This is a genomic window from Leucobacter exalbidus, assembly GCF_017834145.1.
GTDB classification, from domain to species: Bacteria; Actinomycetota; Actinomycetes; order Actinomycetales; family Microbacteriaceae; genus Leucobacter; species Leucobacter exalbidus.
Window position 1 is genome coordinate 2,822,909 of record NZ_JAFIDA010000001.1, and the last position, 115,343, is coordinate 2,938,251.

At 64.6% G+C, this 115,343-nt stretch carries 98 protein-coding genes and 1 riboswitch (2 of these 99 running past the window's edge); of the genes, 53 read left to right on the forward strand and 45 right to left on the reverse strand.

Annotated elements, in window-relative coordinates; genetic code table 11:
* On the forward strand, nucleotides 1–1,105 hold the 3' portion of the coding sequence (locus JOF28_RS12830) for a cytochrome b/b6 domain-containing protein (RefSeq protein WP_245189967.1). It extends 320 nt beyond the left edge of the window; the window shows 1,105 of its 1,425 coding nt (coding positions 321–1,425); its start codon lies off the left edge, out of view; it ends in the stop codon at nucleotides 1,103–1,105.
* 98 nt (nucleotides 1,106–1,203) lie between these two features.
* Here JOF28_RS12830 and coaA read toward each other — a convergent pair whose 3' ends face one another.
* Nucleotides 1,204–2,187, reverse strand: coding sequence for a type I pantothenate kinase (gene coaA / locus JOF28_RS12835; protein WP_209706100.1), 984 nt, complete (start codon nucleotides 2,185–2,187; stop codon nucleotides 1,204–1,206).
* Between the two features lie 32 nt (nucleotides 2,188–2,219).
* Here coaA and glmS point away from each other — a divergent pair, with 32 nt between their 5' ends.
* The 8 genes from glmS to JOF28_RS12875 all read left to right on the forward strand — a co-directional run bounded on the left by glmS (nucleotide 2,220) and on the right by JOF28_RS12875 (nucleotide 9,050).
* Complete coding sequence (gene glmS / locus JOF28_RS12840; RefSeq protein ID WP_209706101.1) at nucleotides 2,220–4,070, forward strand: glutamine--fructose-6-phosphate transaminase (isomerizing); 1,851 nt, start codon at nucleotides 2,220–2,222, stop codon at nucleotides 4,068–4,070.
* A gap of 30 nt (nucleotides 4,071–4,100) precedes the next feature.
* A complete protein-coding gene (locus JOF28_RS12845) occupies nucleotides 4,101–4,508 on the forward strand; it encodes a holo-ACP synthase (RefSeq protein ID WP_209706102.1) in 408 nt (135 codons plus the stop codon).
* The gene (gene alr, locus JOF28_RS12850; RefSeq protein WP_245189968.1) at nucleotides 4,505–5,695 is read left to right on the forward strand and encodes an alanine racemase; all 1,191 of its coding nucleotides are present in this window, start codon (nucleotides 4,505–4,507) and stop codon (nucleotides 5,693–5,695) included. The genes JOF28_RS12845 and alr overlap by 4 nt, the downstream gene beginning before the upstream one ends.
* A 77-nt stretch (nucleotides 5,696–5,772) precedes the next feature.
* Complete coding sequence (gene tsaE, locus JOF28_RS12855) at nucleotides 5,773–6,270, forward strand: tRNA (adenosine(37)-N6)-threonylcarbamoyltransferase complex ATPase subunit type 1 TsaE (RefSeq protein WP_245190362.1); 498 nt, start codon at nucleotides 5,773–5,775, stop codon at nucleotides 6,268–6,270.
* Entirely contained in the window at nucleotides 6,267–6,947 is a 681-nt protein-coding gene (gene tsaB, locus JOF28_RS12860) for a tRNA (adenosine(37)-N6)-threonylcarbamoyltransferase complex dimerization subunit type 1 TsaB (protein WP_245189969.1), read from the forward strand. Before tsaE ends, tsaB begins: the two co-directional genes overlap by 4 nt.
* A complete protein-coding gene (gene rimI, locus JOF28_RS12865) occupies nucleotides 6,944–7,414 on the forward strand; it encodes a ribosomal protein S18-alanine N-acetyltransferase (protein WP_342452175.1) in 471 nt (156 codons plus the stop codon). Before tsaB ends, rimI begins: the two co-directional genes overlap by 4 nt.
* The gene (gene tsaD, locus JOF28_RS12870) at nucleotides 7,411–8,493 is read left to right on the forward strand and encodes a tRNA (adenosine(37)-N6)-threonylcarbamoyltransferase complex transferase subunit TsaD (protein ID WP_209706104.1); all 1,083 of its coding nucleotides are present in this window, start codon (nucleotides 7,411–7,413) and stop codon (nucleotides 8,491–8,493) included. The genes rimI and tsaD overlap by 4 nt, the downstream gene beginning before the upstream one ends.
* Before the next feature lie 113 nt (nucleotides 8,494–8,606).
* Nucleotides 8,607–9,050 carry a DUF4190 domain-containing protein gene (locus JOF28_RS12875; protein WP_209706105.1) on the forward strand — a complete coding sequence of 148 codons (444 nt, stop codon included), beginning with the start codon at nucleotides 8,607–8,609 and terminating at the stop codon, nucleotides 9,048–9,050.
* A 108-nt stretch (nucleotides 9,051–9,158) separates the two neighbouring features.
* Here the strand turns inward: JOF28_RS12875 and JOF28_RS12880 are convergent, their stop codons facing one another.
* Together JOF28_RS12880 and JOF28_RS14620 are read right to left on the reverse strand one after the other, a co-directional pair.
* A complete protein-coding gene (locus JOF28_RS12880) occupies nucleotides 9,159–10,403 on the reverse strand; it encodes a THUMP-like domain-containing protein (protein WP_209706106.1) in 1,245 nt (414 codons plus the stop codon).
* Nucleotides 10,400–11,083 carry a DUF4190 domain-containing protein gene (locus tag JOF28_RS14620; RefSeq protein WP_245189970.1) on the reverse strand — a complete coding sequence of 228 codons (684 nt, stop codon included), beginning with the start codon at nucleotides 11,081–11,083 and terminating at the stop codon, nucleotides 10,400–10,402. Before JOF28_RS14620 ends, JOF28_RS12880 begins: the two co-directional genes overlap by 4 nt.
* Before the next feature lie 227 nt (nucleotides 11,084–11,310).
* On the opposite strand from JOF28_RS14620, the gene groES reads away from it, so the two are divergent.
* The 7 genes from groES to guaA all read left to right on the forward strand — a co-directional run bounded on the left by groES (nucleotide 11,311) and on the right by guaA (nucleotide 18,476).
* Nucleotides 11,311–11,607, forward strand: coding sequence for a co-chaperone GroES (gene groES, locus JOF28_RS12890; RefSeq protein WP_209706107.1), 297 nt, complete (start codon nucleotides 11,311–11,313; stop codon nucleotides 11,605–11,607).
* A gap of 98 nt (nucleotides 11,608–11,705) precedes the next feature.
* Entirely contained in the window at nucleotides 11,706–12,617 is a 912-nt protein-coding gene (gene rarD / locus JOF28_RS12895; RefSeq protein WP_245190365.1) for an EamA family transporter RarD, read from the forward strand.
* A 99-nt stretch (nucleotides 12,618–12,716) separates the two neighbouring features.
* On the forward strand, nucleotides 12,717–14,219 hold the full coding sequence (gene guaB / locus JOF28_RS12900; protein ID WP_209706109.1) for an IMP dehydrogenase: 1,503 nt from the start codon (nucleotides 12,717–12,719) through the stop codon (nucleotides 14,217–14,219).
* Between the two features lie 141 nt (nucleotides 14,220–14,360).
* Nucleotides 14,361–15,482, forward strand: a complete 1,122-nt coding sequence (locus JOF28_RS12905) for a GuaB3 family IMP dehydrogenase-related protein (RefSeq protein WP_209706110.1) — start codon at nucleotides 14,361–14,363, stop codon at nucleotides 15,480–15,482.
* Nucleotides 15,483–15,486: 4 nt separating this feature from the next.
* A complete protein-coding gene (locus JOF28_RS12910; protein WP_342452176.1) occupies nucleotides 15,487–16,404 on the forward strand; it encodes an SURF1 family cytochrome oxidase biogenesis protein in 918 nt (305 codons plus the stop codon).
* A gap of 5 nt (nucleotides 16,405–16,409) precedes the next feature.
* Nucleotides 16,410–16,862 (forward strand): DUF3817 domain-containing protein, encoded by a 453-nt coding sequence (locus JOF28_RS12915; protein WP_209706111.1) that lies wholly within the window; start codon nucleotides 16,410–16,412, stop codon nucleotides 16,860–16,862.
* Nucleotides 16,863–16,892: 30 nt separating this feature from the next.
* The gene (gene guaA / locus JOF28_RS12920; protein WP_209706112.1) at nucleotides 16,893–18,476 is read left to right on the forward strand and encodes a glutamine-hydrolyzing GMP synthase; all 1,584 of its coding nucleotides are present in this window, start codon (nucleotides 16,893–16,895) and stop codon (nucleotides 18,474–18,476) included.
* 93 nt (nucleotides 18,477–18,569) lie between these two features.
* Here guaA and JOF28_RS12925 read toward each other — a convergent pair whose 3' ends face one another.
* A complete protein-coding gene (locus JOF28_RS12925) occupies nucleotides 18,570–19,598 on the reverse strand; it encodes a phosphotransferase (RefSeq protein ID WP_209706113.1) in 1,029 nt (342 codons plus the stop codon).
* 179 nt (nucleotides 19,599–19,777) lie between these two features.
* Between JOF28_RS12925 and JOF28_RS12930 the strand changes: the two genes are divergently transcribed.
* Nucleotides 19,778–21,160, forward strand: coding sequence for an aspartate aminotransferase family protein (locus tag JOF28_RS12930; protein ID WP_245189971.1), 1,383 nt, complete (start codon nucleotides 19,778–19,780; stop codon nucleotides 21,158–21,160).
* A gap of 62 nt (nucleotides 21,161–21,222) precedes the next feature.
* Here the strand turns inward: JOF28_RS12930 and JOF28_RS12935 are convergent, their stop codons facing one another.
* Nucleotides 21,223–22,062, reverse strand: a complete 840-nt coding sequence (locus JOF28_RS12935) for a Bax inhibitor-1/YccA family protein (RefSeq protein ID WP_209706114.1) — start codon at nucleotides 22,060–22,062, stop codon at nucleotides 21,223–21,225.
* 142 nt (nucleotides 22,063–22,204) lie between these two features.
* Between JOF28_RS12935 and JOF28_RS12940 the strand changes: the two genes are divergently transcribed.
* Nucleotides 22,205–23,218: a glycerophosphodiester phosphodiesterase family protein gene (locus JOF28_RS12940; RefSeq protein WP_209706115.1), complete on the forward strand. Its 1,014-nt coding sequence runs from the start codon at nucleotides 22,205–22,207 to the stop codon at nucleotides 23,216–23,218.
* Between the two features lie 25 nt (nucleotides 23,219–23,243).
* Here JOF28_RS12940 and JOF28_RS12945 read toward each other — a convergent pair whose 3' ends face one another.
* Nucleotides 23,244–24,242 (reverse strand): asparaginase, encoded by a 999-nt coding sequence (locus JOF28_RS12945; RefSeq protein ID WP_209706116.1) that lies wholly within the window; start codon nucleotides 24,240–24,242, stop codon nucleotides 23,244–23,246.
* A gap of 64 nt (nucleotides 24,243–24,306) precedes the next feature.
* Between JOF28_RS12945 and JOF28_RS12950 the strand changes: the two genes are divergently transcribed.
* A complete protein-coding gene (locus tag JOF28_RS12950) occupies nucleotides 24,307–26,877 on the forward strand; it encodes an ATP-dependent helicase (protein WP_209706117.1) in 2,571 nt (856 codons plus the stop codon).
* A 97-nt stretch (nucleotides 26,878–26,974) separates the two neighbouring features.
* On the opposite strand, the gene JOF28_RS12955 is transcribed toward JOF28_RS12950, so the two are convergent.
* Nucleotides 26,975–27,613: a TetR/AcrR family transcriptional regulator gene (locus tag JOF28_RS12955; protein ID WP_209706118.1), complete on the reverse strand. Its 639-nt coding sequence runs from the start codon at nucleotides 27,611–27,613 to the stop codon at nucleotides 26,975–26,977.
* Nucleotides 27,614–28,105: 492 nt separating this feature from the next.
* Here JOF28_RS12955 and sucC point away from each other — a divergent pair, with 492 nt between their 5' ends.
* The 9 genes from sucC (at nucleotide 28,106) to JOF28_RS13000 (ending at nucleotide 38,680) form a co-directional block, all read left to right on the forward strand.
* Nucleotides 28,106–29,272 (forward strand): ADP-forming succinate--CoA ligase subunit beta, encoded by a 1,167-nt coding sequence (gene sucC / locus JOF28_RS12960; protein WP_209706119.1) that lies wholly within the window; start codon nucleotides 28,106–28,108, stop codon nucleotides 29,270–29,272.
* A gap of 31 nt (nucleotides 29,273–29,303) precedes the next feature.
* A complete protein-coding gene (gene sucD / locus JOF28_RS12965) occupies nucleotides 29,304–30,206 on the forward strand; it encodes a succinate--CoA ligase subunit alpha (protein ID WP_209706120.1) in 903 nt (300 codons plus the stop codon).
* A 220-nt stretch (nucleotides 30,207–30,426) separates the two neighbouring features.
* Complete coding sequence (locus JOF28_RS12970) at nucleotides 30,427–32,349, forward strand: cell division protein PerM (RefSeq protein WP_209706121.1); 1,923 nt, start codon at nucleotides 30,427–30,429, stop codon at nucleotides 32,347–32,349.
* 12 nt (nucleotides 32,350–32,361) lie between these two features.
* A riboswitch (TPP riboswitch) is annotated at nucleotides 32,362–32,471 on the forward strand.
* Nucleotides 32,465–33,718, forward strand: a complete 1,254-nt coding sequence (locus JOF28_RS12975) for a thiamine ABC transporter substrate-binding protein (protein ID WP_245189973.1) — start codon at nucleotides 32,465–32,467, stop codon at nucleotides 33,716–33,718. Its footprint overlaps the riboswitch before it by 7 nt.
* 105 nt (nucleotides 33,719–33,823) lie before the next feature.
* Nucleotides 33,824–35,404, forward strand: a complete 1,581-nt coding sequence (locus JOF28_RS12980) for an ABC transporter permease (RefSeq protein ID WP_209706122.1) — start codon at nucleotides 33,824–33,826, stop codon at nucleotides 35,402–35,404.
* Complete coding sequence (locus tag JOF28_RS12985) at nucleotides 35,404–35,949, forward strand: nucleoside/nucleotide kinase family protein (RefSeq protein ID WP_209706123.1); 546 nt, start codon at nucleotides 35,404–35,406, stop codon at nucleotides 35,947–35,949. The genes JOF28_RS12980 and JOF28_RS12985 overlap by 1 nt, the downstream gene beginning before the upstream one ends.
* A 9-nt stretch (nucleotides 35,950–35,958) precedes the next feature.
* Nucleotides 35,959–36,570: a phosphoribosylglycinamide formyltransferase gene (gene purN, locus JOF28_RS12990; RefSeq protein WP_209706124.1), complete on the forward strand. Its 612-nt coding sequence runs from the start codon at nucleotides 35,959–35,961 to the stop codon at nucleotides 36,568–36,570.
* Between the two features lie 79 nt (nucleotides 36,571–36,649).
* The gene (purH, locus tag JOF28_RS12995; RefSeq protein WP_209706125.1) at nucleotides 36,650–38,332 is read left to right on the forward strand and encodes a bifunctional phosphoribosylaminoimidazolecarboxamide formyltransferase/IMP cyclohydrolase; all 1,683 of its coding nucleotides are present in this window, start codon (nucleotides 36,650–36,652) and stop codon (nucleotides 38,330–38,332) included.
* Nucleotides 38,333–38,479: 147 nt separating this feature from the next.
* A complete protein-coding gene (locus JOF28_RS13000; RefSeq protein WP_209706126.1) occupies nucleotides 38,480–38,680 on the forward strand; it encodes a PLDc N-terminal domain-containing protein in 201 nt (66 codons plus the stop codon).
* Here JOF28_RS13000 and JOF28_RS13005 read toward each other — a convergent pair.
* From JOF28_RS13005 to JOF28_RS13030, 6 genes are all read right to left on the reverse strand, one after another.
* Nucleotides 38,673–39,137: a VanZ family protein gene (locus JOF28_RS13005; RefSeq protein ID WP_209706127.1), complete on the reverse strand. Its 465-nt coding sequence runs from the start codon at nucleotides 39,135–39,137 to the stop codon at nucleotides 38,673–38,675. The genes JOF28_RS13000 and JOF28_RS13005 overlap by 8 nt on opposite strands.
* Nucleotides 39,138–39,198: 61 nt before the next feature.
* Nucleotides 39,199–39,597 carry an META domain-containing protein gene (locus JOF28_RS13010; protein ID WP_209706128.1) on the reverse strand — a complete coding sequence of 133 codons (399 nt, stop codon included), beginning with the start codon at nucleotides 39,595–39,597 and terminating at the stop codon, nucleotides 39,199–39,201.
* Between the two features lie 112 nt (nucleotides 39,598–39,709).
* Entirely contained in the window at nucleotides 39,710–41,230 is a 1,521-nt protein-coding gene (locus tag JOF28_RS13015) for an aldehyde dehydrogenase (NADP(+)) (protein WP_209706129.1), read from the reverse strand.
* A gap of 231 nt (nucleotides 41,231–41,461) precedes the next feature.
* Nucleotides 41,462–42,451 carry an alpha/beta hydrolase gene (locus JOF28_RS13020; protein WP_209706130.1) on the reverse strand — a complete coding sequence of 330 codons (990 nt, stop codon included), beginning with the start codon at nucleotides 42,449–42,451 and terminating at the stop codon, nucleotides 41,462–41,464.
* Nucleotide 42,452: 1 nt separating this feature from the next.
* Entirely contained in the window at nucleotides 42,453–43,937 is a 1,485-nt protein-coding gene (locus JOF28_RS13025) for a flavin-containing monooxygenase (protein ID WP_209706131.1), read from the reverse strand.
* Between the two features lie 59 nt (nucleotides 43,938–43,996).
* Complete coding sequence (locus JOF28_RS13030) at nucleotides 43,997–45,136, reverse strand: alcohol dehydrogenase catalytic domain-containing protein (RefSeq protein WP_209706132.1); 1,140 nt, start codon at nucleotides 45,134–45,136, stop codon at nucleotides 43,997–43,999.
* Between the two features lie 131 nt (nucleotides 45,137–45,267).
* Here JOF28_RS13030 and JOF28_RS13035 point away from each other — a divergent pair, with 131 nt between their 5' ends.
* Complete coding sequence (locus JOF28_RS13035; RefSeq protein WP_209706133.1) at nucleotides 45,268–47,034, forward strand: helix-turn-helix domain-containing protein; 1,767 nt, start codon at nucleotides 45,268–45,270, stop codon at nucleotides 47,032–47,034.
* A 36-nt stretch (nucleotides 47,035–47,070) separates the two neighbouring features.
* Here JOF28_RS13035 and JOF28_RS13040 read toward each other — a convergent pair whose 3' ends face one another.
* Together JOF28_RS13040 and JOF28_RS13045 are read right to left on the reverse strand one after the other, a co-directional pair.
* Nucleotides 47,071–48,897, reverse strand: coding sequence for an ABC transporter ATP-binding protein (locus tag JOF28_RS13040; RefSeq protein ID WP_209706134.1), 1,827 nt, complete (start codon nucleotides 48,895–48,897; stop codon nucleotides 47,071–47,073).
* Between the two features lie 151 nt (nucleotides 48,898–49,048).
* On the reverse strand, nucleotides 49,049–50,074 hold the full coding sequence (locus JOF28_RS13045) for an agmatine deiminase family protein (protein WP_209706135.1): 1,026 nt from the start codon (nucleotides 50,072–50,074) through the stop codon (nucleotides 49,049–49,051).
* A 124-nt stretch (nucleotides 50,075–50,198) separates the two neighbouring features.
* Here JOF28_RS13045 and JOF28_RS13050 point away from each other — a divergent pair, with 124 nt between their 5' ends.
* The 3 genes from JOF28_RS13050 to JOF28_RS13060 all read left to right on the forward strand — a co-directional run bounded on the left by JOF28_RS13050 (nucleotide 50,199) and on the right by JOF28_RS13060 (nucleotide 53,172).
* Nucleotides 50,199–50,477, forward strand: a complete 279-nt coding sequence (locus tag JOF28_RS13050; RefSeq protein ID WP_209706136.1) for a hypothetical protein — start codon at nucleotides 50,199–50,201, stop codon at nucleotides 50,475–50,477.
* Between the two features lie 290 nt (nucleotides 50,478–50,767).
* Entirely contained in the window at nucleotides 50,768–52,267 is a 1,500-nt protein-coding gene (locus JOF28_RS13055) for an APC family permease (protein ID WP_209706137.1), read from the forward strand.
* 122 nt (nucleotides 52,268–52,389) lie between these two features.
* Entirely contained in the window at nucleotides 52,390–53,172 is a 783-nt protein-coding gene (locus JOF28_RS13060) for a gamma-glutamyl-gamma-aminobutyrate hydrolase family protein (RefSeq protein WP_209706138.1), read from the forward strand.
* A gap of 87 nt (nucleotides 53,173–53,259) precedes the next feature.
* On the opposite strand, the gene JOF28_RS13065 is transcribed toward JOF28_RS13060, so the two are convergent.
* Together JOF28_RS13065 and JOF28_RS13070 are read right to left on the reverse strand one after the other, a co-directional pair.
* Nucleotides 53,260–53,718 (reverse strand): flavodoxin domain-containing protein, encoded by a 459-nt coding sequence (locus JOF28_RS13065; RefSeq protein WP_209706139.1) that lies wholly within the window; start codon nucleotides 53,716–53,718, stop codon nucleotides 53,260–53,262.
* A gap of 23 nt (nucleotides 53,719–53,741) precedes the next feature.
* Nucleotides 53,742–55,049 (reverse strand): FAD-dependent oxidoreductase, encoded by a 1,308-nt coding sequence (locus tag JOF28_RS13070; protein ID WP_209706141.1) that lies wholly within the window; start codon nucleotides 55,047–55,049, stop codon nucleotides 53,742–53,744.
* A gap of 231 nt (nucleotides 55,050–55,280) precedes the next feature.
* Between JOF28_RS13070 and JOF28_RS13075 the strand changes: the two genes are divergently transcribed.
* From JOF28_RS13075 to JOF28_RS13095, 5 genes are all read left to right on the forward strand, one after another.
* Nucleotides 55,281–56,501: a cytochrome P450 gene (locus tag JOF28_RS13075; RefSeq protein ID WP_209706143.1), complete on the forward strand. Its 1,221-nt coding sequence runs from the start codon at nucleotides 55,281–55,283 to the stop codon at nucleotides 56,499–56,501.
* 85 nt (nucleotides 56,502–56,586) lie between these two features.
* Nucleotides 56,587–58,074, forward strand: coding sequence for a glutamine synthetase family protein (locus JOF28_RS13080; RefSeq protein WP_245189974.1), 1,488 nt, complete (start codon nucleotides 56,587–56,589; stop codon nucleotides 58,072–58,074).
* The gene (locus JOF28_RS13085; RefSeq protein ID WP_342452177.1) at nucleotides 58,071–58,790 is read left to right on the forward strand and encodes a substrate-binding periplasmic protein; all 720 of its coding nucleotides are present in this window, start codon (nucleotides 58,071–58,073) and stop codon (nucleotides 58,788–58,790) included. The genes JOF28_RS13080 and JOF28_RS13085 overlap by 4 nt, the downstream gene beginning before the upstream one ends.
* Nucleotides 58,790–59,509, forward strand: coding sequence for a gamma-glutamyl-gamma-aminobutyrate hydrolase family protein (locus JOF28_RS13090; protein WP_209706145.1), 720 nt, complete (start codon nucleotides 58,790–58,792; stop codon nucleotides 59,507–59,509). The genes JOF28_RS13085 and JOF28_RS13090 overlap by 1 nt, the downstream gene beginning before the upstream one ends.
* A complete protein-coding gene (locus JOF28_RS13095) occupies nucleotides 59,506–60,264 on the forward strand; it encodes a type 1 glutamine amidotransferase (protein ID WP_209706147.1) in 759 nt (252 codons plus the stop codon). The genes JOF28_RS13090 and JOF28_RS13095 overlap by 4 nt, the downstream gene beginning before the upstream one ends.
* Here JOF28_RS13095 and JOF28_RS13100 read toward each other — a convergent pair.
* The 3 genes from JOF28_RS13100 to JOF28_RS13110 are packed head-to-tail and all read right to left on the reverse strand — an operon-like array spanning nucleotide 60,261 to nucleotide 65,495.
* Entirely contained in the window at nucleotides 60,261–60,986 is a 726-nt protein-coding gene (locus JOF28_RS13100) for a cache domain-containing protein (protein WP_209706149.1), read from the reverse strand. The genes JOF28_RS13095 and JOF28_RS13100 overlap by 4 nt on opposite strands.
* Nucleotides 60,983–61,765: a FadR/GntR family transcriptional regulator gene (locus tag JOF28_RS14845; RefSeq protein ID WP_209706151.1), complete on the reverse strand. Its 783-nt coding sequence runs from the start codon at nucleotides 61,763–61,765 to the stop codon at nucleotides 60,983–60,985. Before JOF28_RS14845 ends, JOF28_RS13100 begins: the two co-directional genes overlap by 4 nt.
* A 16-nt stretch (nucleotides 61,766–61,781) precedes the next feature.
* Nucleotides 61,782–65,495, reverse strand: coding sequence for a multifunctional oxoglutarate decarboxylase/oxoglutarate dehydrogenase thiamine pyrophosphate-binding subunit/dihydrolipoyllysine-residue succinyltransferase subunit (locus JOF28_RS13110; protein ID WP_209706153.1), 3,714 nt, complete (start codon nucleotides 65,493–65,495; stop codon nucleotides 61,782–61,784).
* Nucleotides 65,496–65,736: 241 nt separating this feature from the next.
* Here JOF28_RS13110 and JOF28_RS13115 point away from each other — a divergent pair, with 241 nt between their 5' ends.
* Together JOF28_RS13115 and JOF28_RS13120 are read left to right on the forward strand one after the other, a co-directional pair.
* Entirely contained in the window at nucleotides 65,737–67,104 is a 1,368-nt protein-coding gene (locus JOF28_RS13115) for a hemolysin family protein (RefSeq protein WP_209706155.1), read from the forward strand.
* Entirely contained in the window at nucleotides 67,101–68,147 is a 1,047-nt protein-coding gene (locus JOF28_RS13120) for a hemolysin family protein (protein ID WP_209706157.1), read from the forward strand. Before JOF28_RS13115 ends, JOF28_RS13120 begins: the two co-directional genes overlap by 4 nt.
* Before the next feature lie 47 nt (nucleotides 68,148–68,194).
* On the opposite strand, the gene JOF28_RS13125 is transcribed toward JOF28_RS13120, so the two are convergent.
* From JOF28_RS13125 to JOF28_RS13140, 4 genes are all read right to left on the reverse strand, one after another.
* Complete coding sequence (locus JOF28_RS13125) at nucleotides 68,195–68,647, reverse strand: hypothetical protein (RefSeq protein ID WP_209706159.1); 453 nt, start codon at nucleotides 68,645–68,647, stop codon at nucleotides 68,195–68,197.
* Between the two features lie 285 nt (nucleotides 68,648–68,932).
* Nucleotides 68,933–69,994 (reverse strand): hypothetical protein, encoded by a 1,062-nt coding sequence (locus tag JOF28_RS13130; protein ID WP_209706160.1) that lies wholly within the window; start codon nucleotides 69,992–69,994, stop codon nucleotides 68,933–68,935.
* A gap of 114 nt (nucleotides 69,995–70,108) precedes the next feature.
* The gene (gene metX, locus JOF28_RS13135) at nucleotides 70,109–71,314 is read right to left on the reverse strand and encodes a homoserine O-acetyltransferase MetX (RefSeq protein ID WP_209706162.1); all 1,206 of its coding nucleotides are present in this window, start codon (nucleotides 71,312–71,314) and stop codon (nucleotides 70,109–70,111) included.
* Nucleotides 71,315–71,446: 132 nt separating this feature from the next.
* Nucleotides 71,447–72,775, reverse strand: a complete 1,329-nt coding sequence (locus JOF28_RS13140; protein WP_209706164.1) for a bifunctional o-acetylhomoserine/o-acetylserine sulfhydrylase — start codon at nucleotides 72,773–72,775, stop codon at nucleotides 71,447–71,449.
* A gap of 295 nt (nucleotides 72,776–73,070) precedes the next feature.
* Here JOF28_RS13140 and JOF28_RS13145 point away from each other — a divergent pair, with 295 nt between their 5' ends.
* A complete protein-coding gene (locus tag JOF28_RS13145) occupies nucleotides 73,071–73,841 on the forward strand; it encodes an SDR family oxidoreductase (RefSeq protein WP_209706166.1) in 771 nt (256 codons plus the stop codon).
* Nucleotides 73,842–73,879: 38 nt separating this feature from the next.
* Nucleotides 73,880–74,614, forward strand: coding sequence for a uracil-DNA glycosylase (locus JOF28_RS13150; protein WP_245190372.1), 735 nt, complete (start codon nucleotides 73,880–73,882; stop codon nucleotides 74,612–74,614).
* 179 nt (nucleotides 74,615–74,793) lie between these two features.
* On the opposite strand, the gene JOF28_RS13155 is transcribed toward JOF28_RS13150, so the two are convergent.
* From JOF28_RS13155 to JOF28_RS13170, 4 genes are all read right to left on the reverse strand, one after another.
* The gene (locus JOF28_RS13155; protein ID WP_209706170.1) at nucleotides 74,794–75,633 is read right to left on the reverse strand and encodes an SDR family NAD(P)-dependent oxidoreductase; all 840 of its coding nucleotides are present in this window, start codon (nucleotides 75,631–75,633) and stop codon (nucleotides 74,794–74,796) included.
* Nucleotides 75,634–75,648: 15 nt separating this feature from the next.
* Nucleotides 75,649–76,143, reverse strand: coding sequence for a MarR family winged helix-turn-helix transcriptional regulator (locus JOF28_RS13160; protein ID WP_209706172.1), 495 nt, complete (start codon nucleotides 76,141–76,143; stop codon nucleotides 75,649–75,651).
* A 110-nt stretch (nucleotides 76,144–76,253) separates the two neighbouring features.
* Nucleotides 76,254–77,705 carry an amino acid permease gene (locus JOF28_RS13165; RefSeq protein ID WP_209706174.1) on the reverse strand — a complete coding sequence of 484 codons (1,452 nt, stop codon included), beginning with the start codon at nucleotides 77,703–77,705 and terminating at the stop codon, nucleotides 76,254–76,256.
* Nucleotides 77,706–77,783: 78 nt separating this feature from the next.
* Nucleotides 77,784–78,755, reverse strand: coding sequence for an agmatinase family protein (locus tag JOF28_RS13170; RefSeq protein ID WP_209706175.1), 972 nt, complete (start codon nucleotides 78,753–78,755; stop codon nucleotides 77,784–77,786).
* A 123-nt stretch (nucleotides 78,756–78,878) separates the two neighbouring features.
* Between JOF28_RS13170 and hutH the strand changes: the two genes are divergently transcribed.
* Together hutH and JOF28_RS13180 are read left to right on the forward strand one after the other, a co-directional pair.
* Entirely contained in the window at nucleotides 78,879–80,471 is a 1,593-nt protein-coding gene (gene hutH, locus JOF28_RS13175; protein WP_209706177.1) for a histidine ammonia-lyase, read from the forward strand.
* A gap of 78 nt (nucleotides 80,472–80,549) precedes the next feature.
* Complete coding sequence (locus JOF28_RS13180) at nucleotides 80,550–81,329, forward strand: IclR family transcriptional regulator (protein WP_209706179.1); 780 nt, start codon at nucleotides 80,550–80,552, stop codon at nucleotides 81,327–81,329.
* 135 nt (nucleotides 81,330–81,464) lie between these two features.
* Here the strand turns inward: JOF28_RS13180 and JOF28_RS13185 are convergent, their stop codons facing one another.
* From JOF28_RS13185 to JOF28_RS13200, 4 genes are all read right to left on the reverse strand, one after another.
* Nucleotides 81,465–82,439 carry a DUF559 domain-containing protein gene (locus JOF28_RS13185; RefSeq protein WP_209706181.1) on the reverse strand — a complete coding sequence of 325 codons (975 nt, stop codon included), beginning with the start codon at nucleotides 82,437–82,439 and terminating at the stop codon, nucleotides 81,465–81,467.
* 151 nt (nucleotides 82,440–82,590) lie between these two features.
* Entirely contained in the window at nucleotides 82,591–83,811 is a 1,221-nt protein-coding gene (gene hutI, locus JOF28_RS13190) for an imidazolonepropionase (protein WP_209706183.1), read from the reverse strand.
* Between the two features lie 39 nt (nucleotides 83,812–83,850).
* Nucleotides 83,851–85,563 carry a urocanate hydratase gene (gene hutU / locus JOF28_RS13195; protein WP_209706185.1) on the reverse strand — a complete coding sequence of 571 codons (1,713 nt, stop codon included), beginning with the start codon at nucleotides 85,561–85,563 and terminating at the stop codon, nucleotides 83,851–83,853.
* Between the two features lie 133 nt (nucleotides 85,564–85,696).
* Nucleotides 85,697–87,169 carry an APC family permease gene (locus tag JOF28_RS13200; RefSeq protein WP_342452178.1) on the reverse strand — a complete coding sequence of 491 codons (1,473 nt, stop codon included), beginning with the start codon at nucleotides 87,167–87,169 and terminating at the stop codon, nucleotides 85,697–85,699.
* Between the two features lie 299 nt (nucleotides 87,170–87,468).
* Here JOF28_RS13200 and JOF28_RS13205 point away from each other — a divergent pair, with 299 nt between their 5' ends.
* The 4 genes from JOF28_RS13205 (at nucleotide 87,469) to JOF28_RS13220 (ending at nucleotide 93,539) form a co-directional block, all read left to right on the forward strand.
* A complete protein-coding gene (locus JOF28_RS13205) occupies nucleotides 87,469–89,562 on the forward strand; it encodes a DEAD/DEAH box helicase (RefSeq protein ID WP_245189975.1) in 2,094 nt (697 codons plus the stop codon).
* A 31-nt stretch (nucleotides 89,563–89,593) separates the two neighbouring features.
* Nucleotides 89,594–91,321 carry a bifunctional 3'-5' exonuclease/DNA polymerase gene (locus JOF28_RS13210; RefSeq protein ID WP_209707127.1) on the forward strand — a complete coding sequence of 576 codons (1,728 nt, stop codon included), beginning with the start codon at nucleotides 89,594–89,596 and terminating at the stop codon, nucleotides 91,319–91,321.
* A 172-nt stretch (nucleotides 91,322–91,493) separates the two neighbouring features.
* Entirely contained in the window at nucleotides 91,494–92,972 is a 1,479-nt protein-coding gene (locus JOF28_RS13215) for an APC family permease (protein WP_209706189.1), read from the forward strand.
* 24 nt (nucleotides 92,973–92,996) lie between these two features.
* The gene (locus JOF28_RS13220; RefSeq protein ID WP_209706191.1) at nucleotides 92,997–93,539 is read left to right on the forward strand and encodes a YaeQ family protein; all 543 of its coding nucleotides are present in this window, start codon (nucleotides 92,997–92,999) and stop codon (nucleotides 93,537–93,539) included.
* A 101-nt stretch (nucleotides 93,540–93,640) separates the two neighbouring features.
* Here JOF28_RS13220 and JOF28_RS13225 read toward each other — a convergent pair whose 3' ends face one another.
* Entirely contained in the window at nucleotides 93,641–94,015 is a 375-nt protein-coding gene (locus JOF28_RS13225) for a winged helix-turn-helix transcriptional regulator (RefSeq protein WP_342452193.1), read from the reverse strand.
* A gap of 209 nt (nucleotides 94,016–94,224) precedes the next feature.
* On the opposite strand from JOF28_RS13225, the gene JOF28_RS13230 reads away from it, so the two are divergent.
* Complete coding sequence (locus tag JOF28_RS13230) at nucleotides 94,225–94,869, forward strand: NAD(P)-dependent oxidoreductase (protein WP_209706195.1); 645 nt, start codon at nucleotides 94,225–94,227, stop codon at nucleotides 94,867–94,869.
* On the opposite strand, the gene JOF28_RS13235 is transcribed toward JOF28_RS13230, so the two are convergent.
* From JOF28_RS13235 to JOF28_RS13270, 8 genes are all read right to left on the reverse strand, one after another.
* Entirely contained in the window at nucleotides 94,866–95,714 is an 849-nt protein-coding gene (locus JOF28_RS13235; protein ID WP_209706198.1) for a GDSL-type esterase/lipase family protein, read from the reverse strand. The genes JOF28_RS13230 and JOF28_RS13235 overlap by 4 nt on opposite strands.
* Nucleotides 95,715–96,503: 789 nt before the next feature.
* Complete coding sequence (hpaD, locus tag JOF28_RS13240; RefSeq protein ID WP_209706200.1) at nucleotides 96,504–97,646, reverse strand: 3,4-dihydroxyphenylacetate 2,3-dioxygenase; 1,143 nt, start codon at nucleotides 97,644–97,646, stop codon at nucleotides 96,504–96,506.
* Between the two features lie 86 nt (nucleotides 97,647–97,732).
* Nucleotides 97,733–99,229, reverse strand: a complete 1,497-nt coding sequence (locus JOF28_RS13245; protein WP_209706202.1) for an aldehyde dehydrogenase — start codon at nucleotides 99,227–99,229, stop codon at nucleotides 97,733–97,735.
* Between the two features lie 59 nt (nucleotides 99,230–99,288).
* Nucleotides 99,289–99,957, reverse strand: coding sequence for a GntR family transcriptional regulator (locus JOF28_RS13250; protein WP_209706204.1), 669 nt, complete (start codon nucleotides 99,955–99,957; stop codon nucleotides 99,289–99,291).
* A 2-nt stretch (nucleotides 99,958–99,959) separates the two neighbouring features.
* Nucleotides 99,960–101,444, reverse strand: coding sequence for a fumarylacetoacetate hydrolase family protein (locus tag JOF28_RS13255; RefSeq protein ID WP_209706206.1), 1,485 nt, complete (start codon nucleotides 101,442–101,444; stop codon nucleotides 99,960–99,962).
* A gap of 181 nt (nucleotides 101,445–101,625) precedes the next feature.
* Nucleotides 101,626–102,435, reverse strand: coding sequence for an HpcH/HpaI aldolase family protein (locus JOF28_RS13260; RefSeq protein WP_209706208.1), 810 nt, complete (start codon nucleotides 102,433–102,435; stop codon nucleotides 101,626–101,628).
* Nucleotides 102,420–103,205 carry a 2-oxo-hept-4-ene-1,7-dioate hydratase gene (gene hpaH / locus JOF28_RS13265; RefSeq protein ID WP_209706210.1) on the reverse strand — a complete coding sequence of 262 codons (786 nt, stop codon included), beginning with the start codon at nucleotides 103,203–103,205 and terminating at the stop codon, nucleotides 102,420–102,422. The genes JOF28_RS13260 and hpaH overlap by 16 nt, the downstream gene beginning before the upstream one ends.
* A 148-nt stretch (nucleotides 103,206–103,353) precedes the next feature.
* The gene (locus JOF28_RS13270; protein ID WP_209706228.1) at nucleotides 103,354–104,766 is read right to left on the reverse strand and encodes an aldehyde dehydrogenase family protein; all 1,413 of its coding nucleotides are present in this window, start codon (nucleotides 104,764–104,766) and stop codon (nucleotides 103,354–103,356) included.
* Nucleotides 104,767–104,997: 231 nt separating this feature from the next.
* On the opposite strand from JOF28_RS13270, the gene JOF28_RS13275 reads away from it, so the two are divergent.
* A complete protein-coding gene (locus tag JOF28_RS13275; protein WP_209707129.1) occupies nucleotides 104,998–106,479 on the forward strand; it encodes a GMC family oxidoreductase in 1,482 nt (493 codons plus the stop codon).
* A gap of 86 nt (nucleotides 106,480–106,565) precedes the next feature.
* Here the strand turns inward: JOF28_RS13275 and JOF28_RS13280 are convergent, their stop codons facing one another.
* Both JOF28_RS13280 and JOF28_RS13285 read right to left on the reverse strand, forming a co-directional pair.
* On the reverse strand, nucleotides 106,566–107,585 hold the full coding sequence (locus tag JOF28_RS13280; protein WP_209706230.1) for a LacI family DNA-binding transcriptional regulator: 1,020 nt from the start codon (nucleotides 107,583–107,585) through the stop codon (nucleotides 106,566–106,568).
* A 144-nt stretch (nucleotides 107,586–107,729) separates the two neighbouring features.
* The gene (locus JOF28_RS13285; protein ID WP_209706232.1) at nucleotides 107,730–109,373 is read right to left on the reverse strand and encodes a glycoside hydrolase family 13 protein; all 1,644 of its coding nucleotides are present in this window, start codon (nucleotides 109,371–109,373) and stop codon (nucleotides 107,730–107,732) included.
* 264 nt (nucleotides 109,374–109,637) lie between these two features.
* Here JOF28_RS13285 and JOF28_RS13290 point away from each other — a divergent pair, with 264 nt between their 5' ends.
* From JOF28_RS13290 to JOF28_RS13300, 3 genes are all read left to right on the forward strand, one after another.
* Complete coding sequence (locus JOF28_RS13290) at nucleotides 109,638–110,882, forward strand: sugar ABC transporter substrate-binding protein (RefSeq protein WP_209706234.1); 1,245 nt, start codon at nucleotides 109,638–109,640, stop codon at nucleotides 110,880–110,882.
* 135 nt (nucleotides 110,883–111,017) lie between these two features.
* On the forward strand, nucleotides 111,018–112,631 hold the full coding sequence (locus tag JOF28_RS13295; protein ID WP_209706236.1) for an ABC transporter permease subunit: 1,614 nt from the start codon (nucleotides 111,018–111,020) through the stop codon (nucleotides 112,629–112,631).
* A complete protein-coding gene (locus tag JOF28_RS13300) occupies nucleotides 112,631–113,626 on the forward strand; it encodes a sugar ABC transporter permease (protein WP_245189977.1) in 996 nt (331 codons plus the stop codon). The genes JOF28_RS13295 and JOF28_RS13300 overlap by 1 nt, the downstream gene beginning before the upstream one ends.
* 33 nt (nucleotides 113,627–113,659) lie before the next feature.
* Here the strand turns inward: JOF28_RS13300 and JOF28_RS14850 are convergent, their stop codons facing one another.
* Nucleotides 113,660–114,592 (reverse strand): AraC-like ligand-binding domain-containing protein, encoded by a 933-nt coding sequence (locus JOF28_RS14850; RefSeq protein WP_209706238.1) that lies wholly within the window; start codon nucleotides 114,590–114,592, stop codon nucleotides 113,660–113,662.
* A gap of 175 nt (nucleotides 114,593–114,767) precedes the next feature.
* On the opposite strand from JOF28_RS14850, the gene JOF28_RS13310 reads away from it, so the two are divergent.
* Nucleotides 114,768–115,169, forward strand: a complete 402-nt coding sequence (locus tag JOF28_RS13310) for a DUF1622 domain-containing protein (RefSeq protein ID WP_209706240.1) — start codon at nucleotides 114,768–114,770, stop codon at nucleotides 115,167–115,169.
* Nucleotides 115,170–115,187: 18 nt separating this feature from the next.
* Here the strand turns inward: JOF28_RS13310 and JOF28_RS13315 are convergent, their stop codons facing one another.
* Nucleotides 115,188–115,343, reverse strand: the end of a protein-coding gene (locus JOF28_RS13315) for a thiamine pyrophosphate-binding protein (protein ID WP_209706242.1). 1,689 nt of this gene lie beyond the right edge of the window; the window shows 156 of its 1,845 coding nt (coding positions 1,690–1,845); its start codon lies off the right edge, out of view — the gene reads right to left on this strand; it ends in the stop codon at nucleotides 115,188–115,190.

Here is a 115,343-nt window from a genome sequence, read left to right on the forward strand (position 1 = left end):
AAACCCAGGTCCTCCTGCGTTAATTGTCGAAGCCAGCACCGCTCCTGAACCACCTATAGCAATGTCTCCTCTTTCTGACTTCGCACCTCGTGAAGTAGAGCCCGAAGCAGTGGATCCAGCTGTTCCCAGCGCAGCGCCTCAAGCTGAGGAATCGTCCCTGCAGAGGAGACAAACCACGGTAACCAGCCCCGTGACGCGGCCTCGCATGATCGGTTCGCGCTTGTTGTCACAGTGGATCAAACTCGGGATACTTGGTGTGGCGGCCGTCGTGTTCGCCGCGGCGATCATAGTCTTAGCCGCGCGAGGAGTCACGACCCTGCCGGGCGTACCCGAGTTCCTGAAACGCTACCCGGGGGAATACCATCTACCAGCCGTCACCGATCCTGGATTCCCGACTTGGGCCAGATGGACACACTTCCTGAACTTCTTCCTAATGATTCTGATTATCCGATCAGGCTGGCAAGTACGCACGCAGCAGAAGCCACCAGCATTCTGGACACCGAAAAGCGGTGGCAAGAAGATCAGTATCAACCTGTGGCTGCATACATCGCTTGACATCTTGTGGATGACGAATGGTGTGGTTTTTATAGTGCTTCTGTTTGCGTCTGGCCACTGGGCGCGGATCGTCCCGACAAGTTGGGAAGTGTTCCCCAACGCGGCATCAGCGATGCTCCAATACCTGACACTGGAATGGCCTGTGGAGAACGGCTGGGTGAACTACAACAGCTTGCAACAGATCATGTACTTCTTGGTCGTCTTTGTCGCGGCACCATTAGCTGTAATTAGTGGGGTACGAATGAGTGAATGGTGGCCTGGAAAAGCTGAGAAGCTCAACAAGTTATACCCAGCTCCGCTTGCTCGCGCAATCCATTTCCCCACGATGCTGTTCTTTGTGCTGTTCATCGTGATTCATGTGTTCCTGGTGCTCTCGACGGGAGCCCTGCGTAACCTGAACCACATGTTCGCTGGTACTGACGTCGTCAACTGGGTAGGATTCTGGCTATTTGCAGGCGGGCTTTTGGCGACGGTAGCTGTGGTGCTCACAGCGCGTCCACTTGTGATCGCCCCTATTGCGAGCCTGTTTGGGAAAGTCAGTAACCGATAAGCTGATCGTGCCGGTGCGAGCCCGTACGTAAAGAGGAGGATGTGCCCGCGGGCACATCCTCCTCTTTACGTTGGTGGGGCAGTTACGTGGCGTACGGGCTACAGCTTGCGCAGCAGCACGCTGTGCACGCGATGGTCGGCGTCCTTGCGCAGCACGAGGCTTGCGCGCGCCCGTGTCGGCCTGATGTTCTCAATGAGGTTGGGCTCGTTGATGTTGATCCAGAAGTCATCGGCGATCGCGATGGCGGCCTCGTCATCGAGGTTCGAGAACTTACGAAAGTGCGAACTCGGGTTTGAGAAGGCCGCCTGGCGCAGGCTGAGGAAGCGGTTGCGGTACCACCGCCAAATATCAGGGGTGCGCGCATCGACGTAGATCGAGAAGTCAAAGAGATCGCTGACGGCCACGGGGTGGCCCGTTGACGGCGGCTGCAGCACGTTAAGGCCCTCGACGATGAGGATGTCGGGGCGACGCACAACGGTCACTTCACCGGGCACGATGTCATACACGAGGTGGCTGTAGTGCGGGGCGACAACCTCGTCGACCCCCGACTTCACCTGCGACACGAAGCGCAGCAGTGCGCGGCGGTCATAGGACTCTGGAAAACCTTTGCGGTCGGCAATGCCGCGCCGCTCGAGCTCGGCATTGGGGTACAAGAACCCGTCGGTGGTGACGAGCTGCACGTTGGGGGTCTCAGGCCAGCGCGCCAACAGATCGCGCAGAATGCGGGCCACCGTTGATTTGCCCACCGCAACTGAACCGGCGATACCGATCACAAACGGGCTTTGGCGATCGTTTTCACGGTGTAAGAACCCGCGCGTGCGCGCGTGCATATCGCGTGCGGCAATCGCGTACTGGTTAATGAGCCGGCTCAGCGGCAGGTAGATGTCTGACACCTCAGCCATGTCGAGCGGCTCACCCAGCCCGCGAAACGACGCGAGCTCCTGTTCAGTGAGGGGGAGCGGGGTTTCACCTGCGAGTCGGGCCCATTCGTCGCGACCGATCTCGTCAAAGGGGGAGGTGAATTCGGGTCGGATGAGTGCCTGAGTGTCGGTGCTCAGCACTTGATAGCTATTCTCGGACATTGTGCATCCATGGTGCCACTAAAATAGAGCGCATGTGTGGAATCGTCGGATATGTCGGCCCAAATAATACGGTCGAAGTGCTACTGAACGGACTGCGACGTCTGGAGTACCGCGGTTACGATTCGGCTGGAATCGCCGTAATCGATAACGCGGGCAACGTTGCTGTGCGTAAACGCTCGGGCAAGCTCGTGCGCCTGATCGAACGGCTTGAAGACGACCCGTTGCCTGCCGGTTCCACTGGAATCGGTCACACCCGCTGGGCCACGCACGGCGGCCCGACCGACGAGAACGCGCACCCGCACCTCGGCGATAACGGCAAGCTTGCCCTGATTCACAACGGCATCGTTGAAAACTTCAGCGAATTGCGCGATGAGGTTCTCGCCGGCGGCGTGTCGCTCGTCAGCGAAACTGATTCAGAGGTGGTTGCGGCGCTGCTCGGCCTCGAGATGAACCGCGTCGGCGATCTCGAGACCGCGTTCCGCGGCATCGTTGGCCGCCTGCACGGCACGTTCACGCTGCTCGCCACCCACCAGAGCGAGCCCGGCAAGGTCGTGGCCGCGCGCCACCACTCACCCCTCGTGGTCGGCCTGGGCGACGGCGAGAACTTCTTGGGCTCAGACGTTGCCGCGTTTGTGTCATCGACGCGACGCGCCGTTGCCGTTGACGAAGACAACATCGCCGTGATTACCGCCGATGAGGTGCGCATCACCGACTTCGCTGGTAACCCCGTTGAATTCTCAGAGTTCGAGGTGGAGTGGGACGCTGAAGCGGCAGACAAGGGCGGCTGGTCTTCCTTCATGGCGAAGGAGATCAATGAGCAGCCCGAGGCCGTAGCCAATACGATCCGGGGACGCATTGAGAACGGTCGGGTCGAGATCCCCGAGCTCACGGCGCTGGGCGACGACGTGCTGCGCAACATTGATCGCATCGTGATCATTGCCTGCGGCACCGCCTCGTACGCCGGCCAGGTGGGCGCGTACGCGCTCGAGCAGTGGGCCCGTATTCCCGTCGAGGTGCAGCTCAGCCACGAGTTCCGTTACCGCGACCCCGTGCTGTCAGATCGCACGATGGTGATCTCGGTGAGCCAGTCGGGCGAGACGATGGACACGCTGATGGCCGTGAAGTACGCGATCGAACGCGGCGTCACCACCGTCTCGATCTGCAACACGCAGAGCGCCACGATTCCGCGTGAATCTGACGCGGCCGTGTACACGCACGCCGGCCCCGAGGTCGCTGTGGCCTCGACGAAGGCGTTTGTCGCGCAGATCACCGCGCTGTACCTGGTGGGTCTCCACCTCGCTCACGTGCGCGGCACGATCGATCCCGCGGCAGAAGCCGCAGCGCTCGTGCAGCTGGAAGAGCTGCCCGAGAAGGTGCGCGAGGCCGTCGCCACCCACGAACAGGTGCAGCAGCTGGCACACTGGATGGCCGACACACGCTCGGTGTTGTTCTTGGGCCGCCACGTTGGGTTCCCGATCGCACTCGAGGGTGCGCTCAAGCTCAAGGAGATCGCGTACATCCACGCTGAGGGGTTTGCCGCCGGCGAGCTCAAGCACGGCCCCATCGCGCTCATCGACCACGGCCAGCCCGTGTTCGTGATCGTGCCGAGCCCGCGCACCTCGCCGCTGATGCACTCGAAGATCGTGTCGAACATTCAAGAGATTCGGGCCCGTGGCGCCCGCGTCATCGCGATCGTCGAGAAGGGTGACACCGCCGTGCTGCCGTTCGCCGACGAAGTGATTCGTCTGCCGCTGAGCGACCCGCTCTTCGACCCGGTACTGCAGGTGGTACCGCTGCAGTGGTTTGCGCTCGAACTGTCGACCGCGAAGGGGCTCGATGTTGATCAGCCGCGCAACCTCGCAAAGTCAGTGACCGTAGAGTAACTCGATGGGTGGTGCGCGCGAGAGCCGACGATGATCATAGGGATCGGTGTCGACACAGTCGATTTGGGGCGCTTTGAGCGCCAGCTCGCGCGCACTCCCGCGCTCGCGGCGCGGTTGTTTACCGCGCCCGAGCGCGAACTTTCCATCGCTTCTTTGGGCGCGCGATTCGCCGCGAAAGAAGCGCTGATCAAAGCGCTCGGTGGTTCTGACGGCATCAGCTGGCAGGATCTCGAGGTGCTGCGCGGCGAGGCACGCGTACCGTGCTTCACGCGCACTGCAGCCCTCGAACGGGCATTGCAGGCGAGGGGCGGCGACCACGTACACGTGTCGCTGACCCATGACGGTGGTATCGCGACGGCGTTTGTCGTGGTTGAGGCGCGCATGAGTGCTGCGCAGCCCGCGATGCCGCGATCCGAGGATAAAGCGAGGCAAGAATGAGAACCGGATCAATGCGGGTCGCCGAGGTTTCGATGCCCGCGATTCGCCACAATGTGGGCCGCATTCGTGCGCTGACCGGCGGCGTCGTGATCGCCGTGGTGAAGGCGAACGGTTACGGCCACAGTGCCCGGTTCGCTGCGCAGGCCGCCCTCGACGGCGGCGCCACCATGGTGGGCGTCACCGATCTTGAGGAGGCGCTGGCGCTGCGTGAGGCCGGTATTTGCGGCCCCATTCTGTGCTGGATCCACGGCACGAACGTCGATTTTGTGCCCGCGGTCACCGAGCAGATCGAGATCGGTGTGAGCACGCTCACGCAGCTCGAAGCGCTCGCGGCGGCAACGATCGTGGCGGGCAAACCCGCCGTGGCCCAGCTCAAAATTGATACGGGGCTGAGCCGCAACGGTGCTTCACGCGCCGACTGGGATGCATTGTTTGCGCGTGCCGCCGAGCTGCATCGCGCGGGCACCGTGCGGGTGCGCGGCATCTTCAGCCACCTCGCAAACGCGGGCGATGAGGCCGACCGTGCGCAGGCCGCAGAGTTTGACGACGCGATTGCGACGCTTCGGGCGCACGGCGTTGATCCTGAGCTGATCCACCTGGCCGCCAGCGCCGCCACCATCACCTCACCTCACCTGCACTACACCGCGGTGCGGGTGGGCATCGTGATCTATGGGCTCAGCCCGGTGAGCGACAAAACTTCGGCGCAGTTGGGGCTCGTGCCCGCGATGACGCTGCGCTCAGAGGTCATCATGCTGCGCGGCGTGCCCGCGGGCACAGGCGTCTCATACGGCTTCAACCACGTGTGCGAAACCGCGACGACCCTCGCGCTGGTGCCGATGGGGTACGCCGACGGGATGCCGCGCGCGCTCAACGGCTCGGGCGCCTGGGTGACGATCGCGGGTGAACCGCGCCCCATCGTGGGCCGCATCGGCATGGACCAGTTCATCGTTGACGTCGGGCCACAGGCCGGCCGCATCAAGCTGGGCGATCCGGTGGTGCTGTTTGGCGACCCCGAGCGCGGCTACCCGGCCGTCGAGATTTGGGCGGGCCTGATGCACACGATTAATTACGAAATTATCGCGGGGATTGGGTCGAGAGTGCTCCGGATCGCGGCCGACGCCGAACCAGGCACAGACGCCGAACCGAGCACCGACGCAGGCCCCGCGGCTCAGGGAGCAGCAGCATGACCGCGGCAGAGCTCGGGCACCAGGAGCCCGGGGCTCACATCACCGTCGAGCGGGTCGAAGCGGTCTCACCCGACGAGATGCACGAGCTGGGGGTGCGGCTGGGGCGCGTGCTCGCCGCGGGCGACCTGCTCATTCTCACCGGCCCGCTCGGCGCCGGTAAAACGACGCTCACCCGCGGCATCGGTGAGGGCCTGGGCATTCGCGGCCCGGTGCAGAGCCCTACGTTTGTGATTGCGCGCACCCACCCGTCGCTGGTGGGTGGGGCGCCGCTCGTGCACGTTGATGCGTACCGGCTGTCTAACTCTGACGAGCTCGACGACCTCGACCTCGATTTTGAGGGCTCGGTCGTCGTGGCAGAGTGGGGGGCGGGCGTCTTGGATCCGGATGGATCTTGGATCGAGATTGAGATTCACCGCCCCACCGGCGCTGGCAGCGCGAGCAGCCCAGAGGACGGCGGCGCGGGCGAGCCCGAGGCCGCCGCGGCAGACGAAGATTGGTCAGAGGCGCCCGTTGAGGCGCGGCAGATGACGCTCACCGGGCATGGCCCGCGCTGGGCCGAAGGGATTCTTTCATGACCACGCAGTTGGCACACACGCAGGTAATGACGACCGTCGGGCAGGCCCCCGAGCTGGGGGAGCGCTGCCTGCTCGCGATTGACACGTCGATCGGCACCAGCGTCGCGCTGGGCTGCAACGGCACCGTGTGGGCGGTCGCGAGCGAGAACCCACGCGGTCACGCCGAAGCCATCGGCACGCTGCTCGCCCAGGTCTTCGCCGACAGCGGCGTTGCCGCGAGCCGGGTCGACGGCGTCATCGCTGGCATGGGGCCGGGCCCCTTCACCGGCCTGCGCGTGGGGATCGCAGCGGCCCAGGCATTCGCTGCGGGCCGCAATGCCCCCGTCTACGGGCTGCAGAGCCACGAAGCCGTGGCGTTGGCTGCCCTCGAGCTGGGTGCCGCCGCCGAGGTGCGCGTGGTGACCGATGCTCGCCGCAAAGAACTGTTCTTGACCGATTACCGGGCCCTGTCGTGGGCCGGTATCCCCGAGGTTGCGGCCGGCCCGAGTTTGATGCCGCGCGAGGGATATGAGGCGGTGCCTGGCGAGATGTGGCCCACCACAATTGATGCCGCAGGGCTCGTGCGCCTCGCCGCCCGCCGTCTGGCCGCGGGCATCACATTTGCCGGCGATCAGGCCCTCTATCTGCGTGAACCCGACGTCGCGAAGCCGGGCCCGCAGAAGCGGGTGAGTGCGTGAGCGCCGTCCCCGCGTTGCAGCTGCGCGACGCCCGCCCGGGCGACCTTGCCGAGATTTGGGCGATTGAAGCGGCAGTCTTCGGTAACGAAGCCTGGAGCCTCGCTTTGATGGAAGAGGAACTCGCGGCGAAACACCGCACCTACCTGGTGCTTGCAGACGCATCGGATGCGGTGCAGGGGTACGCGGGGCTGCTCGCGGTGGGCTCTGAGGGTGATATTCAGACGATCGCGGTGGCTCCGGGCCACCGCGGCACCGGGCAGGGGCGACGCCTCATCGAAGCTCTGCTCGAGCGCGCCCGCGCTAAGGGTGTGCGTGAGATCTTTCTTGAGGTGCGCGCAGATAACCCGGTGGCCCGCGCGCTGTACACCAGCCTCTCGTTTGACGAGATCGGCGTGCGCCCCCATTACTACCAACCCGACAACGTTGATGCCGTCGTCATGAAGAAGCAACTGAAGGATCACTCGTGAGCACTGCAGAACCCCTCGTACTGGGAATCGAGACGAGCTGCGACGAAACGGGCGTGGGCATCGTGCGGGGCCGCACCCTGCTGGCGAACACAATCGCCTCGTCAATGGACGAGCACGCCCGCTACGGTGGCGTCGTGCCAGAGGTGGCCGCGCGTGCGCACCTCGAGTCGATGCGCCCCACGATTGAGCAGGCCGTGGCAGAGGCCGGCATCGAACTACAAGATCTTGACGCCATCGCCGTCACCTGCGGCCCCGGCCTCGCGGGTGCACTGATGGTGGGGGTCGCCGCAGCGAAGGCGCTCGCGGTCTCCCTCGATAAGCCGCTGTATGCCGTGAACCACCTCGTGGGGCACGTGGGCGCCGACCTGTTGCAGGGGGAGGGGCTGCGGCCCGCCGTCGGCGGTGTCGGTGAACTCGAGCTGCCCACGGTCGCACTGCTGGTGTCGGGTGGCCACACCTCACTTTTGCTGGTGCGCGATCTCGTGAGCGACGTCGAGATGCTCGGCGAAACCATCGACGACGCGGCCGGCGAAGCCTTCGATAAGGTGGCGCGGCTGCTCGGCCTGCCCTACCCCGGCGGGCCGCAGATCGACCGCGTGGCCGCCGAGGGCGACCCCAAGGCCATCAGGTTTCCCCGCGGTCTCACCCACGCAAAAGATCTCGAACGGCACCGATACGATTTCTCCTTCTCGGGGCTCAAGACCTCAGTGGCCCGCTGGGTCGAGAAGAAGCGCGACGAGGGCGGCGAAGTACCCATCGCTGATGTCGCGGCAAGCTTTAGAGAAGCCGTCGTTGACGTGCTGCTGACCAAGGCGCTCGCGGCGTGCGCCGACCTCGGCGTGCCGCGCCTGCTGCTGGGCGGTGGCGTGGTCGCGAATGCTCGGTTGCGCGAGGTCGCAACCGAGCGCGCGCGGGCCGCTGGCATCGAGCTGCGTGTGCCGCCGCTGTCGCTGTGCACCGACAACGGCGCGATGATCGCATCGATCGGTGCGCAGCTGGTTGCGGCGGGTCACGCCCCGTCTGGCTTGGCGTTTGGTGCCGACTCGACACTCCCGGCGACTCAGATCCAGGTGCGCTAGCCACCGCGTGATCGCGGGGAAGTTTGGCTGAGGTCATGGGATTTGTCCCTGAACCCGGGTAGCGTTGTTATCTCAAGAGCTGCGGCACACGCAGCGTATTCGAGGAGGACATCGTGACTGACAACCTGCCCCCCAACCAGCCCGAGAACCCCGAACTGGCTGATCTGGTCGCAGGCGCAGCGCCCGCATACCGTGGCGAGGCCGCACCCGTGCAGCCCGGCTATGCCGCTGCGCCTCCCGTCGCAGGGAAGACGCTCGGCATTGTGGGCCTCGTGCTCGCGATCCTCATTCCGATCGTCGGCCTGATTCTCAGCATCGTCGCGTTCATCCAGTCAAAGAAGGCTGGGGCACGCAACATTCCCGGCCTGATCGGCATCATCTTGGGCGCGCTCGGCACGATCGTGTATATCCTCATCATCGTGTTCATCGTGCAGGCTGGTCTGAAGGGCGTCGAAATCATGGAGGTCTGCGCTGCCGACCCCACCGCAAGCGTGGAGTACCTGGGTCAGGTGCTGCCCTGCTCGGCGCTCACCGACGAGCAGCTCACCGGCTTCTAACCCAATACGGTTTCGCCGCAGCACGAAACAGGGCGCCACTGGATCATCCGTTGGCGCCCTGTTTCGTATGCGCGGGCGCGGTGAGCGTCGGTGCTGTCTTGACCGCGGTCAGCAGCGCTCGGCGAGCAGGGCGATGTGGCCGCCCCGCGCATCACGCGTGAGAAACACGGTGGCCGACTGCTTACCCTTGAGCTTCAAACGCTTGCGCAGCGACGCCGGATCAATATCGACCCCGCGTTTTTTGATCTCAAGGGTGCCAATATTGCGCTCAGCGAGGGCGCGGCGCAGCTCCTTCTCTTTCGAGGGGAGCTCATCGAGCACCCGAAATGCCTGCGCGAACGGTGTCTTCGTAAGCGTGTCTGACGTCAGATACGCGATGCGATCGCTGAGCATGCCCGCGTCGAGCGAACGGCCGAGATCGCCGATGAGGCGGGCACGAATTACCGCGCCGTCGGGCTCGTATAAGTACTCACCCAGTTCGCGCACCTCGGCGTCTTCGGCGTCGGCTGCGGCCGTGAGCTCGTGCGCTTCGCTCTCGCCGCGCATCACGAGCGCCGCGCGGCGTATCCCGTCACGCGCCGCGGCACCAAACCACAGCCCGGTCTCAACGACCTGACCATCCACCGAAATCCACTGCGCCTCAGCGTCGGCCGGAATCAGATCGCGGTCGAGCCCCGGCCCCAACTTCACGCCGGTGGGCATGCGCTGCGCCACCGCGAACGCGAAGGCGAGCGAGGGGGAGTAGTCATCGGGGGAGGCGACGCGGCGGGTGTCGCGGTGCCCCGCGGTGCGGCGGGCGGGGTCAAGAAACGCCCCGTCGATGCCCGCGAGGTCAAACGATTCGGCGTCGGCGCGCACCGCCGCGGGCACCGGGCGCCCCAGCTTGCGGCCCAACGTCGCAAGATTGTGGGTGGCCAGCGTCGCCGTATACGGGTCAAGTTCGACCGCGTGCGGCGTCACCCCCGCGGCGAGCAGGGCGAGCGACTCGGCCCCGATACCGCACCCGAGGTCTGCCACCGAGCGGCACCCGGCCCGCACAAAACGTTCGGCGTGGGTGCGGGCCACGCGTGCGCGGGTGGCCTGCTCGAGGCCCGCCTGGGTGAAGAGCAGCGCGTCGGCGAGCTCCCCGAACTTGCTTCGGGCCTTCATGCGTAGCTCGGCCTGCGTGAGCGCGGCCGCAATCAGCGCCGGATCAACCTCACGCTTGCGCAGCTGCGTATTGAGCTGGCCTGCCGTCACACCGGGCTCAGCGAGCCGCTCACTGACCTCGGTCAACAGGGCGAGACCTGGCTCGGTCAGCAGTTCCTCCCACCCTGGCGCTGCCAGGGCGGGAGGATCGAGGGGATCGATCATGAACTGTATGAGTACGACGAGTAATCAGCAATCTCATTGAAGACCGAGCTCATGCTGGTGATCATGGCCATAATCAAGAACGCGTACGTGATCACGAAGAGCAACACGAACACGAAGTACGCGTAGCTGATGATGAGGCCGGTGAGACCCAAGCCGCGACCGGCGTCACCGTTGCGCTTGATCTGGCTCAGACCGATGTGCCCAAAGATGATTCCGGCAAGCGGAGCGATAAACGCAAAGACGATCGAGAGGAACGCGAACGTGTTGGTGCCGCCGAGCGTGGTGCCCTGCGACGGCGCACCCACGGCGGGCGGCTGCACGTACGGCTGAACGGGCTGCTGCGTGTGCTGCGCGGCAGGCCGCTGCATATTCGCGAACGCGCCCTGCTGTGCGCGGTAGGGCTGCTGCTGTTGGGCCTGCTGCGCGGCGGGCGCCTGCTGTGCCTGGGGCTGGGCAGGCTGGGCCTGTCGTGATGCTTGGGCCTGCTGTGCTGCCTGGGCCTGCTGAGCGGCCTGCTGCTGAGCAGCATGCGCGGCCTGAGCCGCCTGGTCGATCTGTGCGTACGGCCTGGTCTGCTGCAAATCGGGGAGCTGCTGCGTGGGGAGCGCCTGCGTTACCTGCTGGGCCTGTGCGGCGAGCGACGCATTCTGCTGGGGGTCAGGGGTGTTCGGCGTGGACATGAGTCCTCCTCGAAGTGCGACGGGCGGGGCGATCACGGGTAAAACACCCGCGAAACGGTGGTTCTAGTCTAGGGCGGTGCGATAAATTCCGTTCGCTGTGCGCGATACCGTGGCGCTGCATTGGCACTCCCCTTGCACGAGTGCCAAACTGAGACATAGACTCTGAGGTGGGCGCGCACGCAATGGGCGGGCGCGCAAGCACTTCAGCCATCGGAAAGAGGTCAACTGTGTCGGTAGCTATCAAGCCGCTCGAGGATCGTATTGTTATCAAGCAGGTCGAGGCCGAGCAGACCACTGCTTCAGGTCTGGTCATTCCCGACAGTGCGAAGGAAAAGCCCCAGGAGGGCGAGGTCGTGGCAGTAGGCCCCGGTCGCGTTTCTGACAGCGGCACCCGCATTCCTCTCGACGTCGTCGTTGGCGATGTTGTGATGTACTCGAAGTTCGGTGGCACCGAGATCAAGGTTGGCGTTGACAACTACCTCGTGCTCTCGGCTCGCGACATCCTCGCAGTCATCACGCGCTAAGCGCTGATTACCCATTACGGGCTCTCGACCATGCGGTCGGGGGCCCGTTTTGCGTGTGCGGGGCGGCACTTCGCAGATAGGCTGAGCCGGTGACACAAATGCGAGCGGGACTGGGGTATGGCGTCGGCGCGTACCTCGTCTGGGGCACCTTCCCCATCTTCTTCGGCCTGATTGCGGTAGTGAATCCGCTTGAGGTCGTGCCGTGGCGCGTGGGCACGACCCTCGTGTTCTGCGCACTCATCGTGACCATCTCACGGCGCTGGGGTCGCGTGCTCGCGATTATCAAACGGCCGAGGCTTTTGGGCTGGTTCGCCCTGTCTGCGGTGCTGCTTTATGTCAACTGGCAACTGTTCGTCATCGGGGTGATGTCGGGCAACGTCATCGAGACGGCGCTCGGGTACTTCATCAACCCGCTGTTCACGATTCTCATTGGCGTCGCCTTTCGCGGTGAAAAGCTCACCAGGCCGCAGTGGTTCGCTGTGGGCATCGCGGCCGTAGGCGTCGTCATTGCCGCGGTCGGATACGGCAGCTTCCCGTGGATCGCGCTGGGGATCGCCGCATCATTTGGGCTCTACGGAGCCGTGCACAAACTCGCGGGCGAAGAGGTTGACGGGGTCACCGGTCTCACGGTCGAGACCATGGTCTCGGTGCCCATCGGCGCGGTGCAGATGATCATCGTCGCAAACCTCGTGGGCATCGGTGCATTTGCGCACGGCCCCTGGATCGCGGTGCTGGTGCTCGCCAGCGGCGTGATGACTGCGGTGCCGCTGATCCTGTTCGGTGAGGCGACGCGCAGGCTGCCGCTGTCGTACATCGGTTTCTTGCAGTTCATCACCCCGGTGCTCAGCTTCCTCTACGGTTTCCTTGTGATGCACGAGCAAGTATCGGTCACCCGGTGGATCGGGTTCATCGCCGTGTGGATCGCACTGGTGATTCTCGTCAGTGAAATGGTGACCCAGCACCGTCGTTCGCTACGGGTTACGGGCAGCGTGGCCACAGCTGCGGAATGATCCCAGCTGCCGAGACGTTAGACTACTTTGAAGGCGCCCGACTCCACCCATGAGTCTGTGAGCGCCCCGAAAACTTCACTACACGACAGATGAGGTGCCATGGAACAGCGTGATCCCTTCGCATTTACCGGACTAACCTACGACGACGTGCTGCTCCTTCCGGCGCACACCGATGTCATTCCGAGTGAGGCTGACACGTCAACTCAGCTCACCCGTCGGATCCGGCTCAATATTCCCCTGGTGTCAGCTGCAATGGACACCGTGACCGAGACGCGCATGGCTGTAGCCATGGCGCGTCATGGCGGCCTGGGTATTCTGCACCGTAACCTCTCGATCCAGGATCAGGCCGAAATGGTCGACCGGGTCAAGCGCAGCGAAGCTGGAATGATCACGAACCCAGTGACCACGACGCTCGATGCAACGGTGGCAGAGGTCGACGCCGTGTGCGGCGAATACCGCGTCTCGGGTCTGCCCGTCGTTGATTCCAACGGCGTGCTGCTCGGCATCATCACCAACCGCGACATGCGGTTCATCGATCAGAAGGACCGCTCGCAGGTGCGGGTCGCTGAAGTGATGACGCGCATGCCGCTGATCACTGCCCCCGCGGGGATTCCCCGCGAACAGGCCGCGGCCATCTTCCGCGAGCACAAGATCGAGAAGCTGCCCCTGGTTGACGCTGAGGGCAAGCTGACCGGTCTAATCACGGTCAAGGACTTCGACAAAGAAGAGCAGTACCCGCTCGCCACGAAGGACGACGCAGGTCGACTGCGTGTGGGCGCGGCTGTGGGCTTCTTTGGTGACGCGTGGAAGCGCGCGGGCCAGCTCGTTGATGCTGGCGTCGACGTGATTGTGGTCGACACCGCCAACGGCGACAGCAAGGGCGTGCTCGACATCATCGCCAAGATCAAGGCTGACCGTGCATTCGACGGCGTCGACATCATTGGTGGTAACGTCGCAACGTACGCCGGCGCGAAGGCAATTGTTGACGCCGGCGCCGACGCGATCAAGGTGGGTGTTGGCCCCGGGTCGATCTGCACCACTCGCGTGATCGCAGGCGTGGGCGTGCCCCAGGTCACCGCGGTCTACGAGGCTGCAAAGGCTGCCACCCCCGCCGGAGTACCCGTGATCGCCGACGGCGGTATGCAGTACTCGGGCGACATCGCCAAGGCCCTCGTGGCTGGCGCTTCCTCGGTTATGATGGGCTCGCTGCTCGCCGGCACCGATGAAAGCCCCGGCGATCTCGTGTTCGTGGGCGGCAAACAGTTCAAGAACTATCGCGGCATGGGCTCGCTCGGCGCGCTCCAGACCCGCGGCGAACGCACCTCGTACTCGAAGGATCGTTACTTCCAGGCCGACGTGCCCAGCGACGAAAAGCTGATCCCCGAGGGCATCGAGGGCCAGGTCGCATACCGCGGCCCGGTCGGCTCAGTCGCTCACCAGATGGTCGGCGGCCTGCGCCAGTCGATGTTCTACGTTGGCGCGCGCACCATCACCGATCTGAAGGAGCGCGGCCAGTTCGTGCGCATCACCTCGGCCGGTCTGAAGGAAAGCCACCCGCACGACGTGCAGATGGTTGTTGAAGCACCCAACTACCGCAAGTAGTCGCGCGTGTTGAGTGGTGGCCCGGGATAATTCCCGGGCCACTGCTATTTCTGGCGTCTTTCGGTCAAGATCTGGCGAGAATTCGGGCCCGGATCCGGGACGTTGCGGGGGCGTGCAGAATTCGCCGGGTAGACTAGGTATGTGAGCAACGAGATCGAGATCGGCCGTGGAAAGCGCGCACGTCGCGTATATACCTTCGATGAGATCGGAGTCGTGCCGACAAGGCGCACCCGTGACCCGGAGCTGGTGTCGACCTCGTGGTCGATCGACGCATTCCAGTTTGATATTCCTGTGTTGGGCGCGCCGATGGACTCGGTGATGTCACCTGACCAGGCCATCGCACTGGGGCGCCTGGGCGGCCTGGGCGTCCTCAACCTTGAGGGCCTCTGGACACGCCACGAGAACCCCGAGCCGCTGCTGGCAGAGCTTGCCCTCGTCGAAGACGAGCGCGAAGCCGTCATTCGTATGCGCGAACTCTACGAAGCCCCCATCCTTCCTGAACTGATTCGCGACCGCATCGGTCAGGTACGCGACGCAGGCGTGACGGTCGCTGGCGCCCTGTCGCCGCACCGCACCGCAGAATTCACCGACACCGTGGTGAAGGCTGGCGTTGACCTGTTCGTGATTCGTGGCAACACGGTTTCAGCCGAGCACGTCTCGCAGGGCGCACGCGTGCCGCTGAACCTGAAGCAGTTCATCTACGAACTCGACGTTCCCGTGATCGTGGGCGGCGCAGCCACCTACCAGTCGGCTCTGCACCTGATGCGCACTGGCGCAGCGGGCGTGCTCGTCGGCTTCGGCGGCGGCGCATCCTCGACTACCCGCGTGACGCTCGGCATTCGCGCACCGATGGCCACGGCCATCGCTGATGTTGCCGGCGCACGCATGGACTACCTCGACGAGTCGGGCGGGCGCTACGTGCACGTCATCGCCGACGGTGGCCTGGGCACCTCGGGCGACCTCATTAAGGCCATGGCCTGCGGTGCCGACGCAGTCATGCTCGGCGCAGCGCTGGCACGCGCCTCCGACGCGCCCGGCCACGGCTGGCACTGGGGTCAGGAAGCACACCACGAAGACCTGCCCCGCGGCCGCCGCGTACAGGTGGGCTCGGTTGCCCCGCTGACCGAAATCGTCAACGGCCCGGCACACCTCGCCGACGGCACGTCAAACCTGATGGGTGCACTGCGTCGCGCAATGGCGACCACCGGGTACTCGGAGCTCAAGGAGTTCCAGCGCGTGGGTATCGTCCACGCTGAGCGCTAACACAGTGTCGGGCTCGAAGACCCCCGAATACCTGGGTGAGCCCACGCTCGCCCGGGTGATGCGGCGGCCCCAGTGGATCCTGGCACTGCTGCTCGCCCTCGCGGTGGCTGCCGGGTTTGCCCTGCTCGCGCAGTGGCAAGCCGGCATCGCCGTGCAGAACCAAGCGCAGGAACAAAGCGACACCGAAACACCGCGTCCACTCGCTGACCTGGCCTCGGCCACCAAGGGAGTCACCGATGCTGGCGCAGAAATGGTCGCCTTGGCCGGCGGCGAATTTGCCGCCGAAGACTTCGTGGTCGTTTCCTCCCGCGTGAACGACGGCGTCGAGGGCAGCTGGGTCGTGGGCAACCTCGTCACCCAGGCCCCCAACGCCGAGCCGGGCGCGCACCTCGCGGTCGCCGTCGGTTGGTCGCCGAACGAAACCGCGGCACAGGCGATCGCTGATCAGCTGTCGCGCGATCCGGCGCTGCTTGATGGCTCGTTGATTGAAGGCCGCTACATGGTTGCCGAGGCGCCCGAAGTGCCGCGGCCCGATGCCGACCCGCAGGCCTTGGACACCATGATGCCGGCGCAGCTGGCGAATGTGTGGGGGCACGTCGACGGGCCCGTGTACGCGGGATTCCTCGTGATGCACCCGAGTGACCCCGCCGAACTAGCCGCACTCGGGCTCGACCCGATCGACTCGTTTGCGCCCGTGCCCGCCGACGCCGTGAACTGGCTCAACGTGTTCTACGCGATTGAATGGCTCGTCTTTGGCGGATTCGCGGTCTTCTTCTGGTACCGACTGTCGCGCGATGCGTGGGAGAAGGAACACGAGATGCAGATCCTCGAGGCCGAAGCCGCCGCAGAGGCAGCTGCCGCGCCCGCGTCCACCGAAGACACCGTCGCCGCCGCACCCAACACCGCTCGAAAGGTAGACTAGAAGTCATGCAGTTGCAGCCCAAACCCGCCGATTTTCCGCGCATTCGTAAGGCGCTGTCCGTATACAAGGTGACCTCGGTCATCACCGGTGTGATGCTGCTGTTGCTGTGCGCGGTCATGGTGATGAAGTACGCGTTTCACGTGCAGCTGTTCCTGTTCACGCCCACCGGTTTCGCGGAATTCGTGCCGCTCGCACCCGAGGGGATTGACGCCGACTTCACCGGCTCGGGCTTCGACCTGTTCAAGGCGATCTTGATCGCCCACGGCTGGTTCTACGTCGTCTACCTGGTCTCTGACTTCATGCTGTGGAGCCCGATGCGCTGGAACTTCTCGAAGTTCTTGCTCATCGCGCTGGGCGGCGTGATTCCCCTGATGTCGTTCTTCCTTGAAGCGAAGATCGTACGCGACGTCAGCTCCTACCTCGACGAGCGCGAAGCAGCGCTCGCGGGCGCAAACTAGACTTCTCTTACCTTCAAGCGAAAGGCCAGCATGGCAGAACAAACAGGGACCGCGCACCGCCCAGTGCTCGTGGTCGACTTCGGCGCGCAGTATGCGCAGCTGATTGCCCGACGGGTGCGCGAGGCTGGGGTCTACTCAGAACTCGTACCGCACACCATCTCGGCGGCAGAGGTTGCTGAAAAGCAGCCGCTCGGCATCGTGCTCTCAGGCGGCCCCTCCTCGGTATACGAGGAAGGTGCACCCCAGTTTGACGACTCGATCTTCGATATGGGGATCCCCGTGCTGGGCATTTGCTACGGCTTCCAGGTCATGGCACGCGCACTCGGCGGCACCGTCGGTAACACCGGCGACCGCGAGTACGGTGCCACCGACGCAACGGTCGTGGGTGACGGCGGTGCGATTCTCGCCGGCCAGCCCGTCGACCAGAACGTCTGGATGAGCCACGGCGATGCCGTGCAGAAGGCCCCCGAGGGCTTCGACGTACTCGCCTCGACGAGCGTCACCCCCGTGGCTGCCTTTGGCTCGCCCGCCAAGAAGATGTACGGCGTGCAGTGGCACCCCGAGGTGAAGCACTCGGCTTTCGGCCAAAACGTGCTCGAGAACTTCTTGCACACCGTTGCTGGCATCGCTCCTGAGTGGAACGCCGGTAACGTGATCGCCGAGCAAGTGGCACGCATTCGCGAGCAGGTAGGCGACTCCCTGGTGATCTCGGCAATGTCTGGCGGCGTGGACTCGGCTGTTTCGACTGCGCTCGTGCACAAGGCCATCGGCGACCAGCTCACCGCTGTGTTCGTCGACCACGGTCTGCTGCGCAAGGGCGAGCGCGAACAGGTTGAGCGCGACTACGTCGCATCGACCGGTGTGCGCCTCATCACCGTTGACGACGCTGATACGTTCCTCGGCCACCTCGCCGGAGTCACTGACCCCGAGACGAAGCGCAAGATCATCGGTCGCGAGTTCATTCGCACCTTTGAGCGCGTTCAGCGCGAGCTCGTCGAAGAGGCGAAGGCCTCGGGCAAGTCCGTGAAGTTCCTCGTACAGGGCACCCTCTACCCCGACGTTGTTGAGTCGGGTGGCGGCTCTGGCACCGCGAACATCAAGTCGCACCACAACGTGGGCGGCCTGCCCGACGACCTCGACTTCGATCTCATCGAGCCGCTGCGCACCCTGTTCAAGGACGAGGTACGCGAGATTGGCCGCGAGCTGGGTATTCCCGAAGAGATCGTCTCACGTCAGCCGTTCCCCGGCCCCGGCCTGGCGATTCGTATCGTCGGCGAAGTAACGCGCGACAACCTCGAGATTCTGCGCGAGGCCGATGCGATTGCTCGCGCCGAGCTCACCGCAGCCGGTCTCGACAAGACGATCTGGCAGTGCCCGGTTGTGCTGCTCGCAGATGTACGCTCGGTGGGCGTGCAGGGCGACGGCCGCACCTACGGTCACCCGATCGTACTGCGCCCCGTTTCGAGCGAAGACGCGATGACCGCTGACTGGACGCGCGTTCCCTACGAGGTGCTTGCACGCATCTCGAACAAGATCACGAACCAGGTACCCGAGGTGAACCGCGTGGTGCTCGACGTCACGTCGAAGCCGCCGGGGACCATCGAGTGGGAGTAAGCGGAACAGCAGTGCCCATGCGTGGGCGCTGCGACACCGCCACGTGATCGTGTGATCACACCAAAAACCCGGCTTCGGCCGGGTTTTTGTGTTTTATCGGGCGAAACGATGGTGCTGGTGCGCGCGTGTGCGGGGAGCTGCGGGCCGCGTAAGTGCGGGCGACGCCAGCGTTGCGGCGATCACCTGAAACGCTGCGGCCGACCCTTGCGCGCGTGCAGCCGCGTAGCCCGCCCGGTCACCCGACATGCGGCTCGCCCACACCACGGTGTTGAGGGCGAGCCGCATCGCGGCGATCGGGGCGAACGTTTCGGCCTCGGCCGTCGTGAACGGTAGTTCTGACTGCCAGCCGTCGGCCACCGCACGAAGCGCAGCGAGCGGGTCGTCGGCGGCCCTCGCAAGGTATGCGGCGGCAATCGCGGGCTCGGCAACGCGCCACCCCACGAGCATGTCGTCAAAGTCGATGATGGCGGCGATCTTGCCGTCAGCGCCCACCAGCACGTTATCGTCGTGCAGATCTTGATGCACGAGTGCGCGGGGGAGCGACGCTGCGACCGGCGCAATGAAGCGGCCATGCAGCAGCAACGCCGCTTCGCCGATGTCACGCGCTGGCCCCGCAGGCAGCAACGCGGTGTGCTGCGCAATCGTGTCAGCGGTGGTGTGGGCGGCCCAGGTGTGCGCGAGCGGCCGAGGTGGCCCGGGGAAGCCCGCGAGGTCGCGCTGCAGCAGCGCAGCGGTCGCGCCCAGGTGCGCACCAAAGCGGGCCCCAGCACCGGGCTCAGCTACCGCGCTGGCATAGGGCACCGCATCGACCCAACGGGTCACCGAGACGAACACGGGGGCTGCAGATCCGGCCTCGTCAAGCGCCGCGAGCGCACCGTCGGGCGTGTGCACCTGCTCGGGTACGCGATGGCCGAGCGACGCGAGCCGGTCAGCGATCTCGGCCCGCCACAGCTGCACCGCGAAATCCCTGGGCCCCGAGGCCTGCATCTTCACCGCATACGCCCCAGTGTCGGTCTCGGCGCGAAACGTGCTGGCGAGCTCACTGCCCAGCACCGTGAGCGACGACGCCCGAATCGCGTGCGTGCGCAGCAGCACCGGCCTCGCCTGGGCTGCGGATAACATGAGGGTGTCCATGGGGCTCCGAAGCGGATCGGTGAAGCGGGCAACGCCGCCAGAATCAAGTGCCGCACCATCGCGACTGCGATCAGCGCACCATCATCACTATATTGGTGCGTGGAGCCCCACGCGCGCAGCACCGCACCTGCGCGCGCAGCTCCCAGATCAGCTTCGGAGGAACGACGATGGTGTCTCAGGGCAGCGAACAATCGGTGATGGTGAATGGGTATGATCCGGGGGCCGCAGCGGCGCTCACGCCCGCGGCTCGCGCGCTGATCACGCGACGAGAACGCGTGCTCGGATCGGCGTACCGCCTGTTCTACCGTGAGCCGGTGCACGTCGTCCGCGGGCAAGGCGCCCACCTGTTCGACGCCGACGGTCACGACTACCTCGACGCCTACAACAACGTGCCGGCCGTGGGGCACAGCAACCCGCGCGTGCAGGCCGCCGTGGCCGCGCAGCTGGCCACGCTGAACACCCACACGCGCTACCTCACCGACGACGTCATCGACTACGCCGAACGGTTGACCGCGAAGTTTGCGCCGCCGCTGTCGCAGGTGATATTCACCTGCACCGGCAGCGAGGCGGTCGATCTCGCCGTGCGCATGGCGCGACGGGTGACGGGCGGCGAGGGCATCATCGTGACGCGCAACGCCTATCACGGCACCACCTCGACGGTCGCCGAGATCACGCCGAGCTTGGGCCCCAACAACCCGATTCCGGCGCGCACCGCCCTCATCGATGCCCCCGATTCGGTGCGGGGGAGCGGCGGCGCGGCAGCGATCGCGGCATTCACCGAGCAGGTGCGCGGCGCGATCGCGGGGTTCGCGGCCCAGGGCATTCCGTTCGCCGGCATGATCGTGGATTCGGTGCTGTCCAGCGATGGCATGCGCCTCGAACCGGCCGGGTTCTTAGCGGCGGCCGCGCAGGTCGTGCGCGAGGCGGGCGGCCTGTATATCGCCGACGAAGTGCAGCCCGGCTTCGGCCGCACGGGAGCCTGGTGGGGCTTCGAACGTCACGGCCTCGTGCCCGATCTTGTGGTGGTGGGCAAACCCATGGGCAACGGGGTGCCGATCGCCGCGGTGGTAGGGTCTGAACACGTGTTTGATGCGTTCGGCAGCGAGGTGCGGTACTTCAACACCTTCGGGGGCAACCCCGTGAGCATCGCCGCCGCGACCGCCGTGCTCGACGAGATCGAACAGCGCGACCTGATCGCGCACTCAGCGGCGGCGGGCCAGCGCCTCAGCGACGGGATTCGCCAGATCGCGGCCGACGCCAAACGGGTGGGCGCAGCCACCCATATCGCCCAGGTGCGCGGTGCCGGGCTGTTCATCGCGGTCGAATACGTCAGCCCGACAGACGGGGTGACCCCCGACCCGCAGGCGGCGCTGGCGGTGGTGCAGGGGCTGCGCGATCGCCGCATTTTGGTGAGCGCCTCGGGCACCTACGAGAACGTGCTCAAGGTTCGGCCGCCGCTCGTGTTTGATACCGAGGGCACGGGCACGCACCCCGACACCGCACGGTTCTTGGAGGGCTTCGCGGCCGTCACCCGCGATGCGGGCCAGTAATAACAAAAACCTGCCCGGTGCAAGTGCACCGGGCAGGTTTCGTGACGCGTCAGGCAGCGGGATTAGTCGCCGCGCAGAATCGCGAGGATGCGCAGAATCTCGACGTAGAGCCAGATCAGCGTGACCATCAGGCCGAAGGCTGCAGACCAGCCCCACTTCTCGGGCACGCGGTTCTTAACACCGTTCTGAATCAGCTCGAAGTCCATCACGAGCGAGTATGCCGCGAGGAACACTGCGAGCAGGCCGACGATCACGCCGAGCGGAATACCAAACACGGTGACGCCGCGCATGCCCCAGGGGTTATCCATCGCACCGAACATCATCATGCCGAAGTTGATCAGCGAGAAGAGTGCGTAACCCACCATTGCGATGAGCACGATCTTGGTCATCTTGGGGCTCGTGCGTACCTTACCGCTGCGGAAAAGCAGCAGGGTAACGGCGAACACCGAGAACGTGCCGATGAGTGCCTGCGACACGATGCCGGGCCAAGTCGCCTCAAAGACGCCCGAGATGCCACCGAGGAACAGTCCCTGGAAGACGCCGTACAGCATGATGAGCGGAACGCTCGGCTCCTTCTTGAAGGAGTTCACGAGGCCCAACACGAGGCCGATGATGGCGCCGGGAAGCATGAGGGCCGGAATGAACCAGCCGACCGCCGCGAACGCGACCACGATCAAGAACAGGCCCACGGTCTTCGAGATGGTGTTCTCGTAGGTCATCGGCTTATCTGAGGGCGTAATCACGGGGGGCTGCTGTGCCCCAAAGCCTGTGTCAGTTGCGGGCTGATCAACACCCGGTCGCTGGGTCTGTGCGGCGGGCTGATCGTAGATGCGGCGCAGCTCTTCAGCGGTAAGTGACTTACCGTTGAGTGCTGGGTTCTTACTAAGAGCCGGGTTACTCATGCGTCGGAATCCTTTCCAGGCGTATATATGGTGCAAGCCTATCGAAGCGTGGTCATGCGCGGGCTGTGATTTGCATCGATATCAGCTGATTGTGCTGCACATGCTGCAGGTACCGCGGTGCCCGTTCGTTTAGCATGGGGGTATGCACAGCCAGCCTCATCGCACGCTCGTTATCGGCCACCGAGGCGCCCCGGGGTATCGGCCCGAGCATTCTGAATCGTCGTACCGGCTGGCGTTCGAACTGGGGGCCGACGCGGTCGAGCCCGACATTGTGGTTTCGAAAGACGGTGTGCTCGTGGTGCGGCACGAGAATGAGATCTCGGGCACCACCGATATTGCCCAGCGCGCTGAGTTCGCGCACCTGCGCACCACCAAGACGATTGATGGGCAGAAGCTCACGGGTTGGTTTACCGAGGATCTCACGTGGGCCGAGCTCGCCACGCTGCGCTGCCGAGAGCGGCTGCCCAAGGTGCGCCCCGATAACTGCCGCTTCGACGGTGACGAGCCCATGCTGCGGCTGCGCGACGTGCTCGCGATCGTCGACGACGAAGCGCGCACCCGCGGGCGCACGCTGCAGACCGTCGTCGAGATCAAGCACGCCGCGTTCTACGCTGGCCTGGGCGTCGACATTGGGGCGCTGCTGCTCGCAGAGCTCGGCGAGACCGGGTGGGCCGATACCCCCGAGCGGCTCGTCATCGAGGCCTTCGAACTCGGGGTGCTCGACCGGCTGCGCGAGGCGGGCGTTGCGGCGACGCTGATCTACCTGACCGAGCGTGCGGGCACTGCGGCAGATGAACCGCAGCCCGGCGCCGCTTCCCGCCCCTATGCCTGGTACCGCAGCGACGAGGGGCTCGACCTGCTGGCCGGCCGCGTCAACGGCATCAGCGTGGCGAAGGCCGACCTGCTGCGGCTGAGCGCGCTGGGCCGCGCGGTGGGCGCCACCGATCTGGTCGATCGCGCCCACGCCCGCGGCCTCAGCGTCTTCACCTGGACCCTGCGCCCCGAAAACCGCTACCTCAATCTGCGGTTCCAATCCTCACTGCACGGCGAAGAATGGGGCCGGTGGCAGCGAGAATTCGCGATGATTCTGGCCTCGGGCATCGACGGGATATTTGTTGACCACCCCGATCTAGGGGTGGCCACGCGCGACGCGTAGGGATCCGGATCATTCCCCGTGTGGGCTAGCGCCCGTGGCATTCTCCGACCAGATTGCGTTCGACGAGTGCGCGCAGCGCGGGCCCCGAGATGCCGCGGTCGAGCAGGAAGCCGAGCTTGGCGATGGCGGCCTCGAGCGTCAGATCTGAGCCATCAATCACGCCAGCCGCCGCGAGTTCGCGCCCCACGGCATAGCGCGAAAGATCGACGCTGCCGTTGGCGCACTGCGTGATCGCCACGACCGGCATGCGTGAGCCGATCTCGCGCAGGGTGCCGAGCATGCCGGGCCGGGCCATCGGTGCGTTGCCGCTGCCGTAGCACTCGAGCACGAGCGCGTCGGGGGCGCCGAGGGTCGCGCACCGCAGATCTTCGGCGGTGACACCGGGCACAAACCGGTAGGTGAGCACGCGCGCCGAACGCGGCCGCGGCTCGCCCTCGCTCGCCGGCACGCCCGTGGGGGCTGGCGCGAGCGACCGCTCAGCACGAAACCCCTCGAGGGCCTCGGTGTGACACTTCGACGCGCGCACCGCGGGCAGCAGCTTGCCGCCAAACGCGATCGACACCGGTGCGGTCGCCGAGGCGCGCACCGCAGCGCGAATCGCGAGCGTGAGGTTATCGACCGCGTCGGTGTCGGGGGCGCCGTGGGCGAACTGGCTGCCGGTCACAATCACGGGGCACCCAATGTCAGAAAGTTCGAAGGCCAGCCGCGCGGCGGTGTAGGCCAGCGTGTCGGTGCCGTGCGCGATCACCACACCGCGGGGGCGGTGCGTGCGCACGCGGGCCCTGATCGCGCGGGCAATGCGCGGCGCAGTATCGGCCTCGGCGTTCGAACTATCGATGGCGGGCAGCAGATGATTGACGCGGGGATCCACACCGATCGGCGCGCAAATACCGGCCACCATGCGCTCGAGCGCCTCGGGGAAATCGGGGTCGGGGGCGAGCCCCTGGTCAGTCTGCCGCATACCGATGGTGCCACCCGTAGCGAAGATAAGAACTGAGGGTCTGGAAGCAGGGGGAACGGGCATACCTCCATTGTCCCCGATCCTGGCCGGTGAGGATGTCAGGGGCGAGGCCTAGACTGGACCCACAATGAGTGACTTCGAACTTTTGGACCCTTCTGGCCTGCCGATTGGTGGCTCCTTCGGTGCTGCGGGTGCCGCGAACGCTGCAGACCCGCTGCTCGAAGGGCTGAACCCCTCACAAGAGCGAGCCGTGGTGAGTCGCGGCCCCGCGCTCTTGATTGTGGCGGGCGCCGGGTCGGGTAAAACGCGGGTGCTCACCCACCGCATCGCGCACCTGATTCGCGGGCGCGAGGCCTGGCCGAGCCAAATTCTCGCCATTACCTTCACCAATAAGGCCGCCGCCGAGATGCGCGAGCGCATTGGCGACCTGCTCGGGGGAGCCGCCGAGGGCATGTGGGTGTCGACCTTCCACTCGGCGTGCGTGCGCATTTTGCGCCGCGAGTCTGAACGCTTCGGGTACGTCTCGGGGTTCACGATCTACGATTCGGCAGACTCACGCGCACTCTTGAAGCGCATCATCAAAGACACCGATGCGGCCAGCTACGGCTTCACGCCCGCAAACGCGAGCAGCAAGATTTCGAAGCTGAAGAACGAACTCCTCGACGCCTCGGCGTTTCGCACGACCATGAACGACGCTGACCCGCGCGACCGACTCTTCGCCGAGATCTTCACGATGTACGACCAAGAGCTTCGCCGGGCCAACGCATTCGACTTTGACGATCTCATCGGGCAGACCGTGCAGCTGTTTCGCGCGCACCCCGATGTTGCCGCGGTGTACCAGCGCAGGTTTCGCCACATCTTGGTTGACGAGTACCAAGACACCAACCACGCGCAGTACTCGCTCATTCGTGAGCTCACGCGGCCTACCGACCCCGAGCAGACGATGCGGCTCACCCCGCCGGCGCGGGCGGCAGAACTCGATGACAACGGTGTGATTCCCGCCGCGAGCCTCACCGTGGTGGGCGACTCTGACCAGTCGATTTACGCGTTTCGCGGGGCAGACATTCGCAACATCGTCGAGTTCGAACGCGACTTTGTGGGCGCCGAGGTCGTCAAGCTTGAGCAGAACTACCGCTCAACCCAAAACATTCTCTCGGCCGCCAACGCGGTCATCGGCAACAACTTCGACCGGCAAGAGAAAAACCTGTGGACCGCCTCGGGCGACGGCGAGAAGATCGTCGGGTTCACCGGTTACTCGCAGCACGACGAAGCCCGCTTCGTGGCCGAAGAGATTGAAGACCTGCACCGGCAGGGGCTCGCCTACGGCGATGTCGCGGTGTTCTACCGCACCAACTCGCAGACGCGCGCCCTCGAAGAGCTGCTGATTCGCTCAGCGATTCCCTACCGGGTGCTCGGCGGCACCAAGTTCTACGAGCGTGCTGAGGTAAAGGACGCGATGGCCTACCTCACGAGCATCGCCAACCCCTACGACCCGATTACCTGGTCGCGGCTGCTCGGCGCCCCCAAACGGGGCATCGGCCCGATGGCCGAAGCCCACCTCGCGATCTTCCAAGAGGCCCACGACCTCTCATTCCACGAGGCGATGGCGCGCGCGGCCGAGGTGCCGCAGCTTGGGCCCAAACTGCGCGGCTCGGTGCTCGCCCTCGCCGACATGTTGGCGCGCGCGACGCAGATGGCCGTGGGCGGCGGCACCACAGATGTCGAGGGTGACGAAGCGCAGCCGGCACCGGTGGGCGATGTGCTCAAGCTGATTCTTGACGAGACCGAGATGATCGAGAAGTTGCGTGCCAAGCGCGACCCGCAAGATGATGCTCGCGCTGAGAACCTCGAAGAGCTGCTCGCCGTGGCCCGCGAGTTTGACGTTAAGCATCCGGGCGCAGGGCTCATCGCGTTTCTCACTGAGGTGAGTCTCGTCGCGGCCGTTGACGACCTCGACGACACGAGCGGCACCGTCTCGCTGATGACGATGCACACCGCCAAGGGCCTCGAGTTCAAGGCCGTGTTCATCACGGGCGTGGAAGAGGGGCTGCTGCCGCACCAGATGTCGGTCGACGAAACCGGCGGCATCAACGAAGAACGACGACTCATGTACGTGGGCATTACCCGCGCACGCGAGCGCCTCTACCTCACCCTCGCCTCCACCCGCGCCACCTTCGGTGATATCTCGGCCGCCATGCCCTCGCGATTCCTGCAGGAAATTCCTGAGGGGCTCGTGCACTGGCGCCAGTCACCGGGCGAGGTCACCAGCCGCGGCGGTACCCAGTCGCGCGCGCTCAACGCGCCGCGCGGCACTGGCGGCGGGTACGCGCAGCGCCCCAGCCGCGACTCGAGCGTGGCCTTTGGTGGCCCCTCTCAGGGCAGCAGTGCCGCCCTGCAAGAACCGTCGAACGGCAATATGCAGTCGGCGCTCGAGAAATGGCGCGAACGCAAACGCCTCGCGAAAGAGGCACAAGCCTCGGGCGGCGGGTTCCCCAACACAATCGCGCTCGGCGCCAGAGACAACAGCAGTCTTGCGCTCGCCGCGGGCGATCGCATCAAACACGACCAGTACGGCCCGGGCCGAGTCACCGCGATCACCGGCGAGGGCACCAAACGGGTGGCGCACGTGGTGTTCGACTCGGTGGGCGAACGCAAGCTGCTGGTCAAGCTGGCCCCCATCGAGAAAATCACCGAGTGAGTATCGCTCATTAAACGGAGCCGCAAGCTCCCATCGTGCACGAAAGCCCGCCCTGCTGTTACCAGCGGAGCGGGCTTTCGTGACTGTATGCCAGGAGTTACCGAGCGGTAAGCACCTTCTGCAGGTCTGCCTTGAAATCGTGGAAGCCGCTTTCATCGAGCGAAATGTCGTCGGGGTCGAGCTGCGCCAACTCGGCGAGCTGCGTCGACACCACGGTGTGCACCGTCATCGCGGCGAGCCAGGCTTCGCGTTCGAGCGAATCGATGCGTGCGCGATCGGGGTTGGCGTGGAGCCAGGCCGCGGTGGTGGCGATGAGCGGTCCGACCGACTCAGCCATCGAGAGCTGGGAAATGCGTGCGGCCTCGGGTTGGGTCGTGAGCAGCTGCATGCGTAGCTGGGCAACTTCAGTGTTGACCTTGCTGTGACCGATGGCTGCGAACAGCAAACGGTAGATTCCCAACGGCAGGTTATCGGGGCTCGTATCCAATATCGCGAAGGCATCAGGGCCCTCGGGAATGTTGATGGCGCGGCCAACAATGGCGTAGTCACGAGCCGGAAAATAGTTGAAGAATGTGCTGCGTGAGATATCGGCCATCTCGCAAATTGCCTCGACGGTGACGTTATTGACGCCGTTCTCGAGCGCTAACTTCACCGCAGAAAGTTCAATTGCGTTTTCGGTGGCACGGCGCTTGCGCGCGCGTAGGCCCTCGGGTTTCGGGTCTACAGAGGTCTTCACGAGTTTCTTCTCCAGCCGTCACCATATGTTGGGGCGTAGATGCGATGGAACTTTCGCATGTTGGCGAGGGCACATTCAAGAGTAGTAGGAAACTCTGGGAGGACACGTTATCAAAACAGCGAGTTTGTAACACTGCGAGACATGGTTGTGCGGGATGCCAGACTGGAATGCCATTTATGCCGATCTGGCGCATCAATAGTGTGCTTGCTAGGCTGTGAATCTGCACGCATAGCAATGGTGCGAAACCGTAGGGGGAATACCGATGGAACTTGCTGCATACGACGTCGTATGGTCAATTGTGCTGATCGTGGGAGCCCTAGCGATGGGCGCCGCATCCTGGCTGATTGTGCGTGCGGTGCGTCGATCTCGGAGGTAGTTACAGGCAAGGGTCGTTAGGGTTGCGGTGGTAGACTTTGGGATTGGTCGACTTATCTTGACATCGAGACATTTTGTGTCTCATGTTTCCCCGCAATCACAAGCAAAGGACAGTACGTGGATCTGTACGAGTACCAGGCGCGAGACCTATTTGAGCGATACGGAGTACCGGTGCTTGCCGGTATCGTCGCTGATACGCCCGAGGAGGTGCGTGCCGCTGCAGAGAAGCTCGGTGGCGTCGTAGTGGTGAAGGCCCAGGTGAAGGTCGGTGGCCGCGGTAAGGCTGGCGGCGTGAAGGTGGCCAAGAACCCCGACGAGGCATTTGCTGCAGCGCAGTCAATTCTCGGCCTCGACATCAAGGGTCACACCGTGAACCGTGTGATGGTCGCGGCGGGCGCAGACATTAAGGAAGAGTTTTACTTCTCAGTACTGCTCGACCGAGCCAACCGCTCATACCTGTCGCTGTGCTCAGTAGAGGGCGGCATGGAGATCGAGCAGCTCGCGGTTGAGAAGCCCGAGGCGCTCGCTCGCATTGAGGTTGACCCGATCGCGGGCATCGACGCGGTGAAGGCTGAAGAGATCGCTCGCGCGGCTCGCTTCCCCGAAGAACTCGTGGCCAAGGTTGTGCCCGTGTTCCAGAAGCTCTTCGAGGTGTACGCAGGCGAAGACGCCACGCTCGTTGAGGTCAACCCTCTCGTGCTCACCGGCGCAGGCGACATTGTTGCCCTCGATGGCAAGGTTTCGCTCGACGAAAACGCTGCTTTCCGTCACGCCGAGCACGCTGAGCTCGAGGACAAGGCTGCTGAGAACCCGCTCGAGGCGAAGGCCAAAACGCAGGATCTCAACTACGTCAAGCTCGACGGTGAAGTGGGTGTCATCGGTAACGGTGCAGGCCTCGTCATGTCGACGCTCGACGTGGTCGCCTACGCAGGCGAAAACCACGGCGGCGTCAAGCCCGCCAACTTCCTTGACATTGGCGGCGGAGCTTCGGCCGAGGTTATGGCTGCAGGCCTCGACGTCATCTTGGGCGACCCCCAGGTGAAGTCGGTGTTTGTCAACGTCTTCGGTGGCATCACCGCGTGCGACGCCGTGGCAAACGGCATCGTTGGCGCACTTGAGAAGCTCGGCGATTCGGCGAACAAGCCGCTCGTGGTGCGTCTCGACGGCAACAACGTTGAGGAGGGACGCCGCATTCTCAACGAAGCAGCGCACCCGCTCGTCACCCAGGCCGCAACGATGGACGAGGGCGCCGACAAGGCTGCCGAACTCGCCAACGCCCGATAGCCCGCGCACGCAGATATAAGGAACTCAGAGAATGTCTATTTTCCTGAACAAGGATTCCAAGGTCATCGTCCAGGGCATCACCGGCGGCGAGGGCACGAAGCACACCGCCCGCATGCTCGCTGCGGGTACGCAGGTCGTCGGCGGTGTCAACGCTCGCAAGGCTGGCACCACCGTCACCCACGTGAACGCTGAGGGCGCCGAGGTTGAACTGCCCGTCTTCGCGACGGTCGCAGAAGCCATGGCTGAGACCGGCGCAGACGTGTCGGTGGCATTCGTGCCGCCCGCCTTCACCAAGGATGCATCGGTTGAGGCGATCGACGCGGGCATCGGCCTGCTCGTGATCATCACCGAGGGTGTGCCGGTGAAGGACTCGGCTGAACTGTGGGCACACGCTCAGGCCACGGGCAACAAGACCCGCATCATCGGCCCGAACTGCCCCGGCATCATCACCCCCGGTGAGGCACTCGCAGGCATCACGCCCGCGACGATCACCGGCAAGGGACCGATCGGCCTCGTGTCGAAGTCAGGCACCCTGACCTACCAGATGATGTACGAGCTGCGCGATCTTGGCTTCTCGACCGCCATCGGTATCGGCGGCGACCCCGTGATCGGTACGACGCACATCGATGCGCTCGCCGCATTCGAGGCTGACCCCGAGACGAAGGCGATCGTCATGATCGGTGAAATCGGTGGCGACGCTGAAGAGCGTGCCGCTGAGTACATCAAGGCTCACGTCACGAAGCCCGTTGTGGGCTACGTGGCTGGCTTCACCGCCCCCGAGGGCAAGACCATGGGCCACGCAGGCGCCATCGTCTCGGGCTCGGCTGGTACGGCACAGGCCAAGAAGGAAGCCCTCGAGGCCGCCGGCGTCAAGGTGGGCAAGACGCCCACCGAGGCTGCTGAGCTGCTGCGCGCGGCCTACGCTGCCCTGTAAGCAGGCGTCGTAGCGACTTCGCTACACCCCAAAGCCGAAGCGTGGTTCACGAAAGTGAATCACGCTTCGGCTTTTTTGCTGCCTCCGTGCACCAGGTGAGATGCCCGGCTGAGCGGGGCATGCGGCACGCCCATCGCAGTAACGCCCGGCCGCCCACGCCGCGCGCACGCAGCGAAATAACCGGGTGCGCAGAGTAAGCTTCAGGGCAATGAGAGCGATAGTGACGGCCGTTGTCGCGGCGATTGAAGCGTGCGCGGCGGCCATAGCCAGCCTCGCAGCGGTAGCCATTCCTGCGGTGGTGCTGTGGGTGGTGACCTTTGGGATCGCTGCTGAGCAAGCCGAGGTGGTGTCGGCGGTCGCGGGGGTGTGGCTGCTCGCTCACTTCGTGCCCATGGAGTTGGTGCTGTCGCAACAAACCATGCTGAGCCTGGGGGTGGGCAGTCAAGCGCTCACCTTTACGCTGTCGCTCGCACCGCTTGCGATCACGCTGATCAGCGTGACGTTTGCGGTGCGCGCCGGTCTCCGTCTCGGGCGACGCGGCGGCATCGGCGTGGCCGGGCTGATCGGCGGTGCAGTGGGATTCGCTGCCGTCGCGTTTGCCGCTGTGCACGTGACCGGGGGGTCTGCGCCGCAAGGGATCACGGCGTCGGTGATCACCGCGACGCTGGTCTATACGGTGTCGGCTACCGCCGCATTCGTGCTGGCTGCCGCCACGAGCGGTGCGGGGTGGTGGCGCTACTGCGTGCGCGCGGTGCAGCGGGGCATGGCTCACCTGGGGCTCGCGGGCGTCGCGGCGTTTCCGGCCCGGGCGGCCACTGTCTACCGGCTGACCGCGGGTGCCTGCGCGGCGGTCGTGGGCACCGCGGCGATCGCGGTGACCGTTGCGCTCGCCACTGGGTTCGCCGATGTGATCGCGCTGGCCCAGGCGCTGCAGCTCGATGTGCTGGGGTCGGTGCTGCTGTTTCTGACGCAGCTCGCGCTGCTGCCGATCGCGATCGTGTGGTCGCTGTCGTGGCTGAGCGGGGCCGGCTTCGAGCTCAGCGGCATGATCTCGCCGTTCACCGAAACCGTGGGCACCCTGCCGCTGCTACCCATGTTTGGGGCGCTGCCGGGCAGCGCCGGATCACTCGGCGCCATTGCACCGTTGCTGTTGGTGCTGGCCAATGTGGCCGTGGGGGCGCTGCTGGCCCGCCGCGCCGAACTGCGCCGCGCCACGTGGCCCGTCGCCCTGGCGCTGCCGGTCATCGCCGCGGTGTGCACGGGTCTGGTCGTGGCGGGGCTGAGCGCGCTCGCCACCGGATCCCTCGGGCCCGGCCGCCTCGCGCACACGGGCCCCGATGCGTGGCTCGTGGGCGGGCTAGTCGCCGCCGAGGCCGCGGTCGGATTGCTGATTGGGGTGTCGGTGGCCCGCGCTGATTACTCACGCGTGAAAGACGCGGTGGCGCTGCCCGAACCGATCGCACGCTGGAATGCTGAGCGCACGGCGGCCGCCGAAGCCGCTGCCCGGGCGGTACGCCCCGAAGACGCCGAGACCGTTGACCTGTCGCGCGTGCGCGCGGCACCAGACGCTACGAATGATCTGGGTGACGACCTCGATGCAGACGCAGGCTTCGGCGAAGACCCGCAGCGCCCGGTCGAACCCGTGACGGCGCCGGTGGTGGATCTCTTCGCGCGCGCACGCACCGAGCGCGCGGTGAACACCTGGGGACGCCCTGACGACGAGGTAGACACCCCGCAGTGGGGCGACGCGGGCGAGACCTGGGGCGCCGACCCCGAGCTCGGTGACTACGACGCGTTTGATGACGCGCGGGGGATTGATCCGGATCAAGAACCCGAGGAGCCCGAAGCGCCTGAGCCGCTCGAGGAACCTGAGCCGCGGCCCGCGCCCGAGATCTTTGATATCGAGGCGGCTGAGGCAGCGGAGGCCGCTGCAGCAGCGGCCCAGCGCGAGTCAGCTGCGTCAGTAGACGGGCTGTCGGCCGAAGAATCCGAGGCACTGTTGCGGGCGTTTGCGTGGGATGCGGGCGATGCTGAGCCGCTCACCCGCGATGATCACGCGGGCCGGTCGCAGGGCGATACCGGGCCGATCACGCAGCCGCGTGGCCGGTTTAAACTGCCCGGTTGGCGTCGGCCCAAGGAGTAGGGCTAGGCTGGGGTCACAATCCACGGGAGTCCTGATGCGCGGGGCTGAGAGGGAGCACGCTTGCTCCGACCGTTTAACCTGATCTGGTTCATGCCAGCGGAGGAAGGACGACTTCATGCAGCATGCAGTTTTGACCACGCGCCAGGAGCGCTCAGGCGGAGCCGTGCGAGGCACGCAGGGAGTGCGAGCTGCGCGAGGCTCACAGCAAGCGCGAGCCGTGCGCTTCACAGGTCTTGGTGCCGCGGCGATCGCGCTCACGATGCTGGCGGGGTGCGCCACGGGCGCAGCCGACAGCGGTGCCGATAGCGGTGCCGCAGGCCAGGCGGGCGCTTCGGGCAGCAACACCGTCACGCTGGCGGTGCACAGCAGCTTTCCCAACGACGCGTTCGCGAAAGCAGCGAGTGCGGCGACCGGGTACGACGTTGAGGTCGTGGCGGCTGGCGACGGCGGGGAGCTCACGAACAAGCTGGTGCTCACCCAGGGGGCGCCCATCGCCGACGCCTTCTTTGGCGTCGACACCATGTTCGCCTCGCGGCTCGTGGAGCGCGACGTAGTGGAGCCCTACGCACCGAAGCAGCTGCCCGCAGGCGCCGCGGAGTTCGCGATTGCCGCTGAATCGGCCGCCGGTGCTGGTACCGGTGCAGGTGCTGATGCCAGCACCGCCGAAGGTGTTCAGCTCATCGCCGAGACGGGCATGGTGCCCGTCGACTTTGGTGCCACCTGCGTGAACATCGACACGGGCTGGTTCGCCGAGCACGATATTGCCGCGCCCGAAACCTACGAAGACCTCGTGAAGCCTCAATACCGCGACCAGACGGTGCTGCTCGATCCGACCGCTTCATCGACCGGCGCCGCCTTCCTTGTGGGCACCGTGGCCGCATTCGGCGAAGACGGCTACGTCGACTACTGGCAGGCCCTGCTCGACAACGGCGCCCGCATCGAACAGGGCTGGAGCGACGCCTACTACGGCCAGTTCACCCAGGGCGGCGAGGGCGGCACCAAACCCATCGTGGTCTCATACGCCTCGTCTCCCGCGTTCACCGTCAACGAGGCGGGCGACGCAGCGAGCACGCAGGCGCTGCTGGGCACCTGCACGAGGCAGGCCGAATACGCGGGCGTACTCGCGAATGCCGCGAACCCCGAGGGGGCACGCGCGGTCGTCGACTACCTCGTATCGAACGAGTTTCAACGCACTATCCCCGACACGATGTACATGAACCCGGTCGATGGTGCGGTCGAGCTGCCCGCAGCCTGGGCACAGTTCGCCCCCGAGCCCACCGCGCAGCAGGCCCACGACCTGAGCGCCGCTGAGATTGAACGCGGCCGCGAAGGCTGGTTGCGCACCCTCGGCGACGAGATCGGGCTGTAACCACTGATCACGGGTGCGCGGCGGCGGGGGTCCTCCCCAATACTCTGGTGGACCCTCGCTGCGGCGACCCCGCTCGCGTTTCTGGCCCTGTTCTTTCTGTGGCCGGTGCTCTCGCTCGTCGCGACCGGGTTTCTGGCTGACGGCCGCATCGACCTCGGAGGATTCGGTGAGGTGTTTGGCAGCGCCCGCACCTGGCGGGTCATCGGCCAAACCCTCACGCAGGCGGTGTTGGCGACGATCACGTCGCTCGTGCTGGGATTGCCGGCCGCCTATGTGCTGTACCGGCTGAAGTTTCGCGGCCGCGGCATTGCCCGGGCCCTCATGACGGTGCCGTTCGTGCTGCCCACCGTGGTCGTCGGCGTCGCGTTTACGGCGCTGATCGGCCCGGGTGGCCCCCTCGCGTGGACGGGCCTTGACCGGTCACTCACGGTCATCGTGGCCGCCATGACCTTCTTCAACGTTCCCGTGGTGGCCCGCACCGTCGGCACGTTCTGGGCCCGGCTCGACGACAGCACCGAGGCCGCCGCCCGCGTGCTCGGCGCGGGGAAGGCGCGCGCCTGGGTGTCGACCACGCTGCCGGCGCTCGCCCCCGCGCTTGCCTCGGCCGCCTCGCTCGTGTTTTTGTTTAGCGCGACCTCATTCGCGATCGTGCTCGTGCTGGGCGGGCGCGATTTCTCGAACATTGAAACCGAGATCTACCGGCTCACCGTGCAGTTTCTCGACCTGCGCGGGGCCGCTGTGCTCTCGCTCGCCCAGTTCGCGATCGTGGGGGCGGCCCTCGCGGTGTCGGCCTGGCTGCGGCGCTCGGGGGAGCGGGCCGTGAACATTGTGCGCGAAGACGCGCAGGGCAAGCGCCCCACCCCGGGCGACATCCCCGCCCTCGTGATCTTCGCGGCCACCCTGCTCTTGCTGCACGCCCTCCCCATCGTGACCCTCGTGGTGCGGTCGCTGCAGACTGCCTCGGGGGAGGGCAGCCTCACCAACTACATCGCGCTCGTCAATCCACCCGCAGACTCACCCCTGCAGGGCACCGTGCTCGACGCCGCATGGCTGTCGATCCGCATCGCGCTCGCCGCAGCGCTGATCGCCATGGTGCTGGGCACCCTCGTCTCGCTTGTGCTGTCGCGCCGGCCCACCTCACCCGCGCTGAAGCGCGGCATCTCACTGTTTGACGGGCTCGTGATGCTGCCCCTCGGGGTGTCTGCTGTGACCCTCGGGTTTGGGCTGCTCATTACGATGCATCGCCCGCTGGGCATCGGCTTCGATCTGCGCACCTCGGTCGTGCTGATTCCGATCGCGCAGGCGCTGGTGGCCCTGCCGCTCGTGGTACGCACCATGCTGCCGGTGCTGCGCGGCATCGACCCCGAGCTGCGGTACGCCGCGGCCACCCTCGGCGCGGGCCCCGGCGCCGTGCTGCGCGCCATCGACCTCCCACTCATCGGCCGCAGCGCCGGCCTCGCCCTCGGGTTTGCGTTCGCCGCCTCGCTCGGTGAATTCGGCGCCACCTCCTTCCTCGTGCGCCCCGGCGCCCAAACCCTGCCCGTCGCCATCGCCGAACTCATCGGACACCAAGCCCCCGGCAGCTACGGCGCCGGCCTCGCCGCCGCCGTCGTGCTCGCCGCCATCACGGCCGCAGCAATGCTGCTCGCCGAACGGTTTCGCGCCGACCAGACCGGAGCCTTCTAATGACCGACCCCAGCGCGCGGTCCCTCCCCGCCCCCGGCAGCTTCGATGTGCTCATCATCGATGGCAGATCCGGATCAGGAAAAACCGTGCTCGCAGAGCGCGCCATCGCCCGGGCCCAGCTCGCCGAACAAGACCCGCAGCTGCTGCACGTCGAAGATCTGTACCCGGGATGGGACGGCCTCGACGCCGGATCGCGGGCGCTCGCGGGCGTGCTCGCGAGGCGCGGTTACCGGCGCTACGACTGGATCGCGGGCGAATTTGGCGAGCAGATCGCGATCGGCCCCGAGCTGCCGCTCATCATCGAGGGCTGCGGCGCCCTCACCGCAGAAACGCTCGCCGCCGCGCGCACATTTGCCGGGCCCGCCACGCGCGTCACCACGCTGTGGCTCGAATGCCCGGCTGCCGAGCGTCGCGCCCGCGCCCTCGCGCGCGACGGCGACACCTACGCCCCACACTGGCGACGGTGGGCCGCGCAGGAAGAAACACTCTACGCCCGCACCCGCCCGTGGCTGCTCGCCGACCGCATCATCGCCAGCGGCAGGTAGACTAGAGCGGTGCTGAAACTTGCGGTTCTCATCTCTGGCGGCGGTAGTAATCTGAAGGCGCTCATCGAAGCGACCGAGCAGCCCGGTTTTCCGGCGCGCATCGTGTGCGTGGGCGCCGACACCGAGGCCCCCGGCCTCGCCCACGCCACCGCGGCGGGCATCCCCACCTTCGTGGTGCGCCCCCGCGATTACGGCAGTCGTGACGAGTGGGGTCAGGTCTTTGCCGCCGCCATTCAAGAACACGGCGTCGGCACCGGCCCCGAGCCCGGCCTCGTTGTGAGCGCGGGCCTGATGCGCATTCTGCCCGGCGGCTTCGTGCGCGAATTCTCACCCCACCTCATCAACACCCACCCGGCCCTGCTGCCGCTCTACCCGGGAGCCCACGCGGTGCGCGACGCGCTGGCCGCGGGCGCCACCGAAACCGGGGTCACCGTGCACATCATTGATGAGGGCGTCGACACGGGCCCCGTGCTGCGCCAGGCGCGCGTTGACATCGCCCCGGGGGAGCCCGAAGACGAGCTGCACGAGCGCATTAAGCAGCTCGAGCGCCCGCTGCTAGTGGAGACCGTGCGCGAGATCGCGACCGGCGCGCTGCAGCTCGAAGGCACCGCGGCCGCCTAACCCGCTTGACCGTAGCACCCAGTTTTCCTTTCGTTTTGCTTCAGATTTGTTCGCAGTACCCGAGAAACCAAGGAGCCACATGGCAGTCCAGAGCCACGACCCCAGCCTCTACGAACACCGTGACCAGGTTGCAGTACGCCGTGCACTGATCTCAGTCAGCGACAAGACCGGCCTCACCGAGCTCGCCACCGCACTCGTCGAGGCGGGTGTTGAGATCGTGTCGACCGGTTCGACCGCCGCCACGATTCGTGCCGCGGGCCAGCCCGTGACCGATGTGGCCGAGGTCACCGGCTTCGCCGAGGTACTCGACGGTCGCGTGAAGACGCTGCACCCCGCCGTGCACTCGGGCCTGCTTGCAGACCTGCGCCTCCCCGCGCACCGCGCAGAGCTCGAGACGCTCGGCATCAAGCCGTTCGAGCTCGTCGTCGTGAACCTGTACCCGTTCGAAGAGACCGTCGCACAGGGCAAGCCCGCCGCTGACGTCGTCGAGAACATCGACATCGGGGGCCCCTCGATGGTGCGCGCCACCGCGAAGAACCACGCGAACGCCGCCATCGTTGTCTCGCCCGAGCGCTACGACGACGTCATCGCAGCGGTGCAGGCTGGCGGCACTACGCTGCAGCAGCGTCGCTCGCTCGCCACCGAGGCCTTCGTGCACACCGCGCAGTACGACGCGGCCGTCGCCAACTGGTTCTTGGATCAGGATGACCAGGGCTGGAGCGACGCTCCCGCCGCAGAGGCCGAAGAAGCTGAAGAGCTGTCATTCGACGTACTCTTCGAGGCACCCGCTCCCGGCGCCCCCATCAGTGCACAGACCGTCGGCTACGAGGTCTTCGGCATGCGCGACGCGGTGCTGCGCTACGGCGAGAACAGCCACCAGCGCGCGGCACTGTTCACCGAGCACGAGGGCACGGGCATTGCCCAGGCCAAGCAGCTGCACGGCAAGGAAATGTCGTACAACAACTACGTTGACGCCGATGCTGCGCTGCGCGCTGCCTACGATCACGAGCGCGCTGCGGTCGCGATCATCAAGCACGCGAACCCCTGCGGCATCGCAGTGGCTCCCGAGGGTGCTGCCGATGAGATCGCTGCGGCTCACGAGCTGGCTCACGCCTGCGACCCCGTATCGGCATTCGGTGGCGTGATCGCCGCGAACCGCGTCGTCACCGCCAAGATGGCCGAGACCGTTGCCGGTATCTTCACCGAGGTGATCGTGGCCCCCGGCTTCGAGCCCGAAGCTCTCGCGATTCTGACGCAGAAGAAGAACGTGCGTCTGCTGGCCCTGCCGGTTGATTACACGCCGAACCCCATCGAGCTGCGCCAGATCTCGGGCGGCTTCCTCGTACAGGATTCGGATCGCTCGTTCGCGGCCGCCGCTGACTGGACCCTCGCCACCGGCGAGGCTGCCGACGCAGCGACGCTCGCTGAGCTCGAGTTCGCTTGGCGCGCCTGCCGCGCAGTGAAGTCGAACGGCATTCTGCTCGCCGCCGACGGTGCTTCGGTGGGCGTGGGCATGGGCCAGGTCAACCGCGTCGACTCCTGCCGCCTTGCGGTGGATCGTGCGGGCGACCGCGCGAAGGGCGCCGTGGCTGCCTCAGACGCGTTCTTCCCCTTCGCTGACGGCCTGCAGGTGCTGCTCGACGCGGGTGTGCGCGCGGTTGTGCAGCCCGGTGGTTCGGTGCGCGACGCCGAGGTCATCGAAGCGGCTCAGGCCGCAGGCATCACCATGTACTTCACGGGTGAGCGTCACTTCTTCCACTAAGCAGTAGCGACAGCGGCCGGCAGCGATCAGTGATCGTTGCCGGCCGCTTTTGCGTGCGGTGGGTTGGTGGTTACCTCGCTCTACACCAAGGCAATTTAATAGTGCAACGAGCAAAGCGCTACGGTGAGAGCTATGGATCCTCTATCAATGATGGTTTTCTTGTTCATTCCGTTCGTGGTGTGGCTGGTGTGGTGGATCGTCGTCGTGGGGCAGATTCGCGATATTCGTACGAACAACGCCACAGCAAAGACCCTCTGGGTGCTGATCGTTACCCTGTTCCCCTTCCTCGGCTTGATTCTTTGGCACTGGGTGGGAAAGTCGATCGTGTCTGACGGCTTCATCAAGTAACCGTTACGCCCGCCGCGGCGTGCTCATTGCCGGTGCTCCCGCGCTTCAACCGGTAGATAAACAGCACGACCAGTACGCCGAGCGCGCCTGCGACAGAGTCGAGGGCGACGTCGCGTAGCTCGCCCGAGCGGCCGGGCACCAAGAGCTGGTGCAGCTCGTCTGAGCTGGCATACACGAACACCCACGCCACGCTGGCCCAGGCGGCGCCGCGCAGCGAACGCAGCAGCGGATTGAACACCCCAAGCGTGAGCGCGCCGAGCATGAAATAGACGAACGCGTGCGCACCCTTTCTGATGGCGAATGCTAAGAGCTCGGTGGGGAGCGGCAGGCCGAGCTGCTGCACAAACTCAGCGAGCGCATCGCTGGGCACCTCTGATGCGTGACCGGGCTGCGCCGAAAACCAAAAGATGCCCGCCATCCACAACACGAGCACGCACACGCGAACGCCAAACGTCACCGTGCGCAACGGGTGGCGCGCGGTGACGTTTGGCGTAGGGGAGACGTCGTGATTCAGCGGGTTAGCCCTCTGAACGCTTCAGTGTGCCAATCTCGGCACCGTCTTTATCGAGCACCGTCATCTTGTCACCAGAAACGGTGGCGGTGGCTGCTTTGCCGAGCCAGGTGTCGACGCCTTCGCAGAACATCATGGTGGAGGCGATCTGACCGAACTCCACGCCGCCATCCTTTTCGGTGTAGTCACCCATGAGGCGGTTGCAGCCGTCGGTGCCCGAAAGCTTGCCGTCGGTGCCGAGCTCGAGAGCGGGCTGGCCCTGTGTCTCGGCGTCGCCCCAGCTGCCGGTGACGTCGCCGCTTGACGACGAGCAGCCGGTGAGCGTGAGCGCTACGAGTGCCGAAGCGGCGAGCACGGTGCGAAGGGCGAAACGCTTGGACGGGGTCTGTGAGTTACTGAGGCGCATACTGCGAGCCTAACAGCGAGACACCCCGCCGAACAGGGCAAAGCCCAGATCAACGGGGTGAAACACGGGGTGATATCTGTGGTTTACAGCGGGTTTCTTGCCCGCTCACCGGTTACCCCCAGCGCTGACCCCACTGCTTCGAAACGCCTGCGGGCGAGATCGCCTGGGGCACACCCAGCGGGTTCGCGTCGCGCAGCGCCTCGGGTAGGAACGCCTGCGGTGCATTCTGGTAGGCGACGGGGCGCTGGAAGCGCTGGATCGCCGCGGTGCCCACCGAAGTGCTCGCATCGTTGGTGGTGGCGGGCCACGGGCCACCGTGCTGCTGCGCGGGGGTCACCGCGACACCGGTCGACCAACCGTCGAAGAGCACGCGCCCCACCTGCTGGCTGATCGCGGCGACGAGCGCCTGCAGCTCGGCCACATTGGCGGTGGTGCCGGTGGATTCTTCGGCGCTGAGGTGCAGCGTGCCAGTGAGGTTACCCTCGTAGAACTCGGGCATGAGGCTCGCCAGGTCGGTGCCCGCGGGGGTTTCGACGATGATCGAGAGTGGCCCAAATGCCTCCTCGAGCAGGGCTTCGCGGCCGGCACGCAAGTTAGCCAGCGACACCGTCACGACGGTCGGAGTGACCCAGCCGTGGCCGAGCTCGTCGAACCGTACGCCGCCGGCGATCACCGGGGTGACCCCGGTTGCCGCGAGAATGGCGTCGCGGCGCTCGGCGAAAGATGCCGAAATGCGCGGGTCGAGCAGGCGGTGCTCGGGTAGCTCGGTCGCGGCGGCACTGACGGCGGCCGCGAGCTTCGTGCCCGCGGGCACGAACACGAACCCGGGCTTGGTGCACAGCTGCCCGGCAGAACCCGAAACGCTCGTGAGAAACCCGCGCGCGATCTCATCGGCGCGCTCCGCGACGGCCGCCGCAGTAATGAATGCGGGGTTCACGCTGCCCAGCTCACCAAAGAACGGGATGGGGGTGGGCCGCGAAGCTGCGATGTCGGCGAGCAGACGCCCGATCCGGATCGAGCCCGTGAATGATCCCGCCTTGATGCGCGGGTCGCGCAGTACGGCCACGCCGGCCTCGCGGCCGTGGATCAGCTGGAAGATGCCGGCGGGGAGGCCCACGCTCTGGATCGCCTCGGCGGCAACGGCCGCGGTCGCGTCAGAGAGCTCGGGGTGCCCCGAGTGTGCCTTTACGATCAGCGGGCAACCGGCGGCGAGAATCGCGGCCGAGTCGCCGCCCATCACCGAGAACGCGAACGGAAAGTTCGAGGCAGAGAAGTTAATGACCGGCCCAAGCGGCAGGTGGGTGCGGCGAATATCGGGGCGGGCGCCCAGTGCGAAATCGGCATCGGCCAGGTCGATGCGGGCGTCGACATAGCCGCCCTCAACGATGGTGTCGGCGAACATGCGCAGCTGCACCGCGGTGCGGGTGACCTCACCGGTGAGGCGGGCTTCGGTCAGCCCAGTTTCGCGCATCGCAATGCTCACGAGGCCGGGTTTATTGGCCTCGAGCGCGTTCGCGATCGCAACCAGCGCCTGAGCGCGCAGCTCAGGGGTTGTGGCGGCAAATGCCGGGGCAGCAGCCGTTGCTGTGGCGACGATGGTTTCGAGGACGGGGGAAAGCACTTCTTGAGACATTCGTTTCCTTTGGGATCACTGCGCTCGTGGCGCGACGCCTGATATGCCGCGGGCAGACCTACGATGGCAGCCGCCGAACATACCCGTCTATCCTCCCACTTCAGACCGCAACCACCCAGGTGACGCAATGAATAACCGCAGATTCTTTACACAGCAACGGAGTGTGCCGCAGAAACTTCCTGCGGCACACTCCGATGATTGCCCTCAGCTGCGTGCTGATCGCGGCGAGAACTATGCCTCAGCGCAGATGCGAGTAATGAACTCGGCCGCACGCGCGAGCTGCACCTCGCCCGCACGAATCTTGCCCGCCGAGGTGAAAATACCGTGCGCATGGGCGGGCAGGTGCGTGAGCTCGACGTGCGTGCCATTCATCGCGAGCAGCTGCGCGTACTCGAGCCCCTCTTCGGCGAGCGGATCGAGCCCGAGGGTCAAGATCCAGGCCGGCGGCTGGGCTGCGTTCGTCCCGTTGCCAGCGCGCACCGCGAGCAGCGGCGAGACACGGGGATCGCTCGCGTCTGCGGGGCTCGCCAAAAACTCGGCCGCAAACCAACGCATCGTGTCTGCGGTGAGCGGGAACCCCTCTTCGACGCGGGCGTACCCGGCAGACTCCGCCGAAACGTCAACCACCGGGTAGAGCAGCACCTGCGCGGCAATGCTCGTGCCCGTGACGAGCAGCGACGGTTCGAACGCGAGCGCCGTGGCGATTCCGCCGCCCGCGCTGTCACCCGCGGTGACGATCTGGTGCGGGTTCCACGCACGCTCGCCCGCGTGATCGCGGAGCCACTCAACCGCCCGCCGCGCATCAAGATGGGCGGCGGGGAAGTGGTGCTCGGGGCCGAGACGGTAATCGATGGCCACGACGGGCAATCCCGTGAGCGACGCGAGCCTGCGGCACACCGCATCGTGGGTGTCGAGCGAACCGATGATCCAGCCACCGCCGTGGGCAAACAGAATCACCGCGTCGGTATCGGCCGCGCCTCCCGCGGGGCGCGGGTCGTAGACCCGCACCCCAAACTGGTCGTCACCCTGCCCAATCGACACGTCCTCCACCGACGCGATGGGATCGCGTGGGAGCCCGTTGGCGGCGCTGGAGCGTTCGTATCCCTCACGGGAGGCGGCCATTGATCCGGCGTCCTGAAATGAGCGCGAACCGGCCGCGCGGAACGCCGCGATCAGCTCACGCTGATCGGCGGCGACCGCCTCGATGGGGAAGAGTGACATGTTAGGCCTCCACCAGCACAGCCGACTTCACGGTGTAGTCCTCGGCGTTGAACTCGCGTGCCCAGTCGCGGTACTCCTCGACGGTGCCCGACCAGTTGTTGATGACCTTGCCCTTGGAGTTCTTGTACCAGCTTGAGCAATCGCTCGAGAACGCCGAACCGTTCATTTCGGCCTGCAGTGCCTCGTTGAAGGCATCGAGGCGGTCGCGGCGCACGTCAACCGAGACCTTCTCAATGTCGGCGGTCTTGGCGAGCACGTCCTTGACGTAGGCCTGCTGGATCTCGAGCATCGTGACGACCGAGTTGTGGTTCAGGTTTGTGTTGGGGCCGTACATCAGGAACATGTTGGGGAAGCCATCGACGGCGAGACCCACGAAGGCCTCGGCATCCTCGGTACCCCAGCGCTCGGCGAGCGAGATGCCGTCGCGGCCGATGATCTCGAGGTCACCCTGGAAGTTCTGCGAGTGGAAACCGGTCGCGTAGATGATGACGTCGGCCTCGTGCTCAACGCCATCGGCGGTGACGATACCGTTCTCGGTGAAGTGCGAAATGCCCTCGGTGACGAGCTCGACATTGTCGCGCAAGAAGGTGGGGTAGTAGGCCGAGGTGCGCAGAATGCGCTTGCATCCAAACTCGTAGGTGGGGGTGAGCTTCTCGCGCAGCTCGGGGTCTTCGATGACCGAGTGGAGGTAAGCGATGGACTCCTTCGCGCCCTCAGCTTGGCCGTCGGTGTTGGAGCGGGTGCGCTCGAAGCCTGCTTCGCGCAGCTCGTGGATGCCGCGGCGTGATTCCTCGAACGTCTCGGGGTTCTGCTCGAAGGTGTCGAGCTGGGCCTCGGTGAACTCGATCTGATCGCGGGGCAGAATGAAGTTTGCTGAGCGCTGGAAGACCTCGAGCTGGGCGGCCTCTTCGGCGACGAAGGGGACGTACTGCACGGCTGAAGCTGCCGAGCCGATCGAGATGACCTTCTTGCCTGTGAGGTCTACATCGTGGCGCCAGTGTGCCGAGTGGAACTGCTCACCCTTGAAGTTCTCGCGACCCTTCCAATCGGGGATCTTCGACGAGTTCAGCTGGCCCCAGGCGGGGATGAAGAAGTCGGCGGTGTACTGCTCGCCGCTGCGCAGCGTGATGAGCCAGTGCGCTTCTGCTTCGTTCCAGCGCGCCGACACGATCTCAGCGTTGTAGTGCATGTGCTTCTCGATGCCGAAGGCGTCGCGCAATTGCTGCTGGTAGCCGAGCATTTCGTCTTGACCGGCGAACATCTTTGAGACGCGCAGGTGCGGGAAGAAGGTGTAGTTATACACGTGCGCCTGGGTGTCGCACGCGGCGCCAGGGTACGTGTTGTCGCGCCAGACGCCGCCCACAGCGTCAGCCTTCTCAAACACGGCGAAGCTGTCTTCGCCGGCGCGCACGAGCTGCGCAGCCATGCCGAGGCCGCCGAAGCCTGAACCGAGAACCGCGACGCGGAAGTGTTGGGGAGTGGTCATGAGAGTGTCCTTAGATGTCGTGCGAATGCGTGGGGAAAATGGGGAAAGCGGGGAAAAATTTAGGCGTTGGCCTGGGGCATGCGAATGATCTGGCGCAGCACCGTGCCCGAGGCGAGGGCATCCATGCCCTCGTTGATGTCGTCGAGGTCGATGGTGCCGCTGATCAGCCGCTCGAGCGGCAGCTTGCCTTCGCGCCACAGCTGCTCAAACTTGGGAATGTCACGGCTGGGAACGGCCGAGCCCAGGTACGAGCCGATGACGGTCTGTGCGCGGGCGGTGAGCTTGAGCGGTTCGATCTCGCTCATGGCGCCGGGGGCGGGCAGACCCACAGTGACGAGCGTGCCGCCGAAGCCGATCATTTGGTAGGCCGTTTCAAACGCGCGGGGGTGGCCGACGGCCTCGATGACGACGTCGGCGGTGATGCCCGCCTCAAGCGCCTGCTGCGGGGTGTACGCCGCAGTCACGCCCCACTCGCGGGCGAGCTCGAGCTTCGCTTCGTTGGCGTCGACGGCGTATACCTCGCGCGGGTGCACCGCGAGCGCGGTGAGCAGCGCGGCCATGCCCACGCCGCCCAACCCGACGACGGCGATCGTGTCGTTCGCGGTGAGCTTGGCAGCGTTGAGCACCGCGCCGCCGCCCGTGAGCACCGCGCACCCGAGCACCGCGGCAATATCTGCGGGAACATCGTCACCGACGGCCACCACCGAGCGGCGATCGACGACGGCGTACTCGGCAAAGCCCGAGCAACCGAGGTGGTGGTGAACGTCTTCGTCGCCGCGCGTGAGGTGACGACTGCCCTCGAGCAACGTGCCCACTTCGTTGGTGCGGCTGCCCTCTGAGCAGGGGAGCCGGCCGTCGGTGCCACACTGGGCGCACTCGCCGCAGCGGGGGAGGAAAGTGAGCACGACGCGCTGGCCAAGCTGCAGGTCTTCGACGCCCTCGCCGAGCTGTTCGACGATGCCCGCGGCCTCATGGCCGAGGAGCATGGGCACGGGGCGCGGCCGTGAACCGTTGACCACTGAAAGGTCAGAGTGGCAGATGCTTGCGGCTTCGATGCGCACGAGCAGCTCGTGGGCGCCGGGCTCGCTGAGGGTGAGCGTATCGACGCTGATCGGGCGGCTCGTGGCATAGGGGGCCGGTGCGCCGAGCTGATTCAAAACCGCGCCGCGAATGGTGCGGGTTGAGGGGGTGTGGCTCATGAGTTCTCCGTTGAGCTGAGGCGAGCTGGGCGGCCCCGTAGCGAGGCCGTGTACTACGAGCATGCCGTCGCGCATGCGTAATCAATGTGGAGAGTTCTCTACATTTGTGAGAAGTAGATAGAGTTTCACACATGAAGAACCTCGTGGTGCCCACGGCGAACCATGACGAACTCGTGGCATGGGCTCGCAGGCAACAGCGCCTCACCAGCTCAATCTCTGAGTTCGCGATCGCCATCACCTCGATCAGAGACAACTCAGAGGCGCTGCAGCAGCTGGTCGCGCGTGCGAGAACCCTGCTCGACGTCGACATGGCCTACATCAGCCTGAACGGCATCGACGGCTCGGGGTTCACCAGCATCGTCGAAACCTCAGGGGTGTGGACCGAGGAATACCGCACCCTGCAGATGCCGCTGGGCAGCGGGGTACTCGGGCGAGTGGCACAGGCTGGCGGCCCGGTACAAACCTCTGACTACTCGGTCGACGACACCCTGATGCACGACGACGGCGTCGACCGCGTGGTCGAAGCCGAGGGCGTGCGTGCCATTCTGGGTGCCCCGATGCGCTCGGGCGGCGAGATCATTGGCGCACTGCTTGTCGCGAACCGCTTCGTACAACCGTTCACCGCCGAGCAGGTGTACGTCACACAAACCCTTGCGAACCTGGCCGCGGTCGCCATCGACAACATGAACCGGGTCGCCGACCTGAAACAGATCGCCCAAGAACTGCGTGAGGCCGAGGCCGCAGCCCAACGCGAGCTCGCCACCGAGCGACGGGTGACCGGCGCCGACGAAGCCCTGATGGATGCAATCGCGGGCGGCGGCGGGCTCGGTGCACTGCGCGACGGCATGACCCGGGCCATCGGCCGAACCGTGCAACTGGTGGACCTGACCGTGCGATACGACATGCGCGCGGCCGCCGCTGAAATCGGTGATGCCGAGCGGCCGCTATTCGCACTCTCGGCCCGCACGGGTACCCCGCAAACGCACACCCGCGAAGACGGCAGTAGCCACGCCATCATGGCGGCCACGCGCAACGACGAACTCGTGGGCGCAGTGATGGTCGAGGGCGAGCTCTCACCCAGCGACGAGCAGGTGCTGCAGCGCTGCGCCCGGGTGCTGGGAGCATTTCTGAGCGCCCAAGACCGAGAGCGCGGCGACCTCGCCAGGCGCCGCCGCGAGCTCATCGATCAGGTGCTCGCCCCGGCCCCCAGCGGGCTCAGCTTCGCGGTCGTGACCCAGCTGACCGAACTCGGCATCGAAGCGGGCAAACCGTTTCGCATTCTGGTGGTCGACGGCTCAGAATCCACCCTGCGCGACTTCTCCCACCGCCTCGAAGTCGACTTCGGGCCGTCGCTGCTGCACGCCAAGCTGGGGGAGCAGATCGTCGGGGTTGTACCCGAGGCGGCATTCACCCGCATTCAACACGAGCTCGAAGAGCGGGGCGCTCGCCGCTGGGGCGCAATGCTTGTGGGGCACTCACCCAAACTGCACATGTTTGAGGTGGTGCCCGACGAATTTGCGCTCGTGGAACGGGTGCTCGAAGCTGCGCGGCGATCGAACTTCTCGCAGACACTCGTGTCGCTGAAAACGTACGGCGCCATCGGGGCGTTCCTGTCAAAGGTGACGCTCGAACCGACGCGGCTCGGGGTGACCGAGGTGATCGGTGCTGTGCTTGATTACGACCGCGATCACGGCACCGCCCTCGCAGAGACCGCGGCCGCTTTTTTGCACGCGGGGCACTCGGTTGCGCAGGCCGCCCTCGACCTGCGCGTGCACGAGAACACGGTGCGACAGCGGCTCGACCGCGTCGGCACACTGCTCGGCGACGGCTGGGCCTACGGCCAGCGCGGCCTCGACTGCCACATTATGCTCGCGGCCCATCGGTTGATCGGCCGGTGAGCTGACGGCTCACCGGCCCGGCGCGCAAGAAGCTCGTTAGCCGATCACGTCAAAGCGCTTGAGGCGCTTGCGGTCGGCCTTCGACGCCGAATTCTGCAGTGACAGCAGCTCGGCGTAAATGCCGCCCGAGGTCGCAAGCTCAGCGGGCGAACCCACCTCATCGATGCGACCACCCTTGAGCGTGATGATCCGATCGACCTCGGCGATCGTCGACAGCCGGTGCGCGATGATGAAGCTCGTGCGATCGTGCATCAGATCGTCAAGCCCCTGCTGCACGAGCCGCTCAGACTTCGTGTCGAGCGCGCTCGTGGCCTCGTCGAGCACCAAGATGGGGGCGTCCTTCAGCATGGCGCGGGCCACTGCGATGCGCTGCTTCTGGCCACCCGAGAGCTTCATGCCGCGCTCACCGATCAGGGTGTCATACCCGTCAGGAAGCTTGGCGACAAACTCTGCGACCGCGGCGCGACCCGCGACATCCTCAATCTGTGCGCGCGTTGCGTCGGGGCGACCGTACGCAATGTTCTCGGCGATCGTGCCCGAGAACAGTGACGGGTCTTGAAACACGACGCCAATGCCGCGGCGCAGCGAAGCCAAATCGGCCCCGGCGCCCGCCACCTCAATGTTGCCATTGTGGGTGCCGTAGAACCCGAGCAGCAGGCTGATGAGCGTCGACTTGCCGCCGCCAGACTCACCCACGAACGCAATGCGTTCGCCGCGGTGCGCATGGAACGTGATGTCCTCGAGCACCTTGGAATCATCGTCGTACCCAAAACTCACGCCCTTGAATGACACTGCGGGGCGCGGCCCGGCGGTGGGGGCTTGGGCTGGGGCGTGATCCGGATCAATGGGGAACGACCCCGACCCGCTCGCGGTCGCGGGGTCGAGATCCATCACCTCGAAGTACGAGCGCGAACCCGCCGCGGCGCGCTGGCCCATGTCGACCACCCAGCTCAGGTTCTGCACGGGCTGGCGGGCCATGGCCATCAGCTGGATCAGCATCACCATCTCGCCGGGGGTGAAGAAACCGGTCACGGTGCGCACAAAAATGATGATGTAGAGCGCGAAGAAAATGACATTCAGCACCGCGCGGCGCAGGCCATCCATCGTATGCCAGTGGCGCGATTGCGCGCTCGTCAGGCCGATCGTCTCATTGAAGTGGCCGTCGAACTTGTTCAGTTCGCTCTCTTCGCGGGCGAAGGATTTCACGACCCGCATCTGACCGATGACCTCGGCAAACCGGCCCGACGCCTCATCAACATGCACGTTCTTTGCATCTTCGATGCGCTGCCACTTGCGGCTCGTGAGCGCCGTGAGCCACAGGTACAGCGGGTACGCGATCGCAAGCAACACGGCGAGCGGCCAGTAATGCCAGGCACTGATCGTGAGCACCGCAATCGTGGTCATAATCATCGTCACGAACATGTTCGAGAACGACTTCATGAAGTTCGTGACCTCGGTGATCGAGCGGTTCAGGCGGGCCACAATGGTGCCGCTGAGCTCGCTATCGAAGTAACGCTGGGGCAGCGCGAGCAGCTGCTCGAAGTACCGGGTCGACAGGATCGTGCGCATGCGCGCGCTCATCACATCGCCCCAGTACCCACCCACGTTGCTCACAAAGGTCTCAACGAGGCTCGCCGCCAACAGCGCCAGCGCGAGCAACACGACCGTGCGAATGGCGCCCTCGGGCACTCCGGAGCCGTCGTTCACCGAGGCGACCGCGTCAACAACCACGTCGGTGGCGGCGCCGGTAATGAAGGGCACCGCGATGCCCGCGGCCGTGATGATCGCGGCGGCGACCATGATGCCGACGTAATAGGGGGTGAGCGAACGCGTGAATCGCAGAATACGCAGGAGCGTTGACAAGTCGGGGGCTACCTCTGTGAAGTGGGTGGGCGGTGGAGCCTGGGCAGTGGGTGGGTGCGTGGCACCTGTACCAACTACAACGCCTGGGTGGCCGGATCATTCCGGACGCCCAGGCGTTGAGTGAGTGCGTTACACCGCAGCTACCTAGAGTCTACGCGACCTTCGGCTGCTGCTGGGTGATGCAGTGAATACCACCACCGCGCGCGAACAGCGGGCGCGCATCGATGCCGATGACCTCGCGGCCGGGGTACACGTCGCGCAGCACGCCCAGGGCCTTGTCGTCTGCCGGATCACCGTAAGAACAGGCAAGCACCGCGCCGTTAATGACGACGTGGTTGATGTAGCTGTAGTCAACGAAACCCTCGTCGTCGCGCAGCGTCTCAGGGGCCGGGAGATCGATGATGTCGAATCCTGCCGAGTTGAGACTGCGGTACTCTTCGGCGACCTCACGGTTCGTCTTCGCGATCTCGTGATCGGGGTGAGACTGCGAATCTTGACGGTGCATCAGCAGCACGTCGGGCGTCGCGAAGGCAGCGAGAATATCGGAGTGGCCGCGCGTGCCAAAGGTGTCGTGGTCGCGGGTGAGGCCGCGGGGGAGCCAGAGGGCGCTCGTCGTGCCGATCGTGCGGGCGAGCTCCTTCTCAACGTTCGCCTTGGTGCGGCCGGGGTTGCGACCAGGATCGAGCTGCACCGTCTCGGTGAGTACGACGCGACCGGTGCCATCGACCTGGATGCCGCCGCCCTCGTTCACCATCTTTGAATCAATGAGTTCGGCGCCGGCGGCCTCGGCCACGATCTTGCCGATGTGCTCGTCCTTATCCCAGCTGGCCCAATCCTGGGCGCCCCAACCGTTGAACACAAAGTTCACGGCGCCGAGTTTGCCGTTCTCGTCAAGCACGAAGCTCGGGCCGATGTCGCGCATCCAAGCGTCGTTCAGGGGTGCGACGAGGCGATCAATCTGCTTCGACAGAAACTGCGAGGCGATGGCTTCGTCACCCGGGTTGACGACCACTGTGACGTGCTCGTGCTCGCTCGCGGCGTTGGCGACGGCGGCCCAGGTGGTGCGGGCTTCGAGGACCTCGGCTTCGGTGTCACCCAGGGTGTAGCCGCTGGTGGGCCAGGCGAGCCACAGGCGTTCTTGCTCGTGACCCTCGATGGGCATGCGCCACGTCGTCATGTTGCTCCTCGAAATCATTGCCTGGCGGGGTGAGAGATGCAGGCGGTACAAGTTGAAATTATTTTCAGTCTACATTGTGTGGGCGAAATTGGCAGGGGGTTTCTGGGGAATTTTTGGGAGGTGGGTGTCTGCTCGCGAAGCTGAAGCGAGCGTGCTTCGTGGAACTGCTTCGATGGGGCGGGTTTTGACGAGTGTCCCCCAGATTCTCCGCAAAATTGCAGGACAATCGTCAACTTGCGCCCCCTTGATGATGTGCAAACTGCTGATCAGTGATCTGTTCATCGGCCTGGTCAGGGCGACCGCCACTGCGACCGCCAAGGCCCTCGCCGAAGCACTCACCCGGGCAGCCCAGGCTCTTAACGAAGCACACCGCAACACCACGATCGAACCACGCGATATTTAAGCCGCACGTCAGCGCCGCCGAGGACCGAGGGACAAGTCGCTGTCATGGTGTGGCCCGAAACGTGTTTGGGGTGCGAACCCAGGAGAACGGGGTTTCGGAGTGGGGCGATGTCGAAGTCGATAGAAATTTAACATTCATGAATGCATGAAATAAATGTTTCAAGTAGATTACAAAAACAAAAACTCTTTAAGTTACTTGCCTAATTAAACATCTAGATCTAGATTGTAAGCATCCATCTTCATTGATTGATGGAATCCGCTAGCGGACGTACAAGGGAGTACCAAGCGACCATGACACACCAAGATACTGTCGTCGAGCACGACGAAGACGCGGCACACCTCGCGTCTCTCGGCTATACGTACGACACCACGTTTAAACGTGAGATGAGCTTTTGGGGCAACGTCTCACTCGGGTTTACCTACCTTTCACCCATCGCCGGCGTCTACTCGATGTTCGCGATCTCCCTCGCCGAGGCCGGTCCGCCCATGGCTTGGGCCCTCATCATCGCGCTTGTTGGGCAGTTCTTGGTGGCGTTGGTCTTTGGCGAAGTAGTCTCCAACTATCCCGTGACCGGCGGAGTGTACCCGTGGTCACGCCGTCTTTGGGGGCGCAAGTGGGCGTGGATGAATGGCTGGATCTACGTTGTAGCGCTTGTCGGCACCATTGCTGCTGTCGCGTACGGGGCCGCCCCGTTTATCGCTTCAGTGTTCGGCGGCACGCTCGACGCCGGGGCTACCGTTCTCATCGCGCTCGGTACCCTGGTGATCGCCACGCTGCTGAACTTCTCTGGCACTAAGGTACTGAGCCTCGCGGCTACCGTCGGTCTCATCGCTGAGATGATCGGCGCCGTCGTGATCGGCGGCTACCTGCTGATCTTCAACCGCCACCACGACTTCTCCGTGCTGTTCGACAACCAGGGCATCGGTAACGACGCCCCCGGTGGCTACCTGGGCGCGTTCGCAGCTGCCGCTCTCATCGGCATGTTTGCTTACTACGGGTTTGAAGCCAACGGCGACGTCGCTGAAGAGATCAAGAACCCCAGTGCTCGGGTACCGAAGGCCATGCGCCTGACGATGTACATCGGCGGTTTTGCTGCCAACCTGCTGGCCTTCTCCCTGGTGCTTGCCGTTCCCGATTTCCAAGCCGTTGCCAGCGGTGAAGTGGTCGACCCGATCGGCGATATTCTTCACAATGCGTTCGGCCCGATCTTCCCCGTAGTGATGTTTGTTATCGTCATCGCCTTCCTCTCTTGCATCACGAGTCTTCAAGCAGCCGCAAGCCGCTTGATCTACTCAATGGGCCGTGACGGCTTCCTCCCCGGATCGAAGTTTCTCGCCGAGTTCAACGAAAAGCGCCACGTTCCCAACAACGCTCTCCTCATTGCTGCCTTTTTCCCGGCTGCAGTAGTGGTGCTATCTCTGCTCCTTGAAGATGCGCTTACTGCCATGGTTGGGTTTGGCACGGTCGGAATTTACATGGGCTTCCAGATGGTGGTACTTGCCGCTCTTCGCGCACGCATTCTTGGCTGGAAGCCAGCAGGTAAGTTCAAACTGGGCGCCTGGGCCTACCCGGTCAACATCATGGCTCTGATCTGGGGCCTTGCGGCTATCGGGAATATTCTTTGGCCGCGCCCCACTGGTGGTGGCTGGGCCGAGGACTATCTGCTGATCATGACCACCGTCGGTGTGATCGGCGTGGGCTGGATCTACATGCTCGTCTCCAAGGCCTACACGCGAGGCGACGCTCCGTCGGCTGATGCCAGCGGTCCGATTAAGACCGTCGTTCGCTAAAGAAGATCTATACGGCGCAGCTTCGCCCCCGTCTCAACCGAGATGGGGGCGAAGCTGCGCCCCACCTCTTGAAAAACCACGCCTGCGCACAAGCCAGGCCTTCCGCTTGAAAGGACGTACCGATGACTGACCTGGTGGTCGATGCTGCACCATTTCTCTCTCACGCCGACGAAAACCCGAACGGGCCACTCATCCCGATGGTGGTTTCGTTGACCTTCCCCGGGATGAACCAGTCTGCGCACGATCTTCAAGACGAGTTCACCCGCATCGCCTTTGACGCGGTTCGCGCAGCAGGCGGGCGCCCTCGGCTGGTCGATGCAGCTGGCCCGGCGCTACAGCCTGCGGCTGGCGTGTTCGAAGACGCCGCGGCAATCGTCATTTTGGGTGGCGGAGATGTCGACGGCGCCTGCTACGGCTACGACGGCCCAGCTCCCGCCAACGAGTACGGTGTGGACCGTCGTGCCGACGACTATTGCATCAACCTGATCCAAGATGCGGTCTCACGTGACTTGCCCACACTCGCGATTTGTCGCGGCTCGCAGCTGCTCAATGTCGCTTTCGGGGGCACGCTGATTCCTGACATCGCCGAGTGGCCGATGCATCGCGGCACCGGATCGCCCTTGTTTGTCGACGAAGACGTAATCCTCGAGGAAGATTCAAAGATCGCTCGCATCATGGGGCGTACAGCAGTCACGGTGCGCAACGGGCATCATCAGGCGGTCGCCGATGTCGCGCCTGCCTTGCGGGCCACCGCGCACGCTCACGACGGTATTGTCGAAGGCACCGAACATCGGGATGCCAGCTGGGTAGTAGGAATCCAGTGGCACCCCGAAGAGCCCGAAGCAAACCTTGCAGACCGCGCCAGTATCTTCTCCGCGCTTGTTGAACAGGCCTCCAAGGCCTAACTCAGTCGAAGTTGCGGTGATAAGCCGCACAAACACTTCAGCTCCCGGTTACCAGTAACAGGGAGCTGAAGTGTTGAAGCGGTGTAGTTATACAGCGGCCGAAGCTGCCTCGAGTACTCCGTCGATCCATTCGATTGCGACATCGCTGCCCAGGTCCCATGATGAAGCGTCGTGGCGACCATAGTCACCCACGCGTACGCCGCCCTGAGCCGTGAAACGGCGGTCAATGTGCTCGCTGCCCTGGCTGTAGGTCTCCTCGTAGAACGTGTCGCCGAGCCCAAACATGGCGTACTGCAGGCCAGTGAGATCAGGCAGTGCAGCGTCGAATGCCTCAACAAACGGGATGGCGGTGTTCGGGAGGTCACCCTCGCCGTGAGTGGAGCAGACCACAATGGTGAATCGCTCGGCGGTGAGCGATGCGGGGTCAAAATTCTGCAGGTCGTGCACTTCCACGTCATCGTGGCCAGCACGTAGCTTCTCGCCGAGATCTTCTGCGATGAGCTCGGAGTTGCCGGATTCGGTGCCGTAGAGAACAGTGAACTTCATGGCTGAGGTCCTTTCGTGTGGGGTCATGCTCGTGTGGTGGTGGCCGTACCGCGAGCGATCGCGGCCATATGATGATGATCTGAAAGTTTGCGTCGCACGCGCCCGGCGGGAGCATTCTCACGCTCATGGGCATCGAGAACGAGCCAATCGGTGTAGTCGACAGCTTGGGCCTGAACCGAAGTGGATAGGCCAGAGAAACCGTGCTTGGTAGTCGAAGGCACGATGGAACCGGCACTCAAATCTGTGGCAAGTTCTTCGGCGACGGACTTGGCGCAGGCACGATTCTCGGGAATTGCTCCGTGCGGGCCTCGCTTGGCCCACCCCGTGCGGTACAGACCAGGTTCGACGCGGCCGGATTCGCTGCTGGACGCAATCGCGTGCAGTAGCGGCGCGGGGTGATCCGCGGCGTCAAAACCGATTGCAGTGATGACGGAAGTGGCTGGCACCGTGACTGAGCCGTGGGCTGAAGATAGCTCAATTCCCGTAACCTGTGCGGCGTTATCCGCGGCACTGATGATGCGCTGCGGAGTCGCACCGAAGCGCAAGGTTACGCGGGGGCCCGGCTGCGTGCCCCGCGCGTCAGATACGAGATCTGTCAACGCGGCGACGCGAGCGGCCGCCGTGCGGTCGAGCTCGAGGTTCGTGTCGGGGGCGATTGCGTCGGCGGAAATGTAGGTCGCCCGTGCGAGCGCCGCCAGCTCCTTCCACATTTGCGGATCGCCTTTTGATCCTGCGGCATCTGATCGACTGACGAGCGTAATGTGCTCGGGTGGGGCCGTGAGATACGGTTGCAGCGCGGAGTCTGCAACGTCGCTGGCCTCGTAATCGTCTGCGCCCTTGACGAGGAAACGCAGTAGATCCAGCGCCACGTTACCGGCGCCCACGATAACGATATCGGTGCCCAGTGCGGGGAGGGTTGCCTGCTCATCGGGGTGCGCGTTGAGCGTGCGGGTAATGGTGCCGGCGCCGATGACTCCGGGAAGATTTGCGCCGGGGATCCCTAAAGTGCGGTCGGCGCTAAGGCCTGTTGCGATGACCACCGCGTCAAAGTTGGCGCGCAGATCTTCGAGGGTGAGATCGCGCCCCACCTCGATATTGCCTGCAAATCGGACTGCTTCTGACTGAAACAACCGCTCGAACTGGCGCGTAATGGCCTTCGTGTGCTGGTGGTCGGCAGCGACACCGTAGCGAATCAACCCGAAAGGTGACACTAGCCGGTCGAACAGCGTCACGGTGCTTTCAGGAACCGACCGCAACAACGACTGCGCAAAATAGCAGCCAGCCGGGCCGCTCCCAACAATGGCGACATGGGGGGTCGGGGTAGTTGACATCTCTCACAGCTCCTTTGCGTGAAATCCGGGTGCACCGTCGCGCCACGGTTTGATGAGATTAGCTCCAGTGTAACCGTAAAGATTCTACTTGTGAATGATTTATTCTTGTTTGTCCTCAATGAATCTGCAAGTTTGTTTTGGGTACTTGCGAAATAAAACATTCACGGATAGTTTATTTGCTAACGGGCCGCTCGATGGATGAGCGGATACGAGTTCGACAAGGGAGTACGAATGACCGCACAGACGACGCAAGACGCAGCGCCGTACCTCGATATCGCGTCGCCTGAGTTCGCGATGAACTCAGAAGCGGTGCGCGAGGCTCGCGAGCGCAGCTGGTACGCAAAGACCAATTACGGTTATGGCGTGCTGCGCTACAAGGAAGTCACTGAGCTGCTGAAGCACCCCAGTCTGAACCAGGGCAGCGCAAAGTGGCCCGACCACCATGGTGTGCACTCAGGCGTGTTTCACGAATGGTGGGCCAAGAACCTGCTCGTGCTCGAGGGGGAAGAACATCACCGCATTCGTCGACTACTGAACCCGGCTTTCTCACCGACGGTCGCCCGCCGCTTGGTGCCAGAGTTTGAAACTGTTGCTCAGGAACTCATCGACCAGATGAAGCAGAAGCTTGACGCGGGAGAGCAGATCGAATTCGTTGCAGACTTTGCTGAGCCTTTCGCCACTCGCGCGCTGTGCGCCATGATGGGGTTGCCTCACGAGCACTGGGAGTTCATTGCCTCTCGCGCGAACACGGTAGGTCTGGCGCTGAGCGTTTCGGTTAAGGACGATATCGAGCAGGTGGATGAGGCCGTACAGGAACTGTATGACTTCGTCGCGAAGCTCATCACCGAGCGTCGCGAGACCCCGGGCGACGATGTTATTTCGCGCCTCGTGCAGTTCTCAGAATCAGGCGACAAACTCAGCGATGCCGAGCTGCGCAACGCTATTGTGCTGATGCTGTTCGGCGGTATGGATACGACACGTAACCAGCTCGGGCTCATCCTGCAAACCTTCATGCGCAACCCTGATCAGTGGGAGCTGCTGGCTTCTGACACGGCAAAGTACACGAAGCCGGCGCTTGAAGAGGGGCTGCGCGTCAACCCCACCACGCGCTGGGTTACCCGCGAAGCCAACGAAGACTTCGAGTTCAACGGACTCGCTATCGAGAAGGGAACCACGGTGCACCTCTTCACGATGTCGAGCGGCACCGACCCGGCGGCCTTCCCCGACCCCGACATCAACATTGATGCCGACAGCCGGCTGCAGCACCACACCTTTGGTGGCGGCGTGCACCACTGCCTCGGCCACTACATCGCTCGTGCAGACATGAGCGTGGCAATCCCGATGCTTGCCGAGAACTTCACCAACATCACCTGCCCCGGCGGCGATGAATGGCTGCCTGACTCGGGTAACCACGGCCCGATCCGGTTGCCGCTCACTCTTACCGTGCGCTAGCGCCTAGGGATCTTGGTCCGCAAAGCCGCAGGCCAAGATCCCACTTCGAATTACAGCAGTACCTTCCAACGATGAAAGGAACACCATGCCGAACCTCATTGCAGACAGCCTGCCCAATCTTGAGATTCCTGATTATCTGACCGAGCAGTCGGACTACGCCACCGGCGGCCGTTTTGGCGCTGCATTGCGCGAGATTCTTGCCGATACCACCGCATTTGCCCGCCACCAGGAAGCCAACCTCCAGCCCGAGGTTGTTGAAGCGATGGGCAAGAAGATCCGTGATAACGGCGTAAAGTACATTTACTTCATGCTGCCGACCCTGGGCGCTCGCACCGTGGCTAAGGTGGTGCCTGCAGAGCACTACGAACGCATGCTGCGCAAGGGCATTGCCTTTCACCGCACCGCTCTCACCGACCTGCAGACGAGCCGCGAGGGCGAGCTCATCGGCGGCGGCGTAGACGCCCACGAATTCTGGGGTCTGCCCGACCCCGAGACCTTCCAGGTGCTGCCGTGGGACACCGAAGTCGGCCGTGTATTCTGCACCGCGTACGACCCGCCTCACCTGGGCAAAGATGGCGGCCGCATGATTCCGCTTGATACTCGTGCACTGTTCAAGGCAGCCCATAAGGGCTTCACTGAGCGCACCGGGCTCGAGCTCCGTTCGGGCCTTGAGCCCGAGATGACCTGGACCGGCCCCGGCATCGAAGCAATCTCGAAGGAAGATCAGAGCCCCGCATACCAGGTCGAGAACCTTGAGAAGATGCGCCCGGTGTACAAGAAGCTGTACGCCTACGCACAGGCCCTCGACTTCGACATGATCCAGGGCGACTACGAAGACGCCGGCCAGATCGAGTTGAACTGGGAGTACGACCGCGCCGATCTCACGGCCGAGCGTATGACTACCTACCGTCAGATTTGTAAGCAGGTTGCACGCGAGCTGGGGCTGCAGGCCAGCTTCATGCCCAAGCCGTACAACGGCAAGATGGGCAACGGCTGCCACCACAACCTGAGCCTGTGGCGCGTGAGTGACGGCGTCAACGTGGTCGAGGACGGCCGCGTCGAACTGCACGCGACCGACACCGCACGCCACGCTATCGCCGGCATGCTGCTGCACACCCCGGGCTCAATGGTGGTGATGGCCTCGACCGTCAACTCCTACAAGCGCTTCTGGGATGCCGGCCAGTTCGCGCCCTCAGGTGCTGACTGGGGCCTCGATACTCGAGGCGTTGCCATCCGGATCTCAGCCAACGGGCGCATGGAATACCGTCTGCCCGACGCGAGCGTCAACCCGTACCTGTCGCACCTGTTCTTGCTCGCTGCCATCGAGCACGGGCTCGAAGCACAGCTCGATCCGGGCGATCCGGGACAGCCGAGCGCTCTGCTCGATAACGTCGTTGTGCCCAACACCCTGGGCACCGCGATCGAAGCTTTTGAGCAAGATGAATACCTCATGGGGGCGATCCCCGAAGAGCTGAGCCGCATCTATGTGCAGCTGAAGCGCGACGAATGGGCACGCTACTGCGGCCAAATCACGCAGTGGGAGTTTGATCAGTACTGGGAGGCAATTCCGTGAGCACCGAAACAACCGTTCAGACCATTCGCCTGGCGTGCATCGATTCAGAGGCGCTGCCGCTGTTTGCGAAGAGCGTCGATGGGAAGACCCGTGAAGGGTACGAACCCGAAGCTGCAGCGCTCGTCTTCGGGCGCCTCGGCGCCATCATCGAGTGGGTCATGGTTCCTTGGGAAGACATGATCCCCACCGTGCGCAGCGGTGATGCCGACGCCGTGTGGTGCGGCCAAGGCATGACCGAGGAGCGCGCGTCGCTCGTCGACTTCACGACGCCCTACGCGGTGTTCAACGAGTCATTGATCGTGCGCGCCGCTGATCCGGCGCGTTCAGTTGAGCAGCTCGCCGGGTACCGCATCGGTGCGATCACGAACTCGACGAATATGAAGCTGGCCGAGACGTTCCCCGACGTTGAGCTCGTGAGCTTCGGCGCAAGCGATGACGTGTTTGGCGACATGATTGAAGCCACACGGTCGGGCGCGATCGACGGATTCGTAGACGACGATGTCGTCATGATTCCGCTCGCCGATGAAGACCCCGACTTCGCGTTGGCGTTCAACGTGATGACGGGAAATCGCTGGGGGATCGGTGTCGCTCCTGGCAATGATGAACTGCGTGCAGCCATCAACGGTGCACTGCAGGAGGTCATTGCAGACGGCTCGCTCGAGGCCGTATGGACCAAGTGGATGCCGCTGCTGCCGTTTCCGCTGCAGGCCGCATAATGCACGAATCAGGATTGGCCCCGCGCATCGGGGTCACGGGAATGCTGTCGAACCAGATCCACGGTTTGCGGTTCGAGGGGAGCGCAGTCGCGGCTGCCGTGCTGCGCTCCGTCGTGCAGGCGGGCGGTGAGCCCCTCACGCTATTTGCTGAGGGGGCATCGCCCGCCGAGGCCCGGCTTCGAGGGCTCGACGGGCTCCTCGTACCGGGCGGGTACGACATTGATCCGGCACGCTATGGGCAGGAAGCTGACCCGAGCACCTGCCCGGCAGACTTCGCCGTACAAGATCAGTTTGAGGCCGACATGATCGCCGCCGCGATCAAGCTCGGCATTCCGGTACTCGCGATCTGCCGCGGGTTTCAGCTTCTGAACGTGGAGCACGGCGGCACGATGGTGCAGGATCTCGCCGCAGATAGTGTGCACCGCAACTCGGTGCACGAGGTTCTGCTTGAGCCCGAATCGGCGTTGGCCGAAGCGGTCGGTACGACAACCCTGCCAGTGTCTTCATACCACCACCAGGCCGTTGACCAGATTGGGGAGGGCTTACGGGTTGTGGGCCGCGCCCCCGACGGCATCGTCGAGGCGCTCGAACACGACACTGCAGAGCTCATCGCGGTGCAGTGGCATCCCGAAGACACTGCAGCAACAGAGCCGCAGCAGCATGCGATTTTCACCTGGTTTATTGAGCGGGCGCGCGTCTTTGGCGGAGCAACGGTATGAGTGGCGCGCGTGTGCTGGTGGTCGAACACCAGGGCAACGCCGGGGTTGGGTTGGCGGGTCAACGGCTCGCCAACCTCGGCCTCGAGCTGCACACAGTCGGCCCGGCAACGGGGCGGCCAGTGCCCGAGTCTCTCGACGGATTCGACGCGCTCGTGGTGCTCGGTGGCTCGATGGGCCCGACCGAGGATGAAGCCGCACCCTGGCTGCCGGCCACCCGCTCGCTCCTGCAACAGAGCGTTGAGCAGGAGCTACCGACCCTGGGCATTTGTTTAGGTGCACAGTTGCTGGCCACCGCGACGGGCGGCCGCGTGCGCGAGATGCCCGCGGGACCCGAAGTCGGACTGAACGATGTAGCCTTTCACCGAGACATCTCTGCAGATCCAGTCTTTGGGGATCTCGCGGGTGCAACGGTGGCCGCTGTGCAGTGGCACTGGCTCGAGGCAGAAACGCTACCGGCCGATACGCAGCTTCTCGCTTCAAGCCCGGCCTGCGCCAACCAAGCATTTCGGGTGGGTACACGGGCCTGGGGCGTGCAGTTTCACCCAGAAGCGCTCACTCAAACAGCGCGAGGCTGGGCTGATGAGGATCATCAGAATCTCACGAAGCTAGGGCTCGACGACGACGCACTGGTCGGCGCGATTCAAGATGCGTCACCCGAACTCACCCGCATTTGGGGCGCAGTAGCCGACCGCTTCGCTGCGGTGGTTACTGAGTCTGTAGCTCGAGAAACCGAAGGTCCCGGATCCGGATCCTAGAGCGACGCTTCGCCGGGAAGCGCGTACAACAGCTGCAGGCCCATGGCCTGGGGGCTGAGCGCTTCCCTGGCGTAGCCGGGGAGCGAATCCGGCACATAATCGCCGGGCAGGAATTGGGCACTCGTGCCAAACAACACGTTTCCGTGGTGGCTGAGGAGCACAAGCTCTTGTTCGCGCTGCTGGAGCAACGGGAGTAACGCCCTCTCGAGGTCTTCTAGCTGAATATCATTGCCGACCGCGCCTAAGCGGTTGCCATTAACCACCGCCGGTACGGTGAGCGTCAACACGTACGACTCCACACCGAGGTAGTCGATGTATGGGCCCACGAGTGCAGATTCGCCCTGTTCGAACGAGCGCACAAACCATTCGTGTTGCTCGTAATCGTAGTACCGGTCAGCGCCAGGAACGACGCCGAATGAGTACCGAGCGAAGCGGGCGTCGTCTTCGCGCACCCACCACTCCAGGTGACCGTTCTCCGTGCCCAGCGCTGAATGCGCAAAGATCAGGCCGCAACCATCGATGTGTTCATTGTTCAGCAGGAACTGGGCCGCAACTGTCTTGAGGCGTCGCCTTGCTGACTCGCTGAGGTCAAGGATCCCGTTGTCATCAAGGTGCATCTTGGCAAGCATTTCAACGGCGAGCGCGTCGATGGCGAGCAAACGCTCGGCGAACCAGGTCTCGAGCCGCTCACGAACGGCCGGCAACGTGATGAGATCGGTCATGCGGTCAGCTCCTGTTCCGACTCGTTCGCGGCGAGGGAATGAGCTCGATTCAACGCGAGTTTGCCCGCGATAATGAGGCGCATATTGTCGTGTACGTGTTTGACTGCGAGCCGCTGAGCTTCTTCAGCCTGACGCTGCTCAATCACGAGCGCGAGGGCCACATGCTCAGAAAACGCGTTCTGTACTGAGGCCCGACAAATATCTTCACACCACAAAAACGGTGCGAGTTCTGACTGCAAACGTCGTTCGGACGCGAGCAGGCGGGGGGACTGGCTTAGCACGGCCACCTCGAAGTGAAACCGGCTGTCTGCCATTGCACGGTCCCGCACACTGCGGGCCTCACGTGCCTGAAACGCAAACTCCGCGAGGCGGGTGCGCATTTGTGGGGGAGTGCGTTCAGCAGCAAGCCGTGCAGCCATGCCAGACACGGCGGCTTGCTCATCAAAAAAGTCCCGGAGTGCGACGAGGCTGGTATTGCGGAGGGATTCCGTCAGCATGTCGGACGTGGGAAATGGGGCCTCAACGATGAACGTGCCACCGTTGCGACCCCGTCGGGTTTCAACCACTCCTTGCGCGCGCAGCGTTGCAAGGGCCTTGCGTAGCGTGGCCACCGCAACACCGAACTGGCTCGCCAGTTCGGCTTCGGTGGGCAGCCGTTCACCCACAGTCAACATGCCAAGCGAGATCGCCGAAACGATGCGCCGGGCGATTCCGCTGACCTGAGGGCCAGCGGAATCGACCTCGCTAGGAACGTGGCTGCCTAACGGCTGCTGCTGCACTACGCTTCGTCTCGAACTACTCGTCGAACTTCAGTGCCCGCGCGATGAGCGCTTCCTGCTCAACCGCGTGCACCTTTGCCGAACCCGTTGAAGGCGCAGCCGATGCCGTACGCGAGACCACTGAGATGCGGTCGTTCGCAAGGTGCTTCGACAGTTCGAGCGAGATGAAGGGCCAAGCGCCCTGGTTCTCAGGCTCGTCCTGCACCCACACCAGGCTGGCGCCCGGGTACTGAGCCAGCACGCGACCCAGCTGCGGGGCGGGAACCGGGTAGTACTGCTCGATGCGCACGATAGCGATGCGAGGATCGGGGTTCTTGTCGAGTACCGCACGCAGGTCGTAGTAGACCTTGCCCGAAACGAGGAGTACTCGCTGCACTGCCGACGCATCCGTGATCTTGACATCGTCGATCACCGGCTCGAACGCGCCATTCGTGAAGTCCTCCACCGGCGACGATGCTCCGCGCAAACGCAGCATAGACTTCGGGGTGAACACGACGAGCGGCTTGCGCGGCCGTGCATACGCCTGGCGTCGCAGCAGGTGGAAGTAGCTCGCCGGAGTCGAGGGTTGCGCCACCGTCATGTTGCCTTCAGCACACAGCTGCAGGTAACGCTCGATGCGCGCCGACGAGTGGTCAGGGCCCTGGCCCTCGTAGCCATGCGGCAGCAACATCACGACCGATGACTGCTGGCCCCACTTCTGCTCAGCCGCTGCGATGTACTCGTCGATAACGGCCTGCGCCGTGTTTGCAAAGTCGCCGAACTGTGCCTCCCACAGCACGAGTGCGTCCTCGCGCTGCAGCGAGTAACCGTACTCGTAAGCGAGCGCCGCGTACTCCGACAGCAATGAGTCGTAGATCCAGAATCGTGACTGCTCCTCCGAGAGGTTGAGCAGCGGGATCCACTCCTGGCCATTGGCACGGTCGTGGAACACAGCGTGACGCTGCGCGAACGTGCCTCGCCGTGCATCCTGACCCGCGAAGCGCACCGCGGTGCCCTCCATGAGCAGTGAACCGAGCGCCAGCAGCTCGCCGAAGCCCCAGTCGATACCGCCCTCGCGGCTCATCAATACACGCTTGTCGAGCAGCTGCTGCAGCTTGCGGTGCACCGTGAAGCCCTCGGGCTTGTTGCCGTGTGCATCGCCGATGCGCTCAACAACGCTGCGATCCACAGCGGTCTCGAGCGGCGCGGGGGCTGCCTCGGTGCCGCTGTTAGCAGCTGCGATTCCTGAGGTGTCGATGATCGGAATGGAGCCGGTCTGCGCTGCGTGGGTCTCCTGGAACGCCCGCTCGAGGCGATCCTGGAAGTCCTGCTTCGACTTCTCGTACTCTTCTTCGGTGAGGTCACCGCGACCCACGAGTGCGCTCGTGTAGAGGCGCCTCGTTGACCGCTTTGCCTCAATGAGGTCGGTCATGAGGGGCTGCGTCATCGAGGGGTCATCGCCCTCGTTGTGGCCGCGTCGGCGGTAGCAAATCAGGTCAACGATAACGTCAACGTGGAACCGCTGGCGGAACTCGTAGGCGAGCTTTGCCACGCGCACGACCGACTCGGGGTCGTCACCGTTCACGTGGAAGATCGGCGCCTGAACAACCTTGCCCACGTCAGACGAGTAAATCGCCGAGCGTGAGTCAGATGGCAGCGTGGTGAAGCCGACCTGGTTGTTGATGATGATATGGATCGTGCCGCCAGTGCGGTAACCGCGCAGCTGCGACATCTGCATCGTCTCGTACACGATGCCCTGGCCGGCCATAGCGGCATCGCCGTGGATGAGAATCGGCAGCGTCGTGAACGAGCCAATCGGCTTCAAGTCCTGCTTCGCGCGCACAATGCCCTCGAGCACGCCGTTGACGGTCTCGAGGTGCGAGGGGTTCGCGGCCAGGTGGATCGGTACCTGAGTGCCGTTGGGTGCGGTGAATACCCCTGAGGTTCCGAGGTGGTACTTCACGTCGCCCGAGCCCTTGTTGGCGGTCTGCGTGCCCTCGAACTCACGGAAGATCTGGCCGTAGGTCTTACCAGCGATGTTCGAGAGGACGTTCAGGCGGCCACGGTGGGCCATGCCCATATCGACGCTGTCGACGCCATCTTCTGCGGCATCGATGAGCATGGCATCGAGCAGCGCGATGACTGACTCGCCACCCTCGAGGCTAAAGCGCTTCTGGCCGACATACTTCGTCTGCAGGAACGTCTCGAATGCCTCGGCCTCGTTGAGCTTGCTCAGAATGCGCATCTGCTCATCGCGGTCGGGCTTGGCGTACGGCACCTCGAGCTGGGTGCGCAACCACAGGCGCTGCGCCGGATCTTGGATGTGCATGTACTCGATGCCGATCTTGCGGCAGTACGAGTCACGAAGCACGCCGAGGATGTCGCGCAGCAGCATGGTGCGCTTGCCGCCGATGCCACCGGTCACGAACTCGCGGTCAAGATCCCAGAACGTTAGGCCGTGCGACTCGATCTCAAGGTCGGGGTGCGTGCGCTGCACGTACTCGAGCGGATCGGTGTCGGCCATGAGGTGACCGCGCACGCGGAACGAGTTGATGAGCTCCTGCACGCGCGCCGACTTATCGACGGCGCCCGAGATATCCACGTGGATATCTGAAGCCCACTGCACGGGCTTGTAGGGGATACGCAGAGCCGCGAAGATCTCTTCGTAGAAGTTGTGCCCGCCGATGAGGCGCTGGTGCACGAGCTTCAAGAACTCGCCTGATCCGGCGCCCTGAATGACGCGGTGGTCATAGGTGCTTGTGAGCGTGATCGTCTTTGAGATACCGAGATCGGTGAGGATCTCGGGTGAAGCGCCCTGGAATTCGGCGGGGTACTCAAGCGCGCCTGCGCCGATGATGCAACCCTGGCCCTGCATCAAACGAGGCACAGAGTGCACCGTGCCAATGCCGCCGGGGTTCGTGAGCGAAACCGTTGCTCCTGAGAAATCTGCGGCCGCGAGCTTGTTGCCGCGTGCCCGCTTCACGAGATCTTCGTAGGCGGCGAGGAACTCGTTGAAATCGAGTGTGTCTGACTTGCGAATCGCGGGCACGAGCAGCGCACGCGTGCCGTCAGGCTTGGGCATATCGATCGCGATACCCAGACCCACGTGTGCGGGGGCCACTACCGAGGGCTTGCCGTCAACCTCGGTGTAGGCAACGTTCTGGCTGGGGAAGTCCTTGAGCGACTGGATGAGAGCCCAGCCGATGAGGTGAGTGAACGACACCTTGCCGCCGCGGCTGCGGCGCAGGTGGTTATTGATGACAATGCGGTTGTCGATCATCAGCTTCGCGGGGATGGTGCGCACGCTCGTGGCGGTCGGAACCTGGATGCTCTGATCCATATTCTTGGCCAGGGTGCGTGCCATGCCCTTGAGCGGGGTGACAACGTCTTGCGTCTCGGTCTCGGGTGCCGCTGCAGTGCGACTCGCGTCTTTCGCGCGCGGCGCGTCAGCAGGGATCGGGGCCACTCGAGGAGCGGCATTTGTCGTGCGTGCCGGCTGCGCGGGGGTAGTGATGGGTGCAGTTGCAGGTGACGACGATGTAACCGGCCCCGTTCCCGACGGGGGTGCTTGGCCACCGCTCTGAGCCATCGCAAGGGATGCGCCATATCTCTCAAGTACCGGCCACCATGACTGGTCAACCGAGTTCTTGTCGACCTGGAATAGCTTCCACATGTCGTCAACCAACCACGCATTTGCGCCGAAATCTCCTGCGGGACCAGCTTCTGCGTTGGTCTCCGTGCGCTCCGCCAAAGCGACGTCCTCTCATTTTGTGAATCTCAACAGCAAAATGTAACCCCGGGTCTCGGCGTCACAGCCGTACATATCAAGCCTACGCCTTTTTAGCTTCGCGTGAAGCGAAACGCACGGCTGTTTTTCCAGTCTGAACTGATAGTCTGATGAGCGCTATGGACTCAGACCCACGAAGACCCTCAGACCCTCCGAGTACCTGCCGCGCATTGACGCGGCTCATCATGATTAAGGGAGTGGTCGCGTGAGCGACTGGGTACTCCTTGTAATAGGTATTGTGCTTACGGCAGGAACCGGCATCTTTGTTGCCGCAGAGTTCTCGCTGGTTGCGCTCGATCGACAAGATCTTGAGCGCCGAAGAGCAGGCGGTGAGCGTGGCCTTGACGGAGTGATCCGGGGCCTGTCTCGTACCTCCACCCATCTGTCGAGCGCGCAGCTTGGCATTACCCTCACGACGTTGCTCGCGGGCTATACTCTCGAACCAGCACTCAGCGCCTATCTCGATGCGCCGCTGGGTGCCCTGGGCGTTCCGGCCGAATTGCGACGCACGATTAGTGCGCCGATTGCGGTAGTGATTGCCACGGTATTCTCGATGATCGCGGGCGAACTCGTGCCCAAGAATTTTGCGTTGGCGAAGCCGCTCACCACTGCGCGCTTCGTGATGCCGGCACAGGCAGCCTTCACCTCGACCTTTAAACCCGCGGTGAATCTGCTCAATGGCAGCGCCAACGGAATTTTGCGCGGCATCGGCATCGAGCCCAAAGAAGAGATCTCGGGTGCTCGGTCGGCCGAAGAGCTTTCCTCCCTCGTGCGCCACTCGGCGAGCGCGGGTCTACTCGAGGCTGATACCGCCACACTGTTGGGGCGCACCCTGCGATTTGCCGAGCTGACCGCGGGCGATGTAATGACTCCGCGACTCAAGGTCGAGAGCCTGCACCGGCTCGAGACTGCACAAGACGTGCTCGAACTGTCTGGCCGCTCGGGCTTCTCACGTTTCCCCGTCATCGACGAAGACCGTGACGACGTCGTCGGCGTGGTGCACGTCAAACAAGCGGTGAGCGTGCCGCGTGCCAAACGCGTTGACGTACCGGTTGCCGCTCTCGCCGAAGAAGCGGTGCGCGTACCCGAGACGATCAGGCTCGATCAATTGCTTGAAGACCTGCGAGGCAACGGATTCCAGTTGGCAATTGTGGTCGATGAATACGGTGGCACCGCGGGCATCGTGACCCTCGAAGATCTGGTTGAAGAGATCGTGGGCGAGGTGTCAGATGAGCACGATCGCGCGGCCGCGGGTGTCGTCGGCACGGCCGAGCAGATGACTTTTCCGGCCGATCTGCGCCCCGATGAGCTCGCCGAACAGACCGGCATCGAAGTACCCGAAGACGACGAATATGACACGATCGCGGGATATGTGCTGAGCAAGTTGGGGCGCATGCCCCTCGCCGGCGACGAGGTGGCCTTGCCTGACGGTGGCATGCTGCGTGTTGAACGGCTGGAGGGTCGGCGTATCTCGAGGCTTCGTTTCACCAGCGAGCCGCTGCCCCTCGGGATCGTGGCCGAAGAACCTGAAGCGGGCTCCTCACACAAGCAGCGCAGAACGGAGGCATCATGAGTGACTGGGCAGGAATTTTTTGGCTCGTCGTGTTGCTGATCGCGAACGCGTTCTTTGTGGGCGCCGAATTCGCGGTTATTTCTGCGCGCCGATCACAGATTGAGCCGAAGGCTGAAGCAGGATCGAAGCGTGCCAAGACCGCGTTGTACGCGATGGAGCACGCCACGCTCATGCTGGCCACGAGTCAGCTGGGCATCACGGTGTGTTCGCTGATGATCTTGAACGTGTCTGAGCCCGCAATTCACCATCTGCTCGAGGGGCCGCTGTCATGGACGGGCCTCTCTGCCGAGGCCGTGTCGATTGCCGGGTTCGTGATTACCCTGCTGCTGGTGTCATACCTGCACGTGGTGTTTGGCGAGATGGTGCCCAAGAACGCGGCATTCTCAATGCCGGATCAGGCCGTGCTACTGCTCGCGCCGCCCCTGGTGGCGGTATCGCGTGTGCTGCGTCACATTATTGCGGCGCTCAACGCGACTGCGAACGGGGTGCTGCGGCTGTTTGGCGTTGAACCGAAGTCGGAGACGAACAGTACGTTCACCCTTGAAGAAGTCGCGAGTATCGTGAGCCACTCGACCCGCGAGGGCGTACTCGAGGACCGCAGCGGTGCTCTGACGGCAGCTTTCGAGTTCACCACAAAGCACGCCAGTGATCTGCTCGTGCCGTTGCGCGATCTTGTTGTGTTGCCGGCCGGGGCGACGCCCGCAGACGTTGAAGCCAGTGTCGCCCGTCACGGGTTCTCACGATACCTGCTCGCCGACGACGCGGGGGAGCTACGCGGATACGTGCACATTAAGGACCTCGTGCGGTTGAGCGAGGATCGCATTTGTGAACCGATCCCCGATAAGCGCGTGCGCGAGATGATCGCGATGCACTCAGACACTGAGCTTGAAGATGTATTGGCGCGCATGCAGGCGCGGGGGATTCACCTTGCCCGCATTCACGATTCAGAGGGTCAAGAGCTCGGTGTAGTCTTCTTGGAAGACGTGATCGAAGAGCTCGTGGGCGAAGTGCACGATGCCACTAAGCGCAACCGCTTCGAATAAAAACCGCTTCATCTTAAGACGGGTAGGGGTGCTGCTGCGCAGCACGACTACCCGTCTTGGCGTACAGGGGTGTCGAGCGTCATCGCCTCGAACACGAGGCGTGCGGTGACCGAGGCGCTGTCGCCACCGATTTCCAACAGGCCCGCCGGGGAATTAACGATCACGTTGAGTTCGGCGCCGGCATCATCGAGTGACACCACTGAAATCTGCACCTCGGTGTCGGGGCGCTCCACCCCGCCATAGGTCAGCGTGCCCACCGCCGTAACGGTGCTGTCGTCATCAATGATTGGCCTCAGTACCGTGGGTTGAGTGAGCTTAAACGACGCCGCAGCCTGTTCGCCCCGTGCCTCACCAAAGTCGGTCGTGAGCCAGGCATCGGTGATGACCCCGTCACCCACGATGAAGTAGCCAGACGGCGAGATGTTGTCGGGGATCGTGATTCCAAGCGGGGCAACCTCCGAGGTCACTTCAATGCCTGAGATTTCATAGATCTGGTCCATCGACGGTGCCAACACATCTGAATCCTGAGATGCACTCAACTTAGTGGCGTGTGCCACGAGATCGGTTGTCTGTGAACAACCAGCGAGTCCGCACGAGAGCGCGACACCCGTCAGCAGCATCATGTGGGCAGTTGTGCTCACACCGTGCCGTTGTTTGAGGCTCACCACAGGTCCCTTCGCCGCCAACTTGGTTACAAATTCAGAGCCTAGACTGACAAATTGAGAGGGATCCGAAAGGCAGGTGTGAAGGCCTTCAGGGTCGGCCAGGGTCAGCGGAGACCGCGGTTACTTCTTGTCGTTCTTCGGCGAGTACTTTGAGATCAGCGCATCGAGGGCCGGCTTGTTCGCGTCGACAAACGCCTGCTCAAGCTCGAACTGCTCGGTCATGATCTTGGCGTCGTACTTCAGATCCTTCTTGCACGCGAAGTCGGCGGTCGCGATGGTGATTTCGCGCTGCTTGAACTCGTCGCGAGCCTCCTTCGAGGGCTCCTGGTATTCACCATCTTCAGATGTGCTGTTGTACAACTCATTTTGTTCTTCGTAGAGCGCATTCGTGACGGCATTGGGTGACGGGTACTCGGTGAACCCGGCTTCGGCCATGCACTCCTGCCACTCGCTGTTGAGTTTCGCGACCACTTCGTTGTCTGAGTTCTCGTCGTACAGCACCGACCACACATCCTGCATGGAGGCGAAGAGTTCAGCGAACTCGGGGTCTTCGTACGCGTCTTGTGACGAGCCCGATTCACCCTGGGCCTCATGCTGGGCTGCGCCGTAGCAGCCAGCGGTCTCCCAGTTGTATGCGTAGCTTCCGTCACCCTCCTCCATTGCCAGCATCTCTTCATCGTTGGGGCCGGGGCCGTGAAGCGCGTTGTAGTACGCGGTGAGCTGCTTCTCGCTCAGCGACGAGGTGTATTCCTCGTTGGGGTCGTTGTACTCCTCAGCCTGCTGGTTGGACTCCTCCATGCCGGGGTAATCGATGATGCCGTAGCCGTAATTTTCAGCGAACTCCTGCGAGCCCCAATCAGGCCCGGTGTCTTCGCCATCTTCTGAGGGCGAGTAGAAGTTGCCGGACTGCACATTGGGGAGATACTCGAAGCCCTCTTCGGTCATACACTCGGCGACGAGCTCTTCGATGTTGCCCTGTTCGGCCTCGAACTTTTCTTGTGTGTATTCTTCTTCGTCATACATCGCCGAGAGATACTTCGAGAGCGGCCCGAGATCCTCTGGCGAGGGGGCGGCATCACTCGTACTGCAGCCGGTGAGGAGCATCGCGGCGGCGGTGAGGACCGCTGGAATGCCGAAGCGTGCGGCGCGGTGGCGGCGGGGAGCAGATGACAGGCTGAACATCGAAACCTCGTTCGGTGAGTGCGCGTGTGAGTCGACGCTGACGGAACTGTGTATGGGAATTGCACTCACCACCCTATGGGGTGGGGAACGCACCGGGCGAGGAACGCGGCCGGTTTAGGTGTTGAGCAGGCGTGTCAGCTCGGCTCCGACGCGCTCAAACTCAATCAGAAAAGCGTCGTGCCCAAACGGGGAATCAATTCGGGTAGCTTGGCCGCCGTCGAGGCTGCCGGGCGTGTGCCTGGCAATTTCATCTTGCCCCTCGAGCGTGAAAAGCCGGTCACTGGGGATCCCTAAAATGAGGACCGGCAAGTCAATCGTTGACAGTGCCGCGCGCACCCCGCCGCGGCCGCGGCCCACATCGTGCGAGTTCATCGCCTGTACCAGGGTCAGGTAGCTGTTGGCGTCGAAGCGGCGGGTGAACTTGTTGCCGTGGAAGTCGAGGTAGGACTCAACGGCGAAGCGGCCGCCGCCCCCGAGGGGGCTGACCGCTGACTGCCAGGCGCGGCCAAACCGCTCATCGAGCTCGGTGTTGCTGCGGTAGTTGAGCAGGGCCAGTCTGCGCGCTGTGGCGAGGCCGTGGTGCGGGCCGACACCGTCGGGCGCCTCGTAGTAATCGCCGCCGTGATAGGCGGGGTCAGAGCGAATGGCCTCGAGCTGCACGAGGTTCAACCCGATCTGGTCGGCCGTGGTGACGGGGGGAGCCGCGATGACGGCGAGCCGGCCCGTACGGCCCGGCTGCATCAGTGCCCACTCTAGGGCGTGCATGCCACCCATCGATCCACCAATGACCGAGTGGAAATGGTCGATACCGATCGCGTCGGCAAACCGGGCCGCGGCGGCAACCTGATCGCGAATGGTGAGATACGGGAACCGGCCGCCCCACTCGCGGTTGTCGGGATCGAGCGATCCGGGGCCGGTTGAGCCTTGGCAGCCGCCCAGCACATTGGGGGCAATGATGCAGTATTTTTCGGTGTCGAGGGGACGGCCTGGGCCGACGATCTCGGCCCACCAGCCATCGGTGGGGTGGCCGGGGCCCGCGGGCCCCACGAGGTGGCTGTCGCCGGTGAGGGCGTGGAAGACGAGGATGGCATTATCGCGGGCCTCGTTGAGCTCGCCGAAAGTTTCGTAGGCGATGCGAATGTTAGGGAGTTCGGCGCCGGCCTCGGTGGTGAGCGAGCCGATCGCTGCGAACTTGCGCTGGCCTACCGGGTCACCGTCTCGCCAGCCTCCCGAGATCGGTGGTCGTCCCATGAGCGCGCGCAGTTGCGCGTCGGTGATGAAGTCGGTGGGAAACGAATCCTCGGGGGTCTGCCAGTCCATGATCTTCCGTTCTGCCTGGTGCGCACCCCGAAAAGGGTGCCCTGCAAGTGTCGCATTGCAACGAGTCGCCCCAACCCGGTTCGCACGAGGGCAAACCGGGTTGGGGCGACGGCGGCGGGTAATTCGCCGGGGTTAGGCGTTGGCAGCGGCCTCAGCCACAACCTTGCGCGCTGCAGCAAAACCCTTCTCGAGGTCTGCCTTGATATCGTCGATGTGCTCGAGGCCCACCGAGAGGCGCACGAGGCCCGGGGTGACGCCCGCGGTGAGCTGCTGCTCGGGGGTGAGCTGCGAGTGCGTCGTCGAAGCGGGGTGAATGATGAGGCTGCGCACGTCACCGATGTTGGCGACGTGGCTGAACAGCTCAACGTTCTCGACCACTGCGCGGCCGGCGTCGACTCCGCCCTTCAGCTCGAACGACAGCACCGCGCCCACACCCTTGGGTGCGTACTTGTTGGCGGCCGCATACCAGGGGCTCGACGGCAGACCCGAGTAGTAGACCGTGGCAACGTCTTCGTGGTTATCGAGCCACTCAGCAACCTCCTGAGCGTTCTGCACGTGGCGCTCAATGCGCAGCGACAGTGTTTCGATGCCCTGCAGCAGCAGCCACGCGCTGAGCGGGGCGATAGACGAACCGAGGTCGCGCAGCAGCTGCACGCGCGCCTTGATGATGTAGGCGATACCGTCGCCCACCGCGCCGGTGTAGCTCACACCGTTGTATGAGGGGTCGGGCTCGGTGAGACCGGGGAACTTTGCGACGTTCTTGGACCACTCGAACTTGCCGCCGTCGACGATGACGCCGCCGAGGGTGGTGCCGTGGCCGCCGAGGAACTTGGTGGCTGAGTGCAGCACGATATCGGCGCCGTGCTCGAGGGGGCGCAGCAGGTAGGGGCTCGCGACCGTGTTATCGATGATCAGCGGCACGCCGTTTTCGTGGGCGACGTCTGCGACGGTCTGAATGTCGAGCACGTTCGAGCGCGGGTTCGCGATGCTCTCTGCGAAGAAGAGCTTCGTGTTGGGGCGCACGGCGCGCTGCCATGCGGCCGCGTCATCCTGATCCTCAACGAACGTGACCTCAACGCCCAGCTTGGCAAGCGTGTACTTGAAGAGGTTGTAGGTGCCGCCGTAAATCGACGACGAAGACACGATGTGGTCGCCCGCAACCGCGATGTTGAGCACGGCGAACGTTGATGCGGCCTGGCCACTCGCGAGCAACAGTGCTCCGGTGCCACCCTCGAGCGCGGCGATGCGCTGCTCAGCAACTTCCTGCGTGGGGTTGGTGATGCGGGTGTAAATCGGGCCGAGCTCAGCGAGCGCGAAGCGGTTGGCCGCCTGAGCCGCGTCATCGAACACAAACGCGGTGGTCTGGTGGATCGGCAGCGCACGCGACCCGGTCGTCGGGTCGGGCTCTTGGCCAGCGTGAATCTGCTTGGTCTCGAAACCCCAGGTGGGCTGATCGGTCATGGTGACTCCTTGAAAAGTTGGGGTGAAGCGGTGAGGGCGGCGTGAGCCAAAAAGTAAGGGCGGCGCGAATTGCCGTGGGTGATGCTGTGTATGAGCGTACGAAACACTCGCTGCCAAGGCAATTACGCGCGACACGTTGCGTAACTTTGGTCGCGGTGTCAAAACAGCCCCCGAAACGCCCGCGATAGGCTGAAACGATACGCCGAGCAGCTGCGCCTGGGAACGCGAACATGTACTTTGTGGAACATGGAGCTCGCAGCATGTTGGCTCGCCAAACTCTAGCGAAGGAAGAGCGATGAAGAAACGCGTAGTGGTGACCGGGGCAAGCTCAGGAATTGGGGCCGCAAGCGTGCGCCGCTTTGCCGCGCTGGGGTGGGAGACCGTCGCCGTCGCGCGCCGCAAGGATCGCCTCGACGTCCTTGCACAAGAAACCGGCGCGTACCCGATCGTGTGCGACGTCACCGATGAGGCCCAGCTTGCCGCCCTCGCCGCCGAGGTCGCTGCGACCGGCGGCGCCACCGCGCTGCTGGGCAACGCCGGCGGTGCGATCGGCACCGAATCGGTCGAGCACTCATCAACCGATGACTGGCGCCGCATGTTCGAGGTCAACGTACTGGGGCTGCGCGCCACCATCGCTGCGCTGCTGCCCGTGCTGCGTGATGGCGCCCGCGAAACCGGGTGGGCCTCGATCATGACGCTCACCTCCACCGCCGGCCACGACGTCTACCCGGGCGGCGGCGGGTACAACGCCGCCAAATTCGCGGCCCACGCCCTCACCGGGGTGCTACGGCTCGAACTCGCTGGCGAACCCATTCGGGTGATGGAAATCGCCCCCGGCCTCGTGCACACCGAAGAGTTCACGCTCAACCGGTTGCGCGGCGACGCCCAGGGCGTTGATAAAACGTACGCCGACGTCATTCCGCTGCGGGCCGAAGACGTCGCAAACGTCATCGTGAACGCGTTCGAACAGCCACCTCACGTCAATCAAGACCTCATCGTGCTGCGCCCCGTTGCCCAGTCGAGTGTGTTCCATACGCACCGCGGCGACCTGACGCCGCGCGCCTGATCGTGACGCGTCGGTCAGAAATACCCGAGTTGCCTGAGCTGTCTGAGTCGCCTGAGCTGCCCGCCCCGCTCGCAGCGCTCGCCGCAGCGGGGCGCGTCGCTCCCGACTGGGCCGCCGCGCTCGCCCCCGTCGCCGCCGAGATCGCCGAGATCGCGCGGTTTTGTGACGCCGAACGCGCGGCCGGGTATGAGGTGTTGCCTACTGAGGATCGCATCTTTCGGGCGTTCGAGCGACCTCTGTCGGCCGCTCGCGTGCTTGTGCTCGGGCAAGACCCGTACCCGACGCCGGGGCACGCCATGGGGCTCGCGTTCTCGGCGGAGCCCGAGGTGCAGCCCCTGCCACGTAGCCTCGCCAACCTGTTTCGCGAACTGCACGATGACCTGGGCATCGCCCCCGCGATCCACGGTGATCTGAGTGCTTGGAGCGGCCAGGGAGTGCTGCTGTTAAACCGGGTGCTGACGGTGCGCGCTGGCGACGCCGGATCCCACCGCAACAAGGGGTGGGAGCGTGTCACCGACCGCGCCATCGATGCGCTGGTGGCGCGCGGCGGGCCGCTCGTCGCGGTGCTGTGGGGCAACGATGCGCGGGCGCTCGCTCCACGGCTCGAAGGCATGCCCATCATCGAGAGCGCGCACCCATCGCCGCTGTCTGCGCGCCGCGGATTCTTCGGCTCCAAGCCATTTAGTCGGGTAAACGAAGAGCTCGCCCACTTAGGCGCGGCCCCCATCGATTGGACCGTCGGCCCCTCGCAGGCCGAAAATCAGCTCTGGTGACTGGTGACTGGTGACTGGTGACTGGTGACTGGTGACTGGTGACTGGTGACTGATGTAGGCGGGTGCGCGGGCTTGCGGGCGTGCTCTGTTGATCCGGATCATGCGAACCCGCGCCAGATACACCAAACCGCGCAGCCATCAAGGTGACTGCGCGGTTTGGTGCAGCGGGGGAGCCGGGCTTACTTGGCCAGGCTGGCCGAGATTTCGGTGAACTTTGCGCGAATGTTGTCGTTGTTCCACGACCAGATATCGTCGCCGCGCAGCACGGTGTCGGCACCGCCATCGCAGTAGATGGTCTGGCCGCAGCAGTGGCTGTTCTCCACCGAGGTAAGCCAGATGAGCAGGTTGGCGATGCTCTCGGCAGGCTGGTGTGAGTTCAACGGCATCGGCACGTAGGCGTCGGTCATAGCCTTGCCCTCAGCGGTCGCGAGCAGTTCCTTGGTCATCGGGGTGACTACGGTGCCGGGGGCAACCGCGTTCACGGGGATGCCAGCGCCAGCCCACTTAGCGGTGGGGGCCTCGCGGCGTACCCAGCGTGAGATAGCGAGCTTCGACGACGGGTAGATCACGTTGGCGGCGCGGGGATCCTCGGCAGCCTGAGCCGCGATTTCCATTGCGGCTGCTTCGTTGCCCTCGAGCATGGCGTCAACGAGCGGTGCGATGACCGGCTGCATTGAGGCCATCGACGAGATCAGGGCGACGCGGGGTGCCGCTGACTTGGCGAGAGCGGGCTGCATGGCCTCGATGAACTCGGTCATGCCGAAGTAGTTCACGGCCACCGTGATGGCGCGGGGGATGGAGAGGCCTGCGCACGCGATGACCGCGTCGACGGTGCCGCCAGCGAGGCGGGTGGCCTCTTCGGCTGCCTGCACGCGGCCAGCGGTCGAGGACAGGTCGCCCGAAACGTCGGTGCCCTTGAGGTCAACGCCGATGACGGTGTGGCCAGCATCCTTGAGGATCTGGGCAGTGGCCTTGCCGATGCCCGAAGCTGCGCCGGTGACTACATAAGTGCGTGCCATGAGAGATGGTCCTTTCTAAAGCGGGAAATTCGTGTCAAGCGGGGTGGCCTCAACGATGAACGCATCGGTGAGGCGGGTCAGGAGACCTGAGAGCTGTATGAACTCGTCGTCGCTTAAGCCGTTGGGGGCCTGCGAGAACATCGAGATCCCAGCATCGAACAACTGTTGAAACGTCGCCCGCCCTGCCGTAGAGAGTGAGACAAAGATCGACCGTTTATCGGCCGGGTCAGCCTCGCGCTGCAGCAGCCCCGCGTCAGACATGCGCGTGATGAGCTTAGAAGTCGACGGGCGGCTGAGATGCAGTTCGTCGGCAATCACGCTGGGGGTGGCGGGGGAACGGCGCACGCCCATGACGTAGAGCATGCGCACCGCGGTGGGGTCGAGCGACACCTGGCACTCGGCGGTGATGTGGCGCTGCAAGTCGAGTGACGACCAGCGTGACATCAGGCGGGTGAGGGCGAGGAGCGTCGCAGCCTGGGGGCTGTGCGTTTCAACCGGTTCGGACTCCATGTATTCAGCGTATCTCAACTAATTGCCTCAGGCAACTATATGTGTTGAGTGGGTGCACAAACAGCTGTGCCCCCGCATGAAAGCGAGGGCACAGCTGAGAAAAAATGCGACTAGTTCACGGGGTTTGATCCGGCGCGTCGTCGCTGCGAGAGCCAGTACCAGGCTGCGAGCAGCAGCACCCAGCCCGCGCCCACATAGATCGCGGGTCGCGTGTCGGGCACGATCGCGATGAGCGCGAGCACCGCGATCACAAACGCGATAGTGACGTATGAGGCCGCGGGCCACCACGGCACCGGGAACGCGCTGGGTTCGAGGCCGCCGCGCGCTACCTCGCGCTTCATGCGCACGTGGGCAATCAAAATGACGAGCCACACCAACACCGTCGCGAACGTCGCGAGGGCGGCGATGAGGAAGAAGACCTGATCGGGGAAGAGTGCGTTGATCACCACGCCCACGAGCAGCGCCGCCACCATCGCCACGACGGGCATATAGGGCACGCCGCCCCGGCTGGTGCGGGTGAACGACTTGGGCGCCTGGCCCTTTTCTGCGAGGCCGTGCAGCATGCGCCCGGCCCCAAAAATGTCGGCATTGATGGCCGAGAGCGCGGCCGTGATGATGACGAAGTTGAGCACGTGGGCGGCGGCGGGGATGCCGAGCGAATCAAACACCGCTACGAACGGGCTGGTGTTGCCGTCGAGCGAATTCCACGGCTGCAGGCACATGATGACGCCGAGCGTCAGTACGTAGAACAACAGAATGCGCACGGGCACCGAATTGATGGCCTGGGGAATCACGCGGCCCGGGTCTTTGGCCTCGCCCGCAGTGATGCCGATGACCTCGATGCCGCCGAACGCAAACATCACGATCGTGAATGAGGCGACGAAACCCCACAGCCCATTGGGCATGAAGCCGCCGTGCCCCAGCAAATTCGAGAGCCCCGCGGCACCTTCGCTTTGCGTACCGAAGCCGAAGATGATCACGGCGATGCCGCCCACGATCATCAGCACGATCGCGGTGATTTTGATCAGCGAGAACCAGAACTCGAGCTCGCCAAACACCTTCACGCTAATGAGGTTGAGGGCCGCGATGAACAGCACCGCTGCGAGCACCCAGATCCAGCGGGCCACATCGGGGAACCAGAATCCCATGTAGATGCCAAACGCGGTGACATCGGCGAGGGCGACCACGAACATTTCGAAGGTGTACGTCCACCCCACCAAGAACCCGGCGAACGGGCTGATGTAGCGCGAGGCGTAGGCCGAGAACGACCCCGAAACCGGGTTGCGCACCGCGAGTTCACCGAGCGCACGCATCACCATAAAGACGGCCGCGCCGCCAATGATGTACGCGAGAAGCACCGAGGGGCCCGCGGTCTTGATCGCGCCAGCTGACCCCATGAAGAGGCCCGTGCCGATCGCTGATCCGAGCGCCATGAACCGAATATGGCGGGCGGTGAGGCCTCGACGCAGCGAGCCTGCGGGCGCGGGATCACCACTCTTTCGCGCCGGATCGGGTACCTCGGAAGTGTGGGCCTTAGCGGGCTGGCCGTCCGTCGTATTCATTGCGTGATCCCTCTCGGCGGGGTCTCCCGCACCGAAATACTGTAACCCGGGAGCCCGCGATTGGTGCAATCGTGCGGTTTAGTGCCCGAGCCGTTTGGCGAGCCCCGCCGCGGCCTCGAGCACGCACAATGCGGCGAGGCGCACGGTGCGCTGATCTTCGGTGTCTGCCGTGGCGTCGACCTCGGCGATATCGATGCCGCGCACGCGGGGGTCGGTGGCGAGCAGTCGCGCCGCGAGCCTGAGCTCGTAGGCCTGCAGCCCGCCGGGAATCGAGGCCGGGCAGCCGGGCGCCACCGACCGGTCGCACACGTCGACGTCGAGATCAACGTGCAGGGGGCCGTCGCCTGATCCGGCGATGTGCAGCGCTTCGTCGATGACATCGTGCATCGAACGGCTGTGCAGCTCGTCGCGGTGAATCACCGTGATGCCGTAGTCGCGTGCGCGCTTGCGGTATTCGGCCGAGTTTGCGAAGTCGGCGATGCCGATCTGCACGATGCGGCGCGGGTTGAGCCCCGCCTCAATGAGGCGGCGCACGGGGGAGCCGTTCGACCGGCCGTCACGCAGATCATGGTGCGCGTCGAGCGTGATGAGTCCCGCAGTTTCAATATTGTCGCCGAAGACGCCCAGGGCCGCCGGCACCGTGAGCGAGTTGTCGCCGCCAACGGCCACGACGAGCTGCGCCCGGGCCGACAGGCTTGCCACGAGTGCCTGGGCTGCGGCTTCGCCGGTCTCAGAATCGGGATCGACGGCGTCACCCGCATCAACAATCGTGAGTGCCTCATCGAGCACGATTTCTTGTTTGCCACGGCGGCGGCCAGGGGCTCCCGGCGTCACCACGTGGCTCGAGTAGCGTCTGAGAGCCTCGCGCACCGCGGCGGGGGTTTCGTGCGCGTTGCTCGGAGACAGCGAATTGCGTGAGGTGGGGATCCCCAAAATGGCGAGGTCGATGGGGCTCTCGCCATCGGGCACGGCGCCCCAGCCGCCGGTGCGCGGCCACGCCGGATCGTTCGACAGTGCGGGGGTGCCGGGGGTGATCTCGTCATAGCTCATGTCTTGACGCTAACAACTCCTGACCAAATAGCGAACCGAGACTTTCCCCAATCGTCTGTAATCCCAGACACTGGGGTGCGCGGAAGGCACCCGCACAGGCCCCGCGTGCGGTGAAATCAGAGTATGAACGCTCACCACGCCACCCAAGCTGCCTCCGTCACCCTGGGAGCTGGCCCCCTCACCATCGCCGAGGTTGTGGCGGTCGCCCGGCACAACGCCCCCATCGAGATCGCCCCCGACGGGCTCGCACGCGTGAGCGCCAGCCGAGACATCATCGATGCCCTCGCCAGCGACACCCAACCCCACTACGGCATCTCCACCGGATTCGGTGCGCTCGCCAAGGTGCAGATCCCGGTCGAGAAGCGCCAGCAATTGCAGCGCAGCCTCATCAGATCGCACGCCGCCGGCACCGGCGCCGAGGTCGAACGCGAGGTCGTGCGCGCCCTCATGCTGCTGCGCCTCGCCACCCTCGCCACCGGTCGCACCGGTGTGCGCCCCGCCGTCGTGACCACCTACGCCGCCATCGTGAACGCCGGCATCACGCCAGTGGTGCACGAATACGGTTCACTCGGATGCTCAGGCGACCTCAGCCCGCTCGCCCACTGCGCGCTCACGCTCATGGGAGAGGGACACGTGCGCGTCAGCCTCGATCTCTCCATCCCCCCGATCCCCGCAGCCGACGCGCTCGCCGCCGCGGGCATTGAGCCGCTCGTGCTCGCCGAGAAAGAGGGCCTCGCACTGATCAATGGCACAGATGGCATGCTCGGCATGCTGTGCCTCGCGCTCACCGACCTTGCCGAACTGTTTGCGATCGCCGACGTGGCCGCTGCTGCCTCGGTTGAAGGACTGATGGGCACCGACGCCGTGTTTGCCGCCGATCTGCAGGCGCTGCGCCCGCACCCAGGCCAGGCAGCATCGGCCGCAAACATGCGTGCGGTGCTGGGGGAGTCGCAGTTGATTCAGCGCCCGCGCGAGGGGGAATTCACGCGCGTGCAAGACGCTTACTCGCTGCGCTGCGCACCCCAGGTGCACGGCGCTGCCCGCGATACGGCCGCACACGCTGCCACAGTCGCCGGGTATGAGCTCGCCTCTGCCATCGATAACCCGGTGGTGTTGCCCGACGGCCGCGTTGAATCCAACGGCAACTTTCACGGTGCCCCCGTCGCGTACGCCCTCGACTTTTTGGCGATTGCGGTGGCCGACCTCGCGAGCATCTCTGAGCGCCGCACCGACCGGTTCCTCGATGTGTCGCGCAACCACGGCCTGCCCCCGTTCCTCGCGGCAGACGCGGGCCTCGACTCGGGCCTGATGATCGCCCAGTACACGGCGGCCGGCATCGTGTCTGAACTGAAGCGGCTCGCGGCCCCGGCCTCGGTCGATTCGATTCCGTCTTCGGCGATGCAAGAGGATCACGTATCAATGGGCTGGGCCGCGGGGCGCAAGCTGCGACGCTCGGTCGACGGCCTGTCACGGGTGCTCGCGATCGAGCTGCTCGCGTCGACCCGCGCGCTCGATTTCCGTGTGCTCGACCCACAGTCGGCCGCCCAGCAGCCCTCGCCGGCGACCCGGGCGGTGCACGAGCTGTTTCGCACGCGCATTTCGGCACCCGACACCGACACATTCCTGTCGCCCACGATTACGTCGGCGTACGAGTTCGTAGTGAGCGGCGAGGTGCGTGAGCGGGTCGAGGGTGCACTCGGTGCGCAGCTCGCGTAGCCGGAAACTATCGGGAGCCGCAGTGCCCGCCCAGGCCTGGATCCCCGCTGCGGGGACCTCAACGGGTAGGGTGCAGTCATGACCGACCCCAAGGTGCCCGCGGCCGACCACACGCTGCGCATTCTCAGCCTGTTGGCGGGCTCGCGGGGCCCGATGGCGGCGAGCATGATTGCGACAAAGCTCGAGCTGCCGCGCTCGACGGTTTACCATCTGCTCGCCACCCTGCAAGAGCACGGCTTCGTGATGCACCTCCCCGAGGAGAAACGCTACGGGCTCGGCATCGCCGCGGTCGAACTGTCGAGCGCGTACGAGCGGCAAGAACCGCTCGGCCGGCTCGGCCGCCCGCTCGTGGCCCAGCTCGTTGACCGGCTGGGGGAGAGCTGTCACCTCGCGGTGCCCCACGGCAGAGATGTGCTGTACGTGATCGAGGAGCGGGCGCAGGGCTCGCGCCCACTCGTCACCGATGTGGATGTGCGGCTGCCGATGCAGCTCACCGCGAGCGGCCGCGCCATCCTTGCGGCGCTGCCCAAGGCGCAGGTGCGGGCTTTGTTCCCCGATCTCGAATCGTTTGTGCACCGCCACGATGACCCCGACGGCATCGACCGCTACTCGAAGCTGCGCGGGGTGCTCGACGCTACCCGCACGCGCGGATTCGCGCTCGAGCGCGGCTCGGTCACCGCAGGGCTGTCCTCGATCGGTGTGCCGGTGCTCGACCACCGGGGCTGGCCGGTCGCCGCGATCGCGGTGACCTTCGCCGAGGAACGGGTGGATCCAGAGCGCTTCGCACCCATCGCCCGCGACGTGCGCAGCACTGCCGAGGCGCTATCGTCGCGGATCTACGGCAAGTCACGGGTGTAGCCAGCCTGGTTTGGCTCGACAGCGCGAGCTCCATCGCACTTTTCATTTGGTGGCCCCGTGTCGGGGTACTCGCACCGACGGTACCCCGACACGGGGCCACCAAACGAGCACGCGTGTTGCGAGTGCGGGTGCACATCAGTGGCACTCAGCGAAGTAGCGCTCGAGTTCGGGTGAGAGGGTGCGCGGGGTGCGCCCGAGAAACGTGCACATGAGCTGCCTCGTGACCGCGACTTGGGCGGGGTGAAAGTTCTCGCGGTGCAGCCGAAGCACCGCATACCCAGCAGCACGCGCCCGCTCAAGACGCCGCTCATCCTTGAGATACTGCTGCCGATCGGTGCGGTGCTGCTCCCCGTCATATTCCATGATGCGCCTGCGGGCACGATCAACCAAGTCGAAGCGCCCGATCCAGTGCCCGGCAGTGTCGAAGACGTGGGACTGCATTTCGAGGTCATCGATCCCCATGCGGGCGAGCTCAAAGTGTTGAATCGATTCCATGCGAGATTCTGCCCCGACCCTGGCGACCCGCAGCGCTGCCCGTAGCCGACCGATACCGGGGGAGCGGCGCGCAGTCAGGGCAGCCTCGAGATCTTCGTGAGTGATGAGGGGGCTCTTGCAGCTGTGGTGACCGCGCGGCAGCACCAGAAAGTCGATCGCAATGACAAGTTCTTGAAAGTTGAGCAGCGGTGCGCTCTGCGTGAGGGCGGTGGCAACAGGGACACACGAAAGCTCGCCTCTGAGCCGTGCAACGCTGAAGGGAGCCAGCGACCTGTGCCCCAGTACGTTCTTGCCTCGCGCCCGGTTGTGTGCGGGCTGCACCGTCACATGCAGCGCGGCAGTAGTACGTAACGGGCACCCGTAGAGCAATAACGCCGTGGTGTGGCTGAACGCCTCACCCTCACGCAGCAGCGGCAAGTAGCTCTCCGCGCGGTAGCGCATGATCTCTTCCACGAATTGGGTCTGAGGCGGGGGAGCGTGCGAGTACACGCCGCGGTGAGGGTGCGCGAACCTGTGGTGCCGCAGCATGTCTGCCGACACCTCAAAACGAGGCGCGTCGGCAGCAATGAACGCGAGTGGGAGGTGCGGGGTCAACGTACGTGGAGTGAAAGGCATGCCAGCAGTGTGACCTGCGTCAGCACCCAACATTGCGTTGTCCACAGATCTGGATGATTCTTCATGATTGTGACTCAAAATCACTGCCTGTGGAACACTCGCGAATTCTTGTTAGAGCGCGAGAGCGGGGGTTCTAGTTCTAGCTCTAGGCCTAGACGACGCGAATACCCGCTCGCCAGACTGCCCGAGTGAGGGGCATGCCGGGGCGGTACGCGAGGTGCGTGACCGAGGGGGCCGCGAGCAACTGCAAGTCGGCGCGGGCCCCCGGGCAAATCACGCCGACCGCGGGCTGGGCGATGCCCCGCGGATCCAGCCACCCCTCCTCATGCATGCCGAGCGCCCACGCCCCACCGAGGGTCGCTGCACGCACCGCCTCGTGAATGGTGAGGCCCATCTGGAGCACCGCGGTGGCCACACAGAAAGCCATCGAGCTTGTGTATGAGGTGCCCGGGTTGCAGTTTGACGCGATCGCGATGCGCGCCCCCGCGTCGAGAAGATTGCGCGCTGGCGCGAGCGGCATGCGCGTTGAGAGGTCACACGCGGGCAGCACCGTGGCAACGGTGCCGGGGAGTGATGTGGGTCCAGTCCAAGAAGCCGCCAGCGCCTCAATATCTTGCTCAGTTAAGAACCCGACGTGGTCGACGCTCAGCGCACCGTACTCCACGGCGAGCTGCACGCCCGGCCCGTGCCCCAGCTGGTTGCCGTGCACGCGGGTCGCCAGGCCCGCGGCACTGGCGGCCTCGAGTACGCGCCGCGTAGCCGCCTCATCGAAGGCTCCCGTTTCGCAGAACACGTCGACCGCCGAGACATGGGGTGCGACGGCGGTAAGCATCGGGCCCGTCACGAGATCGAGGTAGTCGGCCGGGTTCGCTTCGGCGGGCACGAGATGCGCGCCGAGAAATGTCACCGCGTCGGCGTGACGGCCCGCAATGCGGGCCAAGCGCACTTCGTCTGCAACGGTGAGCCCGTAGCCGGTCTTTGTTTCAATCGTGGTCGTGCCGCCCGCCCGGGCCTCAGCGATGAGGCGTCGCAGGTTTTGCTCCAACGTCTCATCGCTGGCAGCCCGAGTCGCGTTGACCGTGACATTAATGCCGCCCGCCGCATACGATTCGCCGGCCATGCGCGCCTCAAACTCTGCGGTGCGATCACCCGCAAACACCATGTGGGTGTGCGAATCGACCCAGCCGGGCAAGAGTGCCTGCCCGGCCGCATCGAATCGGGTGTCAGCCGCAGGAGCCTGCGCTGCCGGCCCGACCCAGGCAATACGGTTGCCCTCCACGAGTACGGCAGCATCACGCAGGCGCCCCGCCGTGGCGAGCTCATCATCATTCGTGGTGAGTTCGCCGATGTTGTCAATCAGCAGGGTCGTCATGGTGCTCGTTTCAGTTACGCAGGCGCTGTTAGCGGAGGGCTAGTCGTGGCGAATGGTAGGCGTCATCGGCACCCGCACCTCACGCTCAGCGGCCACATCGACGGCGCGCTGGTAGCCCGCATCGACGTGACGAATCACACCCATGCCCGGGTCGTTGGTGAGTAACCGCTCTAGCTTCTGTGCAGCGAGCTCGGTACCGTCAGCTACCGACACCTGGCCCGAGTGCAGCGACCGGCCAATGCCGACGCCGCCACCGTGATGCAGCGACACCCAAGTCGCGCCCGAAGAAGCTGCCGTAAGCGCGTTTAATAGCGGCCAATCGGCGATGGCGTCAGAGCCGTCGGCCATGGCCTCGGTCTCACGGTAGGGAGACGCGACTGACCCCGAGTCGAGGTGATCGCGCCCGATCACGATCGGGGCTGAGAGCTTCCCCTCGGCCACTAGTTCATTGAACTTCAGTGCTGCGCGCTGGCGCTCGCCGTAGCCGAGCCAGCAGATGCGGGCGGGGAGGCCCTCGAACTCGACGCGGTCTTGTGCCGCGCGAATCCAGCGGTGCAAGTGTTCGTTTTCGGGGAAGAGTTCGAGGATGGCCTCGTCGGTGACGCGAATGTCTTCGGGGTCACCCGACAGCGCCGCCCACCGGAAGGGCCCGAGACCCTCGCAAAACAGGGGCCGAATGTAGGCGGGCACGAAACCGGGAAACTCGAAGGCACGATCGTAGCCGCCGGTGCGGGCCTCATCACGAATCGAGTTGCCGTAGTCAAATACCTCGGCGCCAGCGTCTTGGAACTCGACCATGGCGCGCACGTGTGCGGCCATCGCGGCTTGCGCGTCGCGGGTGAACCCCTCGGCATCTGCCGCGGCCCGGTCTGCCCATTCCGCTACGGAATAGCCGATGGGCAGGTAAGAGAGCGGATCGTGCGCGCTGGTCTGGTCGGTCACAATATCAACGGTGATCTCACCGGCCTGGTGGCGGCGCAGGATCTCTGGGAACAGCTCAGCCGCATTGCCAACGAGCCCCACCGACCAACCACGCCGCTCGGCCTTCGCCTGCGAAACCTTGGCGAGCGCTTCATCGATGTCGGTGACGACCTCATCAAGGTAGCGCTTGCCGAGACGGCGGCGCAGTCGACTCTCGTCAACATCGACGATGAGGCAGGTGCCACCGTTGAGCGTGACGGCGAGCGGTTGCGCGCCGCCCATACCGCCGCAGCCGCCGGTGAGGGTGAGGGTGCCCGCGAGGGTGCCATCGCGCTCGGCCGAGGCAGCGGGATCAGCCGCGAACTTGCGGCCGATGGCGGCGAACGTTTCGAAGGTGCCCTGCAGGATGCCCTGTGTGCCGATGTAGATCCATGATCCGGCGGTCATCTGACCGTACATCGTGAGGCCCTCGGCCTCGAGCTTGCGAAATTCGGGCCAGGTTGACCAATCGCCCACGAGATTCGAATTGGCGATGAGCACGCGGGGCGCCCACACATTCGTGCGAAAGACTCCGACGGGTTTGCCCGACTGTACTAGCAGGGTCTCATCGTCTTCAAGATCGCGCAGCGTGGCAACGATGGCGTCGAAGGCCTCCCAGCTGCGGGCCGCGCGACCGGTGCCGCCGTAGACCACGAGGTCATCGGGGCGCTCGGCAACCTCGGGATCGAGGTTATTCATCAGCATGCGCAGCGGAGCTTCGGTTTGCCAGCTCTTGGCCGAGATTTCGAGGCCGCGAGGGGCTTTGACGGGGCGTGCGCCGGGGAGTGCCATGGGAGAGCCTTTCAAACAGAGCGGCGACGGTGCCGCGTGTGTTTCCATCACACCGCGTCACCGCCGCCGCAACAATGCACCCCGCACCGTAGTTGTCTGGGATGCCAGACTTCACGGTGTTTGTGCCCCGGATCTAGTCTTCGGGCACCACATCGATCAGTTCGGTGCCATACGCTCCGGGTTCGGTGCCGTGGCCGATCTGCGCATAGATCGCAGGCTTGCGGCGGCGCAGCGCCAGACCCCACACGATGCCAATGATCAGGGCGGCCACGATCAAGCCGGGCAACACGAAGGTCGTGGCATCAGCGACTTCTTGGTCAAGCATGAGCTGGAAATTACCCAGGATCATGAAGAACATCACGAGCAGCAAGATGCCCGAAACGAACGGTGCGATGACCGTGGTCCACACGCTCAGATTGTGGGGGTGCTTGCGGAAGTAGCCGACAACTGCGAACGCGGTCAGCCCCATCAACAGCACGAGGCCAGCGGCGCCCGTGTTGGTGAGCCAGGTAAACATGGTGAGCACGGGGTACAGGAACGAGAGCTCGCCAAACATTGATTCGGCGGCGCCAAAGGCATCACCCGCGAGCGCAAAACCAGCCACCACGATGGCCGCAATGACGGTTTGGGCCACTGATCCGGCCCAGGGTGCACCCGATGCGCTCGTGCGGCTGAAGCCACTCGGCATCACGCCCTCGCGGCCCAAGGCGTACAGGTAACGAGCGACCGCGTTGTGGAAGGCCTGCAGTGCCGCGAACAAGCTGGTGATGAACAGCAGCGTCATAATGTCGGCCACCACAACGCTCGTGTGTTCGGTCATGAAGATGAACATTAGATCGGGGCCGGCCTCTTGCGATGCCTGCACGATCTGCGACGGGCCAATGCCCACCGAGAATGCCCACGCGCTCAATGCGTAGAACACACCAATGACGGCGACGGCGAGATAGGTGGCGCGGGGCACGGTGCGCTTGGGATCTTTCGCTTCCTCACCGTAGATCGCGCCGCTCTCAAAGCCCATGAACGCGGCCACGCCAAACACCAGGATCAAGCCGAGCTCTGGCCCAAACAGGGTGGCCGGGTTCACCGCGGCCATCGAAACACCCTCTGGCGCTACCGAGAGCGAGACGATGTCGAAAATAATGACGGCGACAAACTCGAGCGCCACGAGCGTGCCGAGCACCTTTGCCGACAGATCAACTCGGTTGACGCCCAGCACACCGACAGCGACGATGCACAGGAACACCCACATCCACCACGGCGAAACAAACCCAAGCTTGGCCTCGAGGAACATGGAAAGCTGAAAACCAAACAGGCCATAGATGCCCACCTGCATGGTGTTGTAGGCCACGAGTGCGACGAGCGATCCGCCCACACCGATGGGCCGACCCAGGCCCTGCGCAACGTAGGCGTAGAATGCGCCGGCGTTGGTGATGTGGCGGCTCATGGCGGTGTAGCCCACCGCAAACAGTGCGAGGATCAGGGCAATGAGCAAGAAGCCCAGCGGTACCCCTAAAGATCCGGTGACTGCGAACGAGGTGGTCACGCCGCCCGCGACGACCGTGAGCGGGGCAGAAGCGGCGATGATCATGAGCGCGATAGAGGGCACTCCGAGTGTGCGCCTGCTAAGACCGGGGTCGTGAGTAGATGTTGAATCGCTCAATGGAGGAAACCTTTCACTTGGCGTCGTTGCCGAGGGTGCGCCCGGAGTCGCCGGGCCCGGTGGCTACCGGGAGCGCACCATACAGTTCGAGGCTACGTCTCGCACCGAAAATGCGGTTGGCGTTGCGTGCACAGCGCCTGTTTTTGGGCGCAGGGATCCGCGTGAACCGGCCTTGTGTCGTGCCGCCTGAGTGAATTAACATGAACTCGTCAGCAGTTCAGCCAACTCCGGGGTAGACTACTATGATGACCTCTTCCGAGAACGCCACACCAGGCGAATCCGCCGTCCCTACTGAAACCGAGGGCGAGCGCATTACATTCGCCGATCTCGGTCTCTCGCCTGAAGTACTTCAGGCAGTTACCGACGTGGGCTACGAAACCCCGTCGGCTATCCAGGCCGCTACCATCCCCGTGCTGCTTGAAGGCCGTGACGTCGTCGGTCTCGCACAGACCGGCACCGGCAAAACCGCAGCGTTCGCGCTGCCCGTACTCTCACGCATGACCCCCGGCGCAGGCGTGCCGCAGGCTCTCGTTCTGGCCCCGACCCGTGAGCTCGCGCTCCAGGTGTGCGAGGCGTTCGAAAGCTACGCAACGCACCTGCCCAAGGTCAACCTGCTTCCCGTTTACGGTGGACAGGCTTACGGCCAGCAGCTCTCAGCTCTGCGCCGCGGCGTAGACATCGTGGTCGGTACCCCCGGCCGCATCATGGACCACCTGAAGCGTGGCTCACTCGACCTCACGCAGATCAAGTACCTCGTACTTGATGAGGCCGATGAGATGCTGAAGATGGGCTTCGCTGAAGACGTTGAGACGATCCTGGCTGACACGCCTAAGGACAAGCAGGTTGCCCTGTTCTCTGCCACGATGCCGGCTCAGATTCGCCGCATCTCACAGCAGTACTTGAAGGACCCGCAGGAAATTAAGATCGCCGGCAAGACGCAGACGAGCTCGACGATTACGCAGCGCTACATCGTCGTCTCGTTCACGCAGAAGCTTGATGCGCTGACCCGCGTCCTCGAGGTCGAAGACTTCGACGGCATCATCGTGTTCACGCGTACCCGTGGCGACTCCGAGCAGGTAGCTGAGAAGCTGCGCGCCCGTGGTTACTCGGCCGCCGCGATCAACGGTGACATCCAGCAGGCACAGCGTGAGCGCACCGTGCAGGCCCTCAAGGATGGCAAGCTTGACATCCTCGTTGCCACCGACGTTGCGGCCCGTGGCCTTGACGTTGAGCGCATCAGCCACGTCATCAACTACGATCTTCCGATCGACGTTGAGTCATACGTGCACCGCATCGGCCGTACCGGCCGCGCAGGCCGCAAGGGCGACGCGATCAGCTTCGTTACGCCGCGCGAGCGCCGTATGCTCAAGCAGATCGAGAAGACCACGAAGCAGGCTCTCACGCAGATGCCGCTGCCTGGCATCGAAGAGGTCAACGCAACGCGTCTGTCACGCTTCGACGATGAGATCACCGCGGCCCTCGGTCGCACCGGTCGCATCGATCGCTTCCGCGAGGTCATTCAGCACTACGTGAAGAACCACGACGTGCCTGAGATTGACGTTGCTGCAGCACTGGCTGTTGTGGCACAGGGCGCGACGCCCCTGCTGCTCTCGGCTGATGACGATCGTAAATTCGATCGCGATCGCAAGCAGGCTGCAAGCTTCCTTGACGATAGCAACGATCGCCCGGTACGCGAGCGCACCGAGCGTGCCCCGCGCCGCGACGATCTCAAGATGTACCGCATCGAGGTGGGCCGTCGCGAGCGCGTACAGCCCGGCCAGATCATTGGCGCAATTGCGAACGAGGGTGGCCTCACCCGCGACGACTTCGGCCGCATCCAGGTGCGCGACGACTTCTCGCTCGTCGAGCTGCCCGCAACCCTCTCTGAGGCTTCGATCGCAGCACTCGCAAGCACTCAGATCAGCGGCAAGCTGATCGAGCTGAAGGAAGACCGCGGCGGCTCAGCCTCACGTGGCGGCGACCGGGGCGGGCGCAGCTATGGCGGCGACCGTAACGGTGGCGGACGCAGCTACGGCGGCGACCGTGGCGGCGATCGCGGCGGTTCACGCGGTGGTTACCAGGGTGGCGGCGACCGCGGTGGTTACCAGGGTGGCGGCGATCGTGGTGGCCGTGGTGGCTACAGCAACGATCGTGGCGACCGTGGCGGTTACCAGGGTGGTGGCGATCGTGGTGGCCGTGGTGGCTACAACAACGACCGTGGCGGCAGCACCGGCAACAGCTGGGAAGATCGCGGCTCACGTGGCGGCGACCGCAACCAGGGTGGCGGGCGCGACTTCGGCAGCAACAGCGCCGACGGCAAGCGCAAGCCCCGCTGGTAATACCCACCTGTAATATCCACCTCAGGTGACAATGCGTTGGTGCGCCCTCGGCAGAAATGCCGACGGGCGCATCACTGCGTTTACGCTCGATGCGAGCGGCAATTCCGGCGACCCCATTTCGATGGAGCGCAGCGAACTCGCCGATTTTGTGCGCGGGATCGAAGAGGAACATGCCCCACGCTGGGTGTGGAGCGACACCACTCGTTGGGTGCCGCAGCTGCTGGCGAACGGTGTGCGCATCACCCGGTGCCACGATCTCAGGCTGAGCCACGCCATTTTGCTACGCTCAGAACTGGTGCCGAATCGCGGCGAGCTCGCCGCGGCGGCCGCATGGGACGTGGGTCCTGAGGAGCCGGATCCGGAGCCGAAAGCCACCGCGCTGTTTGAGCTCGAATCGACCCGGGCCACCGCGGTGCCCGGCGATATCGAGGAGACTCTCGCCGAGTTTGCGCGGCAGCGGGCCGCGTTAGCCGCATCGCCGCGGCAGCTGAGTCTGCTCATCGCCGCGGAGTCGGCGGGGGCAGTGATGGCCGCCGAGATGCGTGCCGCCGGGCTGCCATGGGACACCGTCGAACACGACCGCATTTTGCGGGAGGCGCTGGGCCCCCGCCCGCCCGCGGGTGCGCGCACCGCGATCATGGCCGGTCTCGCCGACGAGATTGGGATGGCACTTGGGCAGCCCGGCGTGAGCGTCGATTCGCCGCCGAAGCTGCTGCGGGCGCTGCGTGACGCAGGCCTCGAGGTGCAGTCGACCTCGCAGTGGGAGCTCGCCGACATTGCGCACCCGGTGATTGCGCCGCTGCTGCACTACAAGAAACTTGCGCGGCTGCTCACCGCGAACGGCTGGAACTGGATCGATGAGTGGGTGCGCGATGGGCGCTACCACCCGGTGTATGTTCCGGGCGGGGTGGTGACCGGGCGTTGGGCCTCGAGTGGCGGCGGTGCGCTGCAACTGCCGCGCATGCTGCGGCCCGTGCTGCGCGCTGACCCCGGCTGGACGCTGGTGTCGGCAGATGTTGCCCAGCTTGAGCCGCGCGTGCTCGCGGCGATGTCGGGCGACCGCGCAATGGCTGCCGCTGGCGCAGGCACCGACCTGTACGCCGGGCTTGTCTCGAGCGGCGTCGTGGCGACGCGGCAAGAAGCCAAGATCGCGGTGCTCGGCGCCATGTATGGATCGACCACCGGCGATAGTGGCCGGCTTGTGCCGAGGCTGCGCCGCAGCTTTCCCGCTGCCATGAGGCTCGTCGATCAGGCGGCCGCGGCGGGGGAGCGGGGCGGTGTCGTATCGACCTGGCTGGGTAGGTCATCGCCGGCCCCCAGCGATGAATGGTTAGAACAGCAGGCCCTGGCCAGCCAGCCCGGTGCGACCCCGCGCGACGAGCGCGAGGCGCGCCGGGTCGCCCGCGACTTTGGCAGGTTTACCCGCAACTTTGTGGTGCAGGGCACCGCGGCCGAGTGGGCGCTGTCGTGGCTCGCCAATCTGCGGCTGCGGCTTGACGAACTGCCCGCAGCATGGGCCGGGCAAGACCCGCGGGCGGCACCCATCGCGCAGGCCTCGGGCCCAGCATTTGAACGGCGCCCACACCTCGCCTTCTTTTTGCACGACGAAGTGATCGTGCACACCCCCATCGAACTCGCCGACCAAGTGGCGGCCGCGGTGACGGCTGCGGCCGCCAGCGCTGGCACGTTGCTCTTTGGCGACGGGCCAGTGGACTTTCCCCTCGACGTGCGTATTTCGGAGCGCGCCGAGAAGGGGTAAGAACCAGGCTAAGCTGGGAGCTTGCAGACGATGAGGCTGTAGGACGCTGAGCGTAACCACCCCCATCGCTGTCCGAGCATTCACATTTTTGATGTCTCCCCGGCCCACAAAGTATTCGTGCGGACGGCATCTGGCTGCGCTTTCAGACGTGATCAGTTCTTCAGGAGACTCAGTGAAACCCACGCTCAACCGTCGTCTCGGCGTATTCGGCATCGTATTTATGGTGGTGGCCGCGGCCGCACCGATCACGGTCGTCGCCGCCAACTTCCCGCTCATCTTGAGCATCTCGGGCTCGATTGGCCTGCCCAGCATGGTGCTCGCCGCGACCCTGATTTTGCTGTTGTTTGCGGTCGGCTACACCTGGATGTCGCCGCGGGTGCCCGATGCCGGCGCGTTCTACTCGTATGTGCGTCAAGGCCTCGGCCACCGTGCGGGCCTCGGCACCGCATCAATCGCACTGCTGAGCTACGTGCTGCTCACCGTGTCAATGACTTGCTACCTCGGCGTGCAGACGGGCAACCTGATCAACCTGTGGCTCGGCGTCACCCCGCCGTGGTGGCTGATCTCGGGCATCATGCTGGTCATCGTGGGCGTGCTGGGCTATCGCGACATCGAACTCTCGGCCAAGGTGCTCGGCTTCGTGCTCGTGCTCGAGGTGATTGCGGTGCTCGCGATTGACCTGGGCGTGCTCGCCTCGGGCGCCGAACTGTCAACGGCCGCACTGAACCCTGCCGAAGCGCTCGTCGGAGCCCCCGGGCTCGGGCTGCTGTTCGCGTTCTTGGGCTTCTTCGGATTCGAAGCAACCGCGGTGTTCCGCAATGAGGCGAAGGACCCCGAGCGCACCGTGCCCCGCGCGACCTACATCGCCGTGATCACGATCGGTGCACTGTACTTCGTGTCGTCGTGGCTCGTCGTATCGGGGCTGGGCGAAGACCAGGCCGTCGCCGCATCGAACGAAGCACCCGACAGCGTCATCATGGACCTCGCCGGTTCTGTGATCGCCCCCATCTTTGCCGACCTCGTGCAGGTGCTCGTCGTGACGAGCATGTTCGCGTGCATGCTGTCGTTCCACAACATCGTCACCCGCTACCTGTTCACGCTGGGCCAGCGCGGCGTATTGCCCGCGGCGCTCGCAGACGTGCACGCGAAGCACCGCGCGCCCTCGCGTGCATCGCTCTGGGTGAGCATCATCACCTCGGCCGTGGTCGTGGTGTCGGCGCTCGCGCAGCTCGACCCCGTGGTGCAGATCTACACCTGGTACTCGGGCGCCGGGGCGGTGGGCGTGATCTGGATGATGGCGCTCACCAGCGTCGCCGTGATCGCGTTTGGCCGCTCACAGAAGGGCGCACTCGCCCCCTCTGGCTGGGTGGTTGGATCGGCGGTACTCGGTGGCCTGGGGCTGCTCGGCGTGCTTGCGATCTCAGTGTGGAACCTGCCCGTGCTCGTGGGCGGCACCACCGAAGCATTGATCTGGGGTGGCATCTTGATTATCGCGTTCGTGGGCGGCATGTTCTTGCCTGCCAAGCCGCAGGCCTTCGATGCGGCCGCTGAGCTGGCGAATGCTGATGCTGATGCTGATGCTGATGCTGATGCTGATGCTGATGCTGATGCTGGTGCCGCCGAAGCTGAGCCCGCAGCGTCGGCCCGCTAGGTCTGAGCCCGGTAGGCTTCACTCATGGCAATAGGCGCAACGATCCACACCTTTGAAGTACAACTGGCTGACGTGGATCGCGGGGTATACGAGAACTTTTCACTTCGTGTCGCTCGGCACCCCTCAGAGACCGCCGAGTACATGGTGACGCGTCTGCTCGCGTACTGCCTTGAGTACGAAGATGGCATTGTGTTTGCGGCCGGTGGCGTCTCGTCAACCGACGAACCCGCCGTGCTCGTGCGCGACCTCACCGGGCAGATCACAGCCTGGATTGAGATCGGTGCGCCCGATGCCGCCCGGCTGCACTTCGGCAGCAAGCTTGCCGGTCGCGCCGCCGTGTACACGCACCGCGACCCCGAGAAGCTGCTGACATCATGGGCCGGCAAAACGATTCACCACGCCGACGAGATTGTCGTGCGCTCGTTTGAGCCCAAGTTCGTGGACGAGGTGGCGCGGGCGCTCGGCCGCCGCAACACCCTGTCGATCTCGGCGACCGAGGGCACGCTGTACCTCGAGCTCGGCGACACCGCCGTCTCGAGTGAAATCTTCGAGCACCGCGCGGGCTAACACTGAGCACCGCGCGAGCCAGCTCTTCGCAGCGCCCGTGCTCATGCTTCGCAGCGAACGGCCGCATCATCCCCTGAAAAAGAGGAAGATGCGGCCGTTCGCTATTTCACGCCGTGGTGGGTGTCGTATGCCTCGCGGGCCGAGAGCACTTCGGGCACATAGCTCTTCGCCCAGTGCTCGAGCGCGCTCAGGGGCTCGCGCATGGTCTGGCCGATGTCGGTGAGGGCGTACTCGACGCGGGGCGGTACCTCGGCGTAGACGGTGCGCTGCACCAGCCCATCGCGCTCGAGTGCGCGCAGCGTTTGGGTGAGCATTTTTGACGAGACGCCGCCGACGGCACTGGCGAGCTGCGAGAATCGGGCCGGCCCGTGGCCCAGCGTGCCAACGACGAGCACCGTCCACCGGTCGCCGATGCGATCGAGGATCGTGCGGGTGGGGCAGTTGGGGTCGTACGGATTTCCTTCGAGCCCACTCACGTGCGCCACCTCGTCTCTGTTGGTCTTTGTCGCTGAGCTGCCTGCTGGGCTGCTGGATGGCTGGGGTGCGGCTGGGCTGCTGGGTAGGTTACCTGGCGGTGCCTTGCGCACTCTAAAGTGCCTACTTCCCATTCCAGTGTAACTCTCTTATAGTAACTAATGGAAGGTCATTTGACCCAGATACTCGCAACACACTGAGGAGCGCACCCATGGCAAAGATCACCGTTGTAGGCGGAACCGGATACGCAGGCAGCCACATCGCGCAGGTTGCCGCCGACCGCGGCCACGAGGTTACTTCGTACAGCCGCTCGATCCCCGAGACCCAGATCGCTGGCGTCACCTACGCCACCGGATCCATCCTCGACGGTGATATCGCTGCCGCGGTCGTCGAGGGCGCAGATGTCGTGCTCGTCGCGCTGTCGCCCCGCGGCGACATGGCTGGCAAGACCGCCGCGGCGATCGCGGCCCTGGCGGCCCGCGCACGCGTGGCTGGCAAGCGTATTGGCGTGATCGGCGGCGCCGGATCACTGTTCGTTTCAGAGGGCGGCCCGCTCGTCGCAGACACCGAGGGTTTCCCCGCAGAGATCAAGCCCGAGGCCGATGAGATGGCCCAGGTGCTCGCTGACCTGCGCGCAAGCGATGCCGAGCTCGACTGGTTCTTCGTGAGCCCCGCTGGCGGCTTTGGCGCGTGGGTGCCGGGGGAGGCCACGGGCGTCTTCCGCATCGGCGGTGACGTGCTGCTCGTCGACGAGAACGGTGAGTCGAACATCTCGGGCGCCGACCTCGCCGCGGCGATCATCGACGAGGTCGAGACCCCCGCGCACCGCCGCCAGCGCTTCACCGCGGCGTACTAAGCGGCGATTGCCCGCGCGAGCAGGGCATGGCCCTCGGCGCCGGGGTGGATGCCATCGGTGAGTAGCTCCGGACGATTCTCAAGCACATTCCATGAGTCGATGAAGTCGCGGTGGGTCGAGGCGCACCACGACTGCAGTGCGGCTCTCAACGCGTGCACGTCTGAGATGTCGATATCGATGAGTGCGCTGTCGAGCCAATTGGGGCTCAGGACCACCACACGGCGGCCCTGAGCCTCCATGCGGCCCGCGAAGAGATCGAGGCGCTCGACGAGACCCTGAACGACCTGCTCGACAGCGCCCGAGGGGGAGTGCAACAGATCGTTGATTCCGGCCGCAACGCAGATGGTGTCGGCCCTGCGGGCGACCACTTCGTGCGCGGCAGCATCGAGGACTTCTGTCAGGCGTGCGCCAGGCCACGCAAGATTGAAGAACCTGTTGCGCTCTTCATTTACAAGAATGTGATCGGCGGCGACAGCGGCGGCCCATCCGCCCGTGGGCGTTGTGCGCCCGTAGGCGATGGAGTCGCCGATGAGCGCGATGCGTTCGGCCACCGCGAGCGGCGCGGCCGAAACGTAGCACCAGGCTGCGCCGCCATCTCGCGTCATCACGCGGCGCCTGGCATAGGCGGAGACCTCGTAGGCATCGGCAGCGGCAAGTTCTTCAGTGGTCAGCGTGATGATCCCGCCCGCCACGCTGTCGCCCACTCTGCGGACGAGGCCGAGGTGGGTGGCGATGCCGCTGGTGGCAATGACCTCGGGGTCAGTAATCGGCACCGCGGTCGTGCCGTGGCCAAGGATTTCATCAGCGATGACCTCGGGCTCGCGGCCGAATAAGCTCAGCTGCACCTTGGGATCGAGCAGGGCGTTTAGCAGAGGCTTCGGAGAGCGCCTGTGTATCGATCCGATAGCGCGGGCGTAACGACACGAAAGCAGTCGACCCCGCCCGCCCGTGCTCTAGCCGGGCCAGGCGACGACCTTCACCTCTCGACCGCGTTCTGCCCCCACTAGATGAAGCAGTACTGGCATGCACGACACTGCCGATCCGGTCTCCTAGTATTTCTGCTGACACTGCGGGCATCTGACGTGTGGCAGCAGCCTCGGTACGCTGCGCAGAGGAGGACCCTCAACCTGACCCCAACTTTTTCGAGCTCTCCATGTAGTCGGTGCCAGTCGGGCTGTTCGTAGATACTCCCGCGGTTCCTTCTGTCGGGGAAGAGCCGTTCGTGGACTTCTGACTCGGTCATATCTGCCACGGTCTCCCATATGAGCTGCTCACGGGCGGCGCGCGCTTTGATCTTATGTACCATCAGAGTTGCTTCTTCTGTCGTCCGGTAACAGCGGACGGCAGAAGGAGCCTACGAGCGTGGCCCACCAAAGACCTCCATATTGACTCGGGCGCTATTGGATACCTACACGCCCGCTATCGGGTCGTTACACAAGCGCTCTCCAATGCACCGACTAAACAGCAGGGTGCCAAATGAGAATACTTTTTCGGTGCGGAGTGCTGCGGGACACATGGAAGACGCGTTCCTTTGGGATGACGATGGAGGATCGTGGCGTGATCCGGGACTGTTTAAGAATACAGAAAGGGGGCACGACCGCAGAAATTTGCGGTCGTGCCCCCCAGTTGTGTCTTTACAGCGAGTGGCCGAGCTTGAAGCCCTTATCGCCCTCTTCGTCGCGCGTGTACGAGAAACCGTCGGCGCCGATGGTCACGGCCATTTCGGAGTCGTGCGTGCGGGCCACGACGGGCTGCGGGTTGCCATCGAGGTCGAGCACGAGCGAGCCCTCGGTGTACCACGACGGCACGACGGGGTTGCCCCACCAGTCACGGCGCTGGTTGTCGTGTACATCCCAGGTGACGACGGGGTTGTCGGGGTCGCCCGTGTAGTAATCCTGGGTGTAGATCTCGACGCGGTGGCCATCGGGATCGCGCAGGTAGAGGTAGAACGCGTTCGAAACACCGTGGCGGCCGGGGCCACGCTCGATGCTGTCTGACTTGCGCAGCGAGCCGAGCTTGTCACAGATCGCGAGAATGTTGTGCTTCTCGTGCGTTGCGAAGCAGACGTGGTGCATGCGGGGGCCATCGCCACCGGTCATCGCGGTGTCGTGCACGGTCGGCTTGCGGCGCATCCACGCGGCGTAGACGGTGCCCTCGGCATCCTGAATGTCCTCGGTCACGCGGAAGCCCAGGTTCTGCATGTAACCCACAGCGCGGGGCACGTCGGGCGTGATCTGGTTGAAGTGATCGAGACGCACCAGCTCACCGGGGATGTGCAGGTCGTAGCGCCACGACATACGCTCGGTGTGCTCGGTCTGGAAGAAGAATTCGTAGGGGAAGCCGAGCGGATCGACGACGCGCACCGAATCACCGATGCCCTTCACGAATCCGTTCGGGTTGCGGCGCACCTCGCAGCCGAGCTCGCCGAAGAACGCCTCGGCCTTGTCGAGATCAGCTGCGCTGCGCACGCGGTATGAGAACGCGGCGACGGCCGCGACGGGGCCCTTGCGCAGCACGAGGTTGTGGTGAATAAACTCCTCGGTGGAGCGCAGGTAGATGGCCTCGTCGTCTTCGGTGGTGACGTAGAGTCCCAGCACGTCGACGTAGAACTCGCGCGATGCGGCGAGGTCGGTGACGATCAGCTCCATGTAGGCGCAGCGGAGAATGTCTGGTGCCTCAGAGGTGGGGGCGGGGATCGGGTTGTCAGAGATGATCGGGGCCTCCTGGGTGACCCAGAAGCCTGCCGACTGCTTGTCTTCTTCGTTGAGCTTTGCCATGATGTCGCTTCCTTGCGTCTTAAAAGTTAGTGAGTGGCGTGCGGGGCGGCCTAGGGGCTGCCCCGCACGCTCGGTTACTCGAGTAGTTACTTGCCCGCGCCGAAGCGGGGTGAGTGCGCCTCGTTCAAGGTGATCTGAATCGACTGCTGCGTGGTGTAGAAGTCGACCGAGCGGTAGCCGCCCTCGCGGCCGAGGCCCGAAGCCTTCACGCCACCGAAGGGGGTGCGCAGGTCGCGCACGTTGTTCGAGTTCAGCCACACCATGCCCGACTCGATGCCGTCGGCGAAGTTGTGCGCACGCTTCAGGTCAGAGGTCCAGACGTAGGCTGCGAGGCCGTACTTGGTGTTGTTCGCCAGCTCGAGTGCCTCTTCGTCGGTGTCGAAGGGCGTGATCGCTACGACCGGGCCGAAGATCTCTTCCTGGAAGATGCGGGCGTCGGGGGCGACGTCTGCGAACACCGTCGGGGCGACGTAGTTGCCCGTGGGGAAGCCCTCGGGGCGACCGCCGCCGGCGACAAGGCGACCCTCGGTCTTGCCGATCTCGACGTAGCTCATGACCTTTTCGAAGTGGCTCGGGTGCACGAGTGCGCCGACCTCGGTGGCCGGGTCGCCGGGCAGGCCGACCACAATGTTCTTGGCACGCTCTGCGTAGCGCTCGACGAACTCGTCGTAGATGTCGCGGTGCACGAGCACGCGGCTACCCGCGGTGCAGCGCTCGCCGTTCAGACTGAACACGCTGAACACGGTGGCGTCGAGCGCCTCTTCGAGGTTGGCGTCAGCGAAGACGACCGAGGGGCTCTTGCCGCCGAGCTCGAGCGAGAGGCCCTTCAGGAAGGGAGCCGCGTTGGTCGAGATCATTGCGCCGGTCGAGCTGTCGCCCGTGAACGAGATCAGGGGCACGTCGGGGTGCTTCACGAGCGCATCGCCCGCGACACCACCCGAGCCGAGAATGAGGTTGAAGACGCCCTCGGGCAGGCCAGCCTCGCGGAAGATCTCGGGCCACAGCGCCGCCGAGAGGGGCGTGTAGCTGGCGGGCTTCATAACGACGGTGTTGCCGGTGGCGATGGCCGGGGCCAGCTTCCACGACTCCTGCATGAAGGGCACGTTCCAGGGGGTGATGAGGCCGGCAACACCGATGGGCTTGCGGTTCACGTAGTTGATCTGGCGACCGGGCACCTTGGTGACGTTGTCGTGCTGCGCGACGATCAGGTCGGCGAAGAAACGGAAGTTCTCGGCGGCGCGGCGAGCCTGGCCCTTGGCCTGGGTGATGGGCAGGCCCGAGTCCCAGCTCTCAAGCAGCGCGAGCTGGTCATCGCGCGACTCAACAATGTCGGCGACCTTGTGCAGAATGCGTGAGCGCTCGCGGGGCAGCATCTTGGGCCAGGGGCCCTCGTCGAATGCGCGCTTGGCGGCCGCGACAGCCAGGTCAACGTCCTCCTGCTGCGCCGAAGCAGACGTGATGTATACCTCGTTGTTGACGGGCTCGATCACATCGAACTCTGCGCCACCAATGGAGTCGACGAACTCACCGTCGATAAAGTGGCGGATCTTGTCGGGAAGACCTGCGGGCTTGTTCTGTGTCATGGTGTCTCCTTCGTTGGAACGGTGAAGCGTGAAAAATTTGTGAGGGGAATGCGGTGAAGCTAGTGCGGCTGGAGCGCGCTGTGCTCGGATTGGTGCGAGAGCACCGCATCGAGGGTGGCGGTGCGGTGCTTGCGGGCCATGTATTCAATTTCCATGGGATCGGCTCCCTGCTCGATGAGAGCGAGCAGCTGATCGTGCTCATTCACCGATTCGCTCGCGCGACCCGGTACGAAACTAAACGACGAATTACGCAGTACCTTCATGCGGTTCCAACCGCGATGCACGAGATCGAGAATGTGGGGGTTGGGGCAAGTCTCGAACAGCACGCTGTGAAATTCAAGGTTCAATTCGGTGAACGCTTGCGGATCAAACGCGGCGAGCGAATCACGCATGGTCTGATTGATCGCGCGGGCGCGACGAATCTGATCGGGCGTAATGTGCGGGGCCGCAAGGCCGGTCGCCGAACCCTCAACGAGCGCGAGCGTCTGCATCGTGTGCAGATACTCGGTTTCTTTCACCAGCGCGACCTGCGCACCCACATTGCGTTCGAAGGTAACGAACTTCTCGGCTTCCAAGCGCCGGATCGCCTCGCGCACCGGCACCACCGACATCTGGAGCTCGGCCGCGATGGGGGCCAGTACGAGCCGGTAACCCGGAACGTACTGGCCGCTATCGATGCGGTCCCTGATCAGGCGGTAGGCCTGCTCTGACTTGGACTCCGTTGCCATGATTAGCCTCGGGCTGCGAGCTCGGCGTCGTAGCGGGCACGCCACTGGGCGTTCATCGGGAAGAGGCCGTCAACGGCTTCGCCCTCGGCGACGCGGGCGGCAACCCACTCATCCTGCAGCTCTTGCGCGGCAGCCTCGGCGGCCACCTCGGCGAGCAGGAACGGCGGGATCACGATGACGCCGTCACGGTCGCCCATGATGACGTCGCCCGGCTGCACGGCTGCGCCGCCGCAGGCGATGGTGACATCGGTTTCCCACGGCACGTGCTTGCGGCCGAGCACGCTCGGGTGCGCACCCTGTGAGAACACGGGAATATCGAACTCGGTGACAGCCGAGTAATCGCGCACGCCGCCGTCGGTGACGATGCCGGCGGCGCCGCGCACCTGCGCACGCAGGGCGAGCACGTCGCCGACGGTGCCGGTGCCGCGCACGCCGCGAGCCTCAACCACGATGACCTCGCCGGGAAGCACGGTGTCAAACGCGCGCTTCTGGGCGTTGAACCCACCCGCGTGGCTCTTGAAGAGGTCGGGGCGGAACGGGATCATGCGCAGTGTCTTTGCGACACCGAGAATCTGATCGCCGTCGTGGTTGGGGTGCACGCCATCGATGAAGATGTCGACGTAGCCGCGCTTGCGCAGGGCGGCAGAAACAGTCGCGACCGCAACGTTGGCGAGCAGTGCGCGCACCTCGTCATTCAGCGGGTGCGGTGCTTCTTCGAGGGGAGTGGCGCGGCCAGCGGCGACTGCCGCGGCGTGCTCTTCTTCGCTGCCCCAGGCCTCGATGCGCTGCAGGTCGTTGACCTGCGGCGCGCTGCCGAAGTCACCAAACGCGGTCGTGCCCTGGGTGACCGTGGTCACGAGGCGGCCGGTGCTCGGAGCGCCTGCGGCGTTGGGAGCGTCAACCTCAACCTCGACCACGTCGCCGGGAACGGCAACCGAAGAGCCAGCGGGGGTGCCCGTGAGGATCACGTCGCCGGTCTCAAGGGTCATGTGCTGTGAGAGGTCGGCGACCAGCTGGCCGAAGCTGAACTTCAACGTGTCGCTGGTGTCGTCCTGCACGAGCTCGCCGTTGACCCAGGTGCGCACGCGCCAGTCATCCTGGCTGATGCCTGCGGTGTCGATCGCGGCCGGGCCGATGGGGGTGAAGCCGTCGCCGCCCTTGTTTCGTACGTTTGAGCCCTTGTCGGCCGCGCGCAGATCGTAGATGCCGAAGTCGTTCGCCGCGGTGACGCTGGCGACGTGCTTCCAGCCGTCTTCGGGGGAGACCCAGCGGGCGGGTGCGCCGATCACGAGTGCGACCTCGCCCTCGAAGGCGAGCAGCTCGGTGCCGGCGGGGCGCTCAATGATGCCGCCCGTTGCCGCGAGCGATGAAGCCGGCTTCAGAAAGTATGACGGGAACTGGGGAGTGCGCCCGCGCTGCTGAATGCGGGAGGGGTAATTGAGATGAACGGCAATGATCTTGCCGGGGGTCTCGATTCCGTACGTCATAGCTACCTCGCTTCGTCGTTGTATTTCAAATGATATACGATCCGGATGGATCTGTCATCCCAGGACGCTGAGATGTGGAGCCAAGTCACTCCAGCAGGAGGATTCAGCTATTCCGGAAGAAACGCTGCGGTTTCTTCCGGAATAACTGAAAGCTCCGGATCTGGCGTTGCTGTGCTGCGAGCTAGTAGCTCGCGCGGGGTGCAGCGCCAGGGGTGCCCACAAAGCGATCCACGAGGGCCTCGGTCTGGCGGGCGAGAATGGCCACATCGGCGCCAACCGCCACAAACGCAGCGCCCGCCTCGATGTATCGGTCTGCGTCAGCCGCTACAAATGCGTTGACGCCGACGGGCTTGCCCGCGGCCTGGCCCGCCTTGATCGCGCGCATGACTCCCGCGACGACCTCGGGGTGAGACTGCTGGCCCAGGTGGCCCATGGATGCCGCCAAATCAGACGGGCCCACAAAGATTGCGTCGACGCCGTCAACCGCGACAATGGCTTCGACGTTCTCGACCGCGAGGGCCGATTCGATCTGCACCGTGAGGCTGATGGTTTCGTTTGCGCGCCCCAGGTAGCCCTCGACGCGGTTCCACCTGGCCGAGCGCGCGAGCGCTGAGCCGACTCCGCGCACGCCGCCGTGCGGGTAGCGGGTGGCGCGCACGATCTCGGCGGCCTGCTCAGCTGTATCGACCATGGGGATCAGCAGGTTCTGCGCCCCCAGGTCGAGAAACTGTTTGATGAGCACCGTGTCGCCAAAGGGTGGGCGCACGAGCGGCGCCACCGGGTAGGCGCTCATCGCATACAGCTGAGCCAGCGTGGACTCGAGGCCGTTGGGGGAGTGCTCGGCATCCAGTAGCACCCAATCGCAGCCGCTGCCGGCGACAATCTCGGCGGCGACGGGGCTGCCCGAGCACACCCACAGGCCGATCTGGGGGCGGTCTGCGGCCGCGATGCGCTGCGCGAATGTGTCGGGAAGGGTTAGAGGAACCGGCACGTCACGCTCCCAAACTCGTTGTAGTCAGCGTGCACGGTGTCGCCGCGCTCCACCCACATCGGCTTCGTGAAGGAGCCGGCCAAAATGATCTCGCCGGCCTCGAGCGTCTGGCCGTGCTGCGCCAGCTTGTTGGCGAGCCAGGCGACACCGAGCGCGGGGTGGCCGAGTACGGCACCGGCGACGCCCGAGTCTTCGATGACCTCGTTGCGGTAGAGCAGCGCCTTTGCCCAGGTGAGATCGATTTCGTCGACCTTCATCGGGCGGCCGCCGATTACCATGGCGCCCATCGCGGCGTTATCGCTGATCGTGTCGACGATCGTGCGACCCTCGAGCTCGAGGTGCGAGTTGAGTACCTCGAGGGCGGGCACCACGTAGGCGGTCGCATCGAGCACGTCGAACAGCGTGACGTTGGGGCCGGCGAGCGGCTTCGCGAGTACGAATGCGAGCTCGACTTCGATGCGCACGTTTGAGAAGCGATCAAATTCGAGTACCGAGCCCGATTCGTAGACCATGTCGTCGTGGATGACACCGTAGTCGGGTTCGGTGATGCCGGTGGCGACCTGCATCACGCGTGAGGTGAGCCCGATCTTGTGCCCGACGAGCCTGGCGCCCTGGGCAATGCGGCGATCTGACCATTCCTTTTGGATGGCGTACGAATCTTCAATCTGCATGCCGGGGTAGCGGCTGGTGAGCTTGGGCAGCACCGCGCGATCCTTGTCAGCCTGCACCAATTCGTCTGCGATCTCAATGATCTGTGATTGTTCGAGCACGTGTTCTCCACTTCAACGGGGCGTGATGCCGATCGTATACGATCTGAGGTTGGGGCGCCATCTTTGACGCTAGAAACAGCGATGCGCGACAGGTGAATGAACACCCATCGCGCATGCACCGATGTGAAACCTAGCCGCAGGGCGACACTTAGCCGCTGATGACGTGGGGCTCGGCGACGGCTTTGAGGCCCGCGACGCCAAACTCACGGCCATAGCCCGAGTGCTTGGCCCCGCCAAACGGAATCATCGGGTGCAGCCCGCCGTGTCCGTTGATCCAGGTCGTTCCCGCCTGCAGGCGGGCGGCCACGGCGAGTGCCTCGGCGCGATCTGACGACCACACCGAAGAACCGAGGCCAACCTCGAGCTCGTTGGCGAGCCCGATGACCTCGTCGAGGTCGGAGTAGCGAATGATCGGCAGCGCCGGCCCAAACTGCTCCTCGAGCACGAGGTCGTTGTGGGGGTCAATGTCGGCAATCAGCGTCGTCGGGTAGAAGTTGCCAACCGCATCGCGATCCGGATCCCCGCCCAGCACCACGCGGGCACCCGAGGCCTTGGCCGATTCGACCAGGCGATCGACGATGTCGAACTGGGCCCGGTTCTGCAGCGGGCCGAGCACGTTCTGCTCATCGAGGCCCACGCCCATGGGCATGTTCGCGGCGACCTTCGCGAGCTCTTCGACGACCGCGTCGTACACCGAATCGTGCACGTACAGGCGCTTGAGCGCCGCGCAGGTCTGGCCCGTGTTGATGAAGGCGCCCCAGAAGAGATCCTCGGCAATCGCCGCGGGGTCAACGTTAGGCAACACGATGCCCGCGTCGTTGCCGCCGAGCTCGAGCGTGAGGCGCGTGACGTTGGGGGCCGAAGCCGCGATGATGCGCTTGCCCACCGGGGTTGATCCGGTGAACATGATCTTGCCGATCTTGGGGCTGCGCGTGAGCGCGTCACCCACCGTGCTGCCGGGGCCGGGCACGATGTTGAGCACGCCCGCGGGCAGCACCTCATTCATGACCTTGACGAGCGCGAGCACCGAGAGCGTGGTCGTCTCTGCGGGCTTCAGCACAACGGTGTTGCCCATGCGCAAGGACGGGGCGATCTGCCAGATCGAGATCATCATCGGCCAGTTCCACGGCGAGATCGCGCCCACCACGCCCAGGGGGCGGTAGTGCATTTCGGCGTAGCCCGATTCGTCGTCGATGATGACCTCGACGGGCAACGGGGTGTCGGCGGCCGCGCGGGTCCAACCCTCGGCGCCGCCCACCTCGAAGCGGGCGTTGGGGCCATTGAGCGGCTTGCCCTGCTCGCGCGAGAGCAGCTCGGCGAGAGGCTCGGCCGCGGCCTTGATCGCGTCAGCAGCCTTGTGCAGGTACGCGCTGCGCTCCTCGTGTGAGAGCGCCGCCCATGCGGGCTGAGCCGCGGCAGCGGTATCGATCGCGGCCTCGAGCGTGGCCACGTCGTGCACCGGAGCCTTCGCGATGAACTCGCCGGTGGCCGGGTCAAACACGTCGCGGGTGTCGCCCTCGTGCTCGGTGATCGCGGCGAGCAGGGTGTCGTAAGTGTGCATGGTTCCTCCACATTGAGTCCTGTAGTTACGGTGCAGCCGGTAGGCACGGTGAGCCCGATCGGTATCTTCAGCGTAGGCCGCCCGCGCCTGAAGCGGGTTGTCTGGCGCCGCTTGACAGTTGTGTTTGCGCGACGAACTGGGCCGCCCCGGGTGCCCGAGCGGGGCCCATCTGCCACGCTCGAGGGAACGTGCGGCGAAGACACCAACCCGGCGATTCACGACCCGGCCCGCATGGGCGAACTGTGGCACAGCGCCGACGACTGGGATTACTACACGGTGCCGCAGCCCGGTGCCGCTGGCCGCAATATTCACCTGCCGCGCGGCAAGGTGTTGGGCGGTTCGCACTCACTCAACGCCATGATCTGGGTGCGCTGCGTGCCCCAGGATTTCGACCACTGGGCCGCCCTCGGCAATGACGGCTGGGCCTGGAACGACGTGCTGCCCGTCTACCGCGACATCGAGAATTTTCACGGCCCGGGCGCCGATAACACGGCCCTGCACGGCACGAGCGGCCTGCTCGACGTGACGAGCGACTACGCGCTCTCGCCGATTCAGCAGTCGATTATCGACGCCGCCGTTGAAGAAGGGCTGCCGCACAACCTCGACTACAACGGCGCTGAAATCGAGGGCGTCTCGCAGCAGCAAATCACGGCCCGCGACGGCCAGCGCCTCAACACCTACATGGCCTATCTGAAGCCGGTGCGCGACCAGGTGCGCGTCGAGGTCGGCTGCCACGTGCACGAACTCATCTTCGCTGACGAGGCTGGTTTGGGCGACGGGGCTGGCTCGGGCACTGAGGCTGGCTCGGGTGCTGCTGCCGCAGGCTCCGGATCCCCGGCCGCCCCGCGCGTGGTCGGCGTGCGTTACGCACAAAACGGTGAGGTGCACGAGCTCTACGCCGACGAGGTGATCCTCGCCGCCGGTGCGATCGATTCGCCGCGCCTGCTGCTGCGTTCGGGCATTGGCCCGGCCGATGAGCTGGCCCAGCACGGTATCGCCTCACGCGCTGATCTGCCCGGCGTGGGCAAGAATCTGCACGATCACCTGCTCGCCCCCGTGATCTTTGAAACGGAGACGCCCGTCGGGCCGCCCCAGCCCGGGGTATCACCGGCGCAGACGCACCTGTTCTGGAAGAGCCGGGCAGAGCTTGATCGCCCCGACACTCAGCCGATCAACTTCTCGGTGCCGATGTACGGCGACAACCTTGCGCCCCGCACCGGTGACGGCTTCTCGCTGATGGCCGGGCTGATCACGCCCGCAGCGCGCGGATCCATCACGCTGTCGGGCCCCAACCCCGAAGACCCGCTGCTGATCGACCTTGACGCGCTCGGCCACGACGACGATCTGGCCTCACTTGTTGCATCGGTGAAGCAGTGCCGTCGCATCGGCAGCCAGCGAGCCCTCGCCGCTCGCCCGGGCGAGGGCGGGTGGGGCGCCGTCGAGGTGTACCCCGGCCCCGAAATCGGTGACGGTGACGACCTCGTCGAGTACGTGCGCAACACCGTGGCCACCTACCACCACCAGGTCGGCACCTGCAAGATGGGCGTCGATGACCTCGCGGTGGTATCGCCCAGGCTCGCGGTGCACGGTGTGAATGGGCTGCGCGTCATTGACGCCTCGGTGATGCCGCGGGTGTCGACGGGCAACACGAACGCTCCCGCCGTGCTGATTGGCGAACTCGGCGCAAAGTTTGTGCTCGCGGGCGAACGCTAGCGGGGCAAACAGGCGCAACGGCGAGCTGTAGCACCGGTGAGCTGCAGTGACAGCCACAGCGACCGTGGCCAGCAGCCGAGGGAAACCTAGGCTGCTGGCCGGGCCGTTGAGGAGCGCACGCGCAGTTCGTAGGGGAGGGGCGTCGCCGTAGGAGCTGGCACCTCGCCCCGGCCTGGCTCGAGCTCATTCATCAAGACGTCGACGGCGCGCTCACCCTGCACCCGAGGAAACTGGGCGACCGTGGTGAGTCCAAAGAATTCAGCAAGGTCGTGATCGTCGATGCCCACGATCGAGACGTCGCCGGGCACGCTGAGGCCCAGATCACGGGCGGCGAGGATCGATCCGAACGCCATCTCGTCTGACGCCGCAAAAATGGCGGTGGGTCGGTCGCGCGGGTTGCCCAGCAACTGCTTCGCGGCGGTGTAGCCGCCCGGCACCATGAAATCTGCGGCGGCAAACAGGCGCGGGTCGACGGTGAGGCCGGCCTCGGTGAGCGCACTCTCGTAGCCGATGCGGCGGTGCGAGGGGAGATGGAAGTCGAGATCGAACTCGCTGCTGCCGCCGATGTGTGCGATACGAGTGTGCCCCAGGCTAATGAGGTGCTCGGTCGCGAGTTTTGCAATGGCCCCGTCGTCGATGGCGAGGGTGTGTACCCCGGGAATGGGGCCGCCGACCCCCACGAGGGGTTTGCCGAGTTCGTGCAGCCTCGTCACTTCTGGCGGGGTGAGCTCAAGTGACACCGCGATGACGGCGTCCACCCGCTGGCGCATCAAAAAGTGTTCGAAGACGCTGGCGCGCTCTTGGCCGTCTCCCGCAAGGTTGTAGAGGGTGAGGTCGTAGCCGTGGCGCAGCAGCGCCTGCTGCGCCCCCTCGAGCACCGAGGAAAAGAACCAACGATTCAGAAATGGTACGACCACGCCGATGTTGCGGGTGCGGCCCGAGGCCAGGCTGGAGGCGTTCGATGACACTACATAGCCGAGCTGACCGGCGGCCTTCTCGACCTTGGCGCGCGAGGCGGGTGAGACGTGACCGCGGCCGCTCAAGGCGCGAGAGACCGTCGCGGTTGAGACTCCCGCGAGTTTTGCGACCTCTTCAATGCTGGCCATAGCCCCTCAATTTCTGAACTGTTCTAGTGTAACGACAAGTATTCGGGCGAATGACCTGAGGTCACCCGCCCGAATATGCTTGTTGTTGAGTTACTGCGCTGCTGAGCTACTGCGCTGCCGCGTTGCTGAACTGCTGCGTCGCGGTTACGCCTCGAGCCACACCGTGGTGTTGGGCTCGAGCGTGGTGCCGTCAACCGGCGCGCTCGCCAGCAGCACGCGTGCCGCGGGCAGCTCAATGGCGGTGTCGCCGGTGTTCGCGACCACGATCACGCTTTCGTTGCGGAAGGCCACCACTGACTCGGGGTATCCCGCGACCCAGGTCAGACTGCCCGATCCGAGCTGGCGTTCGCGCCTGAGCGTGAGCAGCGCGCGGTACATCGACAGCGTTGATGTGGGGTCCTCGCGCTGCGCGTCGCGCGCGAGAAGGCCCCAGGTTTCTGGCTGCGGCAGCCACGGGGTGCCCGCCGGGCCAAACCCGAAGGCGTGCGCGTCGGCTTCCCAGGGCAGCGGCACTCGGCAGCCGTCGCGCCCATAGCGTTCACCGTTCGTGCGAAACCACGTGGGATCTTGGCGTGCGTCGTCGGGCAGATCGATGACCTCGGGCAGGCCAAGTTCTTCACCCTGGTAGAGGTATGCCGATCCGGGCAGAGCCAGCATCAGTGCGGTTGCCGCGCGAGCGCGCCGCAGCCCGGGCGCATATTCGGGCAGCCCGAGGGAACGCGGGCCGAGGCCGTGACCCTGGGGGTTCACGGCCGTCACCGAGAGACGGGTCGCGTGGCGCACCACATCGTGGTTCGAGAGCACCCAGGTGGAGGGGGCGCCGACGCCGTGGAATGCGGCGATTGACTCATCGATGACCTCGCGTAGGGCGTGCGCGTTCCAGGGGGTTTCGAGGTAGGCGAAGTTGAATGCCTGGTGCATTTCGTCGGGGCGCACCCAGTTGGCGACGCGGGGGAGCGGATCGACCCAGGCCTCGGCCGCGAGCACCCGTTCGCCGGGGTACTCGTCGAGCAGCTTGCGCCAGTCGCGGTAGATCTCGTGCACACCGTTTTGTCCCCAGTAGGGCGCGGCGACCTCAGGGTCTTCGGCTCCGCCGCCCATGCTGCCGCCGTCGATGGGTGGGGTGAAATCGGGGAGGCCATCCGCCTTGATCATGCCGTGGGCGACGTCGACGCGGAAGCCGTCGACCTCGCGATCGAGCCAGAAGCGCAGGATGCGCCTGAACTCCTCGCGCACCTCTTCGTTCGTCCAGTCGAAGTCGGGCTGTGAGCTGTCAAAGAGGTGCAGGTACCACTGGCCGGGGGTGCCGTCTGCCTCGGTGAGGCGGGTCCACGCCGGGCCACCGAACACCGATTCCCAGTTGTTGGGGGGCTCGTTGCCCTCGGGCCCGCGACCCTCGCGGAAGAGGTAACGCGCGCGCTCAGGGCTGCCGGGGGCCGAGGCTAGTGCGGCCTGGAACCACGGGTGGGCGTCAGAGGAGTGGTTGGGCACGAGGTCAACGATGACTCGCAGCTGCCGGGCGTGCGCCTCGGCCACGAGGGCATCAAAGTCGGCGAGCGTGCCAAACAGCGGATCGATGTCGCAGTAGTCGGCAACGTCGTAGCCGGCGTCCTTCTGCGGTGAGGTGTAGAACGGCGAGATCCAGATGGCGTCGATGCCCAATTCCTGCAGTGAGGCAAGGCGTGACGTGATGCCGGCAAGGTCACCCATGCCGTCACCGTTTGAATCTGCAAACGAGCGGGGATAGATCTGGTAGATCGCGGCGGTGCGCCACCATTCTGAAGTCATGCGAACACGGTACCCGAAGTTTTCAGAAAATGGAAGCGCTTACATTTTGGGTCGAAACACGTGTGGGTAACGTGTCTATATCGAATTCAAACAAGCCATTTGTCAAAGTGTCGTTCACAAGGTATAAATGTAACCGCTTGCACAAAGTGAGCGCCACACACCAAGGAACGGCCGCAAGCTCGCGGATCTGGTTCATCGCAGAACCGGGCAGTATCACCCCGCCAGCGCCGTCGCCGAACTGAAGTTTTGAAGAAGGGCACACCAATGAGGGTGACAAAGAAGAGCCTGCTTTCTGTCGGGGCTGTCGCAGCCATCGTGACGCTTGGTCTCACGAGCTGCTCGTCTGGCGAAAGCGGAGCCGAAAAGGAAACGACCTCGCCTGAGGCCGCCGCGAGCAGCCTGACGGTGTGGGTTGACGCTGAGCGCGTTGATGCACTGCAGGGTGCAGCCGACAGCTACTCCGAAGAAAAGGGCATCGAGGTCAACCTCGTCGGTAAAGACACCGCCGACATCAAGGATGACTTCATCCAGCAGGTTCCCACCGGTAAGGGCCCCGACGTTGTCATGGGCGCCCACGACTGGCTCGGTGAGCTCTCCACCAACGGTGTCGTGGCCCCGATCGAGCTCGGCGACTCTGCCGCCGACTACCTCCCCGTCGCGGTTGACGCCGCCACCTATGAGGGCACCACCTACCTGCTGCCCTACGCCGTCGAGAACATCGCGGTGCTGCGCAACACCGAACTGGTGCCCGAGCCCGCCGCCGACTTTGACGACATGATCGCCAAGGGCCAGGCCGCCGGCCTCGACCAGCCGTTCGTGGTCGAGCAGGGCGCCGAGGGTAACCCCTACCACCTGTACCCCTTCCAGACCGCGTTCGGCGCCCCCGTATTTGGGAGCAACGACGAGGGCTATGACCCCGCTGATTTGCAGATCGGTAACGCTGGTGGCGATGATTTCGCGGCCTGGCTCGGCAGCCAGGGCAAGAACGGCACCGGCGTCTTCAACACCGACATCGACGGTGATATCGCCAAGCAGTCCTTCCTCGACGGCAAAGCAGCCTTCTGGCTCACCGGCCCCTGGAACGTCGGCGCAGCCACCGACGCCGGCATCGATGTCGCCATCGACACGGTGCCCAGCCCGACCGACGCAGCCGCCGCACCGTTCGCCGGTGTGAAGGGCTTCTTCGTCTCAGCTGAGTCAAAGAACAAGGTTGCCGCGAACGACTTCCTCGTGAACTACATTGGCACCGAAGACGTGCAGATGGATCTGTTTGCTTCGGGTAACGTGCTCCCGGCCCTCGCCGCAGCGGCAGAGGAAGCCTCAAAGGATCCGATCATTGCCGGCTTCGCGGCAGTGGGCGCAGAATCGGTTCCCATGCCCGCCATCCCCGCCATGGGCGCTGTCTGGGAAAACTGGGGCATCGCTGAGGCTACCGTCATCAACGGCGCTGACCCGAAGGCGACCTGGCAGAAAATGGCTGCCGACGTGCAGTCACTGATCGACGGCTAACACCCGCATCACCCTCGGGTGATCCCCACCTATGCGGTGGTGCGGCAGAACACCTGCCGCACCACCGCAGCGGTGACCGGCATGCAACCGCGTGCCCGCTAATCGCTGACGATTGAAATGAAAGATCTGGGCAGAATGAGCATCAAGACTGACGACGACGCCGTCTCAGGCGTGAAACTGACAAAGCGTCAGCGGCGCGCGTCACACATCGCTGACGCAGCAGCCGGGGGCGTGAAAGTACTGTTGCTCAAGCTGCTCTTGCTTGGCGTCGTTGACGCCGTCGCCATCTACGGCGTGGTGATCCTCGCGACCGCAGGTCAGTGGCTCGTCGCCGCCATCGTGGTGGGGGTGGCCGCGATCGTGAACTGGATCTACTTCTCGCGGCGCAAACTCCCCGCGAAGTACCTCGCGCCCGGCGTCATCTTCCTCATCCTGTTTCAGGTGTTTGTGCTCGTCTACACGGGGTACATCGCCTTCACGAACTACGGCACCGGGCACAACGGCTCGAAAGACCAGGCCGTTTCATCGCTGATGTCATCATCGCTTGAGCGCGTCGAAGACTCGCGCGCTTACCCGGTAACGGTGGTGGACCAGGCGGGCACGCTCGGCCTGCTCGTCACCGATGCCGACGGCGAAGCGATGCTCGGCACCGCAGATACCCCGCTCGCTCCCGTCAACGCCACGATTGAAGACGGTCGGGCGGTGGCGGCCGACGGCTGGTCGACGCTGCAGTTCGCCGACGTCATCGCCCGCACCGACGCTATCTCGGAGCTTTCGGTGCCGTTCTCTGACGACCCCAATGACGGGGCGCTGCGCACCCCCGACGGGGCCAGCGCCTACCTCTACACCTCGAGCCTGACCTACGACGAGCAGGCCGGGTCGATGACCAACCTTGACACCGGCACGGTGTACCAAGATAACGGCACGGGGGCCTTCACCTCAGAGGCCGGCGAAGTGCTGATGCCCGGCTGGCAGATTCCCATCGGCGCCGACAACTTTGTGCGCGCGGTCACCGACCAGCGGCTCACCGGCCCCCTCGTCTACGTCACCCTGTGGACCTTCGCCTTCGCGCTAATCTCGGTCGCCTCAACCTTCTTCCTCGGTCTGCTGCTCGCCATGGTGTTCAACGACGCCCGCATGCGAGGCCGCAAGTACTACCGCGTGCTGATGATCTTGCCCTACGCGGTGCCCTCGTTCCTATCGGCCCTGATCTGGGCGGGCATGATGAACGAGAGCTTCGGGTTCATCAACCAGGTGCTGTTCGGCGGGGCCTCGATACCCTGGCTCACTGATCCGGTGCTCGCCAAATTCTCGGTGCTGCTCGTGAACCTGTGGCTCGGATTCCCCTACATGTTCCTCGTGTGCACCGGCGCCCTGCAATCCATCCCCGATGAGCTACAAGAAGCCGCCAGGGTCGACGGTGCCAGCCCATGGTCGGTGTTCCGCCTGATCAAACTGCCGCTGCTGCTCGTCTCGGTGGCGCCGCTGTTGATCGCCTCGTTTGCGTTCAACTTCAACAACTTCAACGTCATCTACATGCTCACCGACGGCGGCCCGCGCGATGCGAGCGCCCCGATTCCCGTGGGGCACACCGACATCTTGATCTCGATGGTCTACAAGGTGGCCTTCACCGGGCAAACCCGCGACTATGGGCTCGCCAGCGCCTACTCGATCATCATCTTCATCATCGTGGCCATCATCTCGGTCATCGCCTTCCGCCGCACTAAGTCACTCGAGGAGCTGAGCTGATGGCTACCAACGACCCGCTGCCCACCGGCCCCGGCGCAATGCGCGCCGACGTTGCCGACAACTTCGACGATCTCTCGACCCGCGCCGCCGTGCTGCCGGGGCGTCGCGGCGGTGCCATCCGCCCGAACAACAAGCGACCGTTTAACCTGCGACGCTGGTTCGCGGCCACCGGGTGGCGTCACCTTGTGGGCATCGCGATCGTGATCTTCTCGCTGTTTCCGATCGTGTTCGTGATTTCGTCATCGCTGAACCCCAACGGCACGCTTACCGGATCAAACGCGCTGTTTTCCAAGATCGGCCTCGACAGCTACACGCGCATTCTCAACGACCCCAAGGTGCCCTTCCTTACCTGGTTCGGCAACACCCTGATCATCTCGGGCATCACCGCGTTCTTGACGGTCTTTCTGGGCGCGCTTGCGGCCTACTCGTTCTCGCGCATGCGCTTCGCCGGCCGCCGGTTTGGGCTCATCGCGATCGTCGTCATCCAGATGTTCCCGCAGCTGCTCGCGGTCGTCGCGATCTTCCTGCTGATGAGCGCGATCGGTGACCTGTTCCCCGCGATCGGGCTGAACACGCACATCGGCCTGATCATGGTGTACCTCGGGGGCGCCCTCGGCGTGAATACCTTCCTGATGTACGGCTTCTTTAACACCGTGCCCGTGTCGATCGACGAGGCCGCAAAGCTCGACGGCGCAGGTCACGCGCGCATCTTCTTCACGATCATTCTGCGGCTCGTGGCGCCGATTCTCTCGGTCGTGGCGCTGCTGTCATTTATCGCCTCGGTGAACGAGTTCGTGGTGGCCTCGGTGCTGCTCATCGACACCGACCAGCAGACGCTGGCCGTCGGGCTCACCAAGCTCGTGTCGAACCCGCGCTACGCCGACTGGAGCGCGTTCTCGGCCGGCGCCGTGATCGCAGCCCTGCCCGTGGTTGCACTGTTCTTGTTCCTGCAGAAATACATCGTCGGTGGCCTCACCGCGGGCTCGGTGAAATAGCCGCAGGAGGTATTGCGCGCTCGGTGGATCTCGCTACCGGGCGCGCAGTTCGCTCGGGCTGATGCCGTAAGCGTTCTTGAACACCCGGCTGAAATGCGCGGCATCGGCGAAGCCCCAGCGCGCGGCAATCGCGGCAATGGGAAGAAGCGCATGCCCCGGATCAAGAAGATCTGCCCGGCAGCGTTCGAGGCGGCGCTCACGAATCCAGGTCGACACCGTGGTGTCTGCCTGGCGAAACAGTGAGTGCAGGTGACGCGTCGAAATGTAGTGCGCGCTGGCGATCGAACCGGGGGAGAGGTCTGTCGACCCCAGGTGGTCATCGATATAGCCATACACGCGCTGCAGCAGCTGCTGGTGCGGGTCGCGGGTGTCTGCGCTCGCGTCCAAAATGCTCGCAAACAGGGTGGAAACAAGGTCGAGGCTCGTGTGCGCGAGTTTCACGCGCACCCGATCGGTGAGCGGCGAGAGCTGGGCCGGAAACTGCGATAGGAACGCCGAGATTACGGGAGTGAGCCCGATGTGCTCCCTGCCCAGCGAGACCGCGGTGAGTTGCTCGGTGATGGGGGCGGGGAGGTCGAGCCGGTTCTTCGGAAACATCATGATGACATTGCGAATGTCTTCGGTGAACACCAATGAGTAGGGCCGTGACGTGTCATACACCGACAGGTCACCCGCCTGCATCACGACCTCGCGGCCGTCTTGCACGAGCACCCCGCTGCCCGCAAGCAACAGGCTGAGCTTGTAGTATCCGCTGCCCCCGGTCGCAATGGTTTCGGGGGTGCGCTCAACGAGGTGGGGCCTGGCGACCACCTCAGAGAACACGACATCGTCGGCGTCAGCTGTGCTGAGTTTGGCGGCGAACGGCTCGCGCCCGTCGGCGGTCACGCGCAACGGCACGAATGACTGTGATGCGAGCGATCGAAACGTGCCGATGTTGTCTGCCCGCGCGCCAGTACTATTCACCACTCGACATCCACCTCATTGCGTCTATCTGCCTAACAGCCTTGATCTGCAGCGTAGATCACGCAGCTCAACCGTAGCCGAGAGACTACACCGTGCCGGCCTATCTGAATGATTGATGATCGCTACATTCCACCTACCTGAGCCCTGTGCTTCGCATGCCCACCGCTAAGCTGTGCGCATGCGCATTGAGGCCTGGTTCGAAGTGATCGTGACGGTGATTGAATTCACCGGTGTCGTAGCCGTCGTGGCGGGGTTTGTGATTGCCGCCGTGCTCGCGGTGCGGGCGCTGCGACGTGGGGCCGGCGGCGCGGCAGCCTATCAAGCGCTGCGCACCACGATCGGCGGCTCGATTCTGCTCGGCCTTGAGATCTTTGTCGCCGCCGACATTATTCACACGCTGTCGGCGCCCTCGCTCGAAGACGCCGCAGTGCTCGGGCTGATCGTGGTGATTCGTACGGTGCTGAGCATGTCGATTCAGATCGAGATCGAGGGCGTGCTGCCCTGGCGCCGCGCGCTCACCACGAGCGGCGGGCAGGTGCTGGCCGGGGAAATCGCGAAGCAGGCGACTGCCGCGCGATAACCCCGGGGCCAGCGGTGGCTACTCTGCCTCGACGTGGAGCCCGTTGACGCGCTGAATCTCGCGTTGGTACTCGGCGACGACGCTGCGCGAAACACGGCAGTCGAGCACGATCGTGCCCCGCCCGCCCGCCACCGTCCACTCGGCGAGTGCATCGAGGTCGGCAAGCTGCGACAC

Bases quoted from the DNA above. Each gene is read 5' to 3' on its own strand.
- coaA (WP_209706100.1), bottom strand. From the start codon at position 2,187: ATGTCCGAGAATAGCTATCAAGTGCTGAGCACCGACACTCAGGCACTC.
- glmS (WP_209706101.1), top strand. From the start codon at position 2,220: ATGTGTGGAATCGTCGGATATGTCGGCCCAAATAATACGGTCGAAGTG.
- JOF28_RS12845 (WP_209706102.1), top strand. From the start codon at position 4,101: ATGATCATAGGGATCGGTGTCGACACAGTCGATTTGGGGCGCTTTGAG.
- alr (WP_245189968.1), top strand. From the start codon at position 4,505: ATGAGAACCGGATCAATGCGGGTCGCCGAGGTTTCGATGCCCGCGATT.
- tsaE (WP_245190362.1), top strand. From the start codon at position 5,773: ATGCACGAGCTGGGGGTGCGGCTGGGGCGCGTGCTCGCCGCGGGCGAC.
- tsaB (WP_245189969.1), top strand. From the start codon at position 6,267: ATGACCACGCAGTTGGCACACACGCAGGTAATGACGACCGTCGGGCAG.
- JOF28_RS12880 (WP_209706106.1), bottom strand. From the start codon at position 10,403: ATGATCGATCCCCTCGATCCTCCCGCCCTGGCAGCGCCAGGGTGGGAG.
- JOF28_RS14620 (WP_245189970.1), bottom strand. From the start codon at position 11,083: ATGTCCACGCCGAACACCCCTGACCCCCAGCAGAATGCGTCGCTCGCC.
- rarD (WP_245190365.1), top strand. From the start codon at position 11,706: ATGCGAGCGGGACTGGGGTATGGCGTCGGCGCGTACCTCGTCTGGGGC.
- guaB (WP_209706109.1), top strand. From the start codon at position 12,717: ATGGAACAGCGTGATCCCTTCGCATTTACCGGACTAACCTACGACGAC.
- JOF28_RS12915 (WP_209706111.1), top strand. From the start codon at position 16,410: ATGCAGTTGCAGCCCAAACCCGCCGATTTTCCGCGCATTCGTAAGGCG.
- guaA (WP_209706112.1), top strand. From the start codon at position 16,893: ATGGCAGAACAAACAGGGACCGCGCACCGCCCAGTGCTCGTGGTCGAC.
- JOF28_RS12925 (WP_209706113.1), bottom strand. From the start codon at position 19,598: ATGTTATCCGCAGCCCAGGCGAGGCCGGTGCTGCTGCGCACGCACGCG.
- JOF28_RS12930 (WP_245189971.1), top strand. From the start codon at position 19,778: ATGGTGTCTCAGGGCAGCGAACAATCGGTGATGGTGAATGGGTATGAT.
- JOF28_RS12935 (WP_209706114.1), bottom strand. From the start codon at position 22,062: ATGAGTAACCCGGCTCTTAGTAAGAACCCAGCACTCAACGGTAAGTCA.
- JOF28_RS12940 (WP_209706115.1), top strand. From the start codon at position 22,205: ATGCACAGCCAGCCTCATCGCACGCTCGTTATCGGCCACCGAGGCGCC.
- JOF28_RS12945 (WP_209706116.1), bottom strand. From the start codon at position 24,242: ATGCCCGTTCCCCCTGCTTCCAGACCCTCAGTTCTTATCTTCGCTACG.
- JOF28_RS12950 (WP_209706117.1), top strand. From the start codon at position 24,307: ATGAGTGACTTCGAACTTTTGGACCCTTCTGGCCTGCCGATTGGTGGC.
- sucD (WP_209706120.1), top strand. From the start codon at position 29,304: ATGTCTATTTTCCTGAACAAGGATTCCAAGGTCATCGTCCAGGGCATC.
- JOF28_RS12975 (WP_245189973.1), top strand. From the start codon at position 32,465: ATGCAGCATGCAGTTTTGACCACGCGCCAGGAGCGCTCAGGCGGAGCC.
- JOF28_RS12985 (WP_209706123.1), top strand. From the start codon at position 35,404: ATGACCGACCCCAGCGCGCGGTCCCTCCCCGCCCCCGGCAGCTTCGAT.
- purH (WP_209706125.1), top strand. From the start codon at position 36,650: ATGGCAGTCCAGAGCCACGACCCCAGCCTCTACGAACACCGTGACCAG.
- JOF28_RS13000 (WP_209706126.1), top strand. From the start codon at position 38,480: ATGATGGTTTTCTTGTTCATTCCGTTCGTGGTGTGGCTGGTGTGGTGG.
- JOF28_RS13010 (WP_209706128.1), bottom strand. From the start codon at position 39,597: ATGCGCCTCAGTAACTCACAGACCCCGTCCAAGCGTTTCGCCCTTCGC.
- JOF28_RS13015 (WP_209706129.1), bottom strand. From the start codon at position 41,230: ATGTCTCAAGAAGTGCTTTCCCCCGTCCTCGAAACCATCGTCGCCACA.
- JOF28_RS13020 (WP_209706130.1), bottom strand. From the start codon at position 42,451: ATGTCACTCTTCCCCATCGAGGCGGTCGCCGCCGATCAGCGTGAGCTG.
- JOF28_RS13025 (WP_209706131.1), bottom strand. From the start codon at position 43,937: ATGACCACTCCCCAACACTTCCGCGTCGCGGTTCTCGGTTCAGGCTTC.
- JOF28_RS13030 (WP_209706132.1), bottom strand. From the start codon at position 45,136: ATGAGCCACACCCCCTCAACCCGCACCATTCGCGGCGCGGTTTTGAAT.
- JOF28_RS13035 (WP_209706133.1), top strand. From the start codon at position 45,268: ATGAAGAACCTCGTGGTGCCCACGGCGAACCATGACGAACTCGTGGCA.
- JOF28_RS13045 (WP_209706135.1), bottom strand. From the start codon at position 50,074: ATGACGACGTGGCGCATGCCCATCGAGGGTCACGAGCAAGAACGCCTG.
- JOF28_RS13055 (WP_209706137.1), top strand. From the start codon at position 50,768: ATGACACACCAAGATACTGTCGTCGAGCACGACGAAGACGCGGCACAC.
- JOF28_RS13060 (WP_209706138.1), top strand. From the start codon at position 52,390: ATGACTGACCTGGTGGTCGATGCTGCACCATTTCTCTCTCACGCCGAC.
- JOF28_RS13065 (WP_209706139.1), bottom strand. From the start codon at position 53,718: ATGAAGTTCACTGTTCTCTACGGCACCGAATCCGGCAACTCCGAGCTC.
- JOF28_RS13070 (WP_209706141.1), bottom strand. From the start codon at position 55,049: ATGTCAACTACCCCGACCCCCCATGTCGCCATTGTTGGGAGCGGCCCG.
- JOF28_RS13075 (WP_209706143.1), top strand. From the start codon at position 55,281: ATGACCGCACAGACGACGCAAGACGCAGCGCCGTACCTCGATATCGCG.
- JOF28_RS13080 (WP_245189974.1), top strand. From the start codon at position 56,587: ATGCCGAACCTCATTGCAGACAGCCTGCCCAATCTTGAGATTCCTGAT.
- JOF28_RS13090 (WP_209706145.1), top strand. From the start codon at position 58,790: ATGCACGAATCAGGATTGGCCCCGCGCATCGGGGTCACGGGAATGCTG.
- JOF28_RS13095 (WP_209706147.1), top strand. From the start codon at position 59,506: ATGAGTGGCGCGCGTGTGCTGGTGGTCGAACACCAGGGCAACGCCGGG.
- JOF28_RS13100 (WP_209706149.1), bottom strand. From the start codon at position 60,986: ATGACCGATCTCATCACGTTGCCGGCCGTTCGTGAGCGGCTCGAGACC.
- JOF28_RS13120 (WP_209706157.1), top strand. From the start codon at position 67,101: ATGAGTGACTGGGCAGGAATTTTTTGGCTCGTCGTGTTGCTGATCGCG.
- JOF28_RS13125 (WP_209706159.1), bottom strand. From the start codon at position 68,647: ATGGACCAGATCTATGAAATCTCAGGCATTGAAGTGACCTCGGAGGTT.
- JOF28_RS13130 (WP_209706160.1), bottom strand. From the start codon at position 69,994: ATGTTCAGCCTGTCATCTGCTCCCCGCCGCCACCGCGCCGCACGCTTC.
- metX (WP_209706162.1), bottom strand. From the start codon at position 71,314: ATGGACTGGCAGACCCCCGAGGATTCGTTTCCCACCGACTTCATCACC.
- JOF28_RS13140 (WP_209706164.1), bottom strand. From the start codon at position 72,775: ATGACCGATCAGCCCACCTGGGGTTTCGAGACCAAGCAGATTCACGCT.
- JOF28_RS13145 (WP_209706166.1), top strand. From the start codon at position 73,071: ATGAAGAAACGCGTAGTGGTGACCGGGGCAAGCTCAGGAATTGGGGCC.
- JOF28_RS13155 (WP_209706170.1), bottom strand. From the start codon at position 75,633: ATGGCACGCACTTATGTAGTCACCGGCGCAGCTTCGGGCATCGGCAAG.
- JOF28_RS13160 (WP_209706172.1), bottom strand. From the start codon at position 76,143: ATGGAGTCCGAACCGGTTGAAACGCACAGCCCCCAGGCTGCGACGCTC.
- JOF28_RS13165 (WP_209706174.1), bottom strand. From the start codon at position 77,705: ATGAATACGACGGACGGCCAGCCCGCTAAGGCCCACACTTCCGAGGTA.
- JOF28_RS13170 (WP_209706175.1), bottom strand. From the start codon at position 78,755: ATGAGCTATGACGAGATCACCCCCGGCACCCCCGCACTGTCGAACGAT.
- hutH (WP_209706177.1), top strand. From the start codon at position 78,879: ATGAACGCTCACCACGCCACCCAAGCTGCCTCCGTCACCCTGGGAGCT.
- JOF28_RS13180 (WP_209706179.1), top strand. From the start codon at position 80,550: ATGACCGACCCCAAGGTGCCCGCGGCCGACCACACGCTGCGCATTCTC.
- JOF28_RS13185 (WP_209706181.1), bottom strand. From the start codon at position 82,439: ATGCCTTTCACTCCACGTACGTTGACCCCGCACCTCCCACTCGCGTTC.
- hutI (WP_209706183.1), bottom strand. From the start codon at position 83,811: ATGACGACCCTGCTGATTGACAACATCGGCGAACTCACCACGAATGAT.
- hutU (WP_209706185.1), bottom strand. From the start codon at position 85,563: ATGGCACTCCCCGGCGCACGCCCCGTCAAAGCCCCTCGCGGCCTCGAA.
- JOF28_RS13205 (WP_245189975.1), top strand. From the start codon at position 87,469: ATGACCTCTTCCGAGAACGCCACACCAGGCGAATCCGCCGTCCCTACT.
- JOF28_RS13210 (WP_209707127.1), top strand. From the start codon at position 89,594: ATGCGTTGGTGCGCCCTCGGCAGAAATGCCGACGGGCGCATCACTGCG.
- JOF28_RS13220 (WP_209706191.1), top strand. From the start codon at position 92,997: ATGGCAATAGGCGCAACGATCCACACCTTTGAAGTACAACTGGCTGAC.
- JOF28_RS13230 (WP_209706195.1), top strand. From the start codon at position 94,225: ATGGCAAAGATCACCGTTGTAGGCGGAACCGGATACGCAGGCAGCCAC.
- hpaD (WP_209706200.1), bottom strand. From the start codon at position 97,646: ATGGCAAAGCTCAACGAAGAAGACAAGCAGTCGGCAGGCTTCTGGGTC.
- JOF28_RS13245 (WP_209706202.1), bottom strand. From the start codon at position 99,229: ATGACACAGAACAAGCCCGCAGGTCTTCCCGACAAGATCCGCCACTTT.
- JOF28_RS13250 (WP_209706204.1), bottom strand. From the start codon at position 99,957: ATGGCAACGGAGTCCAAGTCAGAGCAGGCCTACCGCCTGATCAGGGAC.
- JOF28_RS13255 (WP_209706206.1), bottom strand. From the start codon at position 101,444: ATGACGTACGGAATCGAGACCCCCGGCAAGATCATTGCCGTTCATCTC.
- JOF28_RS13270 (WP_209706228.1), bottom strand. From the start codon at position 104,766: ATGCACACTTACGACACCCTGCTCGCCGCGATCACCGAGCACGAGGGC.
- JOF28_RS13275 (WP_209707129.1), top strand. From the start codon at position 104,998: ATGGGCGAACTGTGGCACAGCGCCGACGACTGGGATTACTACACGGTG.
- JOF28_RS13280 (WP_209706230.1), bottom strand. From the start codon at position 107,585: ATGGCCAGCATTGAAGAGGTCGCAAAACTCGCGGGAGTCTCAACCGCG.
- JOF28_RS13285 (WP_209706232.1), bottom strand. From the start codon at position 109,373: ATGACTTCAGAATGGTGGCGCACCGCCGCGATCTACCAGATCTATCCC.
- JOF28_RS13290 (WP_209706234.1), top strand. From the start codon at position 109,638: ATGAGGGTGACAAAGAAGAGCCTGCTTTCTGTCGGGGCTGTCGCAGCC.
- JOF28_RS13295 (WP_209706236.1), top strand. From the start codon at position 111,018: ATGAGCATCAAGACTGACGACGACGCCGTCTCAGGCGTGAAACTGACA.
- JOF28_RS13300 (WP_245189977.1), top strand. From the start codon at position 112,631: ATGGCTACCAACGACCCGCTGCCCACCGGCCCCGGCGCAATGCGCGCC.
- JOF28_RS13310 (WP_209706240.1), top strand. From the start codon at position 114,768: ATGCGCATTGAGGCCTGGTTCGAAGTGATCGTGACGGTGATTGAATTC.